Here is a 115,343-nt window from a genome sequence, read left to right on the forward strand (position 1 = left end):
CGCAAGTCGTTCATTTCTGCAATAACGAACAAGATGCCAACGAATGCGCGGCACTGGTCAAAAAAGGCATCAAACGCGCCACCTCCCACTCGTTGTTAGGTCTGCAGTACCGCAAACAGCCATTGCCCAAGATTGGCGATTTTATGATCGTAACCAATTGGGAAGGCGAGGCACAGTGCATCGTTAGAACTACCGCCGTAAAATTAAGGCCCTATTTCAGTATAGACGAGGCCTATGCCCAACGCGAAGGTGAGGGCGATAAAAGCTTGGCCTATTGGAAAAAGGTGCATTGGGACTACTTTACCAAAGAACTGGCCGCTTTCAACCGCAAGCCAAACGAGAGCATGATCATTGTCTGTCAAGAGTTCGAAAAAATATTCGACCGTTAACCGGTTTTTATAGGAATTGAAAAGCTGTGCTATTTTGTGATACCACAGAAGCCCCATTTATTGCAAAGTTTTTTTACCTTGTACGGTATCAACGTAAACAAACTCCAACATGCTCAACTCCACTCCCTATAAGCCTTCATTCGGCCTATTTCTCTCGTTTCTTGGTATACTCCTATCGATTTCCGTTCAGGCCCAGGCGCCCAAATGGGAAAATCCCGAATGGGAAAACCCCGAAATATTTCAAATCAACCGCGAAAGCCCCACGGCTTCGTTCTATCGATACAAAACGCCCGAAAACGCACTACAGAACGATAGTTGGGAAAACTCACCCTATTACCGCTCATTAAACGGTGATTGGCTCTTTAAGTATGCCGACAATGTCATGGCCCGGCCCCTTGATTTTCAAACCGCCGATTTTGACACTTCCACATGGAGCACGATTCCCGTGCCTTCCAATTGGGAACTTCAAGGCCACGGTATTCCTATTTACACGAACATCGTCTACCCTTTTCCAAAAAACCCTCCTTTTATTCCCCACGACAAAAATCCCGTAGGAAGCTACAAACGTGATTTTGAAATTTCAGACAATTGGAACGGCAAGAACATTTACCTGCATTTCGGTGGGGTCAGCGGCGCTATGTACGTTTGGGTCAACGGACAAAAAGTAGGTTACAGCGAGGGCAGCAAGACCCCGGCAGAATTCAACATCACAAAGTACATCCGAGCAGGTAAAAACACCTTGGCCGTACAAGTTTTACGCTGGTCCGATGCCAGCTATATGGAGGATCAAGACTTTTGGCGTCTGAGCGGTATTGACCGCGACGTCTATCTGTACGCTACCGAAACCACCACCATTAAGGACTATCGGGCCATAGCCGACCTAGAAAACGACTATAAAGATGGATTACTGAAGCTTAACCTGAAACTAGAAAACACCGGAAAAAAGGCAAAAGGATACAAAGTAGGCGTACAACTTTTAGATCATGGCAAAGTACTTTATTCAGAGGAAAAAGATGTGGTTTTCAGCGGAAAATCAGCCGAGGTAAATTTTGAAAAATCCCTAACAAACATAAAAACCTGGAACGCTGAAAAACCAAACTTATACACCTTGCTATTTGTCCTAAAAGACAAAAAAGGTGAGGTTTCTGAAGCCATAAGCTCAAAAATAGGCTTTAGAAAAATTGAAATTAAGAACAACCAATTCTTGGTCAACGGCCAGGCCGTTCTCATCAAAGGGGCCAACCTACATGACCACGATGAAACTACAGGCCATGTGATAAGCAGAGAGGTAACCCTTAAAGATATGGAGGTAATGAAGCGTAACAACTTAAACGCCATACGCTGCAGCCATTACCCCAAAAATGAGTTCTTCTACCGCATGGCGGATAAATATGGTTTCTACGTGGTGGACGAAGTAAATATTGAGATTCACGGTATGGGTACCACCAACCAAGGTCTCGATAATGATGAGGAGGCCAAGAAAATTCACCCAGCTTACAGACCAGAGTGGAAAGCCATGCACTTAGATCGTACGGAGCGTATGTACGAACGTGATAAAAACTTCACTTCTATTGTTACTTGGTCTTTAGGTAATGAAGCGGGTAACGGCGAAAATTTCTTCGCTACTTACGAATGGCTCAAAAAACAAGACGCTACGCGCCCCGTTCAATACGAAGGCGCCACTCAATACACCAATACGGACATTCAGGCGCCCATGTACGCCACCATTGAGCAGACCATTGAGTATGCCGAAAACGACCCAAAGCGACCTTTGATTCAATGTGAATACGCACATGCCATGGGGAATAGCGTTGGCAACCTTCAAGATTACTGGGATGTTATTGAAAAGTATGATGTGCTACAAGGCGGTTTTATTTGGGATTGGGTCGATCAGGGCCTAAAGACCAAGAATGAAGACGGCGTGGAGTTTTATGCCTTTGGAGGTGATTTTGGCGCCTCACACCTTCAGCATGACAATAATTTTTGCTTGAACGGATTGGTAAATCCTGATCGTTCAGCCCACCCGGCCCTACATGAAGTAAAAAAGGTGTACCAATATATAAAGTTTAAATCCGAGGATCCTAAATCAGGTAAAATCACCATCACCAACAAGTATGATTTTACGAACCTTTCTGAGTATAATTTTACATGGAAATTGTTCAAAAACGGTATTGAGATAAAGGCAGGAACTATCGCCGATGTAGCAATAGCACCCTATGAATCTAAGGAAGTTCAGGTTACCCTACCAGCATTGACCGATGATCAAGCGGAATATTTATTGAATGTTTACGCATCCACCAAAAATGCCTCGCCACTTGTTCCACAAGGTTTTACCGTTGCCTATGAGCAATTCCAATTGACCGATTACACCCCCAGTGTTTTTGAAATGGAAACCAGTGGACTTTCAGTTTCGAATATTGACGGCACCGTAAAAATTAAAGGTGATGGATTTGAAGTCGGCTTTAATAGTGCCGATGGTAGCTTGACCACACTCGATTACGGCCAAGGCAATTTGATCAAAAACGGACCGAGCGTAAATTTTTGGCGCGCGCCGACCGATAATGATTATGGCTACAATATGCCGAAACGTTTACAGGTATGGAAAGAAGCTACAGCAACTCAAAATTTGACCCGTTTTCAGTTGAACTCCAACGATGGCAAGAAGGTTATAGATGCCGTAAAATTGAGTAAGAACCCGTTTAAAATCAAAAACGATTTACAGCTTACGGCCACCTACAGCCTGCCTTCCGTACAAGGTGAAGCCACGGTGACCTATGCAATCAACAACAAGGGAGAGATTCTAGTGCGTACGGACCTTTCCAACATTAAGGGTAGTTTGCCGATCATGCCCCGTTTTGGCAACAACTTTATTATAGACCCAGTCTATGACAATGTGAGCTGGTACGGCAGGGGACCGCATGAAAATTACCAAGACCGAAAGACTTCGGCATTGGTAGGCATATACCATGCAAAGGTAAAGGACTTATATTTTGAGTATATACGCCCACAGGAAAACGGCTACCGAACCGATATCCGTACGGTATCCTTTTTAAACGGGAACGGAAAAGGAATCGAAATTTCCTCACCAAGACTGTTCGGGTTCAGTGCCCACAACCAATACAACTCAGATTTTGACGAAGGCATGGAAAAGCAACAACGCCATACCTATGATATTCCTCAAAGAGACCTCATCAACATCAATATAGATTACAGCCAAATGGGTGTTGGAGGCGATAACAGCTGGGGACTATTACCACACGAAGCATATCAAATCAAACCAGATAATTTATCTTTTAGTTTTATGATACAACCGGTGAAATAAGTTTGTATCAACTTTACAAGTAAACTAAAAATCTCCCTGAAAGTATTTTACTTTCAGGGAGATTTTTAGTTTTAGTTATAGATTTTATTAGCAAATCGTACATACATTCTATTGTTATTGTGACCAAAGTGTAATTGTATTTGAAAATCATCTTTATCCCAAAGGACATGGTCAATTTCTTTATGCTCTATACTGCCCTTTTTTAATGACGTAATACGCTCTTTAATATTTGATGTAAAGTTTTCATCATTTGTTTTTTCAGAAGATTCTTCTTGTAATATTTCATCAACGACCAAGATGTTACTAGTGTAGCCATAATACTCACTAATTATTTTGTAATATGACGTATCCACAATTTCTGGAAAGAAAATGGTTATACTGTTTATAGTATTATCTTCAGAAGTCTCAACTCCAATTTGACCAATTGACTTTCCAAAAAAATCTACCTTTGGTTCCAATATCATGTATAAATTGTCCATTGCAGTAACTTGCGTCACACCTATTGACAATGCTTCACTAATATCTTTACCCAACAATGTATCAAAAAAGGGAACCTTCATAAATAAATTCGATAAAACTAAAACAATTATTATTCTCATAAACTTAATCGCAATCGCCGGTAGTTAACAAACTAGTTTGATATATCCCCGCATTTTTCATTTTAAAAGGTTCAACATAAGATATTTGACCTCCTCGAAATTTCATTGCTGCCTTTAAGCTTTTAATCCATGTATCATTAACATCTTCTTTTGTTGCATCAAAGTTAGTTAAATACCATAATTCTACGGCACGATTTGCAGCAGTTACGGCTTCAGCAGTTATATTAGATGCTTCTCCGTTGCGCCTCCACGAAGGAAGTGTAAAATATACTCGATTTAATTTAACGTACACTTCTTTAGTGTCAACTCTACCATTTACAAGTCGATAAGAATGAAATGTTTCCTCCATATTATCTACTGCCGCTGCGGTAACCGCAGACCCAGGTGGCTTATAAAACTCAAAACTCCCACAATTCACAAAAAAGATAGGATTTCCCGGCTCATTAATAGGAAAAACCAATTCCTCTTCCGGACAATCATTACTTAAATACTTACAAGCCCCACTTTGGACTTTACCTTCAGTACAACCGGAATCGCCTCCACCACCATCTGTACCAAATTGCCCAAAACTTCCTATACCCACTTCTACACTTGGTGTAGGTGCAGGTGTAGTACTTGGCGCACTATCAATTGCTACGTAAACATAACTTGGTGTTGAAATATTTGTATAATTATCTCCTTCAGTTGAGGTGGAGCCACCACCACTACCACTACCACTACCACTACCACTACTACCATTACTATTATTACCAGATGTTCCGGCAACAGAAATACTACCACATGGAACTGGGGCAGCCTCTTTTCCAGAAATAGAACTACTTGCAAAACTACCAAGATTGTAATAAGCTATATCTCCTCGGAAAGGAGCTTCTTTTCGATCGCTACTAGAATAAGTAGGGTAATAGCTTTCATCAACCTCATAACGCAACACTATTGGTTGTTTAAAATTTCCATGATTGTCCTCTTTTACGACAACATTATAAAATACATTATATGGACTATTAGGAACATACATTCTAACCGCATAAGAATAATTTCCAATTGAATCCAGAACTTGTAAAATACCCTGACTATCTAAAACAATGTTTTCCGAATTAGCTGACTGACCCCAAGATATAGAACTGTTTTGAATACTATACTCAATATTCTCTTTCAAAGAAGGAATATCATCAATTGTCCATGATTGTAATTCAAAATTATTGGGCTCTTGATCTGTTATATCTGCAGCGACAGTCGAAATTTCTTGATCTTCTGATAAGTTTTCATTTTGGCAACTTTGAAATACAAAAAGAAAAATCAGGAGAACTGAGTAGATAAGCTTTTTCACACGTGTTAAATTTAAATTTTCAGGTTAATATTCTGATATGAAAGTAAGAATTTAAGTGTTAACTGAAAACTAAATTTAGAATAATTAAAAAATTCCATATTTAGAAAAACAAAAACCCCCGAAAGCAAAATACTTTCGGGGGTTCTTATTTATTGCGGATTTTCTTTAGACTATCAGTCTTCTAGTTCTACCCACGTATTACCGTTTTTATGCGATTCTACAGTAGCTTCGATAAAGTTCATACCCCGGACACCATCGGTCATGGTTGGGTATTCCGCGCTATCGTATTGCTCACCCCTAATGGCTTTGGCCACACCTAAATAGATGTTCGCCATAGAATCAAAAATACCTTCAGGGTGTCCTGGAGGAAGTTTGGTTCCGCCTAATGAAAGTTCACTGTTATAGGCATGCCCAGGCTTATACACCTGTGTAGGTTTGGTATCGCTCAGAACATACAGGTAATTAGGATTCTCTTGCTCCCATCTGAAAGCCCCTTTTTCGCCGTAAATAGCTATTCCAAGACCATTTTCCTCACCAGTAGCTACTTGACTACTTCGAATAACCCCTTTAACATGGTCACTCATTCTGATAAGAACCGTTCCATCAACATCCATCTGGTTGTCTTCGTACAAATAGTTGAAGTCGCTCAAAATAGACTTGATCTTTAAACCTGTGGTGTACTCTACCATATTGAAGGCATGTACCCCGATATCTCCGATACAAGAACTGATTCCTGCCTTTTTGGGGTCTAAACGCCAAACCGAAGAACGTTTCTCTTGATCGTGGATTATCTCGTTGATCCATCCTTGATAATACACAGCGTCTACTTTGTGGATCCTTCCTAACTCTCCATTCTTGATCATTTCACGCATTTGGCGTACCATAGGGTAACCGGTATAGGTATGGGTCAATGCAAAAACGGTACCCGCCTTTTCATGGGCGGCCTGTAGTTTTTTAGCTTCCTCCAATGAGGTGGTCATAGGTTTTTCACAAATCACGTGAAACCCGTTTTCCAACAGTTTCAATGCCATAGGAAAATGAAGAAAGTTCGGGGTCAACACCGAACAAACCTGTATACGCTCGTCTTCAGGAAGCTTCATTTCTTCTTCGATCATCGTATCAAAATCTTTATAGATACGGTCGGTAGGCACGTCAATCTCCTTGGCAAAAGCCATATTTTGCTCAAAATCAGGGTTGAATACCGCTCCTACTATTTGATAGTTGTCATTAATATGCGATGCTACACGATGTAGTACACCTATTAGAGAGTCTCCTCCTCCACCTAAAATTCCAAGTCTGATTTTTTTTGGCATTTTGTAATCCTTTTAATTAGTAAAAAGTCGCTATTTGAACCTTTTGCGTTCGTTATTTTTTAAGAGTTTGAATTTAATAAAATAACTATGATTTATAGGCTATTTTTTCATTTTTGAACAAAATGGAGAACAGTAGTAGCACTAGAAACGCAAAAGCGGAAGGATACAACCAAATCGTACTCCAATCGTGTTGTCCGCCATCCAACACATAGGTATCCGTAATGGCTCCGGCTATCCAGAAACCTATGAGCATACCAACGCCATAGGTCGCTAAAGTAATTAGGCCCTGAGCTGCGCTTTTGTATTTTACCCCTGCTTTACTATCCGTATATATCTGTCCGGAAACAAAGAAAAAATCGTAACAAACACCATGTAAGGCTATACCCGTTATTAACATGAATACAAGCTCGCCCGTATCTCCATATGCAAACATCAGGTACCTAAGTCCCCAAGCCAACATAGCCGCTACGATAGTCATTTTAAAACCGAACCGTTTAAAAAAGAAGGGCAGGAGCAAGAGAAAAAGAATCTCGGAAATTTGCCCGATAGTCATTTTTCCCGCAGGGTTGGCTACTCCGATTTCCCCCAAAAACTGCCCCGCATGCTGATAATAGAAGGCCAAGGGAATACAGATGAATACCGATGCCAAAAAGAATATCAAGAAATTACGGTCTTTTAACAATGCCAAAGCGTCTAATCCTAAAATATCGGACAGTTTTATTTTTTGGCTTCTATCAGCGGTCGGCGGTGTGTTGGGCAGTGTAAAACTGAACACCCCCAAGAGCGCCGATGACACAGCGGCCATTAAAAAAGTATTGCGCAAAAACCCTTCGGTAATACCTTCTTGTGAATCCCAATTAAAAAAACTGATGAGCAATCCGGCGGTAATCCACCCTATAGTTCCAAAAACACGTACGAAGGAAAACTCTTTGGCCGGGTCTTTCATCTGATTAAATGAAACGGAATTCACCAAGGCCAAAGTTGACATATACATAATCATATAAGCCAGCAGAAATGGAAAAAATCCAGAAAAATCCGTCGCTTGGTACATGGCGTACATAAGTGTTGCTCCGATTAAGTGCAGCACCCCCAAAATGCGTTCCGCATTAAAATATCTATCGGCAATGAGTCCAATAATAAAGGGCGCTAAAATAGCGCCCCAAGATTGTGTTGAATAAGCTAGGGCGATTTCACTGCCTGTAGAGCCTAAACTATTTGGAAGATATATACCCAAGGTCACGAACCAGCCTCCCCAGATAAAGAACTCCAAAAACATCATTAATGAAAGCTGTGCCTTAATCTTTATCGTCATTGCGAAGCCTTACTTTTTATAAGTCATATAATCCGTTCGAAAGAGCTCCAACCCATTCGCCTTAAAATCCACCTCTATAAGACTTCTATAATAAGCCGACTCATTAATGATGTGAAAAAGTAGGTCTTGCACCGTATGGATCAACAGTTTCCCTTCGGCATCCTCATAATCTATACGTTTATCAAAATCATCTGTGGCCGAGGTAATCTCAAAAGAGTTACGTTGGTTTTCGTAATGAACGTCGCCCCATGTACTTAAATCGTGCAACTGCCCCATCTGATAGGTAGGTTGCCCCTTACCGATATACTCGTTATAGATATGATGCATGTTCAAAACATCACTAAAGAGCGCCATACTTTTTGGAGGAACACTTTCCAGTGCCGTGCAAGCTTCAATGAGCTTTTTGTTACAGTAGAAATTATAGTCGAACAGCTGATTGAAAAATACTTTCACGGTAACGGATATCTATTTTAAGTTTATTTGATTTCTTTCGATGCTTTTAGCAACAGTTCTTTGGTTGCTATAATTCCTTCTTCCTCGCTCAGGCCGTTTCCTTCATATTCGACCCCCACAAAACCTGTATACCCATGGTCTTTTACCATTTGAAGCATTTTTACGTAGTCAATTTCGGTTTCATTACCCTCTGCATCGAAATCATGCGATTTGGCACTGACCGCCTTGGCATATGGCATCAACTCTTTTACGCCTTTATATTTATCGTACATAAGCTCACACTCACGGGTACCCTTTTTGCGGGTAATACAAAAATTTCCGAAATCGGGCAAGGTACCGCAATTGTCCATTGCCACGGCCTTCATGACCTCGGCGTGCATGGCCCCATTGGAAGATAGCCCCCCATGGTTTTCTACAAGAATATTAATATTTTTTCCCTTTGCGTAGGTACACAACTTTGTAAGACCATCTATAGAATTCTTTTTCCACTCTTCTGGGTCATTGCTTCCGCTCAGATTAACACGAATAGAATGGCACCCCATTGCAGCTGCGGCATCCACCCATTTCTTATGTTTTTCTACGGTCTCGTCCCTTTCCTTTTCATCACTAACGGCCAGGTTGCCTTGACCATCTATCATGATCAAAACATTCTGCAGCCCATGCTTTTTGGCCTCGGCATTCGATTTCTCTACAAAAGCCGCCATGGCCTCTTCCGAATAACCCGCATCGGACAACTCGGGGTTGTACAATTGACTGACATATTCCAAACCAGAAAAGCCCCATTTTTTGGCCTTTTCCGCAAACGTATATGGGTCTACCCCATCCTCTCGGACCATTCTATGTATAGACCATTGTGCTAAAGATAATTTAAAGAAAGGTTCTATTTCGACTTCGACTTCCTCAGTTTCCGATGAAGCCTCTGTCTGTTTTTCCTCTTTTTTGGTTCCCTTGCAAGCCGCAAGACCTAAAATTGAAAGGGCCAAACCGGCATTAGAGCTATTTCTTATAAAGTTTCTTCTTTTCATTATTTACGATTAGTTTATTGAATTTTAAGGATTTGGGGGCAGATTACCCTTTAATGTATGACCTTAACAAGATGTATAGCGAATAAATGTAGAAAATTAATTTAATATTTAATAAATTTATGGACTAAACAATTTTGTACATGAGCAAATTTTATTACAACGAAGAGCAAGAATCATATGACGCGATTGTAGTAGGTACAGGTATAAGTGGTGGCTGGGCAGCAAAAGAGCTTTGCGAAGCCGGACTAAAGACCTTGGTGCTGGAGCGCGGACGTATGGTGAAGCACATCGAAGACTATGAAACTGCGAACATGGACCCCTGGGATTTTCCTAACGGAGGAAAGCCAACAAAAGAGGACATCGCAAAACAACCGAAACAGAACCGAACAGGCTATACGACCAATGCCGCAAGTAAGATGTGGTTCGTAAACGACCTTGAACATCCGTATAATGAAATACAGCGTTTCGACTGGATGCGTGGTTACCACGTTGGTGGGCGTTCCTTACAATGGGGTCGACAGAGCTACCGCTGGAGCGATATTGATTTTGAAGCGAACAAAAACGAGGGTATTGCCGTTGATTGGCCGGTTCGATATAAGGACATTGCCCCTTGGTACGCCAAAGTAGAAGATTATATAGGTGTTAGTGGCGAGGCATTGAATTTGCCACAATTGCCCGACAGCAATTTCCTTCCCCAAATGGAACTCAACTGCGTTGAAGAACATTTTAAGGAAAAAGTAGCGGAGTCTTTTGACGGCCGCGCCGTAACCGTCGGTAGGGTAGCCCATATCACGGGAACCAAAAACTTTGATGGTCGCTCAAAATGTCAATTTAGAAATAGATGTATAAGAGGGTGTCCTTTTGGAGCATATTTCAGCAGCCTTTCATCGACCTTACCTGCGGCAGAAGCTACTGGAAACATGACATTGCGCCCTGATTCCATAGTACACGAAGTAATGTACGACCCAGACACAAAACGTGCCACGGGGGTAAAGGTAATCGACAGGGAAACCAAAGAAGCTTACGAATTCAAGGCCAAAGTGATTTTCCTTTGCGCTTCCTCCATAGCTTCTACCTCTATATTAATGCAATCAAAATCAGACCGCTTCCCCAATGGTATGGGTAACGATTCAGACCAATTGGGCCGTAACATCATGGACCACCACTTAGGAGTGGGCGCTTCAGGTAAATTCGACGGTTTTGACGATAAATATTACAAGGGCCGCAGACCTAATGGTGTATACATTCCCCGATTCAGAAACTTGGGAGGTGATACCAACAGAAAAGACTACAAGCGTGGCTTCGGCTACCAAGGTGGTGCAAGCAGAGGCAATTGGGAAGAATTAATTGCCGAACTATCCTACGGAAAAGACCTCAAAGATGCCATTTTAAAACCGGGTGGATGGACCATCGGTATCGGTGGTTTCGGCGAAGTATTACCGTACGAAGACAACCGTATGACCCTTGACTACGACAAATTGGACAGCTGGGGATTACCGACGGTTACTTTCGACGCCGGATTCAAGGAAAACGAGCTGAACATGCGTAAAGACATGATGGAGTCGGCCATTGAAATGCTTGAAAAAGCAGGTGTAACGGACGTAAAAGGTCATGACCGCGAAACCGGCCTTGGCCTTGGTATCCACGAAATGGGCACGGCACGAATGGGAAGAGACAGAAAGACCTCCGTTCTAAACGGCAATAACCAGATTCACGATGTACCCAATGTTTATGTAACCGACGGATCATTTATGACCTCCGCAAGTTGTGTGAACCCTTCATTAACCTATATGGCTTTTACGGCAAGGGCAGCGAACCACGCCGTAAACGAACTCAAAAAAGGAAATATATAATGGATAGAAGAAAAGCACTCAAGAATATGGGTATGGCCCTCGGTTACACCGTGGCCACCCCCACTCTGATCAGCATTGTCCAAAGTTGCAAGGGCGAGACCGTACTGGAATGGACACCTGACTTTTTTACAAAGGAACAAGGTGCCGCTTTGACCCAATTGGTAGATATTATCCTACCGAAAACGGACACCCCTTCGGCCTCGGAAACCCAAGTACATCTATTTATAGATCGTTTTGCCGATCAGGTCATGGAGAAAGAACAGCAAGACTTCCTTAAAATGTCTATGGACAGGTTTTTAGAAAAGGCCCTCAAAGATTCAGGCAAAGAGAAAGCGGCAGATTTAACCGCCGAGGACCTTGAGCCTGTACTGGCCGATGCCTTAAAAGCTACCAAGGAAGAAGAAGTGAGCAACTTCAAGTCCATCAGACAATACAACGAAGCTATAGCCGAAGGAAAACAACCCCTTCTTGAAGATGGCATAGCCCGTTTTGCATTTGCCAACAACCTTAGAGGTATGACCATTTGGGGCTATAAGACCTCAGAGTATGTTGGGGAAAAGGTCTTGGCCTACCTCCCCGTTCCTGGGGAATACATAGGTTGTGCAGATACCAAAGAACTGACCGGCGGAAAGGCATGGTCGCTCTAAAATAAGTTCTGACATAGAACCATAAAAGGGGCCGATGGTAATCGTATATTTACTTTCGGCCCTTTATTTTTTTATATCATCCAACCCATCCATACAAAATGAAAAGAAGAAATTTTATTCAGAAAACAGCCCTTAGCACAGGGGCACTCTCCATGGTAGGCAACCTTGCTTACCCCAACCTTACCAACACCAAGTCAAAACCCCATAAATTCAACCTAAAATATGCGCCGCATTTGGGCATGTTCAAGGCATTGGCGGGCGATGACCCCATCGATCAGATCAACTTTATGGCCGACCAAGGTTTTACCGCCTTTGAGGACAATGGCATGATGAAACGCGATGTGGCCATGCAGAACAAAATAGGGGAAACCTTGGCCAAAAGAGGAATGACCATGGGCGTATTCGTTATCGACAAAGGCGGCAATATGAAGAACACCCTGGCCGCCGGAAAGCAAGAATACATAGATATCTTTTTAGACGGATGCAAAAGAGCCGTAGAAACCGCAAAACGAGTCAATGCCAAATGGATGACCGTTGTACCCGGTGGCTTTGAAAGAAAACTGCCCATAGGCGTACAAGACGGCAACGTTATCGAAGCCCTAAAGCGGGGTGCGGAAATCTTAGAACCTCACGGACTCACCATGGTACTGGAGCCCCTATCCGATTCACCCGACCTGTATTTACAGAACTCCGATCAAACCTATATGATATGTAAAGGTGTCGATAGCCCCGCCTGTAAAATTTTGTTCGACATCTACCACATGCAAAAAACCGAGGGGCATCTTATCCATAATATGGGACTCACCTGGGACGAAATAGCCTACATCCAAATTGGGGACAACCCAGGGAGAAAAGAGCCTACGACCGGTGAAATCAACTACAAAAACGTATTCAAATGGATATACGAAAAAGGCTTTGACGGTGTATTAGGCATGGAGCATGGAAATTCTAAAGAAGGTAAGGCCGGTGAGCAAGCCGTAATCGATGCCTACAAACAAGAAGATTCATTTTTATAAAACAAACAGCGAACAATATATACCTCAGCCCTGCCTTTGACTAAGGTGGGGCTGTTTTCTTTACTGGCCCAGATTTGTTAAAAAAATGCATTTTAACGGGAGTAAAAAAAGCCAATTGTGCATTTCAACGAGTTTTTTGACCTTTTTCGACCTAGAACATACTAAAGCTATAAGATAGCTAAAAAGTCGAACGTTGTCCTTGTATGGCCTCATACATATACTTACTCATCACCTACGCAGCTCTCATGCTAATGTCAAAAGTGGCGTTTTACTACTTTAACAAGAAGCAATCGAAAAAACTCACTCGTGTCGACGAGCCAGTTCAAGAAGAAAATCCTCAAATCGTGTATTCGGCCGATCGTGCCGTGGGCACAACACAAGTTCGTCTATAAATGACGCATATGTAAACAAATTGCCAATTTTTTGCCAAAAAAAGACATTTTTGACAGTTTTATGTAATCTTTTTAATGATTTCCGTACGTATATAGTATAAAATCATTTTGGGGGCAACATGGACAAATACATCATCATACTCATTGTTTATATAGCTGCGTATCTTTTATCGGTAGTAGCTAGACCTTATTTAGAAAAATAATGGCTTTTAGTTATTTTTTTAAAAGGCGGCGGGCCTAACCTTGACCGGACAACAAGTGCATATACGAGATCAGCCCCTTTAGCCTTCCTCCTACACAGAAATCTAGCCTCTAGCAAGCTTTAGAGAGCACTCCTAAGATTTTACAAGCCTTACCCCCCATAAAACAAAAAACCCCGGCCAAAAGCCAGGGTTGTTCAATATATCTTTTGTTAAGCCTATGAGCCACACATTAAACAATCATCGTCTGCCTGCCCTTCTTTGGCACGAGCGATCATTTCTTTCATTTCTTGTGGTGTCATAGGTTGAATATCCAATTCCTGTTGGGGTGTAACCGGAGTAGCCTTCACTTCCATTTCGGCAGCAGCTTCAACCGGTGGTGTTGTTGCCGCAGCTTCCGCCTCGGCAGCCACACTGACCGGTGCCGCTTTTTTCTTGCTGTTATCCAAGGTAAACTTGATCGCATCTACGGCCGCCTTGGTACGTAAATAGTACATTCCCGTTTTTAGGCCGCTTTTCCATGCGTAAAAGTGCATTGAAGTCAATTTGGCATAGTTCGCATTCTCCATGAACAAATTCAACGACTGGCTCTGATCAATGAAGTAACCTCTCTGACGGCTCATATCGATAATATCTTTCATACTAAGCTCCCATACCGTCTTGTAAAGGTCCCTGATTTCTTGCGGAATAGTTTCTATATGCTGTATAGAACCGTTGGCCCTCATTAGCTCTTGCTTCATATTCTCGTTCCAAAGGCCCAAGTTCACCAAGTCTTCCAATAGGTGCTTGTTCACTACAATAAACTCTCCTGAAAGCACCCTTCTCGTATAAATATTGGAGGTATAAGGTTCAAAACACTCGTTATTACCTAGAATCTGTGAAGTGGAGGCCGTAGGCATAGGTGCCACAAGCAAAGAGTTGCGAACACCGTTCTTTTTTACTTCTTTGCGAAGCTTTTCCCAATCCCATCTTCCGGAAAGTTCCTCATCTTTTACACCCCAAAGGTTATGTTGAAATTCCCCTTGTGATATCGGTGACCCTTCGAAGGTAGAATACGGACCTTCTTCCTTGGCCATTTCCATAGAAGCGGTAACGGCCGCAAAATAAAGGGTCTCAAAGATTTCCTGGTTTAATTTTTTGGCCTCATCGCTTGTAAACGGCAAGCGCAACATAATAAATGCGTCGGCCAGCCCCTGTACACCTAGCCCGATAGGCCTGTGTCTCATATTGGAGTTTTCGGCTTCCTTAACAGGATAGTAATTTCTATCAATGACCTTGTTCAAGTTTCGGGTCACCCTCTTGGTAACCTTGAACAATTCCTTATGGTCAAAGCTTCCGTTCTTAACGAACATTGGCAATGCAATGGATGCCAAGTTACAAACAGCCACCTCGTCCGGTGAGGTATATTCCATTATCTCGGTACACAAGTTGGATGAACGTATGGTACCCAAGTTTTTCTGGTTACTTTTTCTGTTGGCCGCATCTTTGTAAAGCATATAAGGCGTACCGGTCTCGATTTGTGATTCCAATATCTTCTCCCAAAGATCTCGGGCCTTTACCGTCTTTCTTCCCTTGCCCTCAGCTTCGTACTTAAGGTACAATTCCTCGAACTCTTCACTGTGGTGCGTAAACAATCCCGGACATTCGTTCGGACACATCAATGTCCAATCCTCATTAGCCTCTACCCTTCTCATGAAGAGATCGGAAATCCACATCGCATAAAAGAGATCTCGCGCACGCATCTCTTCTTTACCATGGTTCTTTTTCAAATCTAAAAAGGCATAGATATCGGCATGCCAAGGCTCCATATAGATAGCAAAACTCCCTTTACGCTTTCCTCCGCCTTGATCCACGTATCGTGCCGTGTCGTTAAACACTTGAAGCATGGGTACGATTCCATTGGATGTTCCATTCGTTCCAGCGATATAAGAGCCTGTAGCACGTACATTATGAATAGAGAGACCAATACCACCGGCCGACTGCGAAATCTTCGCCGTTTGCTTTAATGTATCGTATATACCATCAATACTATCGTCTTTCATGGCCAATAAGAAGCAAGAAGACATTTGTGGTTTTGGGGTACCCGAATTAAAAAGCGTTGGCGTGGCATGGGTAAAGTATTTTTTAGACATGAGCTCATAGGTCTCTATGGCGGCATCTAGGTCGTTAAGGTGAATGCCCACGGAAACACGCATAAGCATATGCTGCGGACGCTCGGCGATCTTACCGTTAAGTTTCAACAGATAGGAGCGCTCCAAAGTCTTAAAACCAAAATAATCATATCCAAAATCCCTATTGTATATGATGGTCGAATCGAGTCTTTCCGAATTTTCCGTAATGACCTTGTATACCTCGTCCGACAGCAATGGTGCCTTTTTATTGGTACGTGGATTAACGTACTCATAAAGGTCTTTCATTGTCTCGGAGAAGGACTTCTTAGTATTTTTATGAAGGTTAGAGACCGATATACGGGCCGCCAATTTAGCGTAATCAGGATGGGTAGTGGTCATCGTTGCCGCAATCTCGGCCGCCAGGTTATCGAGTTCAGAGGTGGTAACCCCATCATAAAGTCCTTCTATGACACGCATAGCGACCTTTAAGGGATCGACAAGGCCATTTAGGCCATAACACAATTTTCTAACTCGGGCCGTGATCTTATCGAACATGACCATTTCTTTTCTGCCGTCTCTTTTGATTACAAACATTTAACTACGTTTTAGTGAGGTGATATTTTTGGTTTGATTAGCTCTGACTGTTAAAATTTTTAACAGTTTCGAAATTGGGAATAAAGAACCCTTTATAGCTAAGAGCCTTTGGTTTTAAACTATTTAAAAATCTGCGTCGAAGCTTATTTTCTGCGCATCATCATCCTTTTCTTTGTTCAAAACGCCCGCTTTTTGGTATTCGGAAACGCGTTTCTCAAAGAAATTGGTCTTTCCCTGTAGGGAAATCATATCCATAAAGTCAAACGGATTGGTCGCGTTGTAAACCTTATCACATTCCAACTCGACAAGAAGCCGATCCGTTACAAATTCTAGGTATTGGGTCATTAATTTGGAGTTCATTCCTATTAGGCTCGCAGGAAGCGACTCGGTAATAAACTCACGCTCGATATCTAATGCATCGGTCAAAATTTGGGTGATGCGCTCTTTAGGCACTTTGTTGACCAAGTGCTTGTTGTGTAAGTGTACGGCATAATCGCAGTGCATACCCTCATCCCTGGAAATCAATTCATTGGAAAAGGTAAGTCCTGGCATCAACCCTCTTTTTTTCAACCAAAAGATAGAGCAGAAAGCTCCCGAGAAAAAGATACCCTCAACCGCTGCAAAAGCGATCAACCTTTCGGCAAAACTTGGAGACTCGATCCAATTCAACGCCCAATCGGCTTTTTTCTTAATAGCCGGAAAATTTTCTATCGCCCTAAATAGAAGGGATTTTTCTTTTTCGTCCTTCACATAGGTGTCGATCAGAAGCGAATAGGTTTCAGAGTGAATATTCTCCATCATAATCTGAAAACCATAGAAAAACTTTGCTTCGGCGTACTGCACTTCGCTTACAAAGTTCTCAGCTAAATTTTCGTTAACGATACCATCGGAAGCTGCAAAAAAGGCCAATATATGTTTAATGAAGTACCGCTCATCTTCACTCAATTTATTGTTCCAATCGTTTTGGTCTTCATGTAAATCGATTTCCTCCGCCGTCCAAAAACAAGCCTCACATTTTTTGTACCATTCCCACAAATCGTGATGTTTGATAGGAAAGATTACAAAGCGGTCGTTATTCTCTTCCAAAATAGGCTCTAGGGCTGCGGACATATCAAAGCGGTTTTAAAAAATTCGTGTATTGGGAAGAAAAGTCTTCCTTTGTGATGGAATAACAAAGATGGCAAAAAACCGCCAAAATATATGGGCTGTTTCATCATTTTGACTACAAAGTTTTTAACACGAATTGTTGAAATGTGGGCTCGCATTGTATATACACTGACCTTCGCAACAAATGCCCCTTACAACAAATTTGATGTGGAAATTGAACAAAAAAAATTAAACCAAAAAGTATATAAAAACATACTTTTTGGTTTAATTTTTAGAGGGCCATCGTCGACCAAGACCGCTACCCCTAATTTATTCTATACCCTTCAAAGAAACTGCCAAAACCATCGATACGGGAATCTTGGCCTACACTGTAATTACGCAATTGAACATAGACCTCTTGTCCGGCATTCAACTTAAAAATCCCACTGATCTCCGTATCAACGGTGTCTCCATCGACCGTAGACCCACTGAGCCAATTCGATTGGATATTGAATTTGATTGCAAAAAATGCACTGCTTACGGCATTCGACTGATCTATCCTGGCATGTAGGAAATAATATCCCGACTTGGGGCATACGAACCTTTTTGTAGTCCCATTGAGGCTGCCGGTGGTATCGTACAGCTCGTTTTCCCATATATCGGCCTCAATTATGGTGCCCCCGTCCAAATCCTTAACGGCAAAACCGCTGCCTTCATACTTAAACACTATAGGCTCACTAGCTTTCAAATTTCCATTGGCGTCGGCCACCACGTTCCGTTCGCCAGAACCTTCTAATTGTTTCACCCTTACATCGCCATTGGCTTCAACGGTCAACCTAGGGATGGCCTTGGTCACCAAATGGACTTTTCCGGTGGTATTACCACTTCCCGTACCAAAATCCATATCCCTGGCTCCCGAAAAAATACCTGAATAGCCGATATAACCGTTCGACGTATTGTAACTGACCCAGTTGCGCACATTATCGGTCTCGAGCATTACGGGGTTGGCGGTAGCCCCAACAACATGCAGTTGTGTACTGGGCGAGGCCGTACCTATCCCCACATCTCCACTGGTATAGTACACATCGCTTCCGTCTTCTTCCCACAGCGTGCCTCCGCCACCCGCGGCCACCTCGTCGTTGCCCGCGACCCATTGGCCCGAACCCGCATCCCATTTGGCCACTTGGCCGTCACTGGCTCCGACCAAGCCTTTTATGGTAGAGCCATTACCGGTCAACAATCCGTTTTCCGCAGTTACATCCACATAATCGCCCAAATCGACCGAGCCGGTACCGTCTTCGATGGAAAGTACATCACCGGTCAAGACCAAGGCTTGGTCATCGGTATCCACCAGACCGCCCGTAGCCAATTCCTCGATCGCTTCCTGGGTATTGGTCGCCGCCAGGCCGGTACCCGAATTATCGAAGGCCACCTCCGAGGCATTTTGGTCATCCGTACCTCCGGGCGGTATTATGGCGGACAAATCTATGGTCGACCCACCGGTTATGCTTAAATCGGTACCCACAAGGCTAATATCTTGAATTTCATTGCTAGGGTCGGCATCAGCATCGCCCCCTCCACCAGAGGATGCGATTTCATCCAAGGCGTCTTGAACATTATCGGACACAAGGCCAGACCCAGCATTGTTATAGGGGACTTCCAAAGCATTCTGGGTAACACCCCCTCCACCTGACAAACGGTTGTCGACATAGGTCTTAACGGCTTTTTGCGTGGGTAGTATCCTATCGCTGTTCTCCACCAGCCCCTCGTCATCCGATATGCCATCAACCTCATTGCCCAGGCCCAAACCCAGGCTTCCCAAAACCTCGAGGTCGCCCTTAATCTTAACTCCCCCTGTATTGACATTTTCAATATCTACCCCGTTCACGGCCCATCTCTTATCCCCAGAAGCCATCGCATAGGGCACCGCCATAAGTTCCGTAGTTCCCGCCTCCGCACCATTGAACGAAACGGTAACAAAAGTAGCTTCGCCCCAAGGCAAATTGGCATAACTACCGGTACTACTATTGCCACTTCCGATCTGCAAGCTAAAGACACCGTTGGCATCGGTCGTTATTGAATGGCTTTCTTGATACTGGGCGACCGCGTCGGCACTACCAAATTTTAAGGCAATACCAATTTCTATGGTCTCTTGCGCCATTAGTTCGTTATCGGAATTACGGGCTACCCCTTGGTAATTAATAAAGTTTTTTTGCTGCGCCTGAACCATTAGCGTTCCCAAGAACAACAATGAAAGCACGGTAAGTATTCGATGGTATTTTCTTTTCATGGCCCTATTTTTTAATCAGTTTATATTCTTTAGTTTCCGAACGGCCCTCCAGGTAAAGTTTTAACACATATACTCCTTTTGCCATATAGGCCATATCAATCTTGTATTCCAACCCGACCTCATCGGTTTTTTGGCTGATGACCTGCTGTCCGTTTAAAGCAAATAGCTCAATACCGTACACCTTGTTGCCACCCATAAAAACAGTGACTTCCTCTACCACGGGATTAGGGTACACCAGAATATCCGAGGGTTCCTCCGTAGGGATCATCGGCATGACCAAAATGCCCTTTCCTGCCCAAAAACCTTGATCTACGGAATTGGTTTCCATCAACAAGCCCACCGCAGGCTCGCCTATGGTGAAACTTACGGACATTGCGCTCGTCGCCATGGTTCCGCCCACGTTACTTATAACGCTCCGTTCTATGGACTGGGCAAAAGAAAGGCCCAGGCCAAGGCACAGTAATACGGGAAGCAGTATTTTTTTCATTTTTCCTTCGTTTTAAGATTAATGGTCCCCCAAGGCCTAGGTTAACACTATTGACGAAATATTTTCGTTTCTACCGGCGAATATCGCGGTTACGAATTCCTGAAAGGAAACACCGTAAATCTGTAACAAGGGTAAATATGGGGAGTGCCATGTGCCATGAAGTATCGAGGCCAGGCCTCGGAAAGGCAATGCAAACCGTTTAAAGAGCGATAGAAGAAAAAGCCCTTTTTTCAAACATCTTAGCCATCAAAATATTGAAGCGGCAAAAGTAGGCCCGCTTACAAAACTATTAGATAATCGGAAAGAAAGAAGGCACATCGTATCAACGGTCTGCTTTCCATCTTTATCCAAATACCGGGCAACACCTACCGCCCCTTTTTTTTAGAGCCAGACGGTATCGAATCACTTCTTCGCCTTCATAAAGGCACGGTTTTCACCCAGATATTTAGAAAAGCAGGAAGTTTGTTTACATGTATTTTTATCGGATACGGGCTATCGCTTAGATTCCCTTAAACCAAACCTCATATTTCTTTCCTAAAATAGGTGCTGGGCTCTCCTTTCCATTTAAAGCGTTCATAAGCGCCATTACCCACATGTAAAGAAGTACAAAAATGCCAAGTATATTTATCAACCACCCCAAAATAGGTATAAGGCCGATAATGCCCAAACACAATCCCGTAATACAGAGTCCGACCGACTGCCGAATATGATATCTGGCAAACTCTTGTTTTTTCTCATTGTTCATTACAAACGCCACGACCAAGCCGATAACTGTAATATAGGCCAGTATGGCAATGGTTTTATCATTTTCATCTGTGGTGGCCGCAGCTTGGGCCGTATCCATTTTGGTCTCCGAATTTTCCATGATCTATTTATTTTAAGTGCTATTGAATGAATTTTACTCGACCATATCGGTCAAGTCTGACAAATCAAGCTTATGGACCAAGGCCCAGGTCTCGTCCGGTTGCATTTTGGCAGCATTTATCGTTACTAAAAAGCGCTCATCATAGGAGAACATCAGCTGGGTATCGTTGCTCTTTTTCATATAGGTCTGTTGCGCCTTTATACCCTTGACCTCAACAGTTTGCCTGTGCTTAAGGGCATCTTCTTCCTCCATATCATAATTGCCCAACATACCAAAGCCAGCGGCCATCGTACTTCCTATCGGTCCCGCCCCATCGATAACCGACACCTTGAATTTCTTTTCATTTGCAGCATCTTCATAGGTAGCCTCGACAGAATTCACTTTATACATTCCCATCGGCCCCACTTTAAAGGCCGTGCGCTGCATATCTGACAACTTTTCGGGAAGCCAGCCCTTGAGCTCATCACTACTAAGCGGAACGGCGTCTTTGAGCTTTTTGATCTTCCCCTCAACGTTTCGCGCTTCCTTGACCAAGTTGCTCGTGTTCGTTATTCCCTCTTTTGCCCTGTCCAGTTTTTCCTTTGCCTCGCCCAAACAAGAATTCAGGCCTAGAAGCATTGCGGAGAGCATTGACCACTTAACTATTGTTCTCATACCATATATAATTTGAGTTAGAAAAAGGGTACGATCAATCGCACCCATCTTTATCGATGTCTTCCTGAGCTTCCTTTATGGCCTGGTCATATTCGGCCTTATTGGTGCCGGGCACGCAATCAGCCCAGCCTTTTAGTGCATTAAAGTAATCTTTGGCGGCCGCCTTGTACTTGGCACAATTTTCTACGGTAGGATCTTCTTGATAGGCTTGGCCGGCCACTGAAAGTGCCGCTGTTTCATCAAGTATGTTTTGCGACCAAACGCCTCCACCGGCACACCCGCCCAACGGGTCTAAAGGGTTGCTTTTATCACACCCGTAGGTGAACGCTAACATCATTACACTTCCGTAAAGAAACATTCCTCTTTTGCTAATTGTTTTCATGGCTTTTCTTGTTTTTGTTACTAATTGTTTATGGTTACTTTCTGTTAATCATCAATCTTGGCACAGATTACCCGATGCATTGTTCGAATAGGCCAAATTAGACTCCTCAAATGTGGCCCCGTCTCTTACAAATATGCCACACCCCCCACTATTGGCCAATAAGGTATTGTGAATCTTCATTTGCCCGGCTCTAACGTAGAGCCCACTTTTATCGTCACAGCAATACACATAATTTGACCCGGCATTATTAATTTCCGCATAGTCGATTATGTTATCGCTACTATTGGTATCGACATATATCCCTCTCCAATATCCCTGACTATTTTCCGCGCCTCTAAAAACTATCTTTTCTTCCGCCTTACCCACGGCATTGAACGAACCAGAGCCATACACGCCCAGTCCAGAATCAGCATCAAATTCTATTATCACACCAGGCAAAAGGCTTAAGGCCGTAGTGATGTCAAGCACTTCGTTTTTCGTCAACCTATACGGCACATCGGTAGCGGCAATGGTCGTCTCTTCTTCAATGTTGCCCCCATCTAAGAGTATATAATCTTTGGTATTCCCCTTATAGGTAGAGCCACTTCCATCTAAAAGCCCGACAACCGATGGATCTATAAAAAGTGGGGCCTCATCATGGGTAGTAATCGTATTGGCCGCATACTTTTCAAATTTAAAACCATCCTTGGCCACGATACCATATGACTTACCATTACTTAAGATTGAATTGGAGATACTGGCCCTTCCTGAATGAAAGAGAATGGCAGCCTTTTCCCCACAGCAATAGACGTAATTAGACCCGGTATCGGAGATTTCTAAATAATCTATTTTATTGTTGAGGCTGTTAGTTTCAAAATACAACCCGCGCCAAAAGCCTTTTACAGGAGACTGGCCACGCATAACAACAGGTGCTCCTGCATTTCCGTCAACGGTCAGAAACCCATCACTATACACCCCAATACCACCATTTTCATTAAAAACGATTTCAGCTCCTGCATCAATTACAAAACCTGATTTTATATCCAATACCTTTCCCGGTAATAAGTAGGGTACATTTAGCTTGTACCATGTCGTCTGATTATTTACTGCAGCTCCCGTAACATTTACAAAATCTTTACCGTTGCCACTATAATCAGACCCCATACCATCAAGGCCGGACAATACCTCGGCGTTGAATTCAGCCGGATAAGAATCATGGGTGTTTATGGTTATATTGCTATACGATTCGAGTTGCGTACCTATGGAGGCTATCAAGCCTATTCCTTTTCCTTTAGTCAAATGCACATTTTCAAGAGCTATTTTAGCCCCTTTCAAGTATAGACTGGCCGCTTGATTACAACAATAGACATAATTAGAACCTGCACCTTCAATAATAACATGCTTTAGTTTATTGTCGACCGATTGTGTTTCGATATGAACACCACGCCACCATCCTTTAATGTCGCTGTTACCCCGCAGTACAATGGGCTCGTTATCCGTTCCCATGGCATTCAAAGTTCCTTCGTTATAGATGCCCAAACCTGCATTTTCAGTGAATTCGATCACTACTCCCGGTTCAATTGTCAAGGGAGCTGTAACATCGATAACACATTTTACAATATAGTCTACGGCAGCGGGACCGTTCTTTAAAACCGTCTCCTCCTTTATATTACAAGAAAGTTCTTGGGTTTCTACAGGACCGGCATCAGCAATCGGGGTATATTCACCTTCACGAACCCATTTTTGAATATTGCCCTCCCCGGAAGAACTAACGGAAATTCTTAGTGTGTCATCCTCTCTCAGTTCCATGGCAGCGGAGTAATACCGAGCATCACTACCTAATTCCTCATATTTATATTTTTCTTGGCTCTCTGGCTTAATGTCCTTCCATTTTATATCCCCAACATCAAAGGAAGAACCTGCCTTATCGACTATTTTACCCTGCCCATCTTGCATCTCCACAATCATTCCGTCATTCGAGGGCAAACTACTGGCTATTCGAATCCATGCCCCCTTTAAATTATCAAGGTTCAATTCTTCTTCAGTTTCTTCTGGTGTATTCGCCGTGTCTTGGGTATCATCTTTGGAACATGCCACAAAAAGCAAGACAAAAAGTACGGTATACAGTACATTTTTTGTTTTCATAATCGTACGTTTTAAAGTTTTTTACACCCGTTTATACCCTAATTACAAAAAGGTCAACATCCCCGATAAAAAAAATTTATATTTAAGGGATGTTTACTTTTTAACCAACCAAACACCAATGGAAGACCAGCAGCTTATTTCCCAAATGAAAAAGCGGGACAGGAATGCGCTGAAAGATGTTTACAAGGGGTATAAATCTGAATTTTTCAGGTTCGCCTCGCGATACACTTCAGATGATGTTGTATTGGAGGATATTTTTCAGGATGCAATAATCGTTTTATACGAGAATGCCCTATCAGGAAAATTAGACGAGTTAAAGAGTAGCCTTAAGACCTATCTTTTTAGCGTAGGAAAGTTTATGATCTTTAAAAAGTTCAGGGACACCAAGGAGTTGACAACAGACGAAGATTACGTTTTCGACCGAAACGAAATTACCGTCATTAATGATGTATATGAAGACGATGGCCCCAATGAATACCAAAGAAAAGTAGTGGAGAATTTTAAGAAACTCGGCGACAAATGCCGTGAAATACTAGAACTGTTTTACTTAGAGGGCCTAAAAATAGATGAAATAATGCGTGTACAAGGCTATGAAAACAAGAACGTAGTGAAAAGCCAAAAATCACGATGCCTCAAATCTTTAAAAGACCTAATTCTTAAACATAATGGATAAGGATACATTAATTAACACTTATTTTGAAGGCTCTCTCACCGAGAGTCAGAAAAAGGATTTCGACCATCTCTTAGAAACGGACACGCAATTTGCCGAGGACTTTGAGTTTCAGCGCGAGTTGCAAAAGTCGCTTAAAAAGGAAGAGCGCAAGGCCGTGAAACAGATGCTCGCCACTATGTCGGCTTCCGAACCAAAACAAGAGACCAAGGTCATTTCTTTGCGCCCCTGGCTCGTGGCCGCCTCAATCATCGTTTTGCTCGGTATCGGGTCGTGGTTCACATTCTTCAATACCAACAACTACAGCACCGAGGAACTTTATAATGCCAACTTTGTAGCTTATGAAAATGTGGTCCACCCCATTGAGCGAAGTGCAGAACTAGAAGACCTACAGACCAAAGCTTTTACCGCCTATGAAAACGAAGACTATGCCGAGGCCCTTTCATTGTTCAAAACCCTTCAAGAAAAAAATAACGATGGCTATATACAATTCTACGAAGCCATTACCTTGATGCAGCTTCAAAAACACAAAGAAGCGGTGTCACTTTTAGAAAACTACATAAAGGCCGATGGTGAACTGAAAGACCGGGCCATTTGGTACCTGGCCTTATCGGACCTAAAACTGGGACGTATTGACGAAAGTAAACTACAACTACAAAAATTGGTTTCGCTGAACGGTTTTAAGGCCACTGCCGCCAAGCGACTGTTAGAAGAACTGGATTAAACCTCCCATTTTAGACGTTTCCAAAACCAAATTAGGAACGCCACCAAGACTAGTATGGCCACACCCCAATACCAGCAAAAGGAATCTTCCGACAAGGGAGACCCGTCACCCGAAACGACAAAGGCCGACCAATAATAGGGGTGTTTTAAAAGCTCGTCATCAGTACTTTCCAAATACTTTAGTTTAGCATCGCGCAAGGCCCTTGTTTTTGATTTTCCCTCGGATAAGCCTTCATAGAAATTCTCCATCAGCCTTACACTGCTCTTGTCGTTTATCTTCCAAAGCGTATTGACCAAAGATTTCGCCCCGGCATAATAAAACCCTTTGGACAAACTAAGCATCCCTTGACCTTTTTGCAGTTTTCCTATACCCGTTTGACAAGCACTCAAGGTAACCATATCGGCATCTAAAGCGATGTCGTACAAGTCTTTTATATACAGGATATTATGCTGTACACTATCTGCCTCTGCACTAAATGCGAGGTACGAATAGTCGGGAAAGGCATCGTTCGCCGAAGCATGCGTAGCCAAGTGCAGTATATTGAAACGCGAAAGATTCGACTTAAAATAAGACAAGGTGGCTTTTTCGTCCAAAACCGCTTCGGTATGGTAAAAACGATCAATTTTAGAAACCTCGTCATCGTTATAGAGCAACTTACCGAATTGCCGTGCACCCTGAACCGGACCTTCTCCGGAAAAGCTCGGCGCAAAAGCCAATACACTATTCGTTTCGGCTTTACTTTTTGCCTTGAGTTTCATCAGCGAAGCCACCGAATTGGCATATCCGATACTCTTGGTTTTTAAAACATAATCACCATTATCGCATAATAGATCAAAGGGCAAGTAGTGCAATACCCCATCGGGAACAATAGTGACTTCTTCGCCATCAAAGCCACGCAAGGGCCGTTCCAGCAATTTTTCAAAAAGCTGACTACCGAGTTCCTTGATAGGTTCTTGACCTGTTAAGGAAGGATGGGAGAGCAATCTGTACAATTCTTTTACCCGGTTTTGATCGTCTTGGCCGAAAGGGAGTTTCATGAACTTTTCATCCTGACCACCCAACATGATTACGTAAAGTTGATCACCGGCAACGGTATAGGACACCAAGGCCGAGCCATTTTCCAAAACCCTTGCCTTTACGCTGGCTAGGTCAAGGCGCTCACTCTCGTATTTTAATTCGTAGTATTTAGGAAAATCGGTTCTCAGTTTTTTCAAAAGGCCATAGTACTCTTGCTTTAGTTCGAATAATTGCTCTTGATAGTGGGTAATGGTATCCCTGGCATCAAATAGTTGTTTTTCCAAATGGGTTATGCCCGCCCTCAATTGTACTTCCTTATTCAACAATTGTGGAGGTACGCCACCATATTTTGTCGCCTGGGCATTCCGGAGGGCTTCGAGCAATACAAAATCTTTATTTTTTTCCGCGATATTCAACGCAAACCCCAGCGTTTTTGACGAAGGATCCCGTTCATAACTCGCGTACGCTACCGCTAGCATACGGTAAAAAATAGGATAGACCCGCTCGGCCAAAAACTGCTTGTCTAGCTTACTGTCAAATTCACCTTTCAGCGCATCAAAGGTTTTCAAAATAGCATCACTGGTCTGCAGAGCTTGCTGTTCATAATCGGGCTCAGCAGTTCTCTCCAAAGCCATTTTTAAAAGCTGCAGTTTTATATCGAGCAAATGTAAAAGTTGGATTTTGGAAAAGCTTTGATCGGGACTAGGGTTCCTTTCGGTATCGGCAATATGGCTTCCGGCATTTTGAAAGGCGTCTTGAACCGCCTGCAGCCCTTGTTTAAAATTCATCCGCCGTAAATGCAGTTCGGCTATCTTCCCATAGGCCTCGGCTATATCTTGATGTGGTCTGTTGCGTCGGTACGCTTGATACGACTTCAAGGTGTTTTGATAATAGGTCAAAGCTGTGGAAAACTCCCTTTTTCCTAAAAAGGCATCGCCATATATCATGTCGATCTCCTTTTTAAACGGATTGTCTTCGGGCCTGACGATGTTATTTTCGTTCAAAACCGCAATGGCCGAATCAAAATCTTCTTGATTGATATAATTCTTGGCCAAGAGCATGTAGGTAGACAGAAAGTTATTCTTAAACCTCGGGATATCGACCTTGGTTTTGTAAAATATCAAGGCTTCCCGTAACAATCGATTGGCCTCTGCCGTATTGCCTTGGTCTTCGTACACCTGCGACAATAATTTTTTGGTATTAAATCCGACCGACCGGGCATCTTCAATACTGTCGCTATAGGTTTCTATCAGCCTCAAATCTTGGGTATAGTAAAACTCGGCCTGCTCATACCTGCCCGTATGCCGGTGTATCAACCCTAAAAAACTATAGATGGCGGATAAGGTATCGATATCCAGGGCGGTAAGTTCATTCTGAGGTATCGATTTCAATTGGGCGAAGAGTTCTAAAAAATAATTCTGGGCCGCTACATAGTCTTTCAGCTTGTAGTGATAATTACCCCTGTCAAAAAGCAATCTTTGCTCGTATACCTGTTTTAAGGCAAAACTATCGAGGCGGGAATCGCTTTCAAGCAATGTGCCCATACGCTCCAGATTGTCTCCGTACTGTTCAAGGTCGTAAAAATTACTATTGGCATTGATCAAATAGCTAAGTCCCCCCATCAGCACATCCAAATTATTCTGCGCATCGGCCATAGAAACGACCTTGTCATAATAAAAATAGGCGCTGTCTTTATTGGTATAATGGTTTTCAAAAGCACGATTGAATGCCTCATCTAGCCCAATCGAATCTACCTGGGAGACCCCTTGGGCGATAAAAACAAAGAAAAACCCTATACAGTGTAGATAGTTCATAAAATAAAGTCCCTCACAAGATACACAAGGAAGGACTTTGATTAAATTAGAAATTGATTCATTCTTTATAGACGGGTACCTGCAAGACAACTTCTTGACCGAATTTGCGTGTATCCGTTTTTTTAATAAGCATGGTAGCATCTCCTTTGAAATCTCCCTTGAGCATAATTACCGTTTTGCCATCTTTCAACGTTTGGGGAGAAGAACCCTTGGCCAGGACCTTGTTTTTTTTGTCCACCACAATTACCTCGACCCCTTCTAGGCCATCGGTTATTTCAATACCATTGAAGTCGCTAATATTTATTTTCGGAACACATCCTGATCGAGGATCGTCAAAACACCCCCTTGGCGGTCTTGGAGGGAATTTGCCTCCTCTGGGCATAACAATACTTACAAGGCCACCTTTAAATTCGTTCAATGCCGATTCTTTCTTTTGGGCCATTTCCAACTTGGCAATCTCGCCTTTACGTCCCCTACCGATATCAATACCTTCTTTTAACTTTGCAATCTCTTGTTTCACCAATGTCAAGCTCTGTATTGCACCTAATTTGTAGAGTTCCGCACCGTTTAGGTATTGCGGCTCTTGAAAATGGTAATATCCGAAATTGGTAGCGGTCAACTCTTCTTCTGGAGTTTCTGTTCGAGTACACGACAGGCTCAACAGCATAATCGTGGTCAATAGTACGTAATTCATAGTTTTCATATTTAACAGTTCTGTTTAGGTTAGTTACCCCTGCCGCAAAAAGGTTAACACGAGTATTTATTTTTCGTGCTAAATATGATTGTAATTTACCCACGCCACAATCAATCATGTTCAATCGGTATATTTTGATGTACCAATGAACCTATTTCTTGTATCAATAGCAAAGCCCCCTTCTTATGTTTCTAAAAAAAAGTAATACAATTCGCTCAAAACAAGCTATTTACAACTAAGATACAAACATAAAAAAGCCGGAAAATATAAATTTCCGGCGAAGTTAAATAAGGTATGATACCGCCAAACCGTACGGTTCCTCTAATGTATCAAAATCGATTATTACCAGAAAGGGTGCTGATTCAGGTAGTTCCCCCGAAACCTATAATCGAGCAATCACTTTTCCAACAAGTTGGACGAGTGTTCCCCAAAGTGGTTTCATTAGACGGACAATTCATGTTCTTTATCTTAACACGACGCCTAGAACCGTACCTTTTTGGTTGGCAGTTTCATAAAATTGTAGCTAGTTCCCCATTGATTTTTGTATATAGTTATGCTTGGTCTATTCTTCTATATTTATGCCCTAGGGCGTACTCATACTTGGCTTATAGCAATCGGGGGGACGGTAAAAATAAGCATTTTCTTTACACTATGCACTATACAAAAGCATATTTGTACATTCTAACTTGATCATTGGTAGAATATTACAAATAAGGCCACCTGCCCAAAAATTTAACGTTCGGCGAGCAAGTTTTCATAGGTCTCCACCTTTTTTTTGACGGCGGTGAATTTTCTTTTCACCTGAACGGTTTGACCTTCAAAATTTTGAAACTGAATATGGATATCACCACTCATAGATAATCCATTGTACTCACTGATCGTAAAGGTGCCGTTGTAGGCAAAAAATGGTTTTTCGCCCAAATCATCAATATTGACAAAACCGAACACGCCCTTAAAATCTTGTAGAAAACTATCTGCATTAGGCCGTACCGTATACTTCTTCAGCAGATTGGTTGTATCGGTCGAAGACATTGAAACTAGAATACCCATTACATTTTCGTTCTTATCGGCCTTGTTCATCATTAACTCAAGTGTAGTATGTAAACGACCGTTCTTAGAAGCCTTGTCATCCATTTTAAATACCATGGGAATGGCCAATGTTTCGTCTACATCGCTCATAGCGGATACCATAGGATAAACCGCATCGTTATTTTTGGTGTTGACAAAACCATTTTCAAGCGTTTCTCCGGATAGGAACAAGAAAGAAAACAATATCCAAAAGCTGAATTTGCCTGCTCGAATAAAAAATTGAAACAAATCGTTCATATCTATCAATTTTTTGAGGTGAGTACTGACTCTTCCGAAAGTTCATTCATTGTATTTTCGACAAACTGTTCGTCTCCTAAACGATTCTTGTCAAAATTACTTTTCCCGTCTTGATTGGTATACATTGCCACTATTAGTAGCAATACCAATACTGTGAACATGATAACACACTTTCTCATTGTAACTCTTATTTAGTTCAACCTTACTCCGGTTTGACATCAAACCTTAATGGGGAAACATTAATATCCATCACAATTTCAAGCCTAAATTAGCCTTGACCTCATGAGCTTTATAGGCCTTATGTGTAAATGGTGCTTTTTTCTGTATAAATAGCACTTTGCCCACTTTTAGGGGGATTTTGGTGTTAACAAAAGCCTAATTATGTGGTTAAAATCAAGAATCGCGCCAATTTTTAAACCTCTAAAACCATATTTACATTTTTTTATGCCGATTATACCTGAAACCCATCCAACGGCACATCTTTTTTTTAGAAACCACGGTATACCATTAAATTTGATTAATTTACCTTAAAGCTGAATTCTATGTTAGAAGCCGTAATTGTTGATGATGAAATTAAGGCATTGCAAAGCCTCTCTTGGGAATTGACCAATTTCAGTGACGAAATTAAGGTCGATGCTTCATTTACCGACCCTTTCGAAGCCTTGAGCTACCTTGAGACGAACACTCCTGATTGTCTTTTCCTGGACATTGAAATGCCGACCATGGACGGATTTCAATTTATCCAAAAGCTTACCAACAAGAACTTTCCGGTGGTCATTACTACGGCCTATAACCAATATGCCATCAAAGCATTGAAAAACGAGGCTATTGATTACCTCTTAAAACCCATAGATACCGACGACCTTAAGGAAACCATTGTCAAAATCAGAAGGTACAACGCCAAAAACTATACGGCCGAGCGATTAGAGAAATTGCTCTTAAACTTTAATTCTAACGCCAAGCACAAAAAAATTACCTTTAATACCGATGGCAAATTGGTGTTTTTAGACAGTGACGAAATTCTATATGCCGAATCGGATGGTAACTACAGTACAATATTCTTGGCCGATGGGCATAAGATCGTACTCACCAAAAAACTGAAAGAAGTTAATGAACTGCTTCCTGCCGATACGTTTTTCAGGATCCACAATTCATACATTATCAACCTTACTAAAATAAAAGAATTCTTAAAGACGGATGGCTATGTAATACTCGAATCGAATCATAAGATTCCCGTTTCCAGGCAAAAAAAATCGGACTTTCTGGATATGCTATAAAACTTAATGCAGTTTCAACGGATACATATTAAAAATTCCCTCATCTTTTATTACCCTCCTGTGGCCATAAAGGTTATTTGCCTTGTGTTTTTTACAAGCATTACTTTTTGCCAGGCACAATTTGTTCCCTCCTCGTTCAAACAAACTGTTGACAGCCTGATCAACGCGGCTCCAGAGACCTATGGGGAGATACACTCCGTACTGCAACCCTATAAGAGCGATACCATTTTAATGCGCTACCTGTCCAATACCACCCTAAAGGAAAATTACTTGCCCGGACGCACCTATGCCCTTAACGAATTAGGCAGGGCCTACCGCAACACCTCACAATATACCAAGGCCATAGCACTGCATAAGGAAGCCTTAGAAATAGCCAATTCAACCGACAATATTGAATTCAGGGTCGCCAGCCTAAACGATTTGGGGGTCGTATACCGACGAACCTCATCGATTCGTACGGCTATGGATTACAACAAAGAAGCCCTTGAACTGGCCGAAAGTGTCAAGGAAAAATCAAAAAGCCTAAAAAAGAGCATAAACGTGTCCCTTAACTGTATAGGCAACCTATACATTATGCTGAACCAATATGGGCAGGCCATTGAATACTTTAAAAGGTCGATGAAACTCGAGTCGGAACTCGGGAACACCTTGGGCATGGCCATCAATTATCAGAATATAGGGGAATGTCAAGAACATTTAGGAGAATTAGACGAAGCCCTAAGCAACTACCGCACCTCATTGGCCTACAACGAAGAAATAAACAGTGATATGGGCCGTGTAATTTGCAAGAACAGCATTGGTCAGATCTACCTAAAGCAAAACCGGATTACCGAAGCCGCAAATCTTCTAAGGTCTACCTTGCCACTTGCCGAAAAATTGGGAGATGGCTTCTTGATATCGCCCATTTACACGAACATCGGCTGGTCTCAAATGGCTACGAACAATTTTTCAGGTGCGGAAGAAAACATTCTCGAAGGCCTACGCATAGCCGAAAAGTATAATTTACGGGCAGAAGCGGCCAGGGCCAACCATTTACTGACGGAACTCTACCAATACATGGGAGATTACAAAAAGGCCTTGGCCGCCAATATGAGGGCCTATGAATTAGACGAGGAAGTTGCCAATGAGAGTACCGTACGCTATGTTAACGACATCATATTTAAATATGATTCGGAAAAAAAGAACAATCAGATACAAAGGCTCGCCCAGAACTATGCCATGGTTCAAATGGAACTCCGAACCAGTCGCACCACCCTGCTTATCGGCGGTATCGCCCTAGCTCTTTTGGCCGGCATATTCTATATATTGTACCGGCAATACCAACTAAAGAACGAAAAGAAACTACTCACCCTTGAGCAAAGCATGCTCCGAAGCCAAATGAATCCGCATTTTTTGTTCAATTCCTTGAACAGCATAAAACTGTACATCATCAACAATGAACAAAAAAATGCAGTCCACTACCTGAACAAATTCTCAAAACTGGTACGAAAAATATTGGAAGCTTCGTCGATGCGCGAAATCCCCCTTGCCGAAGAACTCGAGACGGTTGAACTCTACATGAATATTGAAAACATCCGTTTCTCGAATGAAATCGACTTTAAGGTAGGCATCGATGAAGGTATCGATACACATACGATAAAAATTCCATCGCTAATCTTACAACCTTTCTTAGAAAACGCCCTTTGGCACGGCCTCTCGTCAAAAACTGGAAAAAAATCCATCGACCTTCATATTTCAAAAGACCAAGAACAATACATTCATATTTCCATTACGGATAATGGTGTGGGAAGGGAGGCCGCGGAAAAGATAAAATTGAACAAGATTCTCAAACGCAAATCCGTTGGTATAGATATTACCAAGGAACGTTTGGCAAATTTCTCAAAAGACTTTCATAATTCGTTCGAAGTTGAAATCGTGGACCTCTACCATGAAGATGGAACATCGGCAGGTACAAGGGTCATTTTACATATTCCTACTGTTTAGTGTGCTCTTCGGCCACTTCTTCGAGTTCTTTGTACCAAGCCTCGCCGAACTTACGGATCAGCGCTTCTTTTACAAATTTGTAAATGGGTACTTGCAGCTCTTCCCCTAATGCACACGCGGGATCACAGATGCTCCATTTATGGTAATTAACTGCCGTCAACTCGGTGTATTCCCGTATACGAATCGGATATAGGTGACATGACACCGGCTTTTTCCAATCGATCGCACCATCGTTATACGCCTCTTCAATACCACATTTTGCCGTGCCATTTTCAGAAAACACCACATAGGCACATTCACTATCGTTAACCAATGGGGTCTCCCATTCATCGTCTTCGCCTTTGATAAAAGCACCTTGCTCTTCAATGGCATCTACCCCCTCTTTCCTGAGGTAAGGCTTGACCTTACTGTATATATCCACCAAAATTTCGGTTTCCTCTTCATCCAGCGGAGCGCCCGCATTACCGTCAACACAACATGTGCCCTTACAGGCAGAAAGGTTACAGACAAACTCGTTCTCTATAATCTCTTCAGATACGATGGTCTTACCCAATTGAAACATAAATACCTATTTAGATATGCAAAGATACTTTTTAAAGGGAGATTTTGACCTAGTAATTTATTTTGAAGTTCCATACCGTTAATCCGTTTTAATAAATGTAATTTTGCCGAAAATTTAGAAGTATGAAGGTACATTTCGATTTTCGGGAAATTGCCACGGCCACAATGATACTCTTTGCGGTCATCGACATTTTAGGGAGTGTACCTATAATCATAGGCTTGCGAAAAAAAGTGGGGCATATCGAGTCTGAAAAGGCATCGGTGGTATCATTGATTATCATGATCGCCTTTCTTTTTGTTGGAGAGAAAATACTGAAACTGATCGGCATAGATGTCTACTCCTTTGCTGTTGCTGGGTCTTTCATTCTTTTCTTCCTGGCCCTTGAAATGATATTGGGCATTACCCTGTATAAGGAAGACGAGCCCGAAAGTGCCTCGATCGTGCCAATCGCGTTTCCGCTCATCGCCGGGGCAGGTACCCTTACCGCATTGCTTTCGTTAAGGGCCGAATATCATGTGGAAAACATCATTGTCGCCATTACCATAAACATTATTTTTGTATATCTCGTTCTGAAATCTTCAAAACGCATTGAAGGTGTTTTGGGTAAAAACGGACTGAATATTATACGAAAGGTCTTCGGTGTTATTCTATTGGCCATTGCGGTAAAACTATTCGCCGCCAACATCAACGAGCTTTTCTAATAGGATAATTGCTTTCGGGAATTACCGGAAATATTAAAAAACACATCATGAACAAGACATTCACCTTAATTTTAATCGCATTGGCCGTTGCGCTGATCGCCTACAACGTTACCATTGTCGATTTTCAAGATCCATTTAATGGAGACAGCACTATAGCCCTGATTGGCATTGTAGCCTCTTTATGTGCCGTGTTGCTGCTTTTGATCTTCAGGACAAGCAAAAAGATCCAGAAAAAAATAGAACAGCGGGATTAGTCATTGATTTCAAGGGCTTCTTCCTGTTTCCCATGGACTTCGGGCTTGTCTAACTTGAGTACCTCTTGCAACATTTTATCTTGGGCACTTTTTATTTTTGCATGGATATTGGGTCCGAACAACTGCTCGGCCAAGGCCGCCTTTAAATACAATTTGATACTGCTTTCATACTTGTAGAAGTCCATTCTGAGGTTTCGCCTAATAGAGTAGTCGACAAATTTCTCAAATAGGATATCATCTACCCTAAAGTCTTCTATAAATTCTTTTTCGGTCAACGAGCTATACCGTTTACGATCGTCATCTAGGTGTTCAAATATAAAGTAAGAAAGCCAGCCGAAGCTATCCATACTCTCTACCGCTTCCTCTTCATTGGTACCTATTGGAACGAATACGTCGGGAATAATTCCCCCGCCACCATAGACCACCTTACCCTTGGGCGTCACAAATTTGAGCGAATCGGCCACCTTTATACTATCCACTGAAATCAACTCACCACTGTGATATCGATCGGTAAATTTTTGATAATAGTCTTTATTGCCGTTTTTATACGTCTTTTGAATGCTTCTTCCGGTAGGGGTGTAATAACGTGATACGGTCAAACGAACGGCAGAACCATCGCCCAGCTCCATTTCGCGCTGTACCAAGCCTTTTCCAAAAGAACGACGGCCTACAATGGTCCCAATATCGTTGTCTTGTAGTGCCCCGGCTATAATTTCACTTGCCGAAGCCGATCTTTCATTGATCAGCACATATACGGGCTTATCTTCAAAACTGCCCTTACTCGTGGCGTGAATCTTGTTCACTTCCCCTCTTTTGTTCTTGGTAAAGAGTATCAGTTTTCCTTTTTGCAAAAACTCATCGGCCATCTGTTCGGCCACACCAAGATAGCCACCGGGGTTGTCCCTTAAATCTAGTGTCAACTTGCGAGCCCCCTGCTTTCTGAGTTCTGACAGGGCCTGTTTAAATTCCTTATAGGTAGATTCGGCAAAACGATTGACCTTTATATAGGCCATATCATCGGTGAGCATAAAATAGGCCTCTACGCTTTTTATGGGTACGATATCGCGTTTTACATTGACCGTAAATACTTTGTCGTCTTGTTTTCTGTAGACCTGCAATTTTACGGTACTGCCTTTTTCACCTTTGAGCTTTCCTACAATATCATCATTGCCCAAGTCTTTACCGTACAATGTATCGTTATCGGCCATTAAGATCCGGTCGCCCGCTTTTATCCCTTTTAGATAACTGGGCCCCTTAGGTATGGTTCGTATAACCGAAATGGTATCTTTATAAGGGTAGAAATTGATACCTATTCCCACAAAATCACCCTTCATATTCTCCGAAACGCGATCCATCTCATTTTTTGGGATATAGACCGAATGCGGATCTAATTTTTCGAGAATTTGATTTACGGTAACATCAACAATACTATCGGTATCAACATCATCTACATACTCATAATCGATATAATCGATCAAACGATTAAGCTTGTCTTTTTTCGAGTTGGTAGTGAACAGCCTTTCAGGACTATCGGCAAAATGCAATTTTCCCCCAACAAAAATGCCCAAGGCAAGTGCCGCCGCTATAACCGTTGGCCATATATAGTTTTGCTTTCGCTTCATAAATTAGGTTGTCTGGTCTACCTCGACCTCTATTTCAGGCATATGTACCAACTCGACATTGGCACGTTCTAAAAATTCCAAGCCCGAATTGTCTTTGTACGCCGTTTTGTACACAACACGTTTTATGCCAGATTGGTGAATCAACTTACTACATTCGCGACAGGGCGATAATGTAATATATAGGGTAGCCCCTTCACATGACTGGGTGGAGGATGCCACTTTGCTGATGGCATTGGCCTCGGCGTGTAAAACATACCATTTGGTATATCCTTCGTCGTCTTCACAAATATTATCAAAGCCCGTTGGAGTGCCATTATAACCATCGGAAATAATCATTCTATCCTTTACAATAATGGCGCCTACCTGTTTGCGTTTACAGTAAGACAACTTTCCCCATTCTTGGGCCATACGCAAATAAGCCTTGTCGTATTTGGTTTGTTTTGATTTTTCCATCTAATGCGAAGATACAACACTCTGTATCACTACCTTTTATCTATTTGTAAGACTACTAAGATACCCGCTTTGAAAAAGACCGACAATAAATGTCGGTTATTTTTAAGTGAAAATAAATTAGTGACTATATCGGAAACGTACGAACCAGCATTGGTATTGTCATAAGAAGGATTAAAATAGACGTAATACCCACATAGTACGTTTTTTTAAGTTTTGCTGCAGAAACAACGGCCCACCCCAATACCAAAACGGATAGAACAACGGTAAGCTGTGACAGCTCAATGCCCGTGGCAAAGCCCAAAAGGGGCACCAACTTATCGTCTACCTCGGCCATCAACATCTTAAAGTAATTACTGAAGCCAAAACCGTGTATCAAACCGAACACAACCGTGGCAATGGCATGCCAGACCATGCTTTTCTGGGCCGTAGCCACCTTGAGATACACCAAATTGAAAATAGCCGTAGCCATAATCGTCACGGGAATCAGGAACTCGATTAGGGCTACATCTACCCTAGCCACCCCATACGCACTTAATGCCAAGGATAGGCAGTGCGCAATAGTGAAGACCGTAGCCAACAAGACCACTTTTTTCCATGTTTTAAATGAGAAGGGAACGGCCAGTGCCGCCAAAAAAAGAATATGGTCGTACGCGTTAAAATCAAGTACATGCTCCAGACCCATCTTTATGTAAAACAGAAATTCTTGCATTTTCTACAATTTTATATAACAATGGAAAGTACAAAACCAACAGGCCTACAAACCTCTTTCGGCCTGAATCTCCTCGTAGGCTTTTTGAACTTCCTTAAATTTCTCCTCGGCACCTTTCTTAATGGCCTCGTTCTGCGTATTTACGCGATCGGGGTGATATTTTTTGGCCATAGTACGATACGCCTTCTTTACCTCGTCATTAGAGGCGGACTTATCAATCTCGAGAATTTTATAGGCATTGTTCACCGATTTTATGAACATGGCCTTAATGCTTTCAAAATCGCGCAAGTTCACCCTCAAATAACCTGCAATTTCACGAATCTTATTTATCTCCGGATTACTGACGGAACCGTCGGCCTGGGCAATTCCAAAAAGAAAGTGAAGCAATTGCAAGCGGACCTCGTAACGTGTTCTTTGGTTTAAAAACGTACAAATACGTTCCGCCGATATCTCGTGTTTTTTATTGATGTCATTGAAGGTCCTGAAAATGGCATTGGCCTTATCCTTTCCATACGTGCTGACAAAATATTGCCGAACATAATCCAATTCACGCTGACTTACCGTACCATCTGCCTTGATTACGATGGAACACAAAGACAACAAATTGAGCTCAAAATCGGCAGGTGACACTTTCTGTCTCGCCATATCGCCAAAAATGGCCTGACCCCCTGCACTACCACTTATCTTAAAACCATCGATCAGACTTCCTACCAAGTAGCCCAAAATAGCACCCGGAAACCGAAAGAAATAATACCCAATGATGGCCGCGAACCATTTGATCATGCCTTTTCTAAATTTGGGCAAAGATATTAAAAGGAGGCAGAACTAAGGCATCAAAAAAGCCATGAGTCGTCTTTGTTTCGGCAGGGAAGGCCATTACCTCAAGGCCATAATCCCGCACAATACGCTTTTTCCCAAACGAAACGTTAAGTCTATCAACAAAATGCGACAAATTAAGTATCTTTGTTAACCACATTAAAATTAAAGATTTATGTATCCTCCAGAATTGGTAAAACCTATGAGAGACGACTTGGCTTCCGCCGGGTTCGAAGAATTATATACGGCCGAAGCGGTCGAAAATGCAATTAAAAAAGAAGGTACTACCTTGGTAGTCGTAAATTCCGTATGCGGTTGTGCAGCGGCCAATGCAAGACCGGCAGCAAAATTGAGTCTTCGCCATGCCAAAAAGCCCGACCATGCGGTAACTGTTTTTGCCGGTGTCGATATCGAAGCGGTAAATGCGGCAAGAAACCTTATGGTTCCTTTTCCTCCGTCATCGCCTAGTATGGCACTTTTTAAAGATGGAGAATTGGTCCATATGATAGAACGCCACCATATTGAAGGCAGACCGGCAGAATTGATCGCCGAAAACCTCATTAGCGCTTACGACGAGTTTTGCTAAGACCACGATTTATTGCCATTCCCTCGTAAAAGGGAAATAAAATAAAAAAACCGTTTCACAAAGAAGCGGTTTTTTATTTTTGCACCATGCAAAAGCTAATCGCATATCCGCTTACCTTACTTTACATGATTTTCTTCGGATTGTGTTTGTTGGTGTTTCACCCTATTCAGTGGATCTGCTTCAATCTTTTTGGATACAATGCCCACAGGGCCAGCGTTGCCTTGCTCAACCTCTCGCTGATGCGCTGTACCCATATTCTGGGAACCACCTATTCATTCAAAAACCCTTATAATATTCCCACGGATCGGCCCTTGATCATAGTGCCGAACCACCAGAGTATGCACGACATCCCTCCCATCATCTGGTTCATGCGGAAGCACCACCCCAAATTTGTCAGCAAAAAAGAACTCGGCAAGGGCATTCCTAGCGTGTCCTATAATCTAAGACACGGCGGCTCCGTACTGATCGACAGAAAAGACAGTCGCCAATCACTGACCGAAATCGCCAAGCTCGGACGCTACATAGAAAAGCACAAGCGAAGCGCGGTTATATTTCCCGAGGGTACCCGAAGCCGTACCGGACACCCCAAACCCTTCAAGGCCACCGGGTTGAAACTTCTTATGAAAAATGCCCCTTCGGCCTTAGTAGTTCCGATAAGCATCAACAATTCATGGAAGATGCTCAAATACGGTAAATTTCCCAACGGTATCGGAAACCATATTAGCTTTCAGGTACACGAACCGATTGAGGTCACCTCTGATTTCGATTCCGTTTTGGCCGAAACCGAACGAAAAGTCGTATCGGGCGTAACTTCCTTTAAATCATAAAATGAGCGACCCTGAAATTATAGAACAGACCATTGCTTTTGTAAAAGAAACTCTACAAGGAGCCGAAGGCGGTCACGATTGGTTTCACATCCAACGTGTTTTCAAGAACAGCCTGCTTATCGCCAAAGAGGAAAAGGTCGACGTTCTTGTCGTTGGCCTTGGCGCCCTTTTACACGATATTGCCGATGCCAAATTCAACGGCGGTGACGAAAGTGTGGGACCAAAACTCGCCCAACAATTTTTGGCCGACCTTGGAATAGACCCGAAAACCATAGACCATGTGGTCAAGATTATCGAAAATATCAGCTTTAAAAATTCACTTGAAATACAACAGGGCCAAAAATTCGACTCCTTGGAACTACAAGTGGTTCAAGATGCCGACCGCTTAGATGCCCTAGGTGCGATTGGTATCGCCAGGGCCTTTAATTATGGTGGGTTTAAAAACAGGGAACTTTACAACCCCGATATTGCCCCTAATTTAACCATGACCAAGGAGGAATATAAAAAATCAAAAGCCCCTACCCTTAACCATTTTTACGAAAAGCTTCTTTTGCTAAAAGACAAAATGAATACGAAAACCGGCAAAAAACTAGCCGAAAGACGGCATCAATTTATGCTAGACTACCTCGAGGAATTCTATAAAGAATGGGATCCACTGGTCGCTACAACCCCATTCAACAATGTAAACGCATAGGAAAGCCCCACATTCCCCTTCTCTTTTACATTTTTTTGTACCTTCAATTCCAGAACCAAAATCCAATTTTTGAAGATGCAAAGAAGAAAGTTTATCAAGAATGCCGCTGCGGCCTCTACCGTATTTTCCATCGTACCCAGTTTCGTTATGGGCAAGAACCACGTTGCCCCAAGTGACACGCTCTATATGGGCGCCTTTGGAGTAGGAGGACGAGGAGCAGGCGTAATCAGGGGTTTAAACGACACCGGAAAAGTAAAATTCGTAACACTGTGCGATGTTGATGACCGAAGAGCGGCGAGTACTTACGAACAATACCCCGATGCAAAGAGATATAAAGATTATAGAAAGGTATACGACAAGCATCTGAAGGACATCGATGCTATTATGGTGGCCACTCCCGACCATATGCATGCCTCTATAGCGTTACCGTTCATGCGCGCCAAAAAACACGCTTATGTAGAGAAACCCTTGACACATAACATCAACGAAGCACGTTTGATGACCAAAGTGGCCCAAGAGCACGGGATCGTTACCCAAATGGGGAACCAAGGCGCCTCAAGTGATGGCAGCCGAGAGGCCAAGGAGTGGATCGATTCCGGCATTATTGGAAAAGTATACAAAGTAGACTGCTGGACAAACCGTCCGGTATGGCCACAAGGCGTTCCTGCCCCTACCGAAAAACAACGTGTTCCAAAAGGTCTTGATTGGGACTTATGGCTAGGTGTCGCGGCACAACGTGATTACAACGCCGCCTACCTTCCCTTTAAATGGAGAGGTTTTTGGGACTTTGGAACCGGAGCCCTTGGCGATATGGGCTGCCATATTATGGAAACGCCATTTAGCGTACTTGGCCTAGGATATCCTACTGAAGCGGAAGCTAGCTGTACTACGAACTGGGTAGGCGATTTTGTTGAAGCCGATTATAGCGAATCGTGCCCTGCTTCCTCCATAGTGCGATTAAAATTCAACACGGAACAACATGGCGATATTGCCCTGAACTGGTACGATGGCGGACTTATGCCCGACCTACCTGATGAATTGGCCGATGGCGAAACTATCGGCGATGGCGGAGGAGGCTCGGTGTTCTACGGAACCAAAGGTATTTTGGTAACAGACACCTATTCCCGTAATGCCCGATTGCTCCCTAGCAAGAACATGGATATGTTCAAAGCGCCCGCACCCTACCTAAAACGCATTGACGGCGATGTAGAAGGCCACCAAAGAAACTTTGTTGAAGGTTGTTTAAACGGAAGCGAAACCTCATCGGACTTTAAAAAGTCAGGACCCTTGACCGAAGCCGTACTAATGGGCAACTTGGCCATTAAGGCTTTCCAGTACAAAAAACTGAAAGAGGGCAAAAAACTAGGTGATTGGGATCCTTTTGATTATCCGGGAAGAAGAAAGATCCTATGGGATGGCGCCAACATGAAGGTCACCAACTGGGACATGGCCAATGAATGGGTAAAAGGCAAGTACCGCAAAGGCTGGGAATTAAAATAGGAAGCGAAGGACATAATAACCAACCGCAATATGCGCAATAGTGATTCCTTTTTCTTAAGGTATCCCTATTGCGCTTTTATTTTATCTGAACCTGATTAAAAGGCGTAACCGGCCGAAATCTGCAATACGTTGTTTTGGCTATTCCCCGTATACGAATCGCCGTTAATGTTGGCAATACCCTTGTTGTACCGAAGACTGAAAAAGATGTTTTCGTTCAGTTTGTACGATGCCCCGATAGCAAAGGCCACATCTAATTTTTTAAAGCGGTCGTCATCGTCTTGGTTTGTAGAAATCAAAAAACCGACCACAGGGCCCGCTTCAGCACTGAGGCCTTCCAAAAAGTAGTACTTTCCTAAAATAGGCAAGTTTAAATAATCTAGTTTTAGGTCGTTATCGCCGGTACCATAGCTCCACTTCGTTCCTTGTGAAGAATACAGCAGCTCGGGCTGAACCGCCATCTTATCGGAAATTGCAACCTCCGCAACTCCCCCTAAATGAAAACTCACCTTGGTACCCAAACTACCTAGGCCCGAATAGGCGCTTCCGCCTATGGAAGCCACGTTAATACCTCCTTTTACCCCAATACCGAAATCTTGGGCATGGCCAACGGTTAACGCTAAAAGTGCGGTCAATAAGAATCCTAGTTTTTTCATAATTTACATATTTTATTTAACTGTTTCCCTTGTTAGTGCCGCACAGACAAAAAGGTTAACATGGCCTCAAAACAATTTTAATTGCCCATCTTTAAATTGCTCGTGCAATTCATGGTTCAGGGGAGGAAAAGACTTGTTTTTAAAATACGTATGACGCGCCAAACGCATCAAATCATGGATTTGTGTCGCTATCTTGCCCTCGCCCCGGCTGCGAATTCCGAAACGACTATCGTTCAACGTGCCCCCATGACATTCCTCGATCTGATGTAATACCTTATCCGCTTTATCAGGTAAGGTTTTACGGACCCAATCCGTAAAGACCCCGCCTATGGCCCCGTTCAGTCGAACTACGGTAAAAGCGAATGATTTTGCCCCATTGTCGGAAACCGCCTTGGCCAAGTTCATGATTTCATGACTGTTGATCCCAGGTATAATCGGCGCCAACATGGCATTTACGGGAATGTTATTTTCAGATAATATACGAATGGTCTCCAAGCGCTTGTTAATGGTGGCCGTCCTTGGCTCTAGAATACGTCTTGTTTCCTCAGACAATGAAGTGACCGAAACATTAACGGCAATTAACCGGTCTTTCGCCAGTTCCTTTAGTACATCTAGGTCACGGAGGATTAAAGCGTTCTTGGTAATAATACCAACGGGATGTTTGTATTTTAGGAAGATTTTGAGGCAGGCACGGGTAATTTCAAACTTTTTCTCTGCAGGCTGATAGCAATCCGTATTCCCTGAAAGCACAATGGTTCGCGCCTCCCAGCGCTTGCTTTTCAATTGGGCCTCCAGCAGTTTTGGGGCATCCTTCTTAATTAAGATTTTCCGTTCAAAATCAAGTCCTGCGCTATACCCCCAAAACTCATGGGTATTTCGGGCATAGCAATAAATACAACCATGCTCACAACCTTGATAAGGGTTCATGGAATAAGCCATTCCCACATCGGGACTATTGACCTTATTGACTATGGTCTTCGGAAAAATTGGGATGTATTGGGTCTTGTTATTATCGGCTTCCTCTCCTTCTATCCGACAAAACTCAAGAAAATCATCTCGGGTTTCATAAATGTTCTGAAGAAATTTATTGGGTACGTTCTGTTGCGCGCCCCTCCCCTTAATATAGGATTTTGATTTCAATGCAAATGGATTTATTCCAAATTTATGGAATAAATCCAAATATCATTTATCCTTGTCGCTATTTAACAGTTACTTCCACCAATTGCTTTTTGGTACCGCGCTTGGCGTAGAACAAAAGGTGATTTGAAGCCTCATCAACGAAGGGTCTTGACACCATAATGGGCAATCGCACCTCTTTGTCGTCTACCAGTTTTTTATAGGAAAGGTCTCCTTCGGCATCTACCTTGATGACAAACATATTGGGGTTTCTGCTAAACCCTTGTTTGAACAGGATGCGTTCTTTGCTCATTTTCTGTGGATTTTCCCCAGAATTGATAAAGAAGTACATGTCTTCCCCATGGCCGTACGCCGTGTAGGAAGCATAAGAGGCATCTCCTTGGGTCACTTCGGCCTTATTGATGTTACGGGCCCACTCCATTGCACCGGAGGCGTTGAGTTTAGCCAAAACAATGTCGTTGTAATGGTAGCGGTCTACTTTTTTGGTAGCTCCGGTACCGATATCTTCCCCCGCCGTCACAAAATACTCCTCGGCACTAAAGAGAATATCGTTGTTGGGGGTTATGTGCACACTCTTAAAAATAAGGTTCTTGATTTCCGCATCGACCTCACGACCGAATTTATCGAGCATAAACTGATCTGAAAACGGATTGTAATTTTTGGCCTTGATCGCCAAGGAATTGGCATCTAAATTGAAATAGACCAAACCGTTGTAGCGGTTGTCCTTTCTATCGGCATAGAAACCGACCACTTTGAGGTCATTTCCCAGCAATACCGGTTTCAACGATTCGGGAAATCTTCCGGCATCGGCAAATTCTTGGGTTTTGCTTCCTCCCTTGACCACACGTACCAGCTCATACTGAAACCTTCTTTCTTTGACATCGAACCTTCTTTTCTTGAAAAAAGCCTTCCCCATCAAATACAGTTCCTTTAGATCTTTGGAAACCGCGATGTTTTCGAAAGCATAGTTCTTTTCCTCTATATAATTGCTAAAGTCATAATCTAACTGAAGTTTTAAGTCGGTTCCGAAAAGATAAATATGGTATTTCTCATTTTTCCCTTCACGATGGTGCACCGTAACGGCAAAAGCCGATCGATCATCGGTAAAATACGTGGCCGTGGAAAAACCGTTGCCGAAACTCCGGTTGTATTTGTTGACCGCAAGTGGGTTCAAAACCTCTTTGGAAGGAATGGAGAGCAGTTTTCTTTCGGTAAAATTAAACTCGTCTAAGGGACTCTGGTGTACCACATAGTTATAGGCTTTATCATTATGGTCGTACACCAATTCCAACAAGTAAAGCTGACCGTTCTTTACAAAACCGTCGACCATATGTTTTCCGGCATATTTGTAATTGTAGTCCGCCACCAAATTTAGATCGGTATCGTAGACCTCGATAAAATGGCCTTTGGGCCTCAAGGGCATACCCCCGTAATAGGTGCGCACCAATACGGTCTGTTCTTGGGCGGAACGGTCGATTGTCAATACGGTAGAATATTTATACCTATCGGAATAATTTTCACCAAGTCTATAGTCAACAGGAATCTCCTGTGCTTTTGAAAAAGTTAGGGCTGCCAAAAACAGCAGTACGGTCAAGCTTCTTCGCGTTCGCATAAGTAGGTTTTAATAAGTAGGGTTAAGGCGATATGCTACTCTCCAGGAAAATTGGCCTTCCGCTTTTCCAAAAAGGCGGAGGTACCTTCCTTAAAGTCCTCGGTCCCAAAACAGGCACCGAAGGCCTTTATTTCTTCGTCATATCCGTTACTGTTCTTAAAACCCGCATTTACCGCTTTTATTGCATAACCCAAGGCAACAGGTGAGTTATTCGATATCTTGCTCGCCAGCTTTTGGCAGAACTCGATCAATTGTTCTTGAGAGACGACATGGTTTACCAACCCGTAACCCAAGGCACGATCGACATCGATCATACTGGCGGTCATAATGAGTTCCATTGCCCTGCCCTTTCCGATAAGTTGTGGCAAACGCTGGGTTCCCCCATACCCTGGAATAACGCCGAGTGACACCTCGGGAAGCCCCATTCTCGCATTGTGGCTGGCCACCCTAAAGTGACAGGCCATGGCCAGTTCTAATCCCCCTCCCAAGGCAAAACCATTAATTGCGGCAATTACCGGTTTGGAAAGGTTTTCTACGAAATCGAAAAGTAGTTTATGGCCCTTGGCCGACAACTTACCTCCCTCTTTTTCCGAAAAATCGGCAAATTCGGAAATATCGGCTCCGGCAACAAATGCCTTCTCCCCACTTCCCGTTAAAATTATGACCTTGACCCCTTTATCTTTTTCCAAGGCTTCGAACGCATGGTGTAGCTCTTGAATGGTCTCGCGGTTCAGGGCGTTCAGCTTTGTAGGGCGATTAATGGTTACTATTGCCGTTGCCTCCTTATCATTTACCAAGATGTTATTGAATTTCATGAAGTGGGTTTTTGAGTGTTATGCTTGTTTACAATTTTATTATTCGATACGGCACCAAGATTATTTTACCTGCGGAAATCTAACCGTAAACACCGTTCCTTTTCCAGGTTTTGAGGTAAATCCGATATGCCCCTTGTACGTTTCTACTATATTTTTGACCATGCCCAGACCTAGGCCCATTCCACTTGATTTTGTGGTGAACTTTGGTTCAAATATTTTTTCCTTGAAACCGTCTTCAATACCTATACCGTTATCCGCCACGCTGATTTCAGCATATTTTCCATCTGAGACTACGGAAACTAAAATTCGGGGCGCATCTACTTCCGGAACGGCCTGAATAGCATTTTTTACCAAATTGGTCACCACCCGTATCAACTGGGTACGGTCTAATTTCGTGATAATTTCTTCCTCCTGTGAAATAAAGTGAATGTAATCTTCATTAAAAATATCTAAAGCCAAGCGTACAATTTCAACGATGTTCACCGTTTCGTTCTGCTGGGCCGGCATTTCGGCAAAGTTGGAAAAGGCCGATGCGATACTGCTCATGGTATCGATCTGTTGTATTAGCGATTTTGAAAACTCGGCCACCTTGGTAGCAATATTAGGATCCTTAGGATCGAACTTGCGTTCAAAACTCTGTACCGTTAAGCGCATAGGGGTCAATGGGTTCTTTATTTCATGGGCCACCTGCTTGGCCATCTCACGCCAAGCCTGTTCCCTTTCACTACGCGCCAATTTTACCGCACTTTGCTCCAGCTCATCTATCATGGCATTATAGGCCGTAACCAACTTCTCGATTTCCTCACTGGGATTATCGATCAATATTTTTTGGTTCCTTTTCCGCAGGTCGGTCTTACCTAACATATCTGAAATCGTCTGAAGCGAACGGGTAATATAGGTAGATATAAAATAGGCCAGGCCAATGGCAATAAGCAACATCAAAAAATAAACCCCGGCCAAACGCAGCAAGAACTCCCTGAGTTCCATATTATTAAACGAATCGTCTTCGTAATAGGGCAAGTTTAAAATACCAATTGGTTTAAACCGTTTGTCGTTGATATAGGTATAGGAGGCCTTATAGTTGTCTCCGGCCAAGGCTTTCTGGTCTACGAACCTTTTGGTCGGACTATTCTCCAAACGATCTAGGATATAGGGGTCTAAACAATTGGCAATGGAATCTACCTCAAATATGGCACGGGAACTTTTGATCAATTGCCCGTCTAGATCATATATGTTGAGTCTTTGGTTCTGGACATTGGCGATTTGATAAATCTCTTCGTTGAAAATCATACCCAAATTTTCCGTAGTAACCGGATAAGTAGTCTTCTTCAGCACGTAATCAACGCTTTGGCGTACCTGTTCCTCTTTACGCTCCAATCGGTCCCTGTGGTAATCTTCCGATTGTTCTTTATACTGATATACGGTAACGCCGGCAATCAAAATAGAAGCTACGACCACAAGTAGGATCATAGATAAGAAGATGCGCGACCTTAGCGATAGTTTTGTAAACAAAAGTCTGGAGTTTATATCAAAGGTAGCAAATATCACGCCATTCTATACACAATTTCAGGCGCGCAAAACGGCTCCCCTGACCTGCGTCCAATAGAATTTGAATCCCTATGCTTCCGGATTTTTGGCCCTGATACGCTTATACAACCGAATACCGAGCATCAATAGAATACCTAGTACGATAATGCCTACCACACCGAATATCCAATTAAAGGCATTCTTCAATATCACCAAGAAGACTATGGCAAACAAAATAAGGGTGGCCCCTTCATTGAATATGCGCATGAACTTTGAACTGTACTTGACCTCATCGCGTTGCAACTGCTTAAAAATTTGGTGCGTCTTCAGGTGGTATACAATCAACAAAAGCACAAAGGCGAGCTTTACGTGCATCCAAGGTTGCTGTAACCATGCCGGGACCAAAATCAATAACCATACGGCAAAACATACGGCCAATATGGCCGAGGGCCAGGTTATAATATACCAAAGGCGTTTGGCCATAAGCTGCAACTGCTTGGTCAGTATTTCCCTTTCGGGCGATGCCTTTTCCGAGGCTTCGATATGATAAATGAACAACCGAGGTATATAGAAAAGACCTGCGAACCATGTAATCACAAAAATCAGATGCAATGCTTTAACGTATTCGTACAAAGGGCAGGGATTTAGTATTGTCGACCAAAGTTAGGGAAAACTGCAAACACCGTTCATATAAGCATACAAGGTTTTTACAACAGGATAGGAGACAGCACCAAGCCCGAACCCTATGAAGGGCCTTTTGGGCAAGGCCGTGAAAAATATGCTTTTGCAAAAAACACCTAATACCCCCTCAATAAACTTGGGGATTGTTTATTTTAGTTCTGCCCGAACCCAAAATATAGACGCTTTGAAAATAGAGAACAAAAAGTTGGCCCCTGATGATCTGCTCACGCTCCACAAAGCCAAACAAAAAATGGAACAAATCGGCTGGGCCATGCAGGGCCTCAACAAAATGGGCAACGTTATAGAAAGCCGCGTCCAACTCCTTCCCCAGAAACAACGCGATCGCATACAGCAAATTACCTACAAGGTGCTGCACACGGTGGTGAAGAGCAATCTGATATCAATGGACAAAAACGCTAAAACCACACCTTCGAACAAATTGTACAAGGCATTGGTGACTTCATCGGGCGCCATAGGAGGGGCCCTGGGCGTCACGGCCTTTGCGGTCGACCTTACACTGGCCACCAAGCTTATGATGCGCTCCATTATGGATATTGCCCGTAGTGAAGGGGAAGACCTAAACTCCCTCGATTCACAATTAGCATGCCTACAGGTTTTTGCCTTAGGAGGGAAAAGCAAGCACGACGACCATCTTGACACAGGATATTACGCCACAAGAATAGCGATTAGCTCCGCCGTCAAAGGAGCTAGTGGAATTGCCGGAAAAACACTGACTTCCCTTTTAAACACAACGGGAAACCCGCTTCTTCAATTGATTGCCCAGGTCGCCTCACGTTTTAGCATACAGGTATCGGAAAAGTTCGTAGCGCAAGCCATACCTATTGTAGGCGCGGCAGGTGGCGCTACGATCAACCTCGCATTTATCGACCACTTTCAAAATATGGCCCATGCCCATTTTAGTATCAGACGGTTAGAACGCAAATATAGTGTGGACCAAATACGGTCAGCCTATGAAGAACTATCGCTTACAAAAATTTAACACCACATCATCTTCTTGTGAAATTTCATTACATTTAGGTCTCAACCAATTGTAACCCTATGAAAAACCATGTTCCCGTTTTCCTGAAAACCACGCGTCCGATTACAGCCCTACTCCTGTTTTTGTGCACTATCCTTAACTTACAAGCACAGGACTTTCTATACGGCGATGCCCTCCCCGATGCCCCTCAACTGGCAGAAAGGGGCGATTATACCGTTGGCGTACGCACCCTTGAGCTGATCCATAAGGACCAGGTGGATATCTTAAAATCAAAAGGAGGAAAAGATCCCTTATACGACCGACCCCTTACCATAGAGGTTTGGTACCCGTCAGAAGCTCCTGACAAGAAAGGCAACACCGTAATCTATGAAGATGTAATGGGTACCCGTGGCGATTCTTTACGCCCCCTAATTCCTTTCTCTTTTAAAGGCAGGGCCTATCGCGATGCGACCCCTAAGGCCACCGCCGGGGGCTACCCCTTGATTGTAGTATCGCACGGCTATGTCGGATCACGCTACTTAATGACCTATTTGACCGAAAACTTGGCTTCAAAAGGCTACGTTGTCGTCTCCATAGACCATACCGATTCTACCTTTAAAGATGCCAATGCTTTTCAGAGTACCCTGCTCAACCGGGCCAAAGACATCCAATTTGTCATCAATACGATTGCCGATAAGGGAAGCTCCGCGTCAAAGGACCAACTTTCAGGAATGGTAGATTCAGAAAACATAGGTATTGTAGGCTATTCCATGGGAGGTTACGGCGTGCTCAATGTGGCCGGTGCCGGTTATAGCGACGGCCTTACCGCCTTTTTCGGTCAGATGACCGGTGGAAGCACGGCCATATCGGCATTGGCGGCCAGTAACGCAGCCTATCAAAACCAAATCGACCCCAGGATCAAGGCCGTAGTCGCTTTTGCCCCTTGGGGAATGGAACGCGGGGTTTGGGACGCCAATGGATTGTCGGGCCTAAAGAAACCCACACTATTTATTGCGGGCGACCAAGACGATATATCAGGTTACGAAAAAGGAATCAAGGCTATTTACAACGCTACGGTCAATGCAGACCGATATTTACTCACCTACAAGAACGCACGTCATAACGTGGCGCCCAATCCACCCCCGGCCGAAGCATTACAACCCGGTTTGCATATCGATGAGTATTACCGATACGCAGAACCTTCTTGGGACCAACGAAAGATCAACAACATCAATCAACACTTTCTTACGGCCTTCTTGGGCACCTATCTAAAGAATGCCGATTACAGTGCGTATTTGAGCCTTCCCAAAGAATCGAACGACCAAGATTGGCACGGGTTCAAACCAAGGTCTTCAACAGGTATGCAGTTGTTACACGCCAAGGCCTCGGAAGCCAACATGAAACAATAGGAACCTTGCCCCTGTCAGGTCTAAAAAAGGAGCTTAGCCCCCCTTGACGACCAAGGTGTTCTTGATTTCCTTTCTCAGGTAAAAGCCGGTTACTATGGTAGCCAACACATCCGCTATGGGAAAGGAAAGCCAGACCCCCAGTTCTCCGAAGTAATTCGGCAAAATCAATATAAGCGGGATAAAGAAGAAGCCTTGTCGCGATAGCGTTAGCAGTAAAGCCGGTATGGCCTTTCCAATGGCCTGAAAATAAGCCGCACCTATCAATTGTAAGGCTATAATGGGAGTTGCGGCGAACACCAATCGCATGGCCAAGGGAATATGTTCCAAAACATAGGCATTGGCCGCCAAATCATGTGCCGATTGGCCGGCCCTATCGCTCAAGAACAAAGAGGCTATTTCTGTTGGAAAGCCCATAAGCCCAATAAAAACAATAGCCGCCAATAGCGATGCATATTTGATGGCCGTGTTGATCGACTCTCGTACCCTTTGGTATTTTTTCGCGCCATAGTTAAATCCCGCAATGGGCAGAAAACCTTGGGTAACCCCGAATACAGGGAATAAGGCAAACATCAACATACGGCCAACAATGGCATAGACCGCAACCATAGCTTCGCCTCCAAGACCGAACAATATATTATTCATCAAGAGATAAACGACACTTGTAGTAGCCTGGCGGGACAAAGTCACAAAACCCAAGGAGCCTATTTCCTTGATTATGGGCAAATCCAACCGAAAACAGGCCGGGGTCAGTTTCAATTCCGATTTTTCCGATAGAAAGAAGTAAAAGATATAGGCTGCGCAAAGCACATTACCGATAGTGGTGGCCCAAGCCGCACCTTCCATACCCCAATCGAATATATAGATGAATACGTAGTCCATTACAAGATTGCCCACAGAAGGTATGATCATGGCGATCATGGCAAACTTTGGTTTGCCTTCGGCACGGATAACCGTATTTCCCATCATACAAAACGCCAAAAACGGCACCCCATACAAAACAATGGTATAGTAAATTTTAGCGGGTTCAAAAATCGCTCCTTTTCCTCCGAAGGCCGGTATTAGCGAATCGACATAATAAAGCCCCAGTGCTACCATTGCAACGGTAATCAAAAGGGTTAGGGCAATCTGGTTTCCAAACGTCTTGATGGCCTTCGCATAATTGTCCGCCCCGAGTGCCCTAGAAATAATACTTGCACCCCCGATGCCGATAGCCATACCCAATGCCCCGATAAAAAAGGAGACCGGAAGCACCACATTGATGGCCGCTATGGCAATGGAACCGATCCAGTTGCCCACAAAGATCGAATCGACCAGTATATTGAGCGACATTACCAAGATACCGATAGAAGCAGGTAAGGCCTGTCTCACCAAAAGTTTACCTATTGGTTCCAAACCTAACTGTTCTGCCGATACTTTAGCCATCTATAGTCGTTTATTCAATGGACCAAAGATTTATGCGGGTAAGGCTCCCGTTTCTTTCCAATCTTTGATCCAGGTAGCCATAACCTTGACCCAAGAATCGCTTTCGTTCAAACAAGGAATATGCTTGTAACCCTCACCCCCAGCTTCCTGAAATTGATGTTGGCCTTCCATGGCGATTTCCTCCAAGGTCTCTAAACAATCGGCAACAAAGGCCGGTGTAATAACTGCCAAATTCTTTATTCCTTCCTTGGGAAAACGTTCAAATTCAAAATCGGTATACGGTTTTAACCAAGGATCGTTCGGAAGACGCGATTGGAACGAATTACTGACCTTATCGGCCGGAAGGTTCAGATATGCCTTGACCGATTCGGTGGTATCAAAACACTGGTGGCGGTAACAGGTGTTGTGTGCCACGGAATTCGTTTGGCAGCACTTCCCGTCTATTTTGCAATGAAAACGGGTAGGGTCTGACTTACGAATATGTCGTTCGGGAATACCGTGGTACGAAAACAAAATATGGTCGTAATCGAAGCCTTCAAGGCTTTCGGCTATTTTTTCGGAAAGTACACGGATGTACTCGGGATTTTTATAAAAAGGAGGAAGGGTGGTCAGCTTTATATCGGGAAAAAACCGTTCTTGCTCTTCCATTACCTTAACCACTACGGTTTCATAAGACGACATGGCATAATGCGGATATAAAGGAACCAACAATACCTCATCTACCCCTTTATCATTCAGCTCTTTCAAGGCGTTTTTTATGGTCATACTGCCATATCGCATTCCTAAAGCTATGGGCATATCGGAATGCTCCTTTAATTTCTCGGTAAATCTTTCCGAAATAACGATCAACGGAGATCCTTCTTCCCACCATATTTTGGCATAAGCCTCTGCGGATTTCTTCGGACGGGTCTGCAAAATGATTCCGCGTACCAAGATGTTTCGCAACCAATTCGGCACATCAATAACACGTTCGTCCATTAAAAACTCGTCGAGATAAGGCTTTACATCTTTTGCCGTGGGACTGTCGGGAGAACCCAAATTGACCAATAAAACTCCTTTCATAGTGTAGCTACGCTTTTTTTTGGTTTCAAGATGCCCATTATGCCTTAAAGAACTTTCGGCTTTGAACAAATATGGCTATCTTCAAGTGCCCGTTTAAAGGGAAAAACCAATAATTTTTACAAAAATACGCCTTGAAACCTATCCAAAGTGCATGTTATCAAAATACTTTTTGATGCAGCTATAGATTCCGTCGATCTTACAAGCGATTCAGATATGCCGATTTGAAAAAACAACCTATTATTATCCTTTGAACGACCTTGCCATGATAAATGATTTTTTCAACGAAAACTATCAATCGCTCCTTCTGCTTTTAGGAACTTTGACCATCTTGATGGCGGCCTATTTCCTATTGATCAAAGTGCTTCGGAAATTGGGAAAAAACCCGAAATATCTCATTCCGCCATCGTCGGTAAAGCAGGTAAGTAAACCTATTTTTCTCATCCTATTTTCCATATTGCTCAGAATGGGTTCCTTAAGGCAATTGCTAAACCTAACCCACCTCGAATTTTATTTTCGGAAAGCCAGCACCCTCCTTTTTATTTTCGCTTTTACATGGCTTGTAATCAAAGTAATCAAGATCGTCAAGCAACATGTCATGCATACCTACGACATGAATACCGCCAATAACCTCAGGGCCCGAAAGGTCGCTACGCAATTCAATATACTGGAGCGCATCGCCATTTTTATTATCATTATTCTCGCTGTAGGTATCGCCCTTATGAGCTTTGACGGCATCCGTGAAATTGGGGTCAGCATATTTGCATCGGCAGGGCTTGCGGGTATTATCATCGGTTTTTCCGCCCAAAAAATGATCGGTACCATTCTAGCGGGAATTCAAATTGCCATTGCCCAACCCATTAAATTAGACGATGTTGTTGTGGTCGAAGGTGAATGGGGGCGTATAGAGGAAATCATGTTGACCTATGTGGTAGTGAAGATTTGGGACAAAAGGCGACTGATATTACCGACTACTTATTTTATAGAAACTCCCTTTCAGAACTGGACCAAATCTTCGGCCGACATTTTAGGTTCCGTTTTTTTATATACCGATTACTCGGTGCCTTTTGATGCCTTACGGGAAGAACTTACCCGGATCCTCAAAAACACAGAGCTTTGGGACGGGGAGGTAAACAATATCCAAGTTACCGATTCTAAGTCCAACTACATTGAAATCAGGGCCCTTATGAGTGCCAAGGATTCTTCGACCGCATGGGACCTTCGTGTTCACGTTCGCGAAAAATTGATTACTTTCTTACAGCAAAATTATCCCGACAGTCTAGCCCGTACACGCTTGCAAATAGAAAATATGGAGGGTCGGGAAAATACAACCCTCGAATAGTCGTTATACCTTAAAACCAACATTTTTTTTAACGGTTTGTAGGGATATACCGCACAAGGCACTTTTCTATTTTTGTAACAAACGGCTGTTTTTCGGCGTACATTATAGCTATTGCGCATATCCCCACACCAAAAAAGCATTTATGCGGTTCATATCGATTTTTCTATTGCTTATTTCTTTTTCGGTCAAGGCCCAGGAAGAAAACAGTCTCCTTTGGGAAATTTCAGGAAACGGCTTAGAGAAAACATCGTACTTATATGGCACCATGCACGTCAGTAAAAAGATTGCCTTTCGCCTAGACGATGTCTTTTTCGACGCCTTGGACCAAAGTGATATGGTCGCCTTGGAATCGGATCCGGGACTTTGGCTCGAAAAGGAAAACCTCGTAGGTGGCAGCCCCTATGGTGCGGAAGCGGGATTTGTAACCAAAGGCTTCTATGCCCGATCGTTTAAAGTGGAAAACCCCAGAAAAGAGGTGTTGGGGGCCTACTTGGCCTATGAAGACCGCATTGTAAACAACATTCTCTATCGCACCAATGAACTTTCCCAAAACTTTGAAGAAGAAACCTATCTTGATATGTTCATTTATCAAGCGGGCAGAAAGTTCAACAAACCCATCATTGCCCTTGAAGACATGGAAGAATCGGCGGCCTTGGTAGGGCGGGCCAGTTTAAACGCCATAAAACAGAAACCCGACGAGTGGCTCCAAAAAAAGATGCAGCAATCCGACCCCATGTTCCTGCTTCAAGATGCTTACAGAACCCGAAACATAGCTTTATTGGACTCTATCGACCACGCCATGTATACCTCGCATTACATGAAGAACATGCTGTACATTCGCAATGCCAACATGGCCGAGAGAATGGACTCCATAATGCAAAAAGGAAAGGTGTTTGCCGGTATCGGTGCAGCGCATCTACCTGGGGAAGAAGGGGTTATTTCACTTTTAAGAAAAAAAGGTTATACCGTAAAACCCTTGGTTTCGAAGGCTACTTCCAAAGGAAAGCGACTAAAACTGAAGTTCGAACAGAAGAAAAGGGAAAACCAATACAGCACTTACGGCCCGGAAGACGATTTTTTCAGTGTTGACCTGCCCAATAAATTATATCCGGTTTCCGATATCGGAAAAACCACCTATGTCTCGCCAGACTTGGCCAACGGGAGTTTTGTGGTTATCAACCGTATTCCCACCTATTCTTTTCTAAAGAAGGATGCCCTGTTCTCTTTAGAAGAAATCGACAAGCTGTTATTCGAGAACATTCCCGGGAAAATACTCGAAAAAAAACCGATCAAAAAGGGTCCGTTTGCCGGGCTCGACATCAAAAACCTGTTAAAAAACGGAGACCACCAACGTTATCAGATTTTCGAAACCCCTTTAGAACTGGTCATCATAAAAATGGGTGGGGAAGGCGATTACGTCACCCAATTTTCAAATCGGATTTTCAACAGCCTAGAATTTAGGGCCGATTCCATTCCGGGTCTTAAAACGGTTTCCTCGGTCTACGACGATTTTGAAGTACGAATGCCCTCGCTGTACAGTTTTACCAATCGCAGTAGAAACGGTGACCGCTGGATAGAGGGCTATGACTCGATTGCGGACAACTACTACTTTCTCCATAAATCGGTTTTAAACGATTTCAATTTTATCGAAGTCGACACCTTTGAACTCAAGCAAATACAGAAACGCTTTTACCAAGACTTAGAGCTAAGGCCCGACTACGGTTCATTTGAAGGCCGGCAGCTCACCTCATCGGCCGAAATTGACATCACCTCAAAAAAACGCTTATACCTTATGACCACCTTACGCCAGGGAGAATATTACCTTTTGGGCATGGTCGGTCGGAGCCAAAAAGAGGCCGATACATTTTTTGAATCCTTCAAACTCAAAGAAGGCAAAAACAGAAAACCTTTTAAGACCGTTGTAGATACCGCCCTATACTTTAGTACAAAAAGCACGGTCAAACCTCCTAAATTCGTAGAGAGCAGTACCAAGTATTACAGTGGCGCCCCCCAAGTAAAACCCTATGACCCCTTTTACAAAAAGACGGTCTACCAAAACGAAAATGGGGAAGCCGTATCGGTAGAACTGAATAAATCGCATGATTTTTTAATGTTCAAGAATATAGATTCGGTCTGGACCCTGCGCAAAAAACTATACGCCCATAAAAAATACAATATCATTGAAGAAAAGACCAAAACTTCCCCTGAAGGATTTCACGAACTGCAAATGATATTGACCGACACGGCCAGCACAAGGGGTATTTTGGTCAAGAACATTATCAACAAGGGGCTCCTTTATGAACTAAAGGCCGTAGTAGACACCATGGGGCAACCGAGTGCCTTCGTCAAAGAGTTCTTTAACAACTTCGTACCGAAAGACACCTTGGTCGGACGGGGATTGCTTGAAGACAAAGCACCCGAGTTCTTTAAGGCCTTGAGCGAAAATGACAGTATAGCCCTTGACGGATACCGGTTTATAAAATTCGAGCCTAAGCATGCCGATTTGCTCAAAAAGCACATTTCGCAATATGACCTAAACCGGGAAGACCGACACATCCAGCTGTACCTGATTCGGAAATTGGCCCAACTGAAAGGCCTCGACCTTACCGATTTCTACAAAAGTTTCTATGCCAAATCATATAACAACTCTACGGCGCAGGCCGTTCTGCTTCAAGAAATTGCCAAAAAGACCGATGAAGCCTCCACAAAGTTACTACTGGAATTAATGGAGACCGATTTGCCGTTGCTATCGAACACCTTTAACATCAGTCTTATATTCAAACCCTATCGAGAAAATTTGGAGTTGGCCAAAAAACTCTACCCCAAACTATTGGATTACAGTTCCATCCCAGAATACAAGGGCCCTATTTTTAGCTTATTGGCCGAATTGCTCACACAAAATACCATCAAACCCAAATTGTACAAAAAATACAAAACCCAGATTCTAAATGATGCCAAAACCCTCATCAAAAGACAATTGGGCAGCGACCTTGCACATATCAACAATGACTTCTATAAACTAGGCACCAGTAAGACCAATACGACGCTCCTAGAAAATTATATCACCTTGCTCTATCCCTTCCATAACGACAAATCGGTGGCGCATTTCTTTGATCAACTCGAGCTCGTAGAAGAACCTAGCGTACAAGCAACCTATCTTGCCCTTTTACTGAAAAACGGGCAACAGGTGTCGCCCGAACGCTTAACGGACCTGGCTTCCGATATAAATGGCAGGCTACCTTTGTTCAAAAAACTCAAACAGTTGCGAATGCTTCGTTATTTTCCGGCCGATTACAACTCCCAACAGCACTTGGCCGAAGCCCTGCTATTCGAAGGCACAAAATACAACAAGACCAAAGATTCAGTCGTCTTTATAACCCGGAAAACATTACAATTTCAGGGGAAAAAATATGTTGGATACTACTTTAAAAAACGCACTAACGAAGATTACGACAAGAATTTCTCCATGCATTTATTGGTCTTTGAAAATGCAAAGGAATTACAAACCCAACCTTTTTACGAAAGTGAAGCCATGCGCATTGAAGATACCGACACTGAAGAAGAGGTCATTGGCTATGTAACCGAAGCCTTTGAATTAAAAGACCGAAGACGTGCCGATATTTACAGGCCCAATGGTTATGGACTCTTTGGCCATCACGGGTTTTAATTTGTATTTTTATATCATGTCTAGATATTTCGTTTTTTTATGCTGTATTCTAAGCCCTATGCTAGGTATAGCCCAACAAATCACCTGTTCGCCTGCCGATAAGCAAGCCGTAGAGAAAAAACTCATTGCTATTGACGGCCTATTGGAAGAGGACTTTGGAAAAACAATTGTGGCCATTGGCAAAACATTTATGAGTACGCCCTACGTTGCCAAAACTTTAGAGATCGGAGAAACGGAAACCCTAGTGGTCAACCTGCAGGGCCTCGACTGCACCACTTATATCGAAAACGTCTTGGCCTTTGGCCTTATGCTTAAAAAAGAAAAAGCAGGCTTCCATGACTTTACGGAAACCCTTGAAAACATTCGATATAAAGATGGCAAACTTGATGGCTACGCTTCACGTCTCCACTACTTTTCGGAATGGATCGCCAATAACGAAAAGAAGGGCCTATTAAGGGATATTACCTCTGAAATCGGAGGCAAGGAAATCACCAAACCCATTAATTTTATGAGCACGCATCGCGACCTTTATCCGTTTTTAAGCGATGACAAGAATTTTGAAAAAGTAAAGGCTTCCGAAAACTACCTTAACCATCAACCGATTTGCATTCTGCCTCAAGATGAAATTGAAGCCAACGAACATTTGATCCAAACCGGAGATATCATCGCCTTGACCACATCCATTAACGGATTGGACGTTACCCATACCGGAATTGCCACACGGGAAAAAGACGGACGCATTCATTTACTACACGCCTCAACAGGATCGATGAAAGTAGAGGTCTCAGAAAAACCCCTTGCCGAATACCTAAAGAAAATCAATAAAAATACGGGAATTATGGTGGCCAGACCTACCCAATAATACCTTAGAACCCCGAACCCGAACCGACCGATCAGTTTGTTGTTGGTAAAACAGAACCCAAAATACCCTTCTATTTACCTTTTGACGCCAGTTTGACTGCATTCGTCGCTCTATTGACAACGGCCCCTTAAGAAAAATCATTACAAGACCGACCCTCTGGTCGGTTGTAGCTTTTTGGCCCTCTTAAAGCATTATCGGCCCAAACAGTAAATGAGTCCCCCAAGTAAATGTTGTTTAAACTCCGGTTCGTCGTAAGATGCATTGGAATGGCCGCCCGCTGTATAGAAAGCCCTTCCCCCATCATAAACATGATACCAAGAGAACGGGTGATATGCCCCGTTGGTCCCTCCTTTATAAGTAGACTCGTCCAATTGTATCAAGGGTGTGATATCGGTATTGATGTCTTTAAAGTTATACCACTCTTCCGTTCGCACCCAATTACTTGGCAAATGACTAGTAGAACCATGGTTGTGATCGATTACGTTTAAGGTAGCTTCCTGTATGCTAGGGTGACCATTAAAATAAGCGCCTACCAGCTTGCCATACCAAGGCCAATCATATTCGGTATCGGTGGCCGCATGTACCCCCATAAAACTCCCCCCAGATCGAATGTAATTTTCAAAAGCCTTTTGTTGAACCTCGTTTAGAACATCGCCTGTAGTATTTAAGAAGACCACGGTCTTATACCGACTTAAGTTGTTAAGGGTAAAATCGTCTGCATTTTCGGTTTGGTCTACTTCAAAATCATTGACATCGCCCAAAGCTTTTAAGGTAGCGACCCCTTTGTCTATTGAACCATGACGGAAAACGCTCGTTTTGGTAAACACCAAGACCCTATCGGTTGTTTCAGGTATTGGCAAGGTAGTTACACGAATCGTCTCACTTTGCCGCGATTCATTTTGGGCGGCGTCAAGGGCCGAAACCGTAAAAGCATATAAGCTACCCGGTGCGAGTCCGTTTATAGATGCGCCCGTAGCGGTAGCCGTCTTGATTTTTTGTCCGTCTTGGTAAACGATATATTCGGTGACACCAATATTATCGGTAGCGGTACGCCATGAAAGGGCAACACTGCCCTCGGTAATATCTTCCGCCCTTAAATCACCCGGCGCCGAGGGAGGCACATCATCGACATACACCTCTGCCTCAGTCGTCACTTTCAAAAGTCCACTTTGCTCAGATTCGTTTTCAGCCGCATCAAAAGCCGAAACCGAAAACGCATATTCCGTTCCAGGCCTTAAGTCCTCCACCCGATATCGCGTTTGGGTTACGGTGACAAAAAACGCTCCGTTCATATACAACCTATAGCCCGATACACCCACACTATCCGACGCCTCATCCCAGCTTAGATTTATGGTAGCCTGACTAATTTCATCGGCAATCAAAGACCCTGGCACTGTGGGAGCGGTGGTATCCTTCTCTTCTTCAACTTCTTCTTTTTCGGTTCTTACGGAAATGGGTAGGCTCGCCGGCGATTCGTTTTCAGCGGCATCTAGTGCCGATATCGAATATACGTACTCCGTATCGGCATCAAGCCCCGTTATGGAGTAATGGGTACCAACGACCAATGTTATAGGTTTTCCATCTTGAAAAATTCTATAATTAACCACACCGATACTATCGGTCGATGCCGCCCAATTCAATTTTAAAGAAGAGGATGTAAGGGCTTCTACACTCACATTTTCGGGTACCGTAGGAGCGATCGTATCTTTGAACACCGCCCTTTCCTTTAGGGTCGTAAAACTTAAGAGATCACTTTTTTCCGATGCATTCCCCAAATCGTCAGTAGCCACCACTGAAATGGTATATGCCGTATTTGGGCTTAACTCTTTGGCCATATATTCGGGTTCGGGGGTCTTGGCCACAAGAGCTGCATCTAGATAGACCGAATAGCCCGAAATGGCTATGCTATCATTGGTCTCCGACCATGTAAAACTCGCCGTAGTAGCTCCCAATTCGGCAAGGCGTACATCTTTGGGCGCCCTTAATACGACGCTATCGGTTTTGACATCCTCCAAGGTTTTGACCATAAGAGGTTCACTGCGTCGGGATTCATTTTCGGCAGCATCTAAAGCACTTACCCTAAAATTGTATTCCGTGCCCTCCTCCAAATTATCGAGCAATAAGAGGGTATCGCCAACCTTACCGAGCAAGGTAGTATCCCTATAGACCGAATAGGAAGTGACCCCCACATTGTCGGTAGCGGCCTGCCAGTATAGTTTCAGACCGTTCTTCCTTACCTCCGCCGCCCCAAGCCCAACGGGTACAGAAGGCGATATGGTATCTTTCTGCGGAAGCTCTTCGAGAGGAAGCTCGACCTCTACCACATTACTAGGTTTTGAAGCCTTACCGATCAAATCGATCGCCGCCACGCTAAAATTATATGTATCACCAGCATTAAGCTGTGTCACTTGATACGATTTTCTATCGATACTGGCGATTTGGACCGTATCTTGAAACACCCTGTATTCCTTGACCGCCGAAGCATTAATATCGAGGAGCCACTTGAGCCTGACCATATTTGACGAAACACTGTCGACCGATAGTATGGGCGCCATTAACACGGAACTATAATCGTTAAGGGTATCGTTTTTTACCAAGGTATCTTCTTGTACGGCAGCCTCGGTAAGCACTTTTATCTTCTCACTGAACTTAGAGCTATTACCTGCGGCATCGGCAGCCCGAACCGCGAAAATATACTCGGTAGACGCCTTCAGGTTTTTGGCATGATAGGTAGTAACAGAATCCCGAGACACCTCAACACTATCTTGATAGACAACGTATTGCACCACCTTAACATTATCTTTTGAAGCTTGCCACGCCACGGTGACGGAAGAATCGGTAATCTGAACAGGTTCTAGGTTTTTGGGAGGATGGGGAGCCTCTACATCGGTTGCCACGGTAACGGTATCGTCACTCTTGTCCTTTTCACAGGCAACAAAGAAGAAATATATACATACAAACAATGCGGAAAGCAGGCCTACAAGGGGTCTTTCTTTCATTTTCAAAGGGAAGTGTTTAAGATGAATTAGCGACTATAGTTTCTCTAACTACAAAACTCAGGAATTTCATCGATAAAAATATGCGTTTTATCGAAGGTTATTAACAAAATCGCCAACATTTGAAATCAGAATACCCGTTTCAAGGAAGAAATAAACCCCTAAACCCTATCCATTGTTGGCCAAGGCCATTAAGTATTTTTTAGGGGTGGTACCGTATTTCTTTTTAAAAGCCGAAATAAAGTGACTTGCCGTGCTATACCCCACTTTTAGTCCCACTTCATTTACATTGTGCTGACCCGTTTCCAGCATTTTACGCGCATATTCCATTTTATAGTCGAACAAGAAGCTAAACACCGAGTCGCCATATATTTGCTTAAAACCCTCTTTCAGTTTTTTGAGCGACAAACCTATTTCTTCGGAAAGTTCTGTAAGCGTAGGTGGTTCGGCCATACGGGCAATGATTATTTCCTTGGCCTTTCGAATACGCCTTACGTTATCTTCATCTACCAAAAACGGACACTGTTCAATATCGGCATCATCACTTTTGTTGAAGTATAAGGAAATCAGCTCGTAAACCTTACCCTTGATATAAAGTTCTTTAATGGAAGGATGAAGATTGTAATTCATCATCTGACTTAAGATTACGGCTATAGCCGGGCTCACACCTTCTTGGGCATAGTACTTTTTATCTTTGTTCTCGGCACTTAAAAACGGAATGTAATCCGCCTCTTTCGAAAACAGGGAATGGAACTTCCGTATCGTCATGACTACCGACACCAACCACGAATTCGGCTCCAATTTCAAGTCCATGGGCAAATCGATTTGCGTATTGTAAAGCAGTAATGAATTCTCTTCAGAAACCTCAAGATGGTAATTGCCCTGATTGAATACAAATCGGGCCTTTCCCTTCAAACAAAAATGAAACTGAATATAACTACTATCGATATCACGCACTACATGTTGGGTTTCAACAGTATCGTTTTGAATTTTAAGCACATAAAACCCGTCTTCGATAAGCACTTCCTGAAATGAACCTTGAGCGATATTTTTTCCTTCCATATAAAACAAGAATTGGCCAGTTTCTATTTAGAAACGTTCTAAATAGACACACTGTAAAGCACAGTGTTTCCTACAAAATTACTGGTTTTCAACGGATTTATATCCATATACAACTAAAAAACCCCTAAACGACACTTATTGTTCTTCTAGCGTTACTTTTATAAGCATAAGCCACTTATTTTTGTGTTCGCTTTGAAAAGCTTTCATGAAAGATTACCATATTTCAAAAAACAACTCGTTCTATACCATTGGCCTTAGCTACTTAAAAGCTGACGCCGAGGTACGTGGCAAATTCAGCTTAAACGATGCCGCCATGGAGAACATTTTGGTCGAAGCCAAAAAATTGGGCATTGACGGTCTCTTAGTGACCTCCACTTGTAACCGTACCGAACTTAACGGTTTTGCCCAACACCCCTTTCAACTGATCAAATTACTTTGCGACAACACCTCTGGTTCCGTCGAGGAGTTTCAAGAGGTAGCCTATATCTACAAGAACAACGATGCGATCAATCATCTCTTTCGCGTAGGCACTGGTTTAGATAGCCAGATTTTGGGCGATTTTGAAATCATCAGTCAATTGAGGGCCAGCTTCAACCGCTCTAAAAAACACGGCATTGCAAATCCGTTTGTCGAACGCCTTTGCAACTCGGTCATTCAAGCTAGCAAGCGCATCAAGAACGAAACCGAAATTTCTTCTGGCGCCACATCGGTCTCCTTTGCATCGGTACGTTATATCATGGAGAACGTTGCCGATATCTCGGCGAAAAACATCTTGCTCTTCGGTACGGGTAAAATTGGCCGGAACACTTGTGAGAACCTGATCAAGCATACAAAAAACACACATATTACCCTTATTAACCGCACCAAGGACAAGGCGGAAAAAATTGCGGGTAAATTTCACTTGGTGGTCAAAGATTACGGAGACCTACAAACCGAGATTCGTTCTACCGACGTACTAATCGTAGCAACAGGTGCGCAATCGCCTACCATATCAAAAGAGCTCATCCATACCAAAAAGCCCCTTTTGATCTTAGACCTTTCCATTCCGAAGAATGTTTCCGACAATGTAGAAGATCTTGACAATGTTACCTTGGTACACTTAGACCAGCTTTCCCGAATTACCGACGACACCCTAGAGCGCAGAAAGCAATATATTCCCGAAGCGGAAATTATTATAGACGAGGTGAAAGGAGATTTCATCCAATGGCTTGAAACCCGTAAATTCGCCCCCGTCATCAAGGCCTTGAAAAAGAAGCTCAAAACAATGAAAGACGAAGAAATGGACTATCAGTCCAAAAAACTATCGGATTTCAACGAGCAACAGGCCGATGTAATATCCAATAGAATCATTCAAAAAATAACCAAGCAGTTCGCCAATCATCTCAAAGACGACAATGTCGATTCTGACACCAGTCTAGAACTCATTCAAAAAGTCTTCCAACTCGAACTCGACACTCCATGAGCAAGGTCATACGAATCGGTACACGCGATAGCGAATTAGCGCTATGGCAGGCAAATACCGTTAAAAACAAACTTGAAGCTTTAGGTCATAAAACTACATTGGTTCCCGTAAAATCTACAGGAGACTTGGTTCTTGACAAACCGCTGTACGAACTGGGTATTACCGGTATTTTTACCAAAACCCTTGACGTAGCCATGCTCAATGGCGATATCGACATAGCCGTACACAGCATGAAAGATGTACCGACGGCCCTTCCAAAGGGCATCGTACAGGCCGCCGTATTGGAGCGCGCCAACTTTCTTGACATACTGGCCTTTAAAAAGAACGAAGAGTTCATGGGCGAAAGGGATGCTATAATCGCTACCGGAAGCCTTCGCCGAAAGGCACAATGGCTCAACCGCTACCCGACCCATACCGTGGTCGACCTTAGGGGCAATATCAATAGCCGGTACGAAAAACTAGAGAACAACGATTGGAACGGTGCCATTTTTGCCGCCGCCGGTCTTGAACGCATCGGTCTCGAGCCCGAAAACACCATTGGCCTCACCTGGATGGTACCCGCACCCGCACAAGGTGCCATAATGGTCGTTGCCAAAGAAGATGATGAGTTTATTCGCGAAGCCTGCGCCGAAATCAACCATGAACCAACGGAAATATGTACCAAACTCGAACGTGAGTTCCTTCGTATTTTAGAAGGAGGCTGTTCGGCTCCCATAGGGGCTTTGGCGACCATTAGCAAAGAAAACGAAGTAAGCCTAAAAGGGGTGCTCCTGACCGTTGATGGCAAGAAAAAACTAGAGGCCGAGTTCACGGCTCCCTTGGGCAAGCATTCCTACTTGGCCAAAGACTGTGCGAACAGCATCCTTAGCCGTGGAGGAAAGCTACTTATGACTTACGCTACGGACATTGTTGAAAACACCAAAATATTTTCAACGAGAACCCTTACCCCCGATCAGATCAACCTTTTTGACCAAAGCATCAAGGTGAAATCGGAAGATTTTATCAAGATCAGTCCTAACCGAATTTCCAGCCTTATCCTAAAGAAAGAAATTCAAAACGTAATCATTACAAGCCAGAATACGGTAGAGGCGATTTTAAAAAGCGTATCCCCCGAAGAATTGAAGTTTAAGAACATCTATTGTGTAGGCGGAAAGACCAAGCGCATGATCAAGCGTTATATCGGCCCTGTAAAACACCAAGAAAAAGACGCTAAAAACTTGGCCAAATATTTGGTGGAATATATGGAAGGAACCGAGGTCACTTATTTCTGCAGCAACCTTAGACTTGACCACCTGCCCACCGTCTTGGCCGAGAACAATATTAAGGTAAGGGAAATCGAGGCCTATACCACCAAACACGCTCCCACGGAAGTAGAGGACAGTGTTGAAGGCATCATGTTTTACAGCCCCTCGACCATTACCAGCTATTTACTGAAGAACAGCCCCGACAACAGAGTGGCCTACTGTATTGGAGACACCACGGCCGAGGAAGCAAGAAAACACTTTAAGACGGTTTATGTAGCCAAAATTCCTACGGTAGAGAGCGTTATCGACTTGGTGAACCAGACCTACGGTAAGGATTAATTAGTTTTACGATTGGAATAAAAAAAACGGACTTCCCCTTCTAAGGGAATCAAAATACAGCTATGTCACTAAAGAACGACCTTTTTCTTAGGGCCCTAAGGGGCGAAACGGTTGATCGTCCACCGGTTTGGATGATGCGCCAAGCCGGAAGATATCTTCCCGAGTTTATGGAAATCAGAAAGAAGTACGATTTCTTCACGCGCTGCCAGACCCCTGAATTGGCTTCGGAAATTACCGTACAGCCGATTCGCAGGTTCGGTATGGACGCCGCCATTCTTTTTAGCGACATCTTGGTCATACCCCAGGCCATGAATATCGAGGTAGAGATGAAGCCGAACTTTGGCCCCTACCTGCCCAACCCTATTCGCTCTCAAAAAGACCTTGATAGCGTTATCGTTCCCGACGTGAACGAGACTTTGGGCTATGTAATGGACGCCATAAAGCTTACCAAGGAAAAACTGAACAACGAAGTACCGCTAATCGGTTTTGCCGGATCACCTTGGACCATTCTGTGTTATTGTGTACAAGGACAAGGGAGCAAGACCTTCGACAAGGCCAAAGAACTTTGCTTTACCCAACCGGTAGTGGCCCACGAACTATTACAAAAAATAACGGATACCACCATTGCCTATCTAAAGGCGAAAGTCAAGGCCGGCGTAGACGCCGTACAGGTTTTCGATTCTTGGGGCGGTATGTTATCCCCCACCGATTACAATGAGTTTTCTTGGCAGTATATCCAACAGATCATCGACGCCCTAAAAGACGAAAGTCCCGTTATCGTATTCGGTAAAGGTTGCTGGTTCGCCCTAGGCGACATGGCCAAATCGGGAGCGGCCGCTCTTGGTGTTGATTGGACCTGTTCCGCACGAAACGCACGATACCTCACCGGAGGAAAGGCTACCTTACAAGGTAATTTTGACCCCGCCCGATTGCTCTCGCCTCCTGCCGAAATAAAGAAGATGGTAACACAGATGATCAATGAATTCGGTAAAGACAGTTATATCGCCAATCTCGGTCATGGTATTTTGCCCAACGTTCCCGTAGAAAACGCAAAAGCTTTTATCGACGCGGTAAAAGAATGGAAGCCCGTAAGCTAGACCCGCATCGACTATGGAAAACGAAAACACCCGGATTGCCCTTTTCGAGCACTTTTCCATAGAAGCCATACATGAAAAGTACGCTTGGCGTATCTGCGACTTCGTTACGGTAAACACCAAGCGTTTACAGCGCTATTTTCCAAAAACCTTGGCCGCGAACCTAAATCCCAACCTTTCGCAAATATTTGTGGAAGAAAAAGTACGCGAGTACATGAAAAAAGAGGAGTTTCTTTTTGTACTCAAAGACAATAAAAGCCGAACCCTTATCGGACTTGTCTATATCAAGGAACTGGACTGGGAGAAACGACAGGCCGAATTGGCCTACTGCATAGGATATCAATACGAAGGAAAGGGCATCACTTCGCTGGCCGTAGATACCTTATCGAAGTACGCCATTAAGGAATTAGGACTCAAGACACTCAACATCATCGTCCATAAAACCAACATAGGTAGTGTAAGAGTTGCCGAAAAATGCGGCTACACATGGCGAAAGCAACTCCCCAAAGAACACACCCCGCCTAATGAAGCCCCTCTTGACATGGAGCTCTATGTACTTTCGGTATAAAATCGTAGCTTACTAAAATAAACCGCTTTTGTCGAGCATATCGCTTCATAGCTTCCCCCGTAAGTCGTAAATTTACAGCCGATTCGCATAAAACCATTTCTCTTGATGAAAGACAAATTCTTTAGCTACATTCAAAACCTTCAAGATTCGATTACCAACAAGCTTGAGGAAATCGATGGTAAAGTCAAGTTTCACGAAGACCTATGGGAGCGGCCGGAAGGTGGCGGTGGACGCACCCGCGTCATCGAGAACGGAGACGTTTTTGAAAAGGGAGGGGTAAACATATCTGCCGTACACGGCGCTTTGCCCAAAAGCATGCAGACCTACTTTGGTGTTGAAGATGCCGATTTTTATGCCTGTGGGTTGAGTTTGGTGCTACACCCGAAAAATCCCATGGTACCCACTGTTCATGCCAACTGGCGGTATTTTGAAATGTACGACAAGGAAGGAAACATTGTAGATCAATGGTTCGGCGGCGGACAAGACCTAACCCCTTACTACCTTTTTGATGAAGACGCCATTCATTTTCATACCGTGTGCAAGGCCGCCTGCGATACACATGACCCCAATTTCTACTCATTGTATAAGAAGAAATGTGACGATTATTTTTGGAATGCCCACAGAAATGAAGCTCGGGGTATAGGCGGACTCTTTTTCGACTATTGCAAGGCTACCGAAGGGATGGACATGCAGAATTGGTACGATTTTGTGACCGAAGTAGGCAACAGCTTTTTAGAAAGTTATGTGCCAATCGTTTTAAAAAGAAAAAACCTGGACTACACTTCTGAACAAAGGGACTGGCAAGAAATCAGAAGAGGACGTTACGTTGAATTCAACTTGGTTCACGATAAAGGCACCTTGTTCGGCCTAAAGACGAACGGGAGAATAGAAAGCATTTTAATGAGTTTGCCCCCCCATGTTCAATGGCGCTATGATCACCAGCCGGAAAGCGGCAGTGAAGAAGAGCGCTTACTCAACATTCTTAAGTCTCCGAAGGACTGGGTATAAATTTATAAGGCCTCATTATGTCAAAAAAAGGCAAAGAAAAAAATAAGGCCAACAAGGCCAAACACACCAAGCTTCTGAACAGAAAGAAAAACAAGCTCAAATCAGAAAAGCTGAACCGTAAGCAGCGTCTGAAAGAGATCATTTCGCTGAGTAAGCAAAAAGAAAATCGATCCAGAGATCATGAGTAAGCAAAAACCATTGCGTTTTTTCTTTTCGGGGGTAGTCCATTCTACCGCCTACCTCCTTATTTCCCTATGTTTATTATCGTCTTGCCAGTCGAAAAAAACCAAAAGCGACCTAGACATCGTCTTTACCCAAGATACCCTAAACGTAGGCTACACCTATTGGTGGGAAGAATCAGGCCCCTTCATCGGCTACTGCGGAAAAGAATACGGATTGGTATTTTCTGGTATCATTACACAAATCGATTCCCCCACCAATGAAGCCGCCCCACTGTATATCTCCCAACGCGGGACCATAGCCATTGAGAAAGTCTATAAGATAAAGCCTTTGGAAAGTCAGAGCTATGCCAATCAAAAATACTTTGTTTCCGATTGCTTCAACAACCTCGATGTGTCGGTAGGGGATAAAGTACTGGTGTTCTGCTACGATTATGAAGATCAAATCAGCATCCCAGGACCCAACTCGATTGTTCCCATCAGTGATTTCGACCACCCTTTGGTTCAAGCGACCAAACGGTATATCGATGTAGATGAAGATGCGGCGGCCATAAAAAGGGATTCTAGCCTCTGGTCGGCCTACGGCTATGGCGAACAAGTGGACCAGCTGCTACGCTGCAAAGAACATACCGAAAATCCTATTTCCAAGTAATCGTTTTTTCGGAAACCTCCTTAAATTGATATACCACATGGGCCAAACGCGCCTTTAACAGTTCCCTTCTGCCCGACCGGGTTCGCGTATACAGAAGTTTTGAATCATCTACGTGTTTCTTCCAAAAGCGATGAAAGCCCAAGGCATCTTCCTTTCGCCTACCTATGCTTTGTGGTACCACATAATACTTGCGGAGACCCCATTTTTTCTTTAACCAATGATTGCCGATCAATAAGTACCTCGGATTTTCAACAGGTACCAGTATTTCGTGCAGCAATTGCACAAACAAATTACCTTCGTAATTACTAGCTCCCTTTAGGTAACAAACAAAGGCACCATTGGCCTGCTGTTCGGCCGAAACCGACACCTCAGAGTGTTCCGTATGGATCTGCCCCGTTTGCATGAGATAGTCTAACAAAGCATTAGCTATCTTCTTGGTCTTCTTAAAAGCGTTTCCGAACAAGAAATACAGCTTAAGGGCCTTATAGGTTTTTGGGGCAAAACCAATGATTATCCCTGCCAATAAAAAATACATAAAGGCAAAAACACCCTTGTTCAATAGCGTTGTTATATTCTTCATCAGAAACTCGGGCAGAAAGAGACCCAAACCGGCCACGAGCTCAATAAGCAGGTATTGTGCGGCATCTACCGAACGCATTTTTTTAGCTTTTCTAAAAGGCGTTTTTCCCGCATAGGGTATCTTCACCTCCCTCACCAGTATACTGCCCTTATCTATGGCCTCATGCCACCTGTCCTTTAGCGCTTCCCGATTTGAGGCCGAATCCATCATGGTTTTGTTCAGTTGATCAAGCTGGGCCTCCCCACTAAAGTGGTCTGGTAGCTGTAGTCTATCCAGTCCGTTTTCAATATAAGCCTCTCCCTCTATAGAAACCCCTGAAAAAGCGGTAAACCTTCGCTTTAGTTTTTCCAAGTCCTTACCCCCATCGGTCGCAGTCGGATCCAAACAAGCCAAGTGCCAAATGTTTCCACTCTTATCAGGGTCATTGGTATCGGTTCGAATAGCCCTACCCCGCATTTGGTTTGAAGACACAAAAGACCCAACATAAGACGCCAATACCAAGGTATTTATAGCAGGGGCATCCCAACCTTCCCCTAAAAGGGATTTTGTACCAATAAGTATTTTTATTTTCCCCAACTGAAAAAGCCGTGTGACCACCCCTACAATCCTATTCTTGTGAGTCCCCGAAACCGAAATCTCTACAAAATCGGAATCCGAAGACATGGGCTTCATACCAATGGCCGTATCAGCGCCCAACAAAGCTTCAAAATCAGCGGTTAGTTTTTTATGGAGCACTACTAGAGAGCCCGTAAGAATGGCCAAATCATCCTTTTGTACCAATTTTATTCGGAGGTACTGAAAAATAGATACCACTCCCAATTTGTTGAGCGGAGCCGTTGCCTCCCCTTTAAATTCCAAGAATTCCTTTCGTATAAAATCAGTAAGTACTACCGCCTTCAACCGATTGCCGAGCACCTTGCGTTCTTCCTCAAGAATATTATGAATACTCCTCAATTTACTAGAACTACTCGCCAAAGCCCTATAGAGCCGCTCGTCTCCAACAAAATTCACCCTTTTCTTCTCGTATACCCCAATACGGCCCAGTCGTTTTTCAATTTTATCCAAGAGAGATTCGTAAGCTATCAAATCTTCACGCTGGGCTACCAATAGCTCTTGCAGCAGCAACTCTATCCATTCATACGTAAGTGCGGGAAACTCCACGTTTTTACCCTCAAAACCGAGAAACAACAATTTCTCTTTATCGATCTGAACGCCTGCGGAATTCAGAAAAATCAAGAGGGCCGACAAAAACGAAGGTTTGGCATAAATTTCCTCAAGTCTATCCTCGGTATCCGCGTAAAAGGGATGCTCCAAAAGAAGCTGTTGAAACCCTATATCGGCCTTCAGTTCATTCGTGAACCGAATAATATTTTCCCTATACGTGACAATAGATTTTATCTGTGCCTCTGAAGGCTTGGAGAAATACACAAAATCTTGATGCGGACAAAGGTCTCCGTTCTTTACAAGATCCGGTACGGCAATTTCATCATCTATAGGGCCGCAGAGCTCAAAGTACTTTTCGAGTTCCCCTGCCGAACTATCATAGGGCGGTGTCGCTGTCAAGGCGATAACGGTCAAGCCCTCGATTTCCTTTAAGGCCATCAAGCATTTATACCATTCGTTTTTTAAATGATGCGCCTCATCGAGCACAATGGTTTTTATTCCATGCTTCGTGACGAATTTTAATAGGGATTCATCTTCGTCGCCAGCAAAACCTTTGCTTAATGCATGTAACGACTGGTAGGTAGAAAAGGTCAAAAGTTTAGGCGCCCTAAGGGTTATGGAATAATCGGAAAACGAGGCATCGCCCAAAAAAAATGATACCAATCGGTCTTTCCATTGGTTCCTTATAGTCAGCGTAGGCGCCAAGACCAAGGTGCGTTTATTGACCCTGCGCAGCACTTCCAATCCTAAAATGGTCTTTCCTGAGCCGGGAGGGGCTACCACATGCAAATGATTATCCTCAATATGGTCTTCGAAATTATCTAGAAAACCCTGCTGATAGCTACGCCATTCAAACTTAAATTTTAGGTGGTCTATAAGTTGCGTCAAGAGTTAGTCCGTTTTCTGTTTTTTAGGAGGATAATAAGTAACTTTGGGTATTCAAAAATAGGCAAAAGTATGTACCCACTTAGAAGAAACCGTAGATTAAGAACAAACGATTCCATCAGACATTTAGTACGCGAAACCATTTTATCTCCCAAGGATTTTCTGGTACCGCTTTTTGTAACGGAAGGCAAGGGCATCAAAGAAGAAATCGCCTCTATGCCCGATTACTACAGATTGAGCCTCGACCTTCTAGAAACCGAGATCAAGGAACTATGGAATATGGGCTTACATGCCGTTTTGCTTTTCGTAAAAGTACCAGAGGAGCTAAAGGATAATAAAGGCACCGAGGCCCTCAACGATAACGGACTCATGCAACGCGCCATCAAAACGATAAAGAACGTATGTCCGGACATGTTGGTAATGACCGATGTCGCCATGGACCCCTATTCTTCGTTCGGCCATGATGGCATAGTGGAAAACGGACTGATCCTCAATGATGAAACTTCTGAGTTTTTGGCCGAAATGAGTGTATCCCACGCCTTGGCCGGCGCAGATTTTGTTGCACCGAGCGATATGATGGACGGCCGTATCCTTTCGATTCGCGAAGCTTTAGAGGATGAAGGCCTTATCAATACCGGAATCATGAGCTACAGTGCCAAATACGCCAGCGCCTTCTATGGCCCCTTTAGAGACGCCTTGGATTCGGCTCCCGTGGATGTAAAGAACGTCCCCAAGGACAAAAAAACCTATCAAATGGATTATGCCAATCGTTTTGAAGCCCTAAAGGAAACCGAAATGGATGTCGATGAAGGAGCGGATATCGTTATGGTAAAACCCGGACTCTGTTACCTAGATATCGTGCGCGAAATTCGCAACGAAGTAGATGTACCCGTTGCCGTATACCAAGTAAGCGGCGAGTATGCCATGGTAAAAGCAGCCGCAGAAAAAGGGTGGCTAGACCACGATGCCGTAGTAATGGAGCAACTGACCGCCATGAAAAGAGCCGGCGCCAATATCATTGCGACATATTTTGCCAAAGATGCCATTCGCTTGTTAGATTAAATCGACCAACAAAGTGATGCCATCGTGAAACCGCTATATTCCATCTTCCTGATTTTCGCACTAAACGTAATGTTAGCGCAGGAAGATGGACCTATACCCCTTAACTTGGGCAAAGGCGAAGATGTACTCACGTACGCGCATCCATCGGAGGTGGGTTTAGATTCTGCTTATATACACTCCGAGGTCTCAAAAAAATTATAACAAACGGTATAAAGAAGAAGGCCTTTCCGGGTGCCCAAGTATTGGTCGCCAAGAACGGGAAGATCATCTTCCACCAAGCCTATGGCTATCATACTTATGACAGCATTCGGGCCGTTGCCCTGAACGACATTTATGACCTAGCCTCGGTCACCAAAATTACGGCGGCCCTTCCTGCCCTAATGAAACTCGTTGACGAAGGCATACTCGACCTTGACCAAGCTTTTAGCACCTACTGGAAACCCTGGCGCAAGCGGAAGGACAAACACGATATTACCCTACGGGAAATCTTGTCCCACCAAGCCGGCCTAGAACCTTATATCGTGCTACTGAACACCGTGCGAAAAAACAATGGCACCTTAAAAAAACGCTTCGTGAGAACCAAACCAAATCCACGCTTTCGACGACGCGCCTATGATAACATTTATATTAAAAGCAGATTTATAAAAAAAGTACATCGTCTCATCGACCGATCTCAGGTTTCAGATGAAAAAAGCTATAGGTATTCCGGATTGGCCTTCCTTATTTTTCCTGATCTTATACAACAACTAACCGGCCAATCATTTTCCGAGTATTTACAAAGAAATTTCTATGGTCCAATCGGCTTAAATACCGTAAATTTCAATCCTAAGCTGAAATCGTATACGAATTTTATTGTGCCTACCGAGCAAGATTCCACCTTTGGAAAGGCCCTGACACACGCTTGGGTACACGATGAAAATGCTGCCTTGCTGGGTGGGGTGTCGGGCAATGCCGGTCTCTTCGCTTCTGCTACCGATTTGGCCCAACTAATGCAACTGTACCTCCAATATGGCGTATACAACGGCAAACGCTATTTCTCGAAAGCTGTCGTCGAGGAATTTACCCGTATACAATTTCCAGAAAACGATAACCGAAGAGGCTTAGGCTTCGACAAGCCCTTATTGAACAATGCGGAGCTAGCCCTCTCCAAGGCATACCCAGCTCCCGAAGTAAGTCCCGACAGTTTTGGACACAGTGGTTTTACCGGCACTTTCGTATGGGCCGACCCTAAAAACCAATTGGTATATATTTTCCTTTCCAACCGGGTATATCCCTCCCGTTCCCATCGACAGATCTACGACCTCAATATTCGTCCGGCCGTGCAACAGGTTTTCTATCAAGCTAGGCTAGCTATCGAATAAGTGCATTTCGTTTTCTAATAATTGGTATCTTCGTAAGATAAAACCGATTTATGGGCTTACTAATTTTTTACGCTTTCGTATCGATTTTCTTTTCTTTCCTCTGTTCCATTCTTGAAGCTGTGTTACTAAGCATCAACCCCACCTTCGTAAACGTCAAGAAAAAGGAAGGGAAAGCCTATGCCTTAGTTTTGGAAGAACTAAAGAAGGATGTCGACAAGCCGCTGATCGCCATTTTGACCCTTAACACCATTGCCCATACCGTTGGCGCCATTTTAGTTGGGGTACAGGCCAAGGTGGCCTATGCGGAATTGTACGGCACCACCACACGCCGTATATTCGGAATTGCCTTTACCGAAGACCTCATGGTGGGTGTTGTATCTACTTTGATGACCATACTCATTTTGGTAGCCTCCGAAATCATACCTAAAACCATTGGCGCCACCTATTGGCGACAATTGGCCAATTTCACGGCCAAGGCCCTGCGCGTTATGGTCGTTGCCTTAAAGTATACGGGACTCTTATGGGTTCTACAGATCTTTACCAAACTCGTAGGCGGCAAAGGCCACCATGGTAGCGTATTAAGCCGGGAAGATTTTACCGCAATGACCGATATGGCCCGCGAAGAAGGTGTTTTCGAAAAATCGGAATCGACTATCATAAAAAACCTATTACGTTTTGATCAAGTATTGGTCAAGGATGTAATGACCCCAAGGGCCGTGATGAAAATTGCTCCGGAAAACAAAACGATAGCCGAATTTTTTGCGGACAATCCTAAGATGCGTTTTTCACGCATTCCGGTATATGGCGAAAAAATGGACCATATAGACGGTTTTGTGCTGAAGGATACGATTTTGGAGGAAATGGTAAACAATAATGGAAACACACCTCTTTCCGAAATAAAACGCGAAATTTTAATCACCGAAAGAAACACACCCATACCACGTCTTTTTGATACATTCATTTCCAAAAGAATACATATTGCCCTTGTTGTGGATGAATACGGCTCAGTAAGTGGATTAGTAACTATGGAAGATATTATAGAAACCTTACTAGGGCTCGAAATAATGGACGAGAGCGACAATGTTGCCGACTTGCAAGAGCTAGCTCGTAAAAACTGGGAAACCCGCGCAAAACGCACCGGAATACTCGACAAGTAGATTTTGGGGCCGTTCCAATGGTCCATCAACACCTAAAATACCACAAGCTATGGAAACCGCCTTTATTCGCACCCCTCTCGGCATAGCCAAACTTGAAGGTAACGCCGACGGCCTGGCTTCCATAATTGTGCTGAATACAGAAGAAACCGTTTCATCAGTAGTTCCGGAAAACCTCCAAGCCGCCGTAAAGCAACTGCAAGAATATTTTGCCGGCGAACGGAATAGCTTTGACCTTGCGTTGAACCCCACGGGTACCGACTTTCAAAAACGCGTTTGGAAGGCCTTATCAAAAATACCCTACGGCAAAACGGTCTCCTACCTTGAACTTTCCAAGACCTTGGGCGACGCAAAGGCCATTCGGGCCGTAGCATCCGCTAACGGAAAGAATCCCTTATGGATTATAGTTCCCTGTCACCGTGTCATTGGCACCGATGGTTCCCTAACCGGTTATGCCGGTGGCCTGCACCGAAAAAAATGGCTGCTAGACCATGAAAATCCCGTAAAACAGCAATCGCTCTTTTAAAAAAAACCGACCCCCTGGTCCGTTGCCCCGAAAAATTCGCCCAATGCCTTTGCCATTTGGCCGATCATCGATCAAAACATATATTTCATTTGCTTCCAACCTGACCCCACCGCATTGGCAAAACAAAGAAACCGACCCTAGGGTCGGTTTCTCTTAAAACGGTAAAAAAACGCTTCGGCCTAATTACACCTCGTCTCGCTTAAGTTGGCATCGTCGGAAATGGCATCCGCCTGGGCCATTGCATCATTAAAAAGTACGAATCGATCGATACCATGACCGGAAGACCTCGCCGAGATTTCCATGGTATAGACTCCGGCTTTCTCGAACACCACATAAATATTATGCCCCTTGTTATCAAAAGTACTGGACTGCCACTTAAAATCAAGGTTGCTTCCACTACGGTAGATTTTAAACCATCCGTCTTTTGATGCGCCTTCAGGGTTGGGGGTTTTTCCCGTATCCTTGGGATAAACGATACTGTCGTCCCTCTGGGCATAAAAATCATCGGCATCGTTAAACCGTAGCCAAGTATCGTTGTGGTCTGAGCCACTGTTTCCTGATTTTACCGCAGATTTCCACAGAAATCGATAGGTACCCGTATTTTTTATTTCAATTTTAAAACTGGTCTTTCCATTACCTGGATTTCCCAAATATTGATCGCCTTCCCAAACCATATAGCCTTTTCCCGTAAAACTATCACCATCGCTCTTAAGCACCCAACCATCCGGGAACTGTGCATTTTCAAACTCGACATTCACCAAACCGTTCTTTTCCTTAAAAATATAATTGGCAACATCGGTACATGCCGAATCACTACCTCCCTCGGTCTCATCGGTCTCGTCAGTTTCATCGGTATCATCAATGTCATCGGTTTCGTCGACCACATCGATCACATCGGTTTTATCTTCGGAATCGTTGTCCGTATCGGCATCTTTACTACAAGCCATTAAAACCGTTAACAATACCAACACAGATAAGCGGCCCAGCAAAGAGGACCGTGATTTAAAGCGATTTTTCATCATGATAAATACGTATAATTATAGTTTATAACCCCCAAACGTTACAATTCCACAGGAAATTGGATGGGCTTCGATAATTTCGACGAACACCCACTGGGATCAGAAGGGAAGAAGGTAGTATGGGAACAAATTTGGCCGCAAACAGGATTAGTTTGTATCTTTCAGATGCTATTAAACAAAATATAAGGTGCTATATAAAATCAATCTTGAACACATTCTTTTCCTAGATATCGAAACCGTTCCCGAAGAGCCGAATTTCGAAGCCCTTAACGACGAAAAAAAGGAGCTATGGGAGCAAAAATCAAGATACCAGCGCAAGGATGAGTTTACCCCTGAAGAGTTTTATGAACGTGCCGGCATTTGGGCGGAATTCGGTAAAATCGTTTGTATCTCCGTCGGTTATTTCAGGCTTGTCGGAGAGAACAGAACTTTTAGGACTACCTCTTTCCACGGTGACGAGGCCACTCTTTTAAAAGAGTTCAAAAATCTCTTGGACGGTCATTTTAACTCCCCAAGACATTTACTTTGCGGCCATAATGCCAAGGAATTCGACTTTCCCTATATCGCACGTAGAATGATCATACACGGTATACAGTTACCGTACAAACTCAATCTATTTGGTAAAAAACCATGGGAAATCCCGCATTTAGACACCATGGAACTGTGGAAATTCGGCGACTATAAAAACTTTACATCCTTAAAGCTATTGGCAAATATATTGGGCATACCATCGCCCAAACAAGACATTGATGGCAGCATGGTAGGCCATGTCTATTACGAAGAAAACGACATCGACCGCATTGTTACCTATTGCGAACTTGACGTGGTCACCACTGCCCAAGTATTCTTGCGCCTAAGAGGAGACGACCTCATCGATGACGCCTTCATCAAAAGCATATAGGCGTATCAAGCGTTATACTTCAGCTGGATATACACGGGGAAATGATCACTATACCCTCCTAAATACCTATTCCCGACATAGGTGCGATAGGGCGAACCCATATATTTCCCTTTAAATTCGGTCAAAAAGTGCTCGTCAAAAATATTGGCATGGGCAAAACTATGGGTTCCTTTTTCAAAATTCAGAAAACTGTGTGACACCATAATCTGGTCAAATAGCATCCACGACCTCTTATAATTGGCACTACCCCTATCGGGGGTCAATAGTTTTTCCATGGGGTTGTAGAGGGTCTTGGTGTCGATAAGCCTTTTGATACTGTCCGATTGCGGACCATCATTAAAATCGCCCATAATTATATAGTTCGGCTCGACCTCTTCTTCTTCGATACGCGCCATAAACTGGATCATGGTCTCGGCGGCAATCATTCGCTTGTGTTCGGTAGTGGTATTTCCGCTTCGGCGAGACGGCCAATGGTTCACGAAAATATGCACCTGTTCGTTATTGAGCTTGCCTTTAACATAAAGGATATCGCGAGTGGTATCCCGTCTTTCATCCTCCTCATAAATCAACACGGCTATAGGTTCGGAGTACAATACCTCAAAATGATCTTTGTGATAGATGAGTCCACAATCAATACCCCTTTCGTCGGGCGAATCGTAATGGACATAGTCGTAACTGATGTTGGCCAGAGGTTCGCTCGCCAAAAGATCTTGCATCACCTGTTCGTTTTCAATTTCGGCCACCCCGACCAGGACAGGCGGACTTTGAGTTTCAGTATTCCCGATTTCCGCTATAGTCTTGGCCAATTTGTACAGCTTTTTTTTGTACCTTCTAAGAGACCATTTTTTGCGCCCTTTTGGCGTAAAATCGTCATCAAGGGTTTTAGGATCGTCTATCGTATCAAATAAATTCTCGAGGTTATAAAAGCTTATTGTGTTTAAATGGCTTCCCTTTTTCTTTCTGAAAAATGAAAAAATCATAAATTTCTCGATTGGAACCTTAAATTTACGAAAATAGCTCGGTCGGTATTGCTTAAATTTGCATTTTAGTTTCGATATGTTAGAAAAGAAGACCATAGATCACGAAAAGGCCGTATTAATCGGCATTATAAACCGCGAACAGAGCGAGGGCAAAGTTACCGAGTATCTTGACGAGCTTGAATTTTTAACCTATACCGCAGGTGGAGAGGTCGTTAAACGCTTTGTGCAACGCATGGATGTTCCCAACCCCAAGACCTTAATTGGCACCGGTAAGATGGAAGAAGTGGAAGCCTTTGTCAAAGCGAACGATATTGGTTCGGTAATCTTTGATGATGAACTTACCCCGGCCCAACAGCGAAATATAGAAAAGCTACTGCGCTGTAAAATTGTGGACCGTACCAGCCTTATTCTCGATATTTTCGCCCAACGCGCGCAAACAAGCTACGCACGCACCCAAGTGGAACTGGCCCAATACGAGTACTTATTGCCCCGTTTAACGGGACTTTGGACCCACTTGGAACGTCAACGAGGAGGTATCGGGATGCGCGGACCCGGTGAAACCGAAATTGAAACGGATAGACGTATCGTAAGGGACCGCATTTCATTACTAAAGAAGAAGCTCCTTAAGATCGATCGACAAATGGAGACCCAACGGGGCAACCGTGGTGCTTTGGTACGTGTGGCACTGGTAGGATACACGAATGTGGGCAAATCTACCCTGATGAACGTTATCAGTAAGAGCGACGTATTTGCGGAAAACAAGCTTTTTGCCACATTGGATACCACCGTGCGCAAGGTTGTCATAGGCAATTTGCCGTTTTTACTCAGTGACACGGTCGGTTTTATCCGTAAACTCCCCACCCAACTTGTGGAAAGTTTTAAAAGCACCTTAGACGAGGTTCGCGAAGCAGATCTGTTGCTACATGTTGTTGACATCTCCCACCCACAGTTTGAAGAGCATATTGAATCGGTCAATAAAATATTGGACGAAATCGATAGTGCCGACAAGAACACCATCATGGTTTTCAACAAGATCGACCTCTACAAACATGCCGAAATAGATGAGGACGATTTGGTTACCGAACGCACCGAAAGACATTTTACGATAGATGAGTGGAAAAAAACGTGGATGCAGCGTGTAGGCGACAAGGCCCTCTTTATATCGGCCCTGAACAAAGAAAACCTAGACGAGTTCAGAAAAAGGGTCTACGACGAAGTACGCGACATTCATGTGACGCGTTTTCCGTACAACAACTTTTTATATCCCGAACATTTAGACGAGTATTAGAATTTATATGTTTTGGCCTACCGTTCGTCGGATATACCGAACCGCTTGTATTTTTCACAACAAGCTGCCTAACGTACACAACAATAATTTAGACAGCTAGATATTCCGACGTAGGTTTACAGTGTAATTAAGTGAGAGTAATGACCCCAAATCGACGCTTGAACTTAAGCCCAACAGCTAACAATCCCCAAATGTGTTAACTGACCTAAAAAGACAAACACCAAATTGACCAAATCTACTTGATAAAAACCTCTTTATAGAGGTTTTTTTTATGCCCCTTACTTTCGTAAAAAATACGCTTTGCCACTAGGGGATGCCGTTCATCGGATATACTGAACCACTGGTATTTTTCACAACAATTTGAGCTGTGTACACAACAATAATTTAGACCATAGGGCAAACCTATGTAGATTTACAGTGTAATTAAGAGAGAGTAACGATTCCAAATCAATTCTTGAACTTAACCCCGACAAGTACGAATCCCAAATCCGGACTTGACCTACGAAACGCTTACAAACCGTGACCCCAAATCACGAACCCGATCTTACAAGAATACCTACAAAACAAAAAAGCCCGTTCACACGGGCTTTTTTGTTTTTACATAACGCTCTTCCCCGAGGGAAGAATTAAGGTGCATTTCATCGAACAAAAATACATTTTAACGAGTTACACCACAAATTGGGCATGCTTTACAACAAATATTTAGTGTTCACGACCTTGCCGATTACATTAGTCTTGTATTTGAAATTTAGTGTACGTCCCAAATAAATTACTTAATCAAGGTTTGATTTATTATTGACTGTACAACCAAACTTAACGTATCCTACTTAAAAACAAAACGCCCCGACAAATGTCGGGGCGTTTCGTTTATACTGAAACAAACAATACTCGATTAGAACGAATAGTTAAGACCGAAAAGGTAGTAACTCTGCAAATCATTATCGATATTATCAAAAGTCGGGGTAGGAGTTGGAACCGGAACGGCGGCCAATGCATTACCCAAAGCTTCTTGCTTATTATTTCTCAACCCGAATTCAAAACCTACGCCGATACCTTTCCAAAGTGTATAACCAAAGGAATTTATCCATGTCCAGTTTGAAAGGTCTCCGCTTTTATAGCTCTGAAATGTAGAGAAATTGGTCTTGAAATTGATAGCACCCAATTTTTTGGTATAATCCATAACAATCTTGGCACCTGCAGATGATTCGTAAGCCGTATCGTTATCAGCAAAGACAAAGTTGTAGTTCAACGGGTGAATAACCACTACCATATCAGGAATAGGAGTCCATGTAGCACCAACACCAAAATCGAGATAACCTGGATCATTGAAATTGTTGATAATAGACGTCCTATATTCCCCTAAGGCGGAAATAGCAAAGTTCTTGTTCAACTTATATCCGTATAGGGATACAATGTTAAAGACATCGGTAGTTCCGTTAAACCCTTCTTCGTCGGCAGGGTTGTCCTTATCATCAAGTTTTACCCACTGCAAGTTAACGTTGGCCGAGTTCTTCCAGAAGAACTTCTCCCTATCTAAATTCGCGTATGCGTTTACCGTAACCCCTATGTTTCCTGAAGAGTTGTTCGGTGTTCCTTGCGAATACCAATTGTTGAATTTCGAAAGATTGGCTCCAATGGTACCAAAAGCACCGATTTTCCACCCTGGAAAAGCATCGATTTGACCTTGAAGTGCATCTACCCTAGCCTGTATGGCACTGATAGAATCTTTTTTAGTAGCCTGTTCTGCTTTTAATTCATCTATTGTTTGTGCAAAACCGAACGAAAACGTCAGAATTGCCATAGATGATAGAAGTAATTTTCTCATGGTTAATGTGTTTATTAGTTAAGACACGCAAAAGTACTAATTGTCACATTTCTTTGAGAAAAAATACTACTTTCTTTTATACAAAGGTACCGAAGAGCAGGCTTCGCCGTACATAAGAGACTTAACAACAGACTGTAACTTACTTGTTGCCAGAAGATAAGCATTTGACGGAACAGGTTTATTGCTACACCCCTTAATAATCACCATTTTATCTTTAAATTCCGAAATTTCTAGATTGGAAAGGGTTTCGGTGTACAAAACAGTCTCCAAATCCTCTAAGGAGCCTTGAACACACTTTTTGGCAAAGGGATGTAGGTGTGTAGCCAATAACATATATGCCCAACCCGGCACAATGGCATCGGTAGAACAATGTAGGGCCACATAGGCATCTTGATATTGAGACCAATCATGCTCCGCCGCACGGGACCGAAAATCCTTTTCCTTTAAAAGAAGTCCCTCAAACAGCCAGTTCGAAATATCAAAAAGCACACGCCTCCCCTGAACATAGTAATCTTCCAAGTTAAACGTAACCAATTTGCTCTCGGCTACCCTATTGATGATTTCGTCAGACATAATCAACTTTTATAACAAGCCTAATTCCAATTTAGCCTCTTCACTCATCAAATCTTGGGTCCATGGGGGATCAAAGGTAATCTCTACCTCTGCATCGCTTACCAAATCCAAAGATTTCACCTTCTCCTCGACCTCGGCAGGAAGTGATTCCGCAACGGGACAGTTAGGAGAGGTAAGGGTCATTAGAATTTTAACCTCATTTTCTTCGTTCACAAAAACATCGTAAATCAACCCTAGTTCATATATATCAACAGGAATTTCAGGATCGTATATCGTTTTGAGTACGGTTACTATTTTTTCGCCCAATTCTTGGCTATCTACTGCTATTTCTTCGCTCATGTTCCTTAGATTAGTTCTTTAAAAATTCAGGTAGGTCACCCATCGGCCCACTACCTAGTTCAATTGAGTTTGGTACGCCACCGCATACAACTTCAATTGTTTTATCATGCTTACCAGACCATTGGCCCTGGTAGGCGAAAGGTGCTCTTTCAATCCGATTTCGTCAATAAAATCGGTATTGGCGTCGATAATATCCTGTGGTTTTTGGTTGCTAAAGGCGCGAATCAAAATAGCGATTATACCTTTCGTTATAATTGCGTCGCTATCAGCGGTGAACACCAATTTATCATCATCGAGTTCCGCATGTACCCACACTTTGCTCTGGCAACCTTTGATGATATTGTCATCGGTCTTATATTTCTCGTCTATGAGCGGCAAGCTCTTGCCCAATTCGATCATATACTCGTAGCGCTGCATCCAATCATCAAACATTGAAAATTCGTCTACTATTTCGTCTTGTATTTCCTTTATCTGCATTATCGCTATTTTCGGTAAAAATACAACAAGTATCTATGGATTTCAATACTTTAAGAGAATGATAACTCCCCAAGCTATTCCAACATTGCTTTTGCGCGTGCTACAGCCTCGACCAAGGTATCTACCTCATCCTTGGTATTGTAGAAACAAAAGCTCGCCCTTACCGTACCGGGAATCCCGAAGAAATCCATTATAGGCTGGGCACAATGGTGGCCCGTACGTACGGCAACCCCCAGCTTATCTAAAATAGAGCCGATGTCATAGGGATGTAGCCCTTCAATATTAAAGGATATCACCGACGTTTTGTTTTTGGCCGTTCCGTAAATTCTAAGTCCCTCTATCTTCAGAAGTTCTTGGGTAGCATATTCAAGCAGGCCGTGTTCGTATTCGGCAATAGCATCAAAACCGATATGGTTCATATAATCAAGAGCGACACCAAAGGCGATGCCTCCACAAATATTCGGCGTTCCGGCCTCAAACTTATGTGGCAGATCGGCATAGGTCGTTTTTTCGAAGGTTACTTCGGCAATCATCTCTCCACCTCCTTGATAGGGCGGTAACTTATTCAGCCATTCTTCCTTTCCGTAGAGCATACCTACACCGGTAGGTCCGCACATTTTGTGGGCCGAAGCCGCGTAAAAATCGACATCTAGCTGTTGCATATCCGCTTTAATATGGGGAGCCGCTTGTGCCCCATCAATTAAAACAGCAGCGCCGACCACATGTGCCTTATCTATAATTTCCTTGATAGGGTTAATGGTACCCAATGCGTTCGAAATATGGTTACAGAATACCAGTTTGGTCTTATCGGAAAGCAATTCATCATATACCTCCATCAACAACTCACCCTCCATATTCATCGGGATTACCCTTAAAACAGCACCCGTTCTTTCTGCCAACATTTGCCAAGGCACGATATTAGAATGGTGCTCCATCGCCGACACCAGTATCTCATCACCTTTTTTCAATAAGGTGGTAAACCCGTTGGCAACGATATTAATACTGTGCGTTGTACCTGAGGTAAATATAATCTCGTACGAATTTTTCGCATTGAAATGCTTCTGGATTTTCTGCCGTGCTATTTCATACTTATCAGTTGCTTCTTGCGAAAGCGCATGTACCCCCCGATGTATGTTGGCATTGTAATTATGGTAGTAATCTACTATAACATCTATAACCTGTTGAGGCGTTTGTGATGTAGCGGCATTGTCTAAGTATACCAAGGGCTTCCCGTTCACTTCTCTTTTCAGAATGGGGAAATCCTCTCTTATTTTATTTATATCTAACATAGTCGATCTTCTTAGATACAAAGATACCCGATCGTAAAAACAAATCGGGTATAAGAAGAATTCTATTTGTGTTTTGACTGCTTAAAACCTCAAGCCCCGCCAACTTTTAACCGGCTAATATCGTTTTTAAGACCAGACTGCTTTACAGAAGCATTATCCTTGTATTCCGTATCCCCATGTTGACAAATAGAATCGTGTTGCATCAGCACTAAAAAAATCCAAAAAAGAACGGCACTCCTAAAGTGCCGTTAAATAATTTCCGTAATTATAATATCTTACTAAAAAAAGACGTAGAACCTTTTACAGATCAAAACCAAGGTTAACCCCTAACTTTTTAGCTATCAATTTATTGATCCGCGTTTTAAGCTCAGGGATGCGTACACTCTCCAAGACATTATTGGCAAAGGCATACATTAACAAGGCTCGCGCTTCTTTCTTAGGAATACCACGGGATTGCAAGTAGAACAAAGCGTCTTCATCCAACTGCCCTATGGTACAACCGTGGGAGCACTTTACATCGTCGGCAAAAATCTCCAACTGTGGCTTGGTATTGATCGTTGCCTTGTCGCTTACCAAAATATTATTGTTCTGTTGAAAGGCATTGGTTTTCTGTGCAATCTTATCTACGATGATCTTACCGTTAAAAACCCCTGTGGAATTATCCCCGTAAATACCTTTATAATCTTGGTGACTTTCGCAATTGGGCTCTATATGGTGTACTAGGGTATGATGGTCAACGTGCTGCTTGTCCCCCAAAATGGTAACCCCTTTCATGGTAGAATCGATATACTCGCCATTCTGATAGAAATTGAGGTTATTACGGGTCAATTTGCCCCCAAAAGAAAAGGTGTGCACCTTTACCACGCTCTTGTCTTTTTGATCGATATAGGTATTATCTATCAAGGAAGCCGAAGGTGCATCGTTCTGGATTTTATAATAATCGACAATGGCGCTTTTGGCCGCAAAGATCTCGGTAACCGAATTCGTCAAAACTTCGTTGGAAGTCAAACTCTGGTGACGCTCTATAATTTGAACTTCGGCGTTTTCTTCAGCAATGACCAAGTTTCTAGGCTGTAACAAAAGGGAAGCCTCGTTACCTGTGGCGAAATGAATAATTTCGATAGGCTTCTTAGGCATTTTGTTTTTTGGGATGTATATATACGCCCCTTCCCTACTGAAGGCCGTGTTCAAACTTGTAAGCGATTCGTCTTTAGAGGCTACCTTATTGAAATACACATCGATAACGGGCCTGTACATGGGCTTGGTAAGCGCTGCGCTCATCAGGCAGATATCTACCCCATCATGGGTTGTCTCGGAAAGATAAGAGCTGTAAATACCGTCTACAAAGACAATTTTATACGAATCGACTTCGTGTAAAAAGTACTTTTTAACGTTTTTATACTCAAGGGTATTTTCTTCTCGTGGAAAAATGCTGAAATCTATCTTTTGAAGACTGTTCAAGGAAGTGTACTTCCATGCCTCCTCCTTTTTGCTGGGGAAGCCTTTGCGTTCAAAATTCTTCATGGCCTCGGTTCGAACGTCGTGCACGGGGTGCTCGATATCTACGTTGTTTTCGAAGGCCATAAAAGATGATATCAATTTGTCTTTTAAATCCATATTTTCTAATATTTAGCAACAAGCACAAAGTATAAAGTCCCTTGTCCTCTTTACTAGGTACTTCCGTACTATTTTAAACCGCGGCCTCTTGCTTTAACCAATCGTACCCTTTTTCTTCTAGTTCCAATGCCAATTCCTTTCCTCCGGACTTAACAATTTTACCATTGTGCAATACGTGGACAAAATCGGGAACGATATAATCTAACAAACGCTGGTAGTGCGTAATCACTATTACCGCATTGTCTTTACTCTTTAGCTTGTTCACCCCATTGGCTACAATGCGAAGGGCATCGATATCCAAGCCTGAATCGGTCTCATCCAAGATGGCCAATTTAGGCTCTAGCATAGCCATTTGAAATATCTCGTTTCTTTTCTTTTCCCCTCCGGAAAAACCTTCGTTCAATGAGCGCGACAAGAACTTACGGTCAATTTCCAAAAGCTCCGATTTTTCGCGGATCATCTTCAACATCTCGTTAGCGGGCATATCGGCAAGACCTTTGGCCTTTCTAGATTCGTTTATGGCGGTTTTCATAAAGTTGGTAACGGAAACCCCTGGAATCTCAACAGGATACTGAAAAGAAAGGAAAACCCCCTTATGGGCGCGTTCTTCAGGAGAAGTTTCTTCCAAATCCTCACCTTCCAACTGCACGCTGCCTTCGGTTACCTCAAATTCCTCTTTACCCGCAATAACAGATGCCAAGGTACTTTTTCCGGAACCGTTAGGCCCCATTATGGCATGAACCTCACCGGCTTTCACCTCAAGATTGATCCCCTTTAATATTTCTTTGTCCTCTACACGGGCGTGTAAATTTTCTATTTTAAGCATTTTACGAATCTTATTTATTATTCAAATATAAACTGCATTTGGCAAGATTAACCTACCGAGCCTTCTAAACTAATTTCCAACAATTTTTGGGCCTCTACGGCAAACTCCATAGGCAACTTGTTCAATACTTCCTTACTGAACCCGTTTACGATCAAGGCTATGGCCTTTTCGGTGTTGATTCCCCTTTGGTTACAATAGAAAATCTGGTCTTCACCAATTTTACTAGTGGTCGCCTCGTGCTCTATTTGGGCCGTCTTATTCTTCACCTCGATATAGGGAAAGGTATGGGCCCCACATTCGTTGCCCATTAAGAGCGAGTCGCATTGTGAAAAGTTTCGCGCATTCTCGGCACGGCTGTTCACTTGTACAAGTCCCCTATAACTGTTCTGTGATTTTCCGGCCGATATACCTTTGGAAATAATGGTACTACGGGTATTTTTACCCAAGTGTATCATTTTGGTACCGGTATCGGCTTGCTGATAATTATTGGTAACGGCAATGGAGTAGAATTCCCCAATGGAGTTATCGCCTTTCAATATACAAGAAGGATATTTCCAGGTAACCGCGGAACCGGTTTCCACCTGTGTCCAAGAAATCTTAGCGTTTTTCTCGCATAGCCCCCTTTTGGTCACAAAGTTATAAACGCCCCCATTTCCTTCCTTATTCCCGGGGAACCAATTTTGTACCGTTGAGTATTTTATCTCGGCGTCATCTAGTGCAATAAGCTCTACGACCGCGGCATGCAATTGATTTTCATCCCTTGACGGTGCCGTACAGCCTTCTAGATAACTCACATAACTTCCTTCATCGGCTATGACCAAGGTTCTTTCGAACTGGCCCGTACCCGCTTGGTTGATCCTAAAATAGGTAGATAGTTCCATAGGGCAACGTACGCCTTTTGGAATATAACAGAAAGAACCATCTGAAAATACGGCCGAGTTCAAGGCGGCGTAAAAATTATCTTTCTGAGGGACTACCGAACCAATATATTTTTTGACCAGCTCGGAGTGCTCTTTGATTGCCTCCGATATGGAACAGAAAATTATCCCCTTTTCGGCCAAGGTCTTTTTAAAGGTAGTGGCCACTGAAACGGAGTCCATAACGATATCCACCGCAACACCCGCCAGTTTCTTTTGTTCGTCGACCGAAATCCCTAACTTTTTAAAGGTGTCCAACAATTCGGGATCCACCTCGTCCAAACTATCGTATTTGGGCTTTTTATTCGGGGCCGAATAGTATGATATCGCCTGAAAGTCGGGTTTCGTATAATTGACGTTCGCCCATTCGGGCTCCACCATTTCTTTCCAGTGTTTAAAAGCTTCCAAGCGCCAAAGCGTCATCCATTCGGGCTCTTCCTTCTTTTTTGAAATGGCGATAACGATCTCTTCACTCAATCCTTTCGGAAAGGTATCGGAATCGATATCCGTATAGAAACCGTACTCGTACTCCTTGGTTTCAAGTTCTTTTTTTAGTTCTTCTTCTGTATATGCCATCTTTTCCTGTTAACCAATTACCCGGAGTAATTGCATAAATATTTCGTTTTTTTGCTTTTCGCCCTATAACGAAAAACTCTCACCACAGCCGCAAGTACGTTGTGCGTTCGGATTGTTGAAGACAAAGCCTTTTCCGTTGAGTCCGCCCGAATATTCCAAAGTGGTGCCCACTAAATAGAGAAAACTCTTTTTATCAACGATAATACGTACTTCGTTATCTTCAAAAACCTTGTCGGTCTCCCCCATTTCCTTGTCGAAATCGAGTTCATACGATAGGCCACTGCAGCCCCCGCTCTTGACGCCTACGCGAACAAAGTCCTTAGAGGCATCAAAACCTCCTTCGGTCATCAAGTCGATCACTTTCTTTTTCGCTGTCTCAGATACTTGAATCATAAGCATTTGGATTTAATCTAAATAGTTCACAAATATACGGTATTAGTAGGGTTTTACCATAAGAACTAACATTATTATAACGCATATCTACATAAGCATTTTCTATAGTTGCCTCAAAATTTGCACATTAAGCAAAAGACAGGCTTCCCACTACCAATACACTTATTATATTCTATAATAAACAAGATTATTGAAGTATTTTCGAAACTACCATAGCCCAAAACCGTTTTTGCTTTACAATAAAGCATAACGATTCTACCAGACTGTGCCCAGAAAGATATTTATTGCACGCTATTGCCTTAAAATTAGGTCTATGAAGATTTTCATTCTTACTTTTGCAAAATGTTAGAAGATAAAAATCCACAACGTACATCTTTGGAAAAATTGGGTGAGTTCGGACTCATTGACCATTTGACCAAAAATTTCGAAATAAAACACAACTCGACCTTAAAAGGGATTGGCGACGATGCCGCGGTCTTTGACCATAAGCAGCAGACGGTATTGACCACCGACTTTTTAATTGAAGGCGTACATTTCGACCTGAGTTACATGCCCCTAAAACACTTGGGCTATAAAGCGGTAATGGTTAACCTTTCCGACGTATACGCCATGAATGCCAAGGCGACCCAAATTACGGTCTCCTTAGCCGTTTCCAACCGTTTTCCGTTAGAGGCCCTAGAAGAACTCTATGCGGGTATCGCCCTTGCCTCCAAAGTATACAATGTAGACCTCATCGGAGGTGATACGACCACCTCAACTTCGGGCATGCTTATCAGCATTACGGCCATAGGCGAGGCTAAAGAAGAGGAAATCACATACCGTAGCGGCGCAAAACCAAACGATCTTCTTGTAGTGAGTGGCGATTTGGGAGCGGCCTATATGGGACTGCAGGTTTTAGAGCGGGAAAAAGAGGTCTTTAAAGTGAATCCGAACAACCAACCTGACCTTTCGCCCTATTCATACATTGTAGAACGTCAGCTTAAACCGGAAGCGCGAAAAGATATCGCCGAACTATTGAAGCAACTCGATGTGCTACCGACGGCCATGATAGATATAAGTGACGGACTTTCTTCGGAAATTCTCCACCTCTGTAAAAACAGTAAGGTCGGATGCAATCTGTTTGAAGAGAAAATTCCATTAGACCCAACGGTAATAACCACATGTGAAGAATTTAACATAGATAGCACCATGGTCGCCCTCAGCGGAGGCGAAGACTATGAACTCTTATTTACCATTGCCCAAAACGATTTTGACAAAATTAAAGGAAATCCCAACCTGACCGTAATCGGACATATGACCGAAGCCAGTGAGGGAGCACACCTGGTTACAAGGGCCAATACCAAAATAGAATTGACCGCCCAAGGCTGGAATTCGTTCAAATCAAACGATTAAACCTTTATGAAAAGGCATAAAAGCACTGTAAAATGGGGACTACGGTTTTCTGTTTTCACCCTGGTTCCACTTTTCTTTTATGCTTGCGCATCGGTACCTAAACTATCGGATGAGACGGAAAGTATGATCAAGGAAGTCATGCACCAACCCGTGCCCGAAATGGTTAAGGGCCATACCGGTTACGCGATTTCGAACGGATGGAAAGTGTGGTACGAAAGAATTCCTCCCCAAACCACCAAGAAGGGGAGCATTATCTTGGTCATGGGGGCGGCCAATGACGCATTGAGCTGGCCTTCAGACTTTATCTCGAAATTTAACGATGCCGGTTATGAGGTAATCCGTTACGACCACAGGGGAACAGGACTGACCGAACGCCTAAAAAAAACGGACAAGCACTACTCCCTTACCGACATGGCCCACGACCCTATCGCCATTCTTGACAGTCTGCATATAGAAAAGGCCCATATTTTAGGGGTTTCCATGGGAGGTATGATCGCACAGGTGGCCACTATTCAAAATGAAGGACAGTTTGAAACTTTGACTTCCATAATGTCATCGGCCGATCTCTTCGACAACTCACTACCCACCCCATCTGCCGAAGTGCTGCCCAAAATGATCAGTGCCGTACTGAAATACGGTATTTTCGGAGGCAAGAAAAGCCAAATAAAACTACAGTTCGTTCACAAGAAGATTCTAATGGGTGAAGCTACCGGCGATATCGCCAGCCGAGAGCTTGCCGAAGCGGCCTTGTACACCATAAAGAAGCGCAGCGGATACCATTTTATCGCGGGCAGGCAACACCAAAAAGCTATTGAAGGCTCCGAATCGAGATACACGCCCTTATCACAACTGAAGATTCCGGTACTGGTCGTCCATGGCGAACAAGATCCCGTCATACCTATGGCCCACGGCAAAAAAATGGCTTCGATCATACCAAATGCCGATAGTCTTTGGATTGCGAATATGGGCCACGACCTACCAGAAGCAAAAATGGACCTAATATGCGATAAGATTTTAGGAAGAATGGAAAAGAAATAATGCGTAATATTCTGACTAACAATAAAATACAAACAGATTCCGTACAATATAAAAACAAAAAATTCCCGAAAATAAAGGACATACCTAACTTGTACTGTTGTGGGGCGAACGACAGTGGAGAACGAGGCTGTTTCCTAAATTTCCGGAAATAAGTTTAAAATCCCGATACCTTTTAAAGCTCAGGATTTCGGTGCCAAAGCATAGTTAAGCGGCATGCTCTGCTGCCCTATGTCTTTTCTGAAATATATTTTCTAAAGTTTTATTGATGTCTTGCAGTTCTGGGGTAAGCGTCGAGAGATTACCACTTACATCCGTTGTTACTTGCTTGCCACAATGGATACATTTATACTCTTTAATGTGTAGGGTTACTTTCTTAGACACCGTGTAATGATGCCCGAATAAACTGCAAAAAAACTTCTTCATGATTTGTAGGTTTTAAAACGCATCATCGGTTTTTGGGAAACCGCTTACTGCAAAAATTTGGGTCTAATATTAAAAGTGTTTCCAATTACTTTATTACATCAACGCGCACCTATCTTTTTTTATTGGATGCTATGCTATCATTGCACGATTTTTTCGATGAAATACATTTTTTTCGATAAACGGAGCACTAAAATGGGTGTAGCCATCATTTGTTATCAAGTGAATTTACGGTATCTTTCCACGATTTTTTCACTAAAAAACCCACATCACGATTTAAGGACTTCCATTCGTCAATTTCGATGAACAACCACCCTTTTTTCGATGAAGTGCCAAGCAAGCAATGGATAGTTAGCCATGAGGCACCTTAATATTTTCGCGCGATGGATCTTATAAAAAAGGAAACCAAAGAGGTTCTGGTAACCGCATTTGCCCTATTCTCTTTATTCTTTGGGGCGGGCAATCTCATACTACCTCCCTTGCTAGGAAACCAATCGGGCGATCTGTGGTGGCTCGTTGCCTTGGGTTTTTGTGCCTCGGCCGTACTCATTCCCATTATGGGCATCATGGCACACGCCAAGCTTCAGGGCACCATATTCGATTTTGGCAAGAAAGTGTCCCCCACCTTTAGCCTTGTCTATTCGTTGTTGATTTACGCCATCTCCATTAGTCTGCCCTCACCTCGAACGGCAGCGGTTACCCATGAAATGGCAATCGAACCTTTTTTCAACACACCTCCCCTACTCACCAGTATTGTCTATTTCTCCCTAGTATTCGTATTCGTTATCAATCGCTCAAAAATTCTGAATATTCTCGGGAAGCTTTTAACGCCGGCCATTATCCTTATTTTGTTCCTTATTATAGGTACGGCCATTTTATCCTATGATTTTGCATTTGGTGAAACCGTATTTCAAAATCCGTTTTCAGAAGGTATTCTTGAGGGCTATCAGACTTTTGACGCCATAGGTGCGGTAGTAGTGGGCGGCGTGATCATCATTTCGATCAACCTAAGAAAAAAAGAGGCCTCCTATGAAGAAAAGAAAGTGCTCATCAGGCGCTCAGGCTGGTTGGCAGGCTTAAGCCTCTTTCTAATTTATGCCGGACTCATTGTTACCGGGGCACTTATGCACGGTGAATTTAGTGCCGATATTTCACGTACCGCCTTATTGGGCGGAATCAGCACCAAAACCTTGGGCGGAACGGCCAATTGGTTTTTAAGTATTTTGGTCAGTCTTGCCTGCTTTACTACCGCCGTAGGTATAGTAACGGGAACGGCCGATTTTATCAAGTATCGTTTTCACGATTCCCAAGCCGTATATTTAGCTACGGCCATACTAGGTTGTATTTTAGGAATAGTGATGGGCCAATTTAATGTGGGCTATATAATTGCGGTAGCCCTGCCTGCCCTTATGTTCATCTATCCGATTACTATTGTGCTCATTCTTTTAAATATAGTACCAGATAAATTGGCTTCCAAAAAGGTATTTCGGGCCGTGGTTTTTACCACCATTCTGTTTAGCGTTCCCGATTTCTTGGGAAGCATTGGCTTTACCGAAGCCTTATCGTACGTACAAAGATTCATTCCTTTGAGCACCTATAGCCTAGGATGGGTATTACCGGCAGGGGCTGTTTTTACACTGGTCAATATGCTCGATAAAGAACAGACCTAAAACTACCCCTGCCGGCTTCACCACTTAAACTATTTTCAGTAAGCTATTCCGCTATCTCTGGGGAAAGCGCTTTGTAAACGAGTCCCGCCAGCACGGCACCAACGATCGGGGCCACCCAAAACAACCACAGTTCACCCAAGGCCCAATCGCCCACGAATATCGCCTGGCTCGTACTGCGGGCCGGATTTACCGAAGTATTGGTAACCGGTATACTAATAAGATGGATCAAAGTCAAACAAAGGCCGATGGCCAATCCCGCAAAACCTCTTGGGGCCTGTGTATAGGTAGAACCAAGAATTACGAACAAGAAGATAAAGGTCATCACCACCTCGCACACCAAGGCCGCCATCATACTATAGCCTCCCGGGGAGTGTTCGCCATAACCGTTAGCGGCAAAGCCGCCAAGTTCAAATCCGGGTTGCCCGGAGGCAATAACATACAAGATACCTGCCCCGGCGATACCACCCAATACTTGGGCTACGATATAAGGCACCAAATCTTTTATATCGAAACGCCCACCGATCCATAGACCAATCGATACTGCCGGATTCAAATGGCAGCCCGAAATATGGCCTATGGCATAGGCCATGGTCACCACCGTTAGACCAAATGCGAGGGCCACGCCCACAAAGCCAATTCCCAATTCAGGAAAACCTGCAGCCAATACTGCGCTTCCACACCCCCCTAGAACCAACCAAAGGGTACCGATAAATTCTGCTACTAATTTCTTCATTTTGAAATGTTTAGTTAATGGTTATACATAAGTACAACCCTAAGGTAGCAAAATTTTAAGTTTATTTTTGTAAGTTAAAGATTACTTTTTTGTGAAATGATGTACCTCTCCCTTCTCAATAGAAACATGGATCATTGACATAAAGGGTTCACCCCTTCTTAGTCTTGCCTACTTTTTCTAGAGAAATAGTAAAAGGCGTAGGCCACCAAGACCAAAACGACAAATGGAAGGTAGGTGCCTATGGTCAAACCTATTTCATAGGCACTATCCGGGGCCGCTTCGATTTTCTTTTCGATTTCAGAAACATCTTGCCACAATAGAAACATAGCCCTACCCTAAAATGATATTTCAAGACTAATCGGGCAATGGTCGCTACCCATTACCTGATCGTGAATTTCGGCTGATTGAACCTTGGGCCAGATAGATTCACTGACCAAAAAATAATCGATACGCCAACCAACGTTACGCCCACGGGCGCCTCCGCGCATACTCCAAAAAGTATATTTATCAAAGTTTGTTGGGTGCAAGGTTCTAAAACTATCTACCAAGTTCAACTCTTTTAATATAGCATCAAAACCATCTATCTCTACCTGTGTAAAGCCCGAGGTTTTGTTGTAATTGGACTTGGGATTGGCCAAATCGTTTGCAGTATGGGCCACATTGAAGTCCCCCGTAATAATCAAGGGTTTGCTCTGTGACAATTCTTTGAGATAGGCCGTAAAATCCTTGTCCCATACCGACCTATAATCCAATCGCTTTAGACCACTGCCACTATTGGGCACATATACGTTGACCAGATGGAATTCTTCGTACTCTACATGGGTAATACGCCCTTCGGTATCGTGTTCCTCTTTTCCCATATCCACGGTAAAAGTCAGCGGTTTTTTCTTGGAAAGGATTGCCGTACCGGAATAGCCTTTTTTTACGGCACTGTTACAAAATAACTCGTAATCGGAAATCCCTTCCAAGGCTTCTTTAACCTGATCATCTTGGGCCTTGGTTTCCTGAACACAAAACACATCTGCATCAAAACTTGACACAACTTCTTCAAAGCCCTTTTTCACTGAGGCCCTTATTCCATTAACATTCCACGATACTAATTTCATAATGCGGTATTATTGGTTCATCAATTCTTCAATTTCCTCGACTTCAATAGGGATATTGGCCATTAGGTTGAACGGTTCGCCACTCTCTTGGATTACCACATCGTCTTCGATACGTATACCCATCTTTTCTTCAGGGATGTAGATACCCGGCTCAACGGTAAAGACCATATTAGCTTTCATAGGGGCCTTTAGTTCGCCATAATCATGGGTGTTCAATCCGATATGGTGACTAGTGCCGTGCATAAAGTATTTTTTATAGGCAGGCCAATCTTTGTTTTCGTTCTGAACATCGGCCTTGTCCAATAGTCCCAACCCTAAAAGTTCGGAGGTCATCAGTTTTCCGCATTCCACGTGATACTCTGCCCATATAGTTCCTGGAACAAGCATTTTGGTAGCTTCGTTCTTAACGCGAAGGACCGCTTCGTATACCTCTTTTTGTCGTGGGGTAAACTTTCCATTTGCAGGTATGGTTCGGGTAAGGTCGCTAGAATAATTGGCGTACTCGGCAGCAACATCCATTAGAATCAGGTCCCCGCTTTTGCACTGTTGGTTATTTTCAACATAGTGGAGTACGTTCGCATTGTTTCCCGATGCAATAATAGGCGAATACGCAAAACCTTTTGAACGGTTTCGAATGAACTCATGCAGCAGTTCGGCTTCTATTTCGTACTCCCAGACCCCGGGTTTTGTAAAGCCCAGCACACGGCGGAAACCTTTTTCGGTAATATCGCAGGCGGTTTGCATCAACTCGATTTCTTCGGGTTCTTTTACCCCCCGTATCTTTTGCAAGATAGGATTGCTTTTGGCCACCTTATGCGCCGGAAACTTGCGTTTACAATCTATAATAAACCGATCTTCGCGGGTTTGGGTCTCAACGGCCTGACGATAGTGCTCATTGGTATTGAAATAAATCGTTTCGGCCTCCGTCATCAAATCGAAGAACACTTTATCAAAATCTTGCAACCAATAGATGGTTTCAATACCTGAAACTTCGGTCGCCTTCTCCTTGGTCAGCTTTTCGCCTTCCCAAATGGCTATATGTTCATTGGTTTCTCGTACAAAGAGTATTTCTCGATGTTTTTTTGCCGTTGCATCGGGAAACAAGACCAAAATAGTCTCTTCTTGGTCGGCACCGCTTAGGTAAAAGATATCCCTATGCTGCTCGAAAGGTAAGGTGCTGTCGGCACTAATGGGATATATATCGTTAGAGTTGAAAACGGCAATGCTCTTCGTTTGCATTTCCGCCATGAATTTTTTCCTATTCTTTACAAATAGACTACTCTTTATTTGCTCGTACTTCATATCTATTTTGAATTTCATCAAAATTAATGATTTACGACAACTCACAAATGGTAAGGCCCCAAAGGTTTGTTAAAACCTTTGGGGCCCCTAATTTAAGTTGGTTATGTTACTTATTTGAAAGCCATCGGTTTCTGTACGAAACCTCAAACTATCATATGAATTTGAAACTTAGGTTGATTATCGTTTCAATTCCTTATTTTCAATAAATTAACAAAATTTTAAGTTCCCCTGCAACAGTATCCCATTTTTTTAACGATTTATTGCTCAACTGATCAATATAAAACGTTTTGACGGATCTACACCTCAGATTTACCGCAAACGACCCTATTTTTATATTTGAGTTTTGCTAACTTTCCTAACTATCACAAAACTGCTTGTCCATGAAATCGTTTTTCCTTTCCCTTCTCTTTATCTGTCCTTTAATAGGCCTATCGCAAATTACGGCCACCCCAGCAAAAACCAGGACTCAAGCCTTGGAGGCGAAGGCACGTATGGCCGACCGTTCCCTGGTTAAAAACCTTCCCCTAAAAAGTATTGGTCCTTCAATAATGAGCGGTCGGGTAGTAGATGTAGACGTCAACCCCGACAATCCCATTGAATTTTACGTAGCCTATGCCAGTGGCGGACTGTGGTATACGAACAACAATGGAACCTCCTTCATTCCGGTAATGGATAGCACACCAACACAAAACATCGGTGATATTGCCGTACATTGGAAAACGCGCACCCTATGGGTCGGCACAGGTGAAAATAACGCCTCAAGATCTTCCTATTCGGGCATCGGCATCTTAAAGTCAACCGACCAAGGCAAGACATGGCAAAACGTGGGCCTGAGCGATTCGCACCATATCGGTCGCATCCTTATAAATAATGATAACCCCGACGAAGTTTTAATCGGTGTTACCGGGCATCTGTATTCGCCAAATACCGAAAGGGGCGTCTACAAAACAACCGATGGAGGCAAGACATGGAAGAAAACCCTTTTTATTAGCGATACGGCCGGAATCATCGATTTGGCCCAGGTACCGGGCAATTTCAACATACTGTTTGCGGCCGCATGGGAAAAAGATCGTAAAGCATGGGATTTTTTAGGAAGCGGTAACGACTCAGGCCTGTACAAAAGTATTGACGGAGGAAGCACTTGGACCAAAATATCAAACGAGGGAAGCGGATTCCCGACCGGTTTCGGCGTCGGCCGTATTGGCTTAGCCGTCTATGATGAAAATACAGTCTACGCCCTACTCGACAATCAATACCACCGCGAAAAAACGGAAGTGGCCGAATCAAAGTCGAACGGACTCACAAAAGAGGATTTCAAATCGATGTCGGCAAACGATTTTGTAAAGCTCGATGACAAAAAACTCAATGCTTTTCTCAAAACCAATGGCTTTCAAGAAAAATACCGAGCCGAAAACATTAAGCAAATGGTACGTAGTGGTGTAGTCGCCCCCATAGACATTACCAAGTATCTGGAAAACGCCAACACCTCCCTTTTTGATACCCCCGTTATCGGTGCAGAGGTGTACAGAAGTGACAACGGGGGAAAAACATGGCAAAAACAGAATGAAGACTATATCGATGGCCTGCTTTATAGCTACGGGTACTATTTTGGTGAAATACGGGTAGCTGCCTATGATGCCAACAAAATATATTTGGGAGGAGTACCCCTTATCCGATCCGACGATGGCGGAAAAACCTATATATCCATTAGTGGCGACAACGTTCATGCCGACCACCACGCCCTATGGGTAAACCCCAAAATGCCGGGCCACTTGATCAATGGCAACGATGGGGGCGTAAATATTTCATATGACGACGGAGCCCATTGGATCAAGAACAACTCCGCTGCGGTAGGACAATTTTACGCCATTAACGTTGACAACCAAAAGCCATATCACGTCTATGGCGGACTACAGGACAATGGGGTTTGGGAAGGACCACATAATGCCAAGGAAAATTCAAGATGGCACCAGACCGGCGACTACCCTTGGAAGTCCCTTATGGGTGGCGACGGCATGCACATCCAAATCGACAAGCGCAACCCTCAAATCGTATATACGGGTTACCAATTCGGAAACTACTATCGTATTGATAAAAGTACGGGCAAACGCCATTACATCCAGCCGAAACATGAGCTGGGTGAAGCCCCCTACCGTTTTAATTGGCAAACCCCAATTTTACTTTCACCGCACAACCAAGACATTCTTTACCTAGGCGGCAACAAGCTTCATCGTTCTATGAACCAAGGTGACGATTGGGAAGCCATTTCGGCCGACCTTACCCGTGGCGGTAAAGGAGGCAATGTGGCCTACGGTACCCTAACCGCCCTATCAGAATCTCCCTTTAGCTTTGGATTACTGTACACAGGAAGTGATGATGGCCTGGTTCACGTATCAAAAAATGCAGGGGGCAGTTGGGAAAATATTTCGAATAACATCAATATCCCTCAATTCAAAAATCTTAGGAATATTGAAAACGAAGCCAATCTTTGGGTAAGCCGCGTTATAGCCTCCAAGCATAAAAAAGAGCGTGTCTACCTCACACTAAACGGTTACCGATGGGACGATTTTACACCTTATGTCTTCAAGAGTGATGATTATGGAAATACTTGGACCTCAATTTCCGGGGGGATTCCAGATGCGCCGGTAAACGTAATCATCGAAGACCCCGAAAACGAAAAGCTGTTGTTTGTGGGTACGGACAATGGGCTCTATGTTTCCTTTGACCAAGGAAGTTCTTGGGAAAACTTTCAAAACGGGATGCCCAACGTAGCCGTTCATGATCTAGTCATTCAACCCACGGCCAAACACCTTCTGGTGGCCACCCACGGCAGAAGCATTTACAAAGCGGACATTGCCCCTTTACAAAAAATGACGACCGAACTCTTAGCGAAAGACCTACATCTGTTTGAATTGGAAGATATTAAACACCTTAAAAACTGGGGTAACCCAAGCGGTGCATGGGCCAAGGCGAACACACCCGGCCTAGATATCACCTTTTACAGTGCCCAGCCCCATACGTATAAAGCCATTATTAAAACGGAAGAAGGCTTATTCGTCAGTGAGACGGAGCTTCAAGCGGACAAAGGGTTGAATATCCTCTCCTACGACTTGGCTTTCTCGAAAACGGGTTTAGAAGCATACCTTAAGAAAAACAAAGCCAAACTTGAGGAAGCAAAAGACGGAAAGACCTATCTACCAAAAGGGAAATACACCGTACAGCTCAAAGGCAACCGTAACACGGCAGAAGCCAGGTTTCAAATCAAATGACACAAATAAAAAAGCTCCGAATCGGAGCTTTTTTTTAAGTAGGTTTTGATTTTTCCGGTGGGGACCGGTATTTCTTTTAAGCTTGTGTAGGTTAAGTAGCGGACTTGGGATTCGTTACTTGTTGGGGTTAAGTTCAAGAATTGATTTGGGGTCGTTACTCTCACTTAATTACACTGTAAATCTACGCCAGTATAAGCAACTATCTAAATTATTGTTGTGAACCCGTCCATCCGTGTTGTGAAAAACACAAACGGTCAATTTATTCGACAAAATACCTCGTTATCAAAGCTTTAGATGCTTTATTCCCACAAAAAAAATCCCTGCACAGGGCAGGGACTTTATAGTACTCTCTATAGGCTTCGACCTAGAATCGATTAGGCATGCTGTTCTTCATGCTTCCCTTCCTTGATTTCTTCTACCAACTTAGAATTGAAGGCAGGCAAATCGTCAGGATTTCTACTGGTTACAAAACCTTGGTCTACTACGACCTCTTCATCAACCCAATGGGCACCGGCATTGACCAAATCGTCTTTTATAGAGTGAAAACTGGTCATTTTACGACCTTTTACCACCTCTGCACTAATGAGCGTCCATGATGCGTGACAAATCGCCGCTACGGGCTTCTCTTGCTTGAAAAAATCCCTTACAAAAGTCAACACTTTCCCTTCCCTTCTCAGTTTGTCGGGATTAATGACTCCCCCGGGCAACATCAAGGCATTGTAGTCTTCTGCCGTCACTTGGTCTATGGTCTTATCCACTTGATACGAATTGGACCAATTACCATCGGCCCATCCTTTTATTTCACCAGATTCCAAGCTTACGATATCCACTTGAAAGCCTTCTTTTTCCATGGCTTCCTTGGGAGATTTTAATTCACTTTCTTCAAATCCATTTGTAGCTAATATGGCTATCCTCTTCATAGGTATAATTTTTAATGGTTCATAATTCATTATACCGCAATTTAGGCGTAACCACCAGGATAGCTTGACGGAAAACAAATAGATGCTTGCTCTATTGAAGCGACCGTAAATGCTGAAGTACATCGCCCAGACATCTATCTAGTTCCTTTTTAATTTCCGTTTCCCAAAACCGGAATACTTTATACCCCAACCGTTCCAATTCAACATTGACCTCTTCGTCGCGTTGAATGTTCCGCTCTATTTTAGCGATCCAAAACTCACGGTTGGTCTTAACCTTGGGCTTTCGTTCTTCCCAATTGTAACCATGCCAATATTCCCCATCAATAAATATGACCGTCTTATACTTTTTTAAGGCGATGTCGGGCTTTCCGATAAGTTTCTTATAATCGACACGGTAGCGGTAGCCTGCTGCGTACAAGGCTTTACGAAAGGCCAGTTCGGGCTTGGTGTTCTTCCCTTTGATCTTGCTCATGATCTTAGAGCGCTTGGCCGTAGTGTAGAAACCCGATTCTTCGTTAAAACGGGGCACTTTAATTCGTTCTTTAGGATAGTCTTTGGGCATGGTTTAAAATAACAAAAAATCCCAAACTCCATAAAGAGGAGTTTGGGATTTTATATTGTTTTAACGGTACCGGATAGGCACTTGTATTTTTATCCTTTTACGGACGCGCTTAAATATTCGCGGTTCATACGGGCGATGTTCTTCAAGGAAATTCCCTTAGGACATTCCACTTCGCACGCACCGGTATTGGTACAGTTTCCGAAACCTTCCAAATCCATTTGGCGCACCATATTCTGCACACGGTCTACGGCCTCTACCCGTCCTTGGGGCAATAACGCAAATTGCGATACCTTGGCCGAGGTGAACAACATAGCACTTGCATTCTTACAAGCCGCCACACAAGCACCACAACCAATACAGGTTGCCGCATCCATGGCTTCATCGGCATCGTGCTTGTTAATAGGAATAGCATTGGCGTCTACGGTGTTTCCGGAAGTGTTCACGGAAATATAGCCACCTGCCTGTTGAATTCTATCAAAAGCGCTTCTATCTACCACTAAATCGGTAATTACCGGAAAGGCGGTTGCACGAAACGGTTCAATAACGATCGTATCGCCATCGTTGAATTTTCGCATATGCAATTGACATGTGGTAACCAAACGGTCAGGCCCATGGGGCTCACCATTGATCTGCAATGAACATGCACCACAGATACCTTCACGACAATCATGGTCGAATTGTACCGGCTCTTCTCCTTTATTGATCAATTGTTCGTTGAGCACGTCTAACATCTCAAGAAAAGACATATCGCCCTCTATACCTTTTAAGGTATAATCGACTAATTCACCTTTGGTCTTAGCATCTTTTTGACGCCATATTTTTAAATTAAGCTTCATAGCTATCTATTTATAACTTCTTGTCTTCAACTCGATATTTTCGTACACCAACTCTTCCTTGTGCAAGACGGCATCTTTAGGCTCGCCTTTGTACTCCCAAGCGGAAACGAACTTAAAGTTTTCATCGTCACGTAGTGCTTCACCTTCAGGGGTCTGGTACTCTTCCCTAAAGTGCCCCCCACAAGACTCGTTTCTGGTAAGTGCATCTTTAGCAAAGAGTTCGCCAAGTTCTAGGAAATCGGCCACACGACCCGCTTTTTCCAATTCTTGGTTCATTCCATCGGCCTTACCTGGTATTTTTACATTCTCCCAGAAATCGGCCCTTAGGGCGGCAATCTCTACAATGGCCTCTTGAAGCCCTTTTGCGTTTCTTGCCATGCCACATTTATCCCACATGATCTTTCCTAATTTCTTGTGGTAATAATCTACGGAGTGCTGTCCACTACCCGACATCAATTTTTGCAAACGCTCTTTTACCGCAGCTTCTGAAGCTTCAAACTCGGGCAAGTCGGTAGGTATGGCACCGGTTCTAATATCTTTCGACAAATAATCGCCAATAGTATATGGCAATACGAAATACCCATCGGCAAGCCCCTGCATCAGTGCCGAAGCCCCCAAACGGTTGGCCCCGTGATCACTAAAGTTCGCCTCGCCCGCACAGTAGCAGCCCTCTATGGTGGTCTGTAGGTTGTAATCTACCCATAGTCCGCCCATGGTATAGTGAACCGCCGGATATATCATCATTGGGGTTTCATACGGATTCTCGTCAACGATTTTTTCGTACATCTGAAAAAGGTTTCCGTATTTGGCCTCGATGACTTTTTTACCCAAGCGTGTTATTTCTTTTTCATCAGGATTTTTGATACCGTGGGTAAGGGCTTCCTCCTTACCGTAACGTTGAATGGCCGAAGCAAAATCCAAATAAACGGCTTCCCCGGTTTTATTTACTCCGAAACCGGCATCACAACGTTCTTTTGCGGCACGCGATGCCACATCACGAGGCACCAAGTTTCCGAATGCGGGATATCTTCGTTCTAGGTAGTAATCACGATCTTCTTCTTTTAGCTGGACCGGTTTTAACCGACCTTCCCGAATGGCAATGGCATCATCGATACGTTTTGGCACCCAAATCCGTCCATCGTTACGAAGTGATTCCGACATCAGGGTCAACTTAGATTGATGATCTCCGGAAACCGGAATACAGGTTGGGTGAATCTGTGTAAAACATGGGTTAGCGAAAAAGGCCCCCCTACGGTGTGCCCTCCAAGCCGCCATCACGTTACTACCCATAGCGTTGGTAGACAAGAAGAATACGTTTCCATATCCCCCTGTGGCCAAAACAACGGCATGTGCCGAATGACGCTCAATTTCACCGGTAACCAAATTACGGGCAATAATACCCCTTGCTTTTCCGTCGACAAGCACCAAATCCATCATTTCATGACGGTTATACGCTTTGATCTTACCGCGATTGATCTGTCTGTTCATTGCGGCATAAGCCCCTAAGAGCAATTGCTGCCCTGTTTGTCCTTTGGCATAAAAGGTACGCGAAACGAGTACACCTCCAAAAGAACGGTTATCGAGCAATCCGCCATATTCCCTGGCGAAGGGTACACCTTGTGCCACACATTGGTCGATAATGTTGGCCGATTCTTCCGCCAAACGATAAACGTTGGCTTCACGGGAACGATAATCGCCCCCCTTTATCGTATCATAAAAAAGTCTGTAGGCACTATCGCCATCCCCTTGATAGTTCTTCGCCGCATTGATTCCTCCTTGAGCTGCAATGGAGTGGGCCCTACGTGGGGAATCTTGATAACAAAAGGTTTTTACATTATAGCCCAATTCCGCTAAAGTAGCAGCGGCGGAACCACCTGCAAGTCCGGTACCAACAACGATAATATCAATATTTCGCTTGTTGGCGGGGTTTACAAGATTAATGTCGTTTTTATGCTGGGTCCATTTATTGGCCAATGGCCCTTTAGGAACTTTAGAATCCAATATGCCCATAATTAATGTGTTATTGGGTTAAAATGATGGTATAGCGCGATAAATATGAATCCCAAAGGAATAACTATCGCATATATTTTTGTAAAAGTCTGTATGCCGGCCGAATACTTGTTATTGACACCCATGGTCTGAAAGGACGAGGCAAAACCGTGCCATAGATGTAATGACAAGAGTACAAATGAAATAACATAGATTATAGTACGCGCGAAAGGCTCGAACTTATGTACCGTTTCCTCAAGATATCGGGTCGGGTCTTCAGGACTCACCTCTATATACTTATAGGTTATCTCATGTATCCAAAAATCATACAAGTGCAACCCGAGAAAGGCAAGTACGACCAAGCCCGTGATGATCATGTTTCTCGACATCCACGAAGCATTGGCACTGCCCTTGTATTGTTTGTACTTGATTGCCCTAGCCTTGTTGTTTTTTATCTCCAGTGCAATCCCCATGGCAAAATGCACTATAACACCAGCAATCAAAACAGGCTGAAGAATGTACTGTACCAACCCGTTGTAGCCCATGAAATGAGACCACTCGTTGAACGTGTCGGGTGCAATTACCGAAGTAATGTTGATAATGAAGTGTTGCAAAAGAAAAAAGACCAAAAAAAGACCCGATAGGGCCATGACCACTTTTCGGGCTATCGAAGATTTTGTCAATCCGCTCATTTTATAATAAGTTGGAGTTAGTTTAAAGACTGTTCACAAAATTAGGGCATAAGCTCGGCTTTAACAAACTTTTGGGCATTTAGTAAAGGTATTTAGAAACGTTTTAAGCAAGCCCTCCCCACCCGCCTATCAAGGCCCGCACAGCCCCTGAACACTATTGGGCCGTGCCATGGCGGCAGCCACAAAAAAAGAAGCCGTCCTATATTTTTTTCCTTGTCCTTCGTCTTATTGCAATTTTTGACCGATATTCAAGTCGCAAACGACCACTAACCTTCTCTTTTAATTATGGATATTGGCCTACTATCAATGAGTATGAACGTCTATTCAACCCGGCGAATAGCGGATGAAGCCAAAAAGCTGGGTCATCATATCGAATGGGTCGACCATACCAAATGTGCCATAAAAATAGGAGCCCGCCCGCCCCAAATTATCTTTCGTCAGGAAAATATCATCGATGCCTTCGATGCCATCATACCCCGTATCGGAACAAAGGTCACCCGACATGGGGTTGCCGTTGTCAAACAATTTGAGATGAACCGTGTTTTCAGTACAGCGCACTCCTTGGGCATTTCTAGGGCGCGAAACAAGGCAAGGGCCCTTCAAATCGTAGCCCATAATAAAATTGCCGTACCCGATACCTTATTCTCTATCGATCCCGAAAATATTTCGGCACAGATCGACGCTTTAGGAGGTGCCCCGGTAGTCATCAAATTACAGGAAGGCACCCAAGGTTTAGGGGTGATACTCGCCGAAACCAAAAAATCGGCAAAATCGATCATCGACACCTTCTACAAAATGGAAACCCATATTCTTGTTCAAGAATACATCAAAGAAAGCAATGGCGAAGACATTCGCATCTTTGTAGTAGGCGATAAGATCGTTGCCGCCATGAAACGCAGCTGTGAGCTCGATGATTTTCGGTCGAACCTACACCGCGGTGGCACCACGCAACCGGTTAAGCTTTCTTCCAAAGAACGGGCCATGGCACTAAATGCCGCCAAACACATCGGTCTAGGGGTGGCAGGGGTAGACCTGATCCGCTCAAAAAAGGGCCCTTTACTACTTGAAGTGAACGCCTCTCCCGGATTACAGGGCATTGAATCGGTATCGGGCGTAAACGTTGCCAAAGAAATCATTTTGTTCGTTGAACGTAGTTGCCGCAAAAGAAAACGATAGCCTATATAAAAAGTTACTAGTACCCTATGCACAAAAATAAAACCATAACCATTGGAGGTGAAAGCGTAAAGCCTGGTGAAACCAAGTTGCTGAAAATTCCTATCGACCGTTTGCCTACCGGTACCTTGATCGATATACCGGCATATGTTTTTAATGCCAAAAAACCAGGGCCGACCCTTTTGGTCCAGGCTGGACTACACGGTGACGAGATCAACGGAATTGAAATCGTAAGGCGCATGTTGGCCGAAAAACGATTCCATGTTAGTGCAGGCGCCATTATAGCGGTGCCGGTATTGAATATTTTTGGTTTTATCCACTTTTCAAGGGATGTTCCTGACGGAAAGGATGTCAACCGTAGCTTTCCAGGTACCAAATCGGGTTCCATGGCCGGACGTATCGCCTATCATTATATGACTTCCATCCTTAACCAAATCGACTACGGTATCGACCTACATACCGGAGGAAGCCAAAGACACAATTTTCCACAGGTACGCTATACCGAAAAGGATGAAGAGAGTGCAAAACTGGCCGAAATTTTCAATGCCCCCATTTCCTTCTCATCAAAGTTGATAAAAGGTTCTTTTAGAAATGCCGCCTTCTTGATGAAAAAACCCACTATCGTTTATGAAGCCGGGGAGAGCATGCGGCTTGACGATTACTCCATTCTCGAAGGAATGCAAGGCATTTTAAATATTATGAGCCACTTCGGCATGGCACAGCCCATAACCCCTCCTTACGTACAACGCAGCAAAACCACCCGTATAGATAGCCGGAAATGGCTCAGGGCCCCAACCGCAGGTATGTTCATACCTAAAATATCGAATGGCAGCGAAGTTCATAAAGGACAGATATTGGGCATTGTTTCCGATACCTACGCCAAACACACAAAAACCATCAAGGCACCTTTTGACGGTCTCGTATTCTGTATTAACCATCAGGCCGTGGTCAACCAAGGAGAGGCACTCTTTCATTTAGGAACCAAAAAACCTTAACGATTTATCCTTTTTTATAGGACTTCCCTAGATACATCAATCTAAGATATGGCATTGACTAAAGAAGCCTTCTGAACGCGGTCTGCCCAGCCAGTATTGCAACCCTATTTAGTAAACTTTCGTGAACTGGTCTGCTCGGCGGTAGGAAAATCGGCAGGAATAGACTGGCTTACCGCGCCTGTGGCCGCCCATTCGGCTCCTCTAAGCATACTGGTCAAAAAGCCGACACATTCAACCGAATAATCGACATGACCCATGATGTTATGAAAGATACGGCCCTTACCGTACTCTAGGGCCATAAGTGCAGGTTCGTGCCTACCTGTACCTTTGTTTTCTGGATCGGAATACGCGGTTGCCAAAACCTCCATACGCTCTGCAGGGCCACGAAGACTATTATACAACTCATCTTTGGTATGCAACCACACTTTGGGCATACCCTTGGTAATCGGATGGTCTTCATTTCTTATTTGAACCTGATATTCGCTTTGCGGACCATGGGCACCGGCATTTCCAGGACTATTATCCCGAATAAGCTCACCTGCATCATTGTAGTACACATAAGGTCCGTCTTTTTCGGTACGATCGCCCCAACCGCCTAAACCGATCATTTGGTTATAGGCTTCCCATTTAGGAAAAGAATTGTCCGCAGCATGGAAAACGACCAATCCGCCTCCTTTTTTTATATACTTTTCAAACTTCTTCTGGGTCTTTTCGGGCCATGGTGCAGCATTCCATCCAAAATTACAGATGACTACATCGTATTTTGAAAAATCGGGACTATAGTTCGGGTCGGCCACGGGCTTTTCCTTTGCCTCGGTTTTAGGTAAATCTTTTATTGGAAATTCAGCGATAAAGTTATCTCCTTTCCAGGTATATGCCGAACGGGCGACCTCTACGGTAAACAAACCGGTGTTCTCCATTTCCGTTTTCAACATATAAGTAATCTTCGGCCATTGATCATGATTGTTTTGACCATCAACAATAAGTGTTTTTATTTTTTTGGATGAAGCAGTTTGTGAAAAAAGGGTATTGATGGTAAAAACCATGGAAAAAACTAAAACGAGAGTTCGAAAATTGCGCATATCATATGTTTTGGATGCATAAATATAAGGGATCACAATTAAGTTTATTAAAAAAAGAAAAAGTATGTGCCCCATAAAGTTGTAAATTGAAATCTTAAATGAACAGTACCGAATGACTTCCTCTAATTTGAGATTTTCATCTAAACTCCCCAAGGCAAAAACCACCATTTTCACTACGGTGGGCAACTTGGCCCGAAAGAATAAGGCCATAGACCTTTCCCAAGGCTTTCCTAATTTTGAAATAGACCCTAAACTGAAGGAATTGGTCACAGATGCCATGGAAAACGGCCATAACCAATATGCCGCCATGCCAGGGTATTATGGTTTAAGGGAAATTATTTCAGAAAAAATAGAAAAACTACATAAGAGGCTTTACGATCCCGAAAGCGAAATTACCGTTACCGTAGGCGCAACTCAGGCCCTGTTTACGGCAATTACCGCCTTCGTAAACCATGGGGACGAGGTCATCGTAATAAAGCCAGCCTATGATTGTTATGAACCGGCCATATTATTGAATGGGGGAATTCCCGTTTATGTACAACTCGACGCAAATGGCTACGAGATCGACTGGCAAGCCTTGAAAAGCAAGATTTCAGAAAAGACGCGTATGATCATCATAAATACGCCACACAACCCGAGCGGACGTATATTTTCAAGGGAAGACATGCTGCAGTTACAGGAAATCCTTAGGCCCACCAATTGCATCTTGGTGAGCGACGAGGTATATGAGCATATCATTTTTGATGGAAAGGAGCACCAAAGCGCTTCCCGTTTCGACGATTTGGCCCAGCGCAGCTTTGTTTGTGCCTCTTTTGGCAAAACTTTTCACGTCACCGGATGGAAAATCGGCTATTGCGCCGCACCTGCCGAACTAATGCAAGAATTCAGAAAAACACACCAATTTGCCGTGTTTTGTGTAGACCACCCCGTGCAAAGGGCAATGGCTTCCTACCTTAAAAACGAGCAAAACTATTTGGGCCTTTCTTCATTTTATCAAGAAAAACGGGATTCGTTCCTAGAAGGATTAAAAGGCTCCAGATTCAAGTACAGACCCTCGGAGGGCACCTATTTTCAACTTTTGGATTACACGCAAATCACGGAAGAAGACGATGAAGCTTTTGCCAAACGATTGATCGTTGAACATAAATTGGCCAGTATTCCTATATCGTCTTTTAATGTCGGTAATCGGCAAGACGGTGTATTGCGATTCTGCTTTGCCAAGAAAAATGAGACCTTAGAAGAGGCCGTTAGCATTCTGCGTTCACTGTAGCAAGCACTATTTCGGCCCCAGATCAAAATAATAGCGCATAAAAAAAGCGGCCTTTGGGTGAGCCGCTCTTGTAATTACTTTTTCAAAACATTTTACAGCATAAACAACTTCTTGGTCAGCATTACGATTCCGCTGAAAAAGTCGTTTTTATAAACTTGTATTTCTTCTTGTGTGTGATTGATTTGAGCTTCCATAGGTTTTTTATTTGGGCAAAATCGGATTTGGGATGCGATTTTCGATTAATAACAATATAAATATACGAATCACTCTTTAAATGGTAAAAAACTTGTTGTGAAGAGTTCCCACATTGTTGTGAAAGCCAATTTTTATACGCCCTACAACGGAGAAACCCCTGCCTTTAGCCTAGATTGGCATTTCAGGAACACTACCTTCCACGATCAAATGGCCTTCGGTAGCCGTCTTGATTTCCTCCACGGTCACTCCCGGGGCTCTTTCTACAAGTTTAAAACCAGCGGGCGTTACTTCAAGAACAGCGAGGTTGGTGACAATCTTGGTAACACACCCCACGCCGGTAAGCGGTAGACTACACCTTTTTAAGAGCTTAGATACACCGGCTCTATTGGTATGCATCATGGCTACAATAATATTTTCCGCAGAGGCCACCAAATCCATGGCGCCGCCCATTCCCTTGACCATTTTTCCGGGTATTTTCCAATTGGCAATATCCCCGTTTTCGGCAACTTCCATAGCCCCCAAAATGGTCAGGTCTACATGTTGTCCACGGATCATGCCGAAACTCGTGGCCGAATCAAAAAAAGAAGCTCCTGGCAAGGTTGTAATAGTCTGTTTTCCGGCATTGATAATATCGGCATCCTCTTCCCCTTCAAAAGGGAAAGGCCCCATTCCCAAGACGCCGTTCTCACTTTGAAACTCTACATTGATATCATCCCTGACAAAATTTGCGACCAGGGTAGGTATGCCAATACCCAAGTTTACGTAGTAACCATCTTTTACCTCTTGTGCTATTCGCTTTGCAATTCCGTTTTTATCTAACATAACAGTTAATTTGAAAATGTCAATTTGAAAATTGAACAATTACGATTTTTTACTTGTTGATATAATTTTCGAAACGATCAAAGTCACAGAATTTAAATTCTTCATTAAGCTTTCACTTGGGTTTGGATAAAATTCCGAAGACTAACACATTTCCAACAAATATTCGAGTTTATGAGCCCCTTTTACTTTCTGCATTTTACACCTCCCTTATATTCGCTTCTATCGATGTTCCACCCCTAAATATCTATGGGCCATTTCAAACGATTATCAGCTCTAATCCTTTCCGAAAACGCTACGACTTCAAGAGCTAAATCAAAATTTAAGTTTACAATTAAATTTTTCCTATCATTTCTCATCTTGAAATTAAGTAATTTTCAAAGGGTACAGTTATCGCTTTCTAACCGTTCGTTGTTCAATACGCTTTTCATAGTTGCTCCCTTGAAAAATACGCTGTACGAAAATGCCCGGTATATGAATCTGATTGGGGTCTAGCTCACCTGCGGGAACCAGCTCCTCCACTTCGGCGACCGTAATTTTCGCGGCCCCGCACATACATGGATTGAAATTTCGGGCCGTACCTTTAAAGATCAGGTTTCCGGCTTCATCACCCTTCCAGGCCTTAACAAAGGAAAAATCGGCTTTAAAAGCCTCCTCAAGCACATACATTTTTCCATTAAACTCTCGGGTTTCCTTGCCTTCGGCAACTTCGGTACCATAACCTGCAGGGGTATAAAATGCAGGAAAACCGGCTTGTGCGGCACGGCATTTTTCCGCCAAAGTTCCCTGGGGCGTAAGCTCTACTTCGAGTTCGCCACTGAGCATCTGACGTTCAAACTCTTCGTTCTCGCCTACATAAGACGATATCATTTTTTTAATCTGGCGCTTGTGAAGTAAAAGTCCCAATCCAAAATCGTCTACACCGGCATTATTGGAAATACAGGTGATATCCTTGATATTGGAAGCAACCAGTTCGGCAATGGCGTTTTCCGGAATCCCGCAGAGGCCAAAACCGCCCAACATAAATGTCATGCCGTCTTGAACACCATCTAAGGCTTCTTTAACACTTGCTACTTTCTTAGAGATCATACAATAAGGAATAAAAGATTTCTATTGCAGTCAAGTTACAATTTTTAAACGAAAATTGCCCGTGACTTTTATTCAAAATCACGGGCAATTCTTGTTATTCCTTTATGTAGCAAGACCTTAGAAATCTAGGTCGTCTAAATCATCCTCTAGGTCTAAATCCTGTTGATTATCGTCAGAAACCTTGCTACAATCTACTTTGATGGACAGGTTTTTGGGTTTTTCAAAGGCTCCGTCTGAGATACCCAAGTCTTTATTCTCATAATTCTTTTTCATGTACAATCCCCAAATCGGCAACGCCATAGAGGCACCTTGTCCATAGGCTATCGATTTAAAATGTATAGAACGCTCTTCACCGCCGACCCAAACACCGGTGACAAGGTTTGGTACCATCCCCATGAACCAACCATCACTTTGGTTTTGTGTCGTACCCGTTTTACCGGCAATGGGGTTTGTAAACCCGTAAGGATAGCCCGTAATCACCTTTTTGTACACAGTAGAGTTCTTAGCCCCCGTATGTCTTAGACGCGTACCCGAACCTCCTTGGGTAACCCCTTCCATAAGGTTTACCATAGCATAGGCCACATCTTTACTCAACACATCCTTGGTCTCGGGCACATATTCGTAAAGCACCGTACCGTTCTTATCTTCAATACGGGTTACCATAACAGGTTTAACGTATACCCCTTGATTTGCAAATGCCCCATAAGCCCCTACCATTTCGTAGACATTAGATTCCGGAGTACCCAATGCTATGGACGGTACTTCTAAAATGTCTCCTTTCAGACCTAAATTTTTGATAATAGAAACTACCGATCGTGGCCCTACCCTATCTATTAATTGGGCAGTAACCGAGTTTACCGAATTTGCCAAAGCAAATTTTAAGGTCATATCCTTACCAGAAAACTTACCGTCTGAATTATCAGGACACCATGGTTCCACATTGCCATGTTTTCCTGCCTCGATACAATATTGTGTATCTGGCAAGGTTTCACACGGAGAAAGACGCAGTTGATCGATGGCCGCTGCATATACAAAAGGCTTAAAGGTAGATCCCGCTTGCCGCGAACCTTGAATAACATTGTCATACTGAAAATGCCTGTAATCAACACCCCCTACCCATGCCTTAACATGTCCGGTCTGCGGCTCCATAGATATCATGCCTGCCCTTAAAAAAGTTTTATAATACCTAATGGAATCCAACGGAGTCATAATAGTATCACGCTCACGGCCATCACTATTCCAGTCAAAAACGGTCATCTCCGTTTTTTTGGTGAACGATGCCCGGATGACTTCTTCAGATTTCCCTTCATCCTTCATCTTACGCCATCTAGATGAATTTTTCATGGCACGTTCTAGAATGCGATTGACTTGAGATTTATCTAAATCCAAGAAAGGTGCGGTCGGGTTTTTATCCGGTGTATTTTGGCGAAAGAATTCATTTTGAAGATTGGCCATATGCTTGCGTACGGCATCTTCGGCATTGGCCTGCATACGTGAGTCTATGGTCGTATAGATTTTAAGTCCATCTAAAAATAGATTCCACTTATCCCTGCCACCTTCCATAGCTGGTTTAGGATTTTTGGAAATCCAATCGTTCATAAATCTTTGGAGGTACATTCTAAAATAAGTAGCGAGACCTTCCTTATGCGATTCTGGATTAAAGTTGATATCCATTTTCAGGGCCTGTAACGAATCTTTCTCCTTTTCAGTGATATAACCGTATTTCGCCATTTGGCCCAGCACGGTGTTTCTGCGATTGGCCACCAATTCTTCCCTTCTTATGGGGTTAAAGTATGAGGAGTTTTTAAGCATTCCGACCAAAACGGCAGATTCTTCGACCTTTAGCTCTTGTGGTTCTTTACCAAAGTATATTTTCGCCGCTGATCGAATACCATCGGCATTGTTCAAAAAGTCGTACTGGTTCAAGTACATAGCAATAATCTCTTGCTTGGTGTACTGCCTTTCCAATCGAGTGGCCAAGACCCATTCCATCACTTTCTGCTTTATGGTCTCAAACTTGTTCTTTGACCTGACCCCCACAAAAAGCTGGCGTGCCAATTGTTGGGTAATGGTACTAGCCCCCCCTTTTTTTCCTAAATAGACAAAGGCCCTTAAGGTTCCCCGGGCATCGATACCCGAGTGGTCAAAAAAGCGGGCGTCTTCGGTAGCTACCAAGGCATCTACCAAGTTTTGGGGAAGACTGTCATAAGGCACCGGGGTTCTGTTATCGTCTAAATAGAACTTGCCCAATGTTTTTCCGTCTGAAGAAATAATCTCGGTAGCCAGATTGGTCTGGGGATTTTCGAGATGTTCATATTCGGGCATGTCGCCCAAAAGCCCCCATGAAGCCGACAAAAATATTAATGCAACCAATAAAATACCTGAAACAAACAGGATCCAGAACCATTTGATATATTTAAAATACCCGGTAGGTTTTTTCTTTTTAACAACTTTGGCCATAAGTTATTCGTTACTTTTTTCTATTTCAAATCCAACATCGGTGATTCCTTTCAAATCTTCAATACCGTTTACGCTTCCATTTTTGCGCATGGCGTGCCAAACGCGTAGATTATATACGCCCGAAGACGGAAAAACGATGT

100 protein-coding genes (2 of these 100 cut by a window edge) are annotated in these 115,343 nt (G+C 43.4%); 40 read left to right on the top strand and 60 right to left on the bottom strand.

What is annotated here, in order from left to right:
- Positions 1–389, top strand: the 3' portion of a protein-coding gene (locus BW980_RS00440; protein WP_076453013.1) for an ASCH domain-containing protein. It extends 76 nt beyond the left edge of the window; only the last 389 of its 465 coding nucleotides appear in the window; its start codon lies off the left edge, out of view; its stop codon occupies positions 387–389.
- A 109-nt stretch (positions 390–498) separates the two neighbouring features.
- On the top strand, positions 499–3,711 hold the full coding sequence (locus BW980_RS00445) for a beta-galactosidase, LacZ type (protein WP_076453014.1): 3,213 nt from the start codon (positions 499–501) through the stop codon (positions 3,709–3,711).
- Between the two features lie 71 nt (positions 3,712–3,782).
- On the opposite strand, the gene BW980_RS00450 is transcribed toward BW980_RS00445, so the two are convergent.
- The 6 genes from BW980_RS00450 to BW980_RS00475 form a co-directional block, all read right to left on the bottom strand.
- Positions 3,783–4,310 carry a hypothetical protein gene (locus BW980_RS00450; RefSeq protein ID WP_139327562.1) on the bottom strand — a complete coding sequence of 176 codons (528 nt, stop codon included), beginning with the start codon at positions 4,308–4,310 and terminating at the stop codon, positions 3,783–3,785.
- A gap of 4 nt (positions 4,311–4,314) precedes the next feature.
- Complete coding sequence (locus BW980_RS00455) at positions 4,315–5,637, bottom strand: hypothetical protein (protein WP_076453016.1); 1,323 nt, start codon at positions 5,635–5,637, stop codon at positions 4,315–4,317.
- Positions 5,638–5,810: 173 nt separating this feature from the next.
- Entirely contained in the window at positions 5,811–6,950 is a 1,140-nt protein-coding gene (locus tag BW980_RS00460; RefSeq protein ID WP_076453017.1) for a Gfo/Idh/MocA family protein, read from the bottom strand.
- Between the two features lie 85 nt (positions 6,951–7,035).
- On the bottom strand, positions 7,036–8,262 hold the full coding sequence (locus tag BW980_RS00465) for a nucleoside permease (RefSeq protein WP_076453018.1): 1,227 nt from the start codon (positions 8,260–8,262) through the stop codon (positions 7,036–7,038).
- A 9-nt stretch (positions 8,263–8,271) separates the two neighbouring features.
- Entirely contained in the window at positions 8,272–8,715 is a 444-nt protein-coding gene (locus tag BW980_RS00470; RefSeq protein ID WP_076453019.1) for a damage-inducible protein DinB, read from the bottom strand.
- 23 nt (positions 8,716–8,738) lie between these two features.
- Positions 8,739–9,740 carry a sugar phosphate isomerase/epimerase family protein gene (locus BW980_RS00475; RefSeq protein ID WP_076453020.1) on the bottom strand — a complete coding sequence of 334 codons (1,002 nt, stop codon included), beginning with the start codon at positions 9,738–9,740 and terminating at the stop codon, positions 8,739–8,741.
- Between the two features lie 140 nt (positions 9,741–9,880).
- Between BW980_RS00475 and BW980_RS00480 the strand changes: the two genes are divergently transcribed.
- The 3 genes from BW980_RS00480 (at position 9,881) to BW980_RS00490 (ending at position 13,256) form a co-directional block, all read left to right on the top strand.
- On the top strand, positions 9,881–11,593 hold the full coding sequence (locus tag BW980_RS00480) for a GMC oxidoreductase (RefSeq protein WP_076453021.1): 1,713 nt from the start codon (positions 9,881–9,883) through the stop codon (positions 11,591–11,593).
- Complete coding sequence (locus tag BW980_RS00485) at positions 11,593–12,240, top strand: gluconate 2-dehydrogenase subunit 3 family protein (protein WP_076453022.1); 648 nt, start codon at positions 11,593–11,595, stop codon at positions 12,238–12,240. Before BW980_RS00480 ends, BW980_RS00485 begins: the two co-directional genes overlap by 1 nt.
- 98 nt (positions 12,241–12,338) lie before the next feature.
- Entirely contained in the window at positions 12,339–13,256 is a 918-nt protein-coding gene (locus BW980_RS00490; protein WP_076453023.1) for a hydroxypyruvate isomerase family protein, read from the top strand.
- 810 nt (positions 13,257–14,066) lie between these two features.
- Here the strand turns inward: BW980_RS00490 and BW980_RS00500 are convergent.
- From BW980_RS00500 to BW980_RS00535, 8 genes are all read right to left on the bottom strand, one after another.
- On the bottom strand, positions 14,067–16,553 hold the full coding sequence (locus BW980_RS00500) for a ribonucleoside-diphosphate reductase subunit alpha (RefSeq protein WP_076453025.1): 2,487 nt from the start codon (positions 16,551–16,553) through the stop codon (positions 14,067–14,069).
- A gap of 123 nt (positions 16,554–16,676) precedes the next feature.
- Complete coding sequence (locus BW980_RS00505; protein WP_076453026.1) at positions 16,677–17,663, bottom strand: ribonucleotide-diphosphate reductase subunit beta; 987 nt, start codon at positions 17,661–17,663, stop codon at positions 16,677–16,679.
- A 301-nt stretch (positions 17,664–17,964) separates the two neighbouring features.
- The gene (locus BW980_RS00510; protein WP_139327563.1) at positions 17,965–19,929 is read right to left on the bottom strand and encodes a hypothetical protein; all 1,965 of its coding nucleotides are present in this window, start codon (positions 19,927–19,929) and stop codon (positions 17,965–17,967) included.
- 4 nt (positions 19,930–19,933) lie between these two features.
- Positions 19,934–20,416, bottom strand: a complete 483-nt coding sequence (locus tag BW980_RS00515; RefSeq protein WP_076453028.1) for a T9SS type A sorting domain-containing protein — start codon at positions 20,414–20,416, stop codon at positions 19,934–19,936.
- A gap of 499 nt (positions 20,417–20,915) precedes the next feature.
- Positions 20,916–21,281, bottom strand: coding sequence for a DUF4870 domain-containing protein (locus BW980_RS00520; protein ID WP_076453029.1), 366 nt, complete (start codon positions 21,279–21,281; stop codon positions 20,916–20,918).
- A 33-nt stretch (positions 21,282–21,314) separates the two neighbouring features.
- Entirely contained in the window at positions 21,315–21,935 is a 621-nt protein-coding gene (locus BW980_RS00525; protein ID WP_139327564.1) for a hypothetical protein, read from the bottom strand.
- A 34-nt stretch (positions 21,936–21,969) separates the two neighbouring features.
- A complete protein-coding gene (locus tag BW980_RS00530; protein ID WP_076453031.1) occupies positions 21,970–22,317 on the bottom strand; it encodes a hypothetical protein in 348 nt (115 codons plus the stop codon).
- Between the two features lie 51 nt (positions 22,318–22,368).
- Entirely contained in the window at positions 22,369–24,441 is a 2,073-nt protein-coding gene (locus BW980_RS00535; protein WP_076453032.1) for a hypothetical protein, read from the bottom strand.
- A 118-nt stretch (positions 24,442–24,559) separates the two neighbouring features.
- On the opposite strand from BW980_RS00535, the gene BW980_RS22440 reads away from it, so the two are divergent.
- Complete coding sequence (locus BW980_RS22440) at positions 24,560–25,114, top strand: RNA polymerase sigma factor (RefSeq protein WP_076453033.1); 555 nt, start codon at positions 24,560–24,562, stop codon at positions 25,112–25,114.
- Complete coding sequence (locus tag BW980_RS00545) at positions 25,107–25,835, top strand: tetratricopeptide repeat protein (RefSeq protein WP_076453034.1); 729 nt, start codon at positions 25,107–25,109, stop codon at positions 25,833–25,835. The genes BW980_RS22440 and BW980_RS00545 overlap by 8 nt, the downstream gene beginning before the upstream one ends.
- Here the strand turns inward: BW980_RS00545 and BW980_RS00550 are convergent.
- The 4 genes from BW980_RS00550 to BW980_RS22445 all read right to left on the bottom strand — a co-directional run bounded on the left by BW980_RS00550 (position 25,832) and on the right by BW980_RS22445 (position 30,865).
- Positions 25,832–28,666, bottom strand: a complete 2,835-nt coding sequence (locus BW980_RS00550; protein ID WP_076453035.1) for a CHAT domain-containing protein — start codon at positions 28,664–28,666, stop codon at positions 25,832–25,834. The two genes, BW980_RS00545 and BW980_RS00550, sit on opposite strands and share 4 nt — an antisense overlap.
- 58 nt (positions 28,667–28,724) lie before the next feature.
- On the bottom strand, positions 28,725–29,360 hold the full coding sequence (locus BW980_RS00555; RefSeq protein ID WP_139327565.1) for a hypothetical protein: 636 nt from the start codon (positions 29,358–29,360) through the stop codon (positions 28,725–28,727).
- Positions 29,361–30,092: 732 nt separating this feature from the next.
- Positions 30,093–30,686 carry a hypothetical protein gene (locus BW980_RS00560; protein WP_076453037.1) on the bottom strand — a complete coding sequence of 198 codons (594 nt, stop codon included), beginning with the start codon at positions 30,684–30,686 and terminating at the stop codon, positions 30,093–30,095.
- A gap of 5 nt (positions 30,687–30,691) precedes the next feature.
- A complete protein-coding gene (locus tag BW980_RS22445) occupies positions 30,692–30,865 on the bottom strand; it encodes a hypothetical protein (protein ID WP_175609827.1) in 174 nt (57 codons plus the stop codon).
- A gap of 363 nt (positions 30,866–31,228) precedes the next feature.
- Here BW980_RS22445 and BW980_RS00565 point away from each other — a divergent pair, with 363 nt between their 5' ends.
- Together BW980_RS00565 and BW980_RS00570 are read left to right on the top strand one after the other, a co-directional pair.
- Positions 31,229–31,963, top strand: a complete 735-nt coding sequence (locus BW980_RS00565) for a LytR/AlgR family response regulator transcription factor (RefSeq protein WP_076453038.1) — start codon at positions 31,229–31,231, stop codon at positions 31,961–31,963.
- A gap of 84 nt (positions 31,964–32,047) precedes the next feature.
- Positions 32,048–33,946, top strand: coding sequence for a tetratricopeptide repeat-containing sensor histidine kinase (locus tag BW980_RS00570; RefSeq protein ID WP_245799914.1), 1,899 nt, complete (start codon positions 32,048–32,050; stop codon positions 33,944–33,946).
- Here the strand turns inward: BW980_RS00570 and BW980_RS00575 are convergent.
- Positions 33,936–34,508 carry a DUF3109 family protein gene (locus BW980_RS00575; protein ID WP_076453040.1) on the bottom strand — a complete coding sequence of 191 codons (573 nt, stop codon included), beginning with the start codon at positions 34,506–34,508 and terminating at the stop codon, positions 33,936–33,938. The two genes, BW980_RS00570 and BW980_RS00575, sit on opposite strands and share 11 nt — an antisense overlap.
- Positions 34,509–34,630: 122 nt before the next feature.
- Here BW980_RS00575 and BW980_RS00580 point away from each other — a divergent pair, with 122 nt between their 5' ends.
- Together BW980_RS00580 and BW980_RS00585 are read left to right on the top strand one after the other, a co-directional pair.
- A complete protein-coding gene (locus BW980_RS00580; protein ID WP_076453041.1) occupies positions 34,631–35,209 on the top strand; it encodes a MarC family protein in 579 nt (192 codons plus the stop codon).
- Between the two features lie 47 nt (positions 35,210–35,256).
- Positions 35,257–35,463 carry a hypothetical protein gene (locus tag BW980_RS00585; protein ID WP_076453745.1) on the top strand — a complete coding sequence of 69 codons (207 nt, stop codon included), beginning with the start codon at positions 35,257–35,259 and terminating at the stop codon, positions 35,461–35,463.
- On the opposite strand, the gene BW980_RS00590 is transcribed toward BW980_RS00585, so the two are convergent.
- From BW980_RS00590 to BW980_RS00605, 4 genes are all read right to left on the bottom strand, one after another.
- Positions 35,460–37,085 carry a S41 family peptidase gene (locus BW980_RS00590; protein ID WP_076453042.1) on the bottom strand — a complete coding sequence of 542 codons (1,626 nt, stop codon included), beginning with the start codon at positions 37,083–37,085 and terminating at the stop codon, positions 35,460–35,462. The genes BW980_RS00585 and BW980_RS00590 overlap by 4 nt on opposite strands.
- A gap of 3 nt (positions 37,086–37,088) precedes the next feature.
- Positions 37,089–37,538 carry a deoxycytidylate deaminase gene (locus BW980_RS00595; protein ID WP_076453043.1) on the bottom strand — a complete coding sequence of 150 codons (450 nt, stop codon included), beginning with the start codon at positions 37,536–37,538 and terminating at the stop codon, positions 37,089–37,091.
- 124 nt (positions 37,539–37,662) lie between these two features.
- On the bottom strand, positions 37,663–38,247 hold the full coding sequence (locus BW980_RS00600) for a HupE/UreJ family protein (protein WP_076453044.1): 585 nt from the start codon (positions 38,245–38,247) through the stop codon (positions 37,663–37,665).
- A 45-nt stretch (positions 38,248–38,292) separates the two neighbouring features.
- Positions 38,293–39,030: a tellurite resistance TerB family protein gene (locus BW980_RS00605; RefSeq protein WP_076453746.1), complete on the bottom strand. Its 738-nt coding sequence runs from the start codon at positions 39,028–39,030 to the stop codon at positions 38,293–38,295.
- A gap of 208 nt (positions 39,031–39,238) precedes the next feature.
- Here BW980_RS00605 and BW980_RS00615 point away from each other — a divergent pair, with 208 nt between their 5' ends.
- From BW980_RS00615 to BW980_RS00630, 4 genes are all read left to right on the top strand, one after another.
- Complete coding sequence (locus BW980_RS00615) at positions 39,239–39,649, top strand: BrxA/BrxB family bacilliredoxin (RefSeq protein ID WP_076453046.1); 411 nt, start codon at positions 39,239–39,241, stop codon at positions 39,647–39,649.
- Positions 39,650–39,735: 86 nt separating this feature from the next.
- On the top strand, positions 39,736–40,476 hold the full coding sequence (locus BW980_RS00620) for a lysophospholipid acyltransferase family protein (protein ID WP_076453047.1): 741 nt from the start codon (positions 39,736–39,738) through the stop codon (positions 40,474–40,476).
- Between the two features lies 1 nt (position 40,477).
- Positions 40,478–41,170, top strand: coding sequence for an HD domain-containing protein (locus BW980_RS00625; protein ID WP_076453048.1), 693 nt, complete (start codon positions 40,478–40,480; stop codon positions 41,168–41,170).
- A gap of 75 nt (positions 41,171–41,245) precedes the next feature.
- Positions 41,246–42,670, top strand: a complete 1,425-nt coding sequence (locus tag BW980_RS00630; RefSeq protein ID WP_076453049.1) for a Gfo/Idh/MocA family protein — start codon at positions 41,246–41,248, stop codon at positions 42,668–42,670.
- 95 nt (positions 42,671–42,765) lie between these two features.
- Here the strand turns inward: BW980_RS00630 and BW980_RS00635 are convergent, their stop codons facing one another.
- From BW980_RS00635 to BW980_RS00660, 6 genes are all read right to left on the bottom strand, one after another.
- A complete protein-coding gene (locus tag BW980_RS00635) occupies positions 42,766–43,323 on the bottom strand; it encodes a porin family protein (protein ID WP_076453050.1) in 558 nt (185 codons plus the stop codon).
- 66 nt (positions 43,324–43,389) lie between these two features.
- Positions 43,390–44,463, bottom strand: coding sequence for a PA0069 family radical SAM protein (locus BW980_RS00640; RefSeq protein ID WP_076453051.1), 1,074 nt, complete (start codon positions 44,461–44,463; stop codon positions 43,390–43,392).
- Between the two features lie 58 nt (positions 44,464–44,521).
- Positions 44,522–46,072 (bottom strand): hypothetical protein, encoded by a 1,551-nt coding sequence (locus tag BW980_RS00645; protein WP_076453052.1) that lies wholly within the window; start codon positions 46,070–46,072, stop codon positions 44,522–44,524.
- 35 nt (positions 46,073–46,107) lie between these two features.
- Positions 46,108–46,887 carry an enoyl-CoA hydratase/isomerase family protein gene (locus tag BW980_RS00650; RefSeq protein ID WP_076453053.1) on the bottom strand — a complete coding sequence of 260 codons (780 nt, stop codon included), beginning with the start codon at positions 46,885–46,887 and terminating at the stop codon, positions 46,108–46,110.
- Between the two features lie 60 nt (positions 46,888–46,947).
- Positions 46,948–48,357: a sensor histidine kinase gene (locus BW980_RS00655; RefSeq protein ID WP_076453054.1), complete on the bottom strand. Its 1,410-nt coding sequence runs from the start codon at positions 48,355–48,357 to the stop codon at positions 46,948–46,950.
- A gap of 147 nt (positions 48,358–48,504) precedes the next feature.
- Positions 48,505–49,047: a CopD family protein gene (locus tag BW980_RS00660; protein ID WP_076453055.1), complete on the bottom strand. Its 543-nt coding sequence runs from the start codon at positions 49,045–49,047 to the stop codon at positions 48,505–48,507.
- A gap of 232 nt (positions 49,048–49,279) precedes the next feature.
- On the opposite strand from BW980_RS00660, the gene BW980_RS00665 reads away from it, so the two are divergent.
- The gene (locus tag BW980_RS00665; RefSeq protein WP_245799915.1) at positions 49,280–50,095 is read left to right on the top strand and encodes an EcsC family protein; all 816 of its coding nucleotides are present in this window, start codon (positions 49,280–49,282) and stop codon (positions 50,093–50,095) included.
- 59 nt (positions 50,096–50,154) lie between these two features.
- Entirely contained in the window at positions 50,155–51,483 is a 1,329-nt protein-coding gene (locus BW980_RS00670) for an alpha/beta hydrolase family protein (RefSeq protein WP_076453056.1), read from the top strand.
- A gap of 33 nt (positions 51,484–51,516) precedes the next feature.
- Here BW980_RS00670 and BW980_RS00675 read toward each other — a convergent pair whose 3' ends face one another.
- Positions 51,517–52,905, bottom strand: a complete 1,389-nt coding sequence (locus BW980_RS00675) for an MATE family efflux transporter (protein WP_076453057.1) — start codon at positions 52,903–52,905, stop codon at positions 51,517–51,519.
- A 30-nt stretch (positions 52,906–52,935) separates the two neighbouring features.
- Complete coding sequence (gene hemH, locus BW980_RS00680; RefSeq protein WP_076453748.1) at positions 52,936–53,967, bottom strand: ferrochelatase; 1,032 nt, start codon at positions 53,965–53,967, stop codon at positions 52,936–52,938.
- A gap of 262 nt (positions 53,968–54,229) precedes the next feature.
- Between hemH and BW980_RS00685 the strand changes: the two genes are divergently transcribed.
- The 3 genes from BW980_RS00685 (at position 54,230) to BW980_RS00695 (ending at position 59,835) form a co-directional block, all read left to right on the top strand.
- Positions 54,230–55,306: a mechanosensitive ion channel family protein gene (locus tag BW980_RS00685; protein WP_076453749.1), complete on the top strand. Its 1,077-nt coding sequence runs from the start codon at positions 54,230–54,232 to the stop codon at positions 55,304–55,306.
- 142 nt (positions 55,307–55,448) lie between these two features.
- Positions 55,449–58,973, top strand: coding sequence for a TraB/GumN family protein (locus BW980_RS00690; RefSeq protein WP_076453058.1), 3,525 nt, complete (start codon positions 55,449–55,451; stop codon positions 58,971–58,973).
- Between the two features lie 58 nt (positions 58,974–59,031).
- Positions 59,032–59,835 carry an N-acetylmuramoyl-L-alanine amidase-like domain-containing protein gene (locus tag BW980_RS00695; protein WP_245799916.1) on the top strand — a complete coding sequence of 268 codons (804 nt, stop codon included), beginning with the start codon at positions 59,032–59,034 and terminating at the stop codon, positions 59,833–59,835.
- Between the two features lie 191 nt (positions 59,836–60,026).
- Here the strand turns inward: BW980_RS00695 and BW980_RS22105 are convergent, their stop codons facing one another.
- Both BW980_RS22105 and BW980_RS00710 read right to left on the bottom strand, forming a co-directional pair.
- Positions 60,027–62,834, bottom strand: coding sequence for a ThuA domain-containing protein (locus BW980_RS22105; protein WP_083690315.1), 2,808 nt, complete (start codon positions 62,832–62,834; stop codon positions 60,027–60,029).
- A 165-nt stretch (positions 62,835–62,999) separates the two neighbouring features.
- A complete protein-coding gene (locus BW980_RS00710) occupies positions 63,000–63,893 on the bottom strand; it encodes a helix-turn-helix transcriptional regulator (RefSeq protein WP_076453059.1) in 894 nt (297 codons plus the stop codon).
- Positions 63,894–64,098: 205 nt separating this feature from the next.
- Between BW980_RS00710 and hemA the strand changes: the two genes are divergently transcribed.
- The 7 genes from hemA (at position 64,099) to BW980_RS00740 (ending at position 70,439) form a co-directional block, all read left to right on the top strand.
- Positions 64,099–65,355 carry a glutamyl-tRNA reductase gene (gene hemA, locus BW980_RS00715; RefSeq protein WP_076453060.1) on the top strand — a complete coding sequence of 419 codons (1,257 nt, stop codon included), beginning with the start codon at positions 64,099–64,101 and terminating at the stop codon, positions 65,353–65,355.
- Positions 65,352–66,938, top strand: a complete 1,587-nt coding sequence (hemC, locus tag BW980_RS00720; protein ID WP_076453061.1) for a hydroxymethylbilane synthase — start codon at positions 65,352–65,354, stop codon at positions 66,936–66,938. The genes hemA and hemC overlap by 4 nt, the downstream gene beginning before the upstream one ends.
- A gap of 62 nt (positions 66,939–67,000) precedes the next feature.
- Positions 67,001–68,035, top strand: a complete 1,035-nt coding sequence (gene hemE, locus BW980_RS00725; RefSeq protein WP_076453062.1) for a uroporphyrinogen decarboxylase — start codon at positions 67,001–67,003, stop codon at positions 68,033–68,035.
- Positions 68,036–68,048: 13 nt separating this feature from the next.
- Positions 68,049–68,600 carry a GNAT family N-acetyltransferase gene (locus tag BW980_RS00730; RefSeq protein ID WP_076453063.1) on the top strand — a complete coding sequence of 184 codons (552 nt, stop codon included), beginning with the start codon at positions 68,049–68,051 and terminating at the stop codon, positions 68,598–68,600.
- 105 nt (positions 68,601–68,705) lie between these two features.
- Positions 68,706–69,608 carry an oxygen-dependent coproporphyrinogen oxidase gene (gene hemF, locus BW980_RS00735; protein ID WP_076453064.1) on the top strand — a complete coding sequence of 301 codons (903 nt, stop codon included), beginning with the start codon at positions 68,706–68,708 and terminating at the stop codon, positions 69,606–69,608.
- A gap of 17 nt (positions 69,609–69,625) precedes the next feature.
- Positions 69,626–69,796, top strand: a complete 171-nt coding sequence (locus BW980_RS22450) for a hypothetical protein (RefSeq protein ID WP_175609828.1) — start codon at positions 69,626–69,628, stop codon at positions 69,794–69,796.
- Entirely contained in the window at positions 69,789–70,439 is a 651-nt protein-coding gene (locus BW980_RS00740; RefSeq protein WP_076453065.1) for a hypothetical protein, read from the top strand. The genes BW980_RS22450 and BW980_RS00740 overlap by 8 nt, the downstream gene beginning before the upstream one ends.
- Here BW980_RS00740 and BW980_RS00745 read toward each other — a convergent pair.
- Positions 70,426–73,071: a DEAD/DEAH box helicase family protein gene (locus BW980_RS00745; protein ID WP_076453066.1), complete on the bottom strand. Its 2,646-nt coding sequence runs from the start codon at positions 73,069–73,071 to the stop codon at positions 70,426–70,428. The two genes, BW980_RS00740 and BW980_RS00745, sit on opposite strands and share 14 nt — an antisense overlap.
- Positions 73,072–73,140: 69 nt before the next feature.
- On the opposite strand from BW980_RS00745, the gene hemB reads away from it, so the two are divergent.
- The 4 genes from hemB to BW980_RS00765 all read left to right on the top strand — a co-directional run bounded on the left by hemB (position 73,141) and on the right by BW980_RS00765 (position 77,171).
- Positions 73,141–74,130: a porphobilinogen synthase gene (gene hemB / locus BW980_RS00750; RefSeq protein ID WP_076453067.1), complete on the top strand. Its 990-nt coding sequence runs from the start codon at positions 73,141–73,143 to the stop codon at positions 74,128–74,130.
- Positions 74,131–74,372: 242 nt separating this feature from the next.
- Entirely contained in the window at positions 74,373–75,491 is a 1,119-nt protein-coding gene (locus BW980_RS00755; RefSeq protein ID WP_076453068.1) for a serine hydrolase domain-containing protein, read from the top strand.
- A 50-nt stretch (positions 75,492–75,541) separates the two neighbouring features.
- The gene (locus tag BW980_RS00760; RefSeq protein WP_076453069.1) at positions 75,542–76,648 is read left to right on the top strand and encodes a CNNM domain-containing protein; all 1,107 of its coding nucleotides are present in this window, start codon (positions 75,542–75,544) and stop codon (positions 76,646–76,648) included.
- Positions 76,649–76,697: 49 nt separating this feature from the next.
- Positions 76,698–77,171, top strand: coding sequence for a methylated-DNA--[protein]-cysteine S-methyltransferase (locus BW980_RS00765; protein WP_076453070.1), 474 nt, complete (start codon positions 76,698–76,700; stop codon positions 77,169–77,171).
- 179 nt (positions 77,172–77,350) lie between these two features.
- Here BW980_RS00765 and BW980_RS00770 read toward each other — a convergent pair whose 3' ends face one another.
- Positions 77,351–78,118 carry a hypothetical protein gene (locus BW980_RS00770; RefSeq protein WP_139327567.1) on the bottom strand — a complete coding sequence of 256 codons (768 nt, stop codon included), beginning with the start codon at positions 78,116–78,118 and terminating at the stop codon, positions 77,351–77,353.
- Between the two features lie 259 nt (positions 78,119–78,377).
- On the opposite strand from BW980_RS00770, the gene BW980_RS00775 reads away from it, so the two are divergent.
- Positions 78,378–79,091: a 3'-5' exonuclease gene (locus tag BW980_RS00775; RefSeq protein WP_076453072.1), complete on the top strand. Its 714-nt coding sequence runs from the start codon at positions 78,378–78,380 to the stop codon at positions 79,089–79,091.
- A gap of 5 nt (positions 79,092–79,096) precedes the next feature.
- Here the strand turns inward: BW980_RS00775 and BW980_RS00780 are convergent, their stop codons facing one another.
- Positions 79,097–80,071 carry an endonuclease/exonuclease/phosphatase family protein gene (locus tag BW980_RS00780; protein ID WP_076453752.1) on the bottom strand — a complete coding sequence of 325 codons (975 nt, stop codon included), beginning with the start codon at positions 80,069–80,071 and terminating at the stop codon, positions 79,097–79,099.
- A 76-nt stretch (positions 80,072–80,147) separates the two neighbouring features.
- On the opposite strand from BW980_RS00780, the gene hflX reads away from it, so the two are divergent.
- Positions 80,148–81,359, top strand: coding sequence for a GTPase HflX (gene hflX, locus BW980_RS00785; RefSeq protein WP_076453073.1), 1,212 nt, complete (start codon positions 80,148–80,150; stop codon positions 81,357–81,359).
- Positions 81,360–82,251: 892 nt separating this feature from the next.
- Here the strand turns inward: hflX and BW980_RS00790 are convergent.
- From BW980_RS00790 to BW980_RS00830, 9 genes are all read right to left on the bottom strand, one after another.
- Positions 82,252–83,184: a DUF3078 domain-containing protein gene (locus BW980_RS00790; protein WP_076453074.1), complete on the bottom strand. Its 933-nt coding sequence runs from the start codon at positions 83,182–83,184 to the stop codon at positions 82,252–82,254.
- 66 nt (positions 83,185–83,250) lie between these two features.
- Positions 83,251–83,757, bottom strand: a complete 507-nt coding sequence (locus tag BW980_RS00795; protein ID WP_076453075.1) for a DUF2480 family protein — start codon at positions 83,755–83,757, stop codon at positions 83,251–83,253.
- Positions 83,758–83,766: 9 nt separating this feature from the next.
- Positions 83,767–84,096 (bottom strand): SUF system Fe-S cluster assembly protein, encoded by a 330-nt coding sequence (locus BW980_RS00800; RefSeq protein ID WP_013993205.1) that lies wholly within the window; start codon positions 84,094–84,096, stop codon positions 83,767–83,769.
- Positions 84,097–84,150: 54 nt separating this feature from the next.
- Positions 84,151–84,573 (bottom strand): SufE family protein, encoded by a 423-nt coding sequence (locus BW980_RS00805; protein WP_013993204.1) that lies wholly within the window; start codon positions 84,571–84,573, stop codon positions 84,151–84,153.
- A gap of 74 nt (positions 84,574–84,647) precedes the next feature.
- Complete coding sequence (locus BW980_RS00810) at positions 84,648–85,862, bottom strand: aminotransferase class V-fold PLP-dependent enzyme (protein ID WP_076453076.1); 1,215 nt, start codon at positions 85,860–85,862, stop codon at positions 84,648–84,650.
- 300 nt (positions 85,863–86,162) lie between these two features.
- Entirely contained in the window at positions 86,163–87,479 is a 1,317-nt protein-coding gene (sufD, locus tag BW980_RS00815; RefSeq protein ID WP_076453077.1) for a Fe-S cluster assembly protein SufD, read from the bottom strand.
- Positions 87,480–87,552: 73 nt separating this feature from the next.
- Positions 87,553–88,305: a Fe-S cluster assembly ATPase SufC gene (gene sufC / locus BW980_RS00820; RefSeq protein ID WP_076453078.1), complete on the bottom strand. Its 753-nt coding sequence runs from the start codon at positions 88,303–88,305 to the stop codon at positions 87,553–87,555.
- A gap of 47 nt (positions 88,306–88,352) precedes the next feature.
- A complete protein-coding gene (gene sufB / locus BW980_RS00825) occupies positions 88,353–89,798 on the bottom strand; it encodes a Fe-S cluster assembly protein SufB (RefSeq protein WP_076453079.1) in 1,446 nt (481 codons plus the stop codon).
- Positions 89,799–89,861: 63 nt separating this feature from the next.
- Entirely contained in the window at positions 89,862–90,191 is a 330-nt protein-coding gene (locus tag BW980_RS00830; RefSeq protein WP_046287834.1) for a HesB/IscA family protein, read from the bottom strand.
- A 342-nt stretch (positions 90,192–90,533) separates the two neighbouring features.
- Between BW980_RS00830 and thiL the strand changes: the two genes are divergently transcribed.
- Positions 90,534–91,583 carry a thiamine-phosphate kinase gene (gene thiL, locus BW980_RS00835; protein ID WP_076453080.1) on the top strand — a complete coding sequence of 350 codons (1,050 nt, stop codon included), beginning with the start codon at positions 90,534–90,536 and terminating at the stop codon, positions 91,581–91,583.
- A gap of 6 nt (positions 91,584–91,589) precedes the next feature.
- Positions 91,590–92,621, top strand: coding sequence for an alpha/beta fold hydrolase (locus BW980_RS00840; protein WP_076453081.1), 1,032 nt, complete (start codon positions 91,590–91,592; stop codon positions 92,619–92,621).
- 204 nt (positions 92,622–92,825) lie between these two features.
- Here the strand turns inward: BW980_RS00840 and BW980_RS00845 are convergent, their stop codons facing one another.
- Positions 92,826–93,044, bottom strand: coding sequence for a hypothetical protein (locus tag BW980_RS00845; protein ID WP_038236978.1), 219 nt, complete (start codon positions 93,042–93,044; stop codon positions 92,826–92,828).
- Positions 93,045–93,424: 380 nt separating this feature from the next.
- On the opposite strand from BW980_RS00845, the gene brnQ reads away from it, so the two are divergent.
- Positions 93,425–94,711: a branched-chain amino acid transport system II carrier protein gene (gene brnQ, locus BW980_RS00850; protein WP_076453082.1), complete on the top strand. Its 1,287-nt coding sequence runs from the start codon at positions 93,425–93,427 to the stop codon at positions 94,709–94,711.
- Between the two features lie 43 nt (positions 94,712–94,754).
- On the opposite strand, the gene aqpZ is transcribed toward brnQ, so the two are convergent.
- The 4 genes from aqpZ to BW980_RS00865 all read right to left on the bottom strand — a co-directional run bounded on the left by aqpZ (position 94,755) and on the right by BW980_RS00865 (position 97,852).
- A complete protein-coding gene (gene aqpZ, locus BW980_RS00855; RefSeq protein ID WP_076453083.1) occupies positions 94,755–95,444 on the bottom strand; it encodes an aquaporin Z in 690 nt (229 codons plus the stop codon).
- Between the two features lie 158 nt (positions 95,445–95,602).
- On the bottom strand, positions 95,603–95,770 hold the full coding sequence (locus BW980_RS22455) for a hypothetical protein (protein WP_175609829.1): 168 nt from the start codon (positions 95,768–95,770) through the stop codon (positions 95,603–95,605).
- A 9-nt stretch (positions 95,771–95,779) separates the two neighbouring features.
- Positions 95,780–96,550: an exodeoxyribonuclease III gene (locus BW980_RS00860; RefSeq protein WP_076453084.1), complete on the bottom strand. Its 771-nt coding sequence runs from the start codon at positions 96,548–96,550 to the stop codon at positions 95,780–95,782.
- A 9-nt stretch (positions 96,551–96,559) separates the two neighbouring features.
- Positions 96,560–97,852 carry an aminopeptidase P family protein gene (locus tag BW980_RS00865; RefSeq protein WP_076453753.1) on the bottom strand — a complete coding sequence of 431 codons (1,293 nt, stop codon included), beginning with the start codon at positions 97,850–97,852 and terminating at the stop codon, positions 96,560–96,562.
- A gap of 380 nt (positions 97,853–98,232) precedes the next feature.
- Here BW980_RS00865 and BW980_RS00875 point away from each other — a divergent pair, with 380 nt between their 5' ends.
- Entirely contained in the window at positions 98,233–101,121 is a 2,889-nt protein-coding gene (locus BW980_RS00875) for a VPS10 domain-containing protein (protein ID WP_076453086.1), read from the top strand.
- Between the two features lie 374 nt (positions 101,122–101,495).
- Here BW980_RS00875 and BW980_RS00880 read toward each other — a convergent pair whose 3' ends face one another.
- From BW980_RS00880 to BW980_RS00900, 5 genes are all read right to left on the bottom strand, one after another.
- Positions 101,496–102,041: a type 1 glutamine amidotransferase domain-containing protein gene (locus BW980_RS00880; protein WP_076453754.1), complete on the bottom strand. Its 546-nt coding sequence runs from the start codon at positions 102,039–102,041 to the stop codon at positions 101,496–101,498.
- Positions 102,042–102,132: 91 nt separating this feature from the next.
- Positions 102,133–102,603: a very short patch repair endonuclease gene (locus tag BW980_RS00885; protein ID WP_076453087.1), complete on the bottom strand. Its 471-nt coding sequence runs from the start codon at positions 102,601–102,603 to the stop codon at positions 102,133–102,135.
- Between the two features lie 89 nt (positions 102,604–102,692).
- Positions 102,693–103,439: a succinate dehydrogenase/fumarate reductase iron-sulfur subunit gene (locus BW980_RS00890; protein WP_013993184.1), complete on the bottom strand. Its 747-nt coding sequence runs from the start codon at positions 103,437–103,439 to the stop codon at positions 102,693–102,695.
- 6 nt (positions 103,440–103,445) lie between these two features.
- A complete protein-coding gene (locus BW980_RS00895) occupies positions 103,446–105,449 on the bottom strand; it encodes a fumarate reductase/succinate dehydrogenase flavoprotein subunit (protein WP_076453088.1) in 2,004 nt (667 codons plus the stop codon).
- Positions 105,450–105,451: 2 nt separating this feature from the next.
- A complete protein-coding gene (locus tag BW980_RS00900; protein ID WP_076453089.1) occupies positions 105,452–106,120 on the bottom strand; it encodes a succinate dehydrogenase cytochrome b subunit in 669 nt (222 codons plus the stop codon).
- Positions 106,121–106,405: 285 nt separating this feature from the next.
- Between BW980_RS00900 and BW980_RS00905 the strand changes: the two genes are divergently transcribed.
- Positions 106,406–107,296, top strand: a complete 891-nt coding sequence (locus BW980_RS00905; protein ID WP_076453090.1) for a RimK family alpha-L-glutamate ligase — start codon at positions 106,406–106,408, stop codon at positions 107,294–107,296.
- A 26-nt stretch (positions 107,297–107,322) separates the two neighbouring features.
- On the top strand, positions 107,323–108,288 hold the full coding sequence (locus BW980_RS00910; RefSeq protein ID WP_076453091.1) for a succinylglutamate desuccinylase/aspartoacylase family protein: 966 nt from the start codon (positions 107,323–107,325) through the stop codon (positions 108,286–108,288).
- 104 nt (positions 108,289–108,392) lie between these two features.
- Here the strand turns inward: BW980_RS00910 and BW980_RS00915 are convergent, their stop codons facing one another.
- Entirely contained in the window at positions 108,393–109,370 is a 978-nt protein-coding gene (locus BW980_RS00915; RefSeq protein ID WP_076453755.1) for a ThuA domain-containing protein, read from the bottom strand.
- A 112-nt stretch (positions 109,371–109,482) separates the two neighbouring features.
- Between BW980_RS00915 and BW980_RS00920 the strand changes: the two genes are divergently transcribed.
- Positions 109,483–110,640 (top strand): methionine aminotransferase, encoded by a 1,158-nt coding sequence (locus tag BW980_RS00920; RefSeq protein WP_076453092.1) that lies wholly within the window; start codon positions 109,483–109,485, stop codon positions 110,638–110,640.
- A gap of 363 nt (positions 110,641–111,003) precedes the next feature.
- Here the strand turns inward: BW980_RS00920 and BW980_RS00925 are convergent, their stop codons facing one another.
- The 4 genes from BW980_RS00925 to BW980_RS00945 form a co-directional block, all read right to left on the bottom strand.
- Positions 111,004–111,657 (bottom strand): CoA transferase subunit B, encoded by a 654-nt coding sequence (locus BW980_RS00925; RefSeq protein ID WP_076453093.1) that lies wholly within the window; start codon positions 111,655–111,657, stop codon positions 111,004–111,006.
- A gap of 387 nt (positions 111,658–112,044) precedes the next feature.
- A complete protein-coding gene (locus BW980_RS00935; protein WP_076453094.1) occupies positions 112,045–112,743 on the bottom strand; it encodes a CoA transferase subunit A in 699 nt (232 codons plus the stop codon).
- A gap of 117 nt (positions 112,744–112,860) precedes the next feature.
- The gene (locus BW980_RS00940) at positions 112,861–115,203 is read right to left on the bottom strand and encodes a penicillin-binding protein 1A (protein ID WP_076453095.1); all 2,343 of its coding nucleotides are present in this window, start codon (positions 115,201–115,203) and stop codon (positions 112,861–112,863) included.
- Positions 115,204–115,206: 3 nt separating this feature from the next.
- Positions 115,207–115,343: the final stretch of a gliding motility lipoprotein GldH gene (locus BW980_RS00945; protein WP_076453096.1), read on the bottom strand. Its footprint extends 349 nt past the window's final position; the window shows 137 of its 486 coding nt (coding positions 350–486); the start codon falls outside the window, past its right edge — the gene reads right to left on this strand; its stop codon occupies positions 115,207–115,209.

The organism is Zobellia uliginosa, assembly GCF_900156625.1.
GTDB classification, from domain to species: domain Bacteria; phylum Bacteroidota; class Bacteroidia; order Flavobacteriales; family Flavobacteriaceae; genus Zobellia; species Zobellia uliginosa.

Bases quoted from the DNA above. Each gene is read 5' to 3' on its own strand.
- BW980_RS00580 (WP_076453041.1), top strand. From the start codon at position 34,631: ATGAAGGTACATTTCGATTTTCGGGAAATTGCCACGGCCACAATGATA.
- BW980_RS00635 (WP_076453050.1), bottom strand. From the start codon at position 43,323: ATGAAAAAACTAGGATTCTTATTGACCGCACTTTTAGCGTTAACCGTT.
- BW980_RS22450 (WP_175609828.1), top strand. From the start codon at position 69,626: ATGTCAAAAAAAGGCAAAGAAAAAAATAAGGCCAACAAGGCCAAACAC.
- BW980_RS00885 (WP_076453087.1), bottom strand. From the start codon at position 102,603: ATGCCCAAAGACTATCCTAAAGAACGAATTAAAGTGCCCCGTTTTAAC.
- hemC (WP_076453061.1), top strand. From the start codon at position 65,352: ATGAGCAAGGTCATACGAATCGGTACACGCGATAGCGAATTAGCGCTA.
- brnQ (WP_076453082.1), top strand. From the start codon at position 93,425: ATGGATCTTATAAAAAAGGAAACCAAAGAGGTTCTGGTAACCGCATTT.
- BW980_RS00575 (WP_076453040.1), bottom strand. From the start codon at position 34,508: ATGTTTCAATTGGGTAAGACCATCGTATCTGAAGAGATTATAGAGAAC.
- BW980_RS00810 (WP_076453076.1), bottom strand. From the start codon at position 85,862: ATGTTAGATATAAATAAAATAAGAGAGGATTTCCCCATTCTGAAAAGA.
- BW980_RS00845 (WP_038236978.1), bottom strand. From the start codon at position 93,044: ATGAAGAAGTTTTTTTGCAGTTTATTCGGGCATCATTACACGGTGTCT.
- BW980_RS00890 (WP_013993184.1), bottom strand. From the start codon at position 103,439: ATGAAGCTTAATTTAAAAATATGGCGTCAAAAAGATGCTAAGACCAAA.
- BW980_RS00790 (WP_076453074.1), bottom strand. From the start codon at position 83,184: ATGAGAAAATTACTTCTATCATCTATGGCAATTCTGACGTTTTCGTTC.
- BW980_RS00485 (WP_076453022.1), top strand. From the start codon at position 11,593: ATGGATAGAAGAAAAGCACTCAAGAATATGGGTATGGCCCTCGGTTAC.
- BW980_RS00710 (WP_076453059.1), bottom strand. From the start codon at position 63,893: ATGGAAGGAAAAAATATCGCTCAAGGTTCATTTCAGGAAGTGCTTATC.
- BW980_RS00620 (WP_076453047.1), top strand. From the start codon at position 39,736: ATGCAAAAGCTAATCGCATATCCGCTTACCTTACTTTACATGATTTTC.
- hemA (WP_076453060.1), top strand. From the start codon at position 64,099: ATGAAAGATTACCATATTTCAAAAAACAACTCGTTCTATACCATTGGC.
- BW980_RS00675 (WP_076453057.1), bottom strand. From the start codon at position 52,905: ATGGCTAAAGTATCGGCAGAACAGTTAGGTTTGGAACCAATAGGTAAA.
- sufB (WP_076453079.1), bottom strand. From the start codon at position 89,798: ATGGCATATACAGAAGAAGAACTAAAAAAAGAACTTGAAACCAAGGAG.
- hemH (WP_076453748.1), bottom strand. From the start codon at position 53,967: ATGAAAGGAGTTTTATTGGTCAATTTGGGTTCTCCCGACAGTCCCACG.
- BW980_RS00780 (WP_076453752.1), bottom strand. From the start codon at position 80,071: ATGATTTTTTCATTTTTCAGAAAGAAAAAGGGAAGCCATTTAAACACA.
- aqpZ (WP_076453083.1), bottom strand. From the start codon at position 95,444: ATGAAGAAATTAGTAGCAGAATTTATCGGTACCCTTTGGTTGGTTCTA.
- BW980_RS00520 (WP_076453029.1), bottom strand. From the start codon at position 21,281: ATGGAAAATTCGGAGACCAAAATGGATACGGCCCAAGCTGCGGCCACC.
- BW980_RS00460 (WP_076453017.1), bottom strand. From the start codon at position 6,950: ATGCCAAAAAAAATCAGACTTGGAATTTTAGGTGGAGGAGGAGACTCT.
- BW980_RS00925 (WP_076453093.1), bottom strand. From the start codon at position 111,657: ATGTTAGATAAAAACGGAATTGCAAAGCGAATAGCACAAGAGGTAAAA.
- BW980_RS00625 (WP_076453048.1), top strand. From the start codon at position 40,478: ATGAGCGACCCTGAAATTATAGAACAGACCATTGCTTTTGTAAAAGAA.
- BW980_RS00670 (WP_076453056.1), top strand. From the start codon at position 50,155: ATGAAAAACCATGTTCCCGTTTTCCTGAAAACCACGCGTCCGATTACA.
- BW980_RS00490 (WP_076453023.1), top strand. From the start codon at position 12,339: ATGAAAAGAAGAAATTTTATTCAGAAAACAGCCCTTAGCACAGGGGCA.
- BW980_RS00880 (WP_076453754.1), bottom strand. From the start codon at position 102,041: ATGAAGAGGATAGCCATATTAGCTACAAATGGATTTGAAGAAAGTGAA.
- BW980_RS22105 (WP_083690315.1), bottom strand. From the start codon at position 62,834: ATGAAAGAAAGACCCCTTGTAGGCCTGCTTTCCGCATTGTTTGTATGT.
- BW980_RS00560 (WP_076453037.1), bottom strand. From the start codon at position 30,686: ATGAACGATTTGTTTCAATTTTTTATTCGAGCAGGCAAATTCAGCTTT.
- BW980_RS00910 (WP_076453091.1), top strand. From the start codon at position 107,323: ATGCACAAAAATAAAACCATAACCATTGGAGGTGAAAGCGTAAAGCCT.
- BW980_RS00920 (WP_076453092.1), top strand. From the start codon at position 109,483: ATGACTTCCTCTAATTTGAGATTTTCATCTAAACTCCCCAAGGCAAAA.
- BW980_RS00500 (WP_076453025.1), bottom strand. From the start codon at position 16,553: ATGTTTGTAATCAAAAGAGACGGCAGAAAAGAAATGGTCATGTTCGAT.
- BW980_RS00940 (WP_076453095.1), bottom strand. From the start codon at position 115,203: ATGGCCAAAGTTGTTAAAAAGAAAAAACCTACCGGGTATTTTAAATAT.
- BW980_RS00935 (WP_076453094.1), bottom strand. From the start codon at position 112,743: ATGATCTCTAAGAAAGTAGCAAGTGTTAAAGAAGCCTTAGATGGTGTT.
- BW980_RS00915 (WP_076453755.1), bottom strand. From the start codon at position 109,370: ATGCGCAATTTTCGAACTCTCGTTTTAGTTTTTTCCATGGTTTTTACC.
- BW980_RS00875 (WP_076453086.1), top strand. From the start codon at position 98,233: ATGAAATCGTTTTTCCTTTCCCTTCTCTTTATCTGTCCTTTAATAGGC.
- BW980_RS00475 (WP_076453020.1), bottom strand. From the start codon at position 9,740: ATGAAAAGAAGAAACTTTATAAGAAATAGCTCTAATGCCGGTTTGGCC.
- BW980_RS00685 (WP_076453749.1), top strand. From the start codon at position 54,230: ATGATAAATGATTTTTTCAACGAAAACTATCAATCGCTCCTTCTGCTT.
- BW980_RS00545 (WP_076453034.1), top strand. From the start codon at position 25,107: ATGGATAAGGATACATTAATTAACACTTATTTTGAAGGCTCTCTCACC.
- BW980_RS00690 (WP_076453058.1), top strand. From the start codon at position 55,449: ATGCGGTTCATATCGATTTTTCTATTGCTTATTTCTTTTTCGGTCAAG.
- BW980_RS00530 (WP_076453031.1), bottom strand. From the start codon at position 22,317: ATGAAAACAATTAGCAAAAGAGGAATGTTTCTTTACGGAAGTGTAATG.
- BW980_RS00585 (WP_076453745.1), top strand. From the start codon at position 35,257: ATGAACAAGACATTCACCTTAATTTTAATCGCATTGGCCGTTGCGCTG.
- BW980_RS00565 (WP_076453038.1), top strand. From the start codon at position 31,229: ATGTTAGAAGCCGTAATTGTTGATGATGAAATTAAGGCATTGCAAAGC.
- BW980_RS00550 (WP_076453035.1), bottom strand. From the start codon at position 28,666: ATGAACTATCTACACTGTATAGGGTTTTTCTTTGTTTTTATCGCCCAA.
- BW980_RS00800 (WP_013993205.1), bottom strand. From the start codon at position 84,096: ATGAGCGAAGAAATAGCAGTAGATAGCCAAGAATTGGGCGAAAAAATA.
- BW980_RS00860 (WP_076453084.1), bottom strand. From the start codon at position 96,550: ATGAAATTAGTATCGTGGAATGTTAATGGAATAAGGGCCTCAGTGAAA.
- BW980_RS00760 (WP_076453069.1), top strand. From the start codon at position 75,542: ATGGGCTTACTAATTTTTTACGCTTTCGTATCGATTTTCTTTTCTTTC.
- BW980_RS00645 (WP_076453052.1), bottom strand. From the start codon at position 46,072: ATGCGAACGCGAAGAAGCTTGACCGTACTGCTGTTTTTGGCAGCCCTA.
- hemB (WP_076453067.1), top strand. From the start codon at position 73,141: ATGTACCCACTTAGAAGAAACCGTAGATTAAGAACAAACGATTCCATC.
- BW980_RS00830 (WP_046287834.1), bottom strand. From the start codon at position 90,191: ATGATTCAAGTATCTGAGACAGCGAAAAAGAAAGTGATCGACTTGATG.
- BW980_RS00740 (WP_076453065.1), top strand. From the start codon at position 69,789: ATGAGTAAGCAAAAACCATTGCGTTTTTTCTTTTCGGGGGTAGTCCAT.
- BW980_RS00865 (WP_076453753.1), bottom strand. From the start codon at position 97,852: ATGAAGTACGAGCAAATAAAGAGTAGTCTATTTGTAAAGAATAGGAAA.
- BW980_RS00650 (WP_076453053.1), bottom strand. From the start codon at position 46,887: ATGAAATTCAATAACATCTTGGTAAATGATAAGGAGGCAACGGCAATA.
- BW980_RS00505 (WP_076453026.1), bottom strand. From the start codon at position 17,663: ATGTCCGCAGCCCTAGAGCCTATTTTGGAAGAGAATAACGACCGCTTT.
- BW980_RS00605 (WP_076453746.1), bottom strand. From the start codon at position 39,030: ATGATCAAATGGTTCGCGGCCATCATTGGGTATTATTTCTTTCGGTTT.
- BW980_RS00465 (WP_076453018.1), bottom strand. From the start codon at position 8,262: ATGACGATAAAGATTAAGGCACAGCTTTCATTAATGATGTTTTTGGAG.
- BW980_RS00895 (WP_076453088.1), bottom strand. From the start codon at position 105,449: ATGGGCATATTGGATTCTAAAGTTCCTAAAGGGCCATTGGCCAATAAA.
- hemF (WP_076453064.1), top strand. From the start codon at position 68,706: ATGAAAGACAAATTCTTTAGCTACATTCAAAACCTTCAAGATTCGATT.
- BW980_RS00905 (WP_076453090.1), top strand. From the start codon at position 106,406: ATGGATATTGGCCTACTATCAATGAGTATGAACGTCTATTCAACCCGG.
- BW980_RS00695 (WP_245799916.1), top strand. From the start codon at position 59,032: ATGCTAGGTATAGCCCAACAAATCACCTGTTCGCCTGCCGATAAGCAA.
- BW980_RS00600 (WP_076453044.1), bottom strand. From the start codon at position 38,247: ATGCAAGAATTTCTGTTTTACATAAAGATGGGTCTGGAGCATGTACTT.
- BW980_RS00805 (WP_013993204.1), bottom strand. From the start codon at position 84,573: ATGCAGATAAAGGAAATACAAGACGAAATAGTAGACGAATTTTCAATG.
- BW980_RS00795 (WP_076453075.1), bottom strand. From the start codon at position 83,757: ATGTCTGACGAAATCATCAATAGGGTAGCCGAGAGCAAATTGGTTACG.
- BW980_RS00630 (WP_076453049.1), top strand. From the start codon at position 41,246: ATGCAAAGAAGAAAGTTTATCAAGAATGCCGCTGCGGCCTCTACCGTA.
- BW980_RS22455 (WP_175609829.1), bottom strand. From the start codon at position 95,770: ATGTTTCTATTGTGGCAAGATGTTTCTGAAATCGAAAAGAAAATCGAA.
- sufC (WP_076453078.1), bottom strand. From the start codon at position 88,305: ATGCTTAAAATAGAAAATTTACACGCCCGTGTAGAGGACAAAGAAATA.
- BW980_RS00730 (WP_076453063.1), top strand. From the start codon at position 68,049: ATGGAAAACGAAAACACCCGGATTGCCCTTTTCGAGCACTTTTCCATA.
- thiL (WP_076453080.1), top strand. From the start codon at position 90,534: ATGTTAGAAGATAAAAATCCACAACGTACATCTTTGGAAAAATTGGGT.
- BW980_RS00445 (WP_076453014.1), top strand. From the start codon at position 499: ATGCTCAACTCCACTCCCTATAAGCCTTCATTCGGCCTATTTCTCTCG.
- sufD (WP_076453077.1), bottom strand. From the start codon at position 87,479: ATGGATTTAAAAGACAAATTGATATCATCTTTTATGGCCTTCGAAAAC.
- BW980_RS00840 (WP_076453081.1), top strand. From the start codon at position 91,590: ATGAAAAGGCATAAAAGCACTGTAAAATGGGGACTACGGTTTTCTGTT.
- BW980_RS00595 (WP_076453043.1), bottom strand. From the start codon at position 37,538: ATGGAAAAATCAAAACAAACCAAATACGACAAGGCTTATTTGCGTATG.
- BW980_RS00615 (WP_076453046.1), top strand. From the start codon at position 39,239: ATGTATCCTCCAGAATTGGTAAAACCTATGAGAGACGACTTGGCTTCC.
- hemE (WP_076453062.1), top strand. From the start codon at position 67,001: ATGTCACTAAAGAACGACCTTTTTCTTAGGGCCCTAAGGGGCGAAACG.
- BW980_RS22445 (WP_175609827.1), bottom strand. From the start codon at position 30,865: ATGAGAAAGTGTGTTATCATGTTCACAGTATTGGTATTGCTACTAATA.
- BW980_RS00655 (WP_076453054.1), bottom strand. From the start codon at position 48,357: ATGATCCTACTTGTGGTCGTAGCTTCTATTTTGATTGCCGGCGTTACC.
- BW980_RS00765 (WP_076453070.1), top strand. From the start codon at position 76,698: ATGGAAACCGCCTTTATTCGCACCCCTCTCGGCATAGCCAAACTTGAA.
- BW980_RS00510 (WP_139327563.1), bottom strand. From the start codon at position 19,929: ATGAAAAGAAAATACCATCGAATACTTACCGTGCTTTCATTGTTGTTC.
- BW980_RS00525 (WP_139327564.1), bottom strand. From the start codon at position 21,935: ATGAGAACAATAGTTAAGTGGTCAATGCTCTCCGCAATGCTTCTAGGC.
- BW980_RS00450 (WP_139327562.1), bottom strand. From the start codon at position 4,310: ATGAGAATAATAATTGTTTTAGTTTTATCGAATTTATTTATGAAGGTT.
- BW980_RS00900 (WP_076453089.1), bottom strand. From the start codon at position 106,120: ATGAGCGGATTGACAAAATCTTCGATAGCCCGAAAAGTGGTCATGGCC.
- BW980_RS00555 (WP_139327565.1), bottom strand. From the start codon at position 29,360: ATGAATTACGTACTATTGACCACGATTATGCTGTTGAGCCTGTCGTGT.
- hflX (WP_076453073.1), top strand. From the start codon at position 80,148: ATGTTAGAAAAGAAGACCATAGATCACGAAAAGGCCGTATTAATCGGC.
- BW980_RS00535 (WP_076453032.1), bottom strand. From the start codon at position 24,441: ATGAAAACAAAAAATGTACTGTATACCGTACTTTTTGTCTTGCTTTTT.
- BW980_RS00480 (WP_076453021.1), top strand. From the start codon at position 9,881: ATGAGCAAATTTTATTACAACGAAGAGCAAGAATCATATGACGCGATT.
- BW980_RS22440 (WP_076453033.1), top strand. From the start codon at position 24,560: ATGGAAGACCAGCAGCTTATTTCCCAAATGAAAAAGCGGGACAGGAAT.
- BW980_RS00590 (WP_076453042.1), bottom strand. From the start codon at position 37,085: ATGAAGCGAAAGCAAAACTATATATGGCCAACGGTTATAGCGGCGGCA.
- BW980_RS00770 (WP_139327567.1), bottom strand. From the start codon at position 78,118: ATGGCTTGTAGTAAAGATGCCGATACGGACAACGATTCCGAAGATAAA.
- BW980_RS00515 (WP_076453028.1), bottom strand. From the start codon at position 20,416: ATGAAAAAAATACTGCTTCCCGTATTACTGTGCCTTGGCCTGGGCCTT.